Origin of the sequence: Adlercreutzia sp. ZJ176 (genome assembly GCF_011038975.1) — a bacterium.
GTDB lineage: Bacteria > Actinomycetota > Coriobacteriia > Coriobacteriales > Eggerthellaceae > CAAEEV01.
In genome coordinates this window covers 1-115,343 of sequence record NZ_JAAKEC010000007.1, presented here as the reverse complement: position 1 = coordinate 115,343, position 115,343 = coordinate 1, and the positions used below count along the sequence as shown (strand labels likewise).

Below are 115,343 nucleotides of genomic sequence, written 5' to 3'. Positions count from 1 at the left end.
GTCTTCGCGCGCCCGCACGGACCTGAAGCTGGTTCCTGGGATGGGGCGCGGGCACGCCCATCGGCGAGATGTGCTCCCTTCGCTGGCTTTGTGGGGAGCTTTGCCTGAGGGGTTGCAATGTCGCGGCACTTTCATTACTTTAGTTGCTAAACAAATTCGGCACTAAACAGAAAGGGCAGCGATGAATGAGCAAACCTCTGCAGGCGCTTGCGGCTGCGCGGGCACGGGCGCAGGCGAAGCGCCGGGCGCCCCAGCTCCAGTCTCCGCGACGGTCGGCAACCCTGAGAGCGCGCAGGTCTTCGACGCGCTCCGCGACGAGTTCTTCGATCTCGCGCGCCTCCTCCGCAGGAACCGCTTCATGCCCGTCGTGTCCATCGACGGCCTCACGCCGACCGAGGCGCGCGCCGTGCACATGGTCATGATGGCGAAGAGGAGGGCGAGCGAGAAGCCGGTGCGCCCCGGCTTCGTGGCGGCGCTTCTGCACGTGACGCCCTCGGCCTTCTCCCAGGTGCTCAAGAGCCTCGAGGGGAAGGGGCTCGTGGAGCGCGAGCGTGGCGGCGACGACTTCCGCGCGGTGGCCATCAACCTGACGCCGGCGGGCCTGTGCCTGGCGCGCGAGGTGGACGCCGTGGCCACGTCGCAGGCCCATGCGCTCATCGAGTACGTGGGCGAGGAGAACTTCCGCGCCCTGCTGCGGACGATGCGCCTCATCGTGGAGTACCAGGCTCAGCTGAGCGACGGTGCCGAGGCGGGCGCGCGGCCGGAAGGCGCGTGCGAGCGCATGGCTGCTGGGAGTGCGTGCGAGAGCGCGGCCGCCGCAGGTGCCCCCGCAGGCGCGTGCAAGCGCGCAGCCGCCCCCGCAAGCGCAGGCGAGCGCGCGGCCGCCCCCGCAAGCGACGCCCCCGCGCCGCGCGAGGCGGGTGAGGTCCCGTGCGCATAGCCCGCTACCTCCTCGAGCACAAGCTGGCCCTGCTCATGGTGATCGTGCTGCTCATCGGCCAGGCCGCCGCCGACCTGTCGCTGCCGCGGCTGACCTCCGACATCGTGGACGTGGGCATCCAGCAGCAGGGCGTGGAGCACGTCGCTGCCGACGAGCTGACCGAGCGCACCTTCGAGATCGCCTGCATGATGTCGTCTGAGGACGACGAGGAGCTGCTGCGCAGCTCGTACGACGCCGACGAGGGCGCGTGGCGCCTGAACGACGCGGGGCGGGAGCGCATCGAGGAGCTCGACCGTCTGCTCACGCTGCCGCTCATCGCCGCGCACGGCGCGCAGGGGCTTGCGGATGGAGTCGACCTCGACCAGCTGCTCGCCGCCTACCAGGCGGGACAGCTGCCGAAGTCCGAGGTCCTCTCCGCCGTCGAGGCGGCGCGCGAGGCGATGACCGACGTCGAGGAGTCGATCGTCGAGCAGCAGGGCGTCGCCGCGGCGCGCGCCGAGTACGAGGCGCTCGGCTACGACCTGTCCGGCATGCAGATGGGCTACCTCCTGCGCACGGGCGCGGCCATGCTGGGGTTGGCCGCGGCAGGCGCCGCTCTCGCCGTGCTGGTGGGGCTCGTGGCGTCGCGCACGGGCGCGGCCATCGGGCGCGATTTGCGCGAGCGCCTGTTCACGCGCGTCATGGAGTTCTCCGAGGGCGACATCGGCCGGTTCTCGGCCGCCTCGCTCATCACGCGCGGCACCAACGACATCCAGCTTATCCAGATGATGTCGATCATGCTCATGCGCATGGTGCTCTACGCGCCCGTCCTCGCCGTGGGCGGCATCGTCATGGTCATGTCCACCAACGCCTCCATGGGCTGGGTCATCGTGGTGGCCATCGCCGCGGTGTTCGCGGTGATCGCCGTGCTGTTCAAGGTGGTCATGCCGAAGTTCCGCATCATGCAGTCCCTCATCGACCGCGTGAACCTGGTGGCGCGCGAGATGCTCACGGGCCTGCCCGTGGTGCGGGCGTTCGACCGCGAGGACTTCGAGGAGGAGCGCTTCGACGTGGCCTCCACCCACCTCATGAGAACCCAGCTGTTCACCAACCGCGCCATGACCTTCATGATGCCGGCGCTCATGCTCATCATGAACGTCACATCGATCGGCATCGTGTGGATCGGCGGGCTCTACGTCGACTCCGGCGTCATCCAGACGGGCGACCTCATCGCGTTCATCACCTACTCCATGGTCATCATCATGAGTTTCCTCATGATCGGCATGATCTCGATCATGCTGCCCCGCGCGGAAGTGGCGGCGGGCCGCATCAACGAGGTGCTCGCGACGCCGCCCTCCGTCACCGACCCGGCGTCGCCAGTGAGGGGCGTGAGGGGCGCGGGCGAACCGGCAGCCGGCGAACCGGCGGACGCTTCGGCCGTGCCGCCGGCAGCGGGTGAGCCGGCGGGCGAGCCGGTCGTGCCGCCGGCAGCAGGTGGGCCCGCGGGCGCGCCCGCCGCGTCGCCTGCGCCGGGCGCCCCGCGCGGGCGCGGCGCCCGGATCGTCTTCGACGACGTGTCCTTCCGCTACGACGACGCGAGCGAGTACGTGCTCGAGCACGTGAGCTTCACGGCCGAGCCGGGCAGCACGCTCGCCGTCATCGGATCGACGGGGTCGGGCAAGTCCACCGTGTGCAAGCTTATCGAGCGCTTCTACGACGTGAGCGCGGGCGCCGTGCGCCTCGACGGCGTCGACGTGCGCGCAATGGCGCAGTCCGACCTGCGCGGGCAGATCGGCTACGTGCCGCAGAAGGCGTTTCTGTTCACGGGCACGGTGGAGTCGAACGTGGCCTACGCCGACGAGGGCATGAGGGCGTCCCGCGTGGACGAGGCCCTCTCCGTGGCGCAAGCTGCCGGCTTCGTGGCCGAGAAGGCCGGCGGCCTGGACGCGCCCATCTCGCAGGGCGGGACCAACGTCTCAGGCGGCCAGCGGCAGCGCCTGTGCATCGCGCGGGCGCTGGCGGCTGACGCGCGGGTGCTCCTGTTCGACGACTCGTTCTCGGCGCTCGACTACAAGACCGACGCCGACCTGCGCGCCGCGCTCGACGCCCACGCCGGCGGCGTGACGCGCGTGATCGTGGCGCAGCGCATATCCACCATACAGACAGCCGACTGCATCGTGGTGCTCGACGAGGGCCGCGTGGTGGGCAAGGGAACGCATGAGGAGCTCATGCGGGACTGCGAGGAGTACCGCGCCATCGCGCTGTCGCAGCTCTCGGAAGAGGAACTCGGGATGGGAGGTGATGCTGCATGAAGGGCAAGGTCAGGGAACCCGAGGCCGTGAAGGCCGCGCGCGCCGTCATGGACGCCCACGCGCACGGCGCGCAGGACGTCGCCGACATGCCGGCGGCCCGCGACGAGATGACGCCCGAGGAGCGCGCCTGCGCCCGCCGCGCCCGGGCTGAGGCCGTGAGGCAGCAAGCTTACGCCTCGTCAGGCAAAAAGGACGCCCCGCGTCGCCGTCCGCACGGCCACGCCGCGCGCATGCCCGGCGAGAAGCCCCGCGACTTCAAGGGCACCATGCGCAAGATGCTCGCCTTCATGGGGCAGTTCAAGGTGCACCTCGTGGTGATCTTCGCGTTCGCCGTCGGCTCGACCATCTTCAACATCGTGGGGCCCAAGGTGCTCTCCGAAGCCACCACCGTGCTCTTCGAGGGCCTGGTGGCGAAGGTGTCGGGCACGGGCGGCATCGACTACGACCTCGTCGCGCGCATCCTGCTCAGCACGCTGGGGCTCTACGCGCTGTCGGCGGCGTGCTCGTGGGTGCAGGGCTGGGTCATGGCGTACGTTTCCCAGCAGACGTGCTACCGCCTGCGCGGCGCCATCGCGCGCAAGATCGACCAGATGCCCTTCAGCTACTTCGACAAGAACTCGACGGGCGACGTGCTCTCGCGCGTCACCAACGACGTGGACACGCTCGGGCAGAGCCTGAACCAGGGCGTCACCCAGCTCATCACGTCGGTCACCACCATCGTGGGCGTGCTCGTGATGATGCTGTCGATCAACGGGGCCATGACGCTCGTGGCGCTGCTCGTCGTGCCGGTGTCCATCGTGCTGGTCATGGTGGTGGTGAAGCGCTCGCAGAGGCACTTCTTCGCGCAGCAGGCGCTGCTCGGCCAGATCAACGGCCAGGTGGAGGAGACCTTTTCGGGGCATGCCGTGGTGAAGGCGTTCCGCCGCGAGGACGAGGCCGTGCGCGCCTACCGCGCCACCAACGAGCGGCTCTACGAGGCGGGCTGGAAGTCGCAGTTCCTCTCCGGCCTCATGCAGCCCGTGATGAACTTCGTGGGCAACCTGGGGTACGTGGCCGTGGCCATCTTCGGCGCCCTGCTGGCGGCGCGCGGCACCATCACCGTCGGCGACATCCAGGCGTTCATCCAGTACGTGAAGAACTTCACGCAGCCCATCACGCAGCTCGCGCAGGTGTCCAACGTCCTCCAGCAGATGGCTGCGGCCGCCGAGCGCATCTTCCAGTTCCTCGACGAGCCCGAGCAGGACGCCGAGCACGCGCGGGCGCGCACCGACAGCGTGACGTGCGACGTGGAGTTCGACCACGTGAGCTTCGGCTACCGCGCCGGCGAGCCGGTCATCAACGACTTCTCCGCGCGCGTGGAGGAGGGCCAGACGGTGGCCATCGTGGGGCCGACGGGCGCGGGCAAGACCACCATGGTGAAGCTGCTCATGCGCTTCTACGAGGTTAACGGCGGCGCCATCCGCATCGGCGGCGTGGACGTGCGCGACTTCGCGCGGGCTGACGTGCGCGGGATGTTCGCCATGGTGCTGCAGGACACCTGGCTGTTCAGCGGCACGATCGCCGAGAACATCGCCTACGGCAAGCTCGACGCCACGCGCGAGGAGATCGAGGCGGCGGCGCGCGGGGCGTGCGCGCACCACTTCATCACCACGCTGCCGGGCGGCTACGACTTCGTGATCAACGAGGACGCCTCCAACGTCAGCCAGGGCCAGCGGCAGCTGCTCACCATCGCGCGCGCCCTTCTGGCGAACCGGCGCATGCTGATCCTCGACGAGGCCACCAGCTCGGTTGACACGCGCACCGAGGAGCGCATCCAGCAGGCGATGGACAACCTCATGGCGGGGCGCACGTCGTTCGTGATCGCGCATCGGCTCTCCACCATCAAAAGCGCCGACCTCATCCTGGTGATGGATCATGGAGACATTGTCGAGCAGGGCACGCACGCCGAGCTTTTGGCCCTTGGAGGTTTCTATGCCGAGCTGTATAATTCACAGTTCGTAGACTGCATCGACGAGGTTGACTGACGGCGCGGCGCGTCATCCGCTGCGCCGCTGGGCGTGGCATGCGCGGGGCGCGTGCCACGCTGCGCGAGGAGCCGCCGGTTGACCCTGAGCCATAGAGAGACGCAACCGTGATCATGCCGCATATGGAAGACGACTATGTGTTGGTTCCCTGCGAGGGCGCCTCGGACCCCAAGGAGCTCCCCGAGGGCGTGGTGCGCGTGACCCCGGGAGCGCTCGCCGCCGCGCGGCTGTTGCCGGGCGCTGGTGGCGCGCGTGCCGAAGGGGCCGCGGGCACTGGGGCGGCTGCGGGTGAGGGCGCGGCTGGCGCGGACGAAGACGTGGCTGGCGCTGCGAGCGCTGGCGCAGGAGCAGGAAGCGAAGGCACCGCTGGCGCCCCCGGCACCGCGGGCGCGGACGGCAAGGTGCGCATCGCGGTGTTCGACTTCGACGGGACAACCCTCACGGGCAACTCGCCGGTTTTGCTCGTGCGCCATCTGGCGCGCGAGGGCAAGCTCGCTCCGACGGTGATCGCGCGCATCATCGTGTGGGGCGGCGCGTACAAGGCGCGCCTGCCCCAGAACGAGAGCTGGGTGCGTGGGCTGGTGTTCTCGGCGTTTCACGGCAAGCCCGTGGCGCAGGTGAACGAGTATCTGCGCGCGTTCTACCGTCGCGCGGTGGCGCCGCGCGTGCGCGCGGAGGCGACGCGCGCCATGCAGGCGCATCTCGACGCGGGCCACGTGGTGGTGTGCGTCTCGGCGACGTTCGAGCCCATCGTCGCGGCGGCCATGCTCGAGCACCCCATCCAGTACGCGATCGCCACGCGCATGAAGGTCGACGCGTACGGCTGCTACACCACGCAGGTGGAGGGGCTGCCCGTGGAGGGGGAGGAGAAGGTGGCCGCGCTCGCGCGGTTCGCCGACGAGCGCTTCGGCGCGGGGAAGTGGGAGGTCGGCTGGGCCTACGGGGACCACCACTCCGACCGCGCGCTGCTCGCCTCGGCCCGGGAGGGCCACGCTGTGACCCCCGATCGCCCCCTCAAGCGGACCGCCCAAGAGCGAGGCTACGAGATCCTCGACTGGGAGTAGGCTTTCGGAAAGCAGCCAGCTATGGTGCGGTGGTCGCGCCAACCGGCCGTTGTAATGGCTTTTGGGTTTTATCCCCCAGAATCATAGACAGAATACGAATGAAGAAGGCCGCCAACAAAGGCCGCCAACAGCCGGACTGCCAATGCGCTTGTCGGACGCTGCAAAACCGCCGAGCGTGTAGAGTCCAATAACCCAAGACATTCGAGATTGCGTTTTGACGACGATGCGGCTGGAAGTGGCGGCAGGCTGGCTGCGGGCGGTTATAGCAGAATGGCCGACGCTGACTTACGTGATCCCGAAGATTACAATGGCTTACGAAGTTGCTGCCCTATCCACCTGTTGAGAGGGCGGAGAAGAGGGGAGGGAACGCAGCGTTCCGTACGCCCTCATCGCAGTGCTTCGGCTGAGCTTCGATGCGTCCCCTTTCAGGAACGCGTAGAAGTTCCCCTTGTTCAGCCCCGTGATCCTGCATGCCTCGGCGCGGCTTATGCCCTTCTGCTCGAGCAGCATGGCAAGGGAGTCCGCAACCCTCTGCAGCGTCTGTCGATTGGTTTGCTTCCGAGCGTTTTCGGCGCGCCACGCGATAAGGGGGCGCTTGTATCTGCTTCGTTCGGGCAGCGTGTCGAGGAAGCGCTCCAACGCAAGGCCCGACTGATGAAAGCTGGCCGTCATGCTCCGATACGTCTCGAACACGCTTGAGCCGACCGCCTGCTTCATCAGATAGCCCTCCCTGTGGTCGCAGAGCGCCAAAAGAAGAAGCGGCTCGAAAACGCGCGGCCGTCCCTGCTTTGCGATGGCGAACAGCTTCTTCAGGCTTGACGTTTGCGCGCCTGCGAGCTCTTGGCAGTATTTCAGAAGGAATCCGCGAAACGTGAGCATTATCGTCGCCATCCTTCCTCGTATGCGTGATAGTTGTGAAGCAGATTCTTCAGCTCTCGATCTTGCTCAGGCAAAGCGCAACGGCTTGCCGCCGCCTCTTCGGGGGAATGCACGAGGTGGTCGAGAGCCGCCCAGTCCAGCTTTTCCAGAAACTCGGGTGCAGTAAGATCGGCTATGTCGGGAGCCGCCCATCGATACAGCTTCATCACTGCCACGTCTTCAAGCGACGGACGTAAATGTCGAGTGCATAGGTGTTCAGATCAATGCGCTTAATACGGTCCTCGAAGTTGTAGGGGAGGCATGCTTCGTAAGCTGCGCACTGGCTGTTGAAGTCGGCATCGTGAAGAAGGAAGGGCTTCACGGAATCCTCGGCTCGAAGGACATCGACGTCTTTCGTCGCTCCTTTTGACGAAAGGTTGCTCAGCAGCAATGCGCCTGCTCCCACTATGATGATGCCGACGCGTTGCCCCTCCTGAAGAACCCCGGAAAAGAAGATGTCCTCATCGATGCGCTTCAGTTTGGAGATAAGCTCAGCCTTGTCCATCGTTCCCTCTATAGTATTATTTGCTAATAATAATACTATAGAGGGAACGACAGGAAGAGTTAATTGTGAAAAATGGATAGCTGCTGTCTCCTTGCGAGATAGGGGAAGTTTATGCGCAGCACGGTTTAATCAAGATTTTTTACGAGCGTGTCATGGTTTCAGTGCATTGTCTCCTTCGTTGTCAGCAGCAATGGCATGCGGCTACGTCACATACCTGCTTGCAGGCTTCCAAAACTCCAGCTGAAAGACGATGTAAAAGGGTTTTGACAGCGCTTCCGGCCCCGTGCAAGCCCATTTGGCGGACAATGGCGGAAGAACCCTGTAGGGTGGGATTCGCAAGCATTGGAAGGAGGGCCGCATGGAAGTCGGCAAGACGATCAGGGATCTGCGCGCGGAGGCGGGGATGTCGCAGGAGGAGCTCGCCGGGAAGGCGTTCGTGAGCCGCCAGACGATCTCGAACTGGGAGAACGACAAGTCCTACCCGGACGTGCAGAGCCTGGGCCTCATCGCCGGGCTCTTCGGGACCTCCATCGACGCGCTCGCGAAAGGAGACCTGCCCATGATTGACGCAAGGATCGCAGAGGAAGACGTGAGGGAGCTCAAGCGGAACGCGGCGCTGTACGGGGTGCTCCTCGCGGTGTCCCTCGTCGTGATGGTCGTGGCGTTCGCGCAGGACAACTGGCTCGCCCTCGCGACGGGCGCGCTCGTGTACGCGCTGTCGCTGTACTTCGCGTTCCTCGTGGAGCGCGGCAAGAGGAAGTACGAGGTTCAAACCTACCGTGAGATCAGGGCGTTCTGCGGCGGGGCCTCCCTCGACGAGATCAAGGCGCGGCGCGCCCCCGAGCGTTTGTGCGCGAGCGTCATGAGGAAGGTTCTGGTCGGAGGATGCGCCGGCGCAGCCGTCGGGCTCGTGACGGCAGGGATCGTGCGCCTGCTCTGACGCATGGTGCGCGCGTGAGGATGCGGGAGGACGGCAGGCGTCGCGAACAGTATTTTGCTTCGGGGATTTCAGATGCCCAGAGGCGGCTTAGCGGACTGGCTTCGTCTCGGGTATAATGGCAGCGCCGGGAAAGGAGGTCGCTATGAGCGAAATCGAGCGGAGAAAGATCGACTTCAGCGTCTTTCTTCTCCACCGCCTGTCCGACCGCTTTCAGCGGCCTGCTGTCCATTTGTATCGTGAGCTCGAACCGACAAAAGTGTTCGAGGAGTACGTTATCCCCTACTACGACGTTCTCCACACCCTCGGCGAGGAGTACCTTGTGGAAGACGTGGCCGCCTATGCGCGAAATCGCGGGGTGGTACTTTGAGGCTCTACCACGGCTCAACCTGCATCGTACATCATCCTGATGTTACTCGGTCTCGCAGCAATCTTGACTTTGGCCGAGGCTTCTATCTCACTTCGTTCAAAGAGCAAGCCGAACGCTGGGCTCTCCGCAAAGGGCAATTTGAGCACGTGCGGCCCATCCTCAACATCTACGAGCTCGACGACGATCTCTCGGATCTCAGCGTTCTTGAGTTTCTCGAGAACGATGCTCGCTGGGTTGACTTCGTCTGCCAATGTCGACGCGGGGGCAGCTCCTTCGCTGACTATGATCTTATCATCGGAGGTGTTGCAGATGATAAGGTATACGAAGCCGTGAATATGTACTTCAGGGGGCTTTGGGATATGGACACCACCCTCAAGGCGCTTCGCTTCTACGACAAGAACGATCAGTACTGCTTCGTGACGCAAGCGGCAATTGACGATAAGCTTGCTTTTCTCGACTCTCTTGAGGTGACGCGATGAAGGTTACTGAGGAAACTATCGCGAACCTGGGCTCTCTGCTCAAGGAGCAGCTTGAAGCTGACATCGTTTCGATTGTCGCTGCAAAGCTTCATCTGTCACCCAGCCAGGCACTGGATATGTACTACAGCAGCCCCCTTGCTCAGAAGATTGAAGAAGGCGAGTTAGGCATGCAGTATTTGGATGCCTCCTATCTCGCCGACGAGGTTCTCAAGGCGCGCCTTTAGCGTCAGGATCAGAGTGAGAGCGTGCGCGGAGGGGGAGGGAAAGGTGGCTACGCCGTGCCCTCGATCTCTCCTTCAGAATGACCGCCCTAGGGCGAGGCTGCGAGACCCTTAAACAGGAAGAGCAAATTCGCCAGTTAAGGGGGTATATTTTAGCGGAACCCCAGAATCTCCACCGATAACTGCGAAATTTGATACGATGACTTCACATAGCGAAGGGAGTCATCATGCGTTTGTTTCCCCGAGAGAACTATCTCAAGAAGATCCGCGGCTTCTACCATGACGACGGAATGATAAAGGTTATCACTGGCGTGCGCCGCTGCGGCAAGTCCTGCCTAATGCGCAGCATTGTCCGGGAGCTTGAGGGGCAAGGGGTGAGTGATGAACGCATTCTCTTCCTAGACCTTGATCGCTATGGATACCGTTCGGTGCGAACTCCTGATCAGCTTGAAGCCCTCATCGAACCCATGCTCGATGTTGAAGGAACGAAGTACCTCTTCATAGACGAGATCCAAAACGTTAAAGGCTTCGAAGAGGTAATAAACGAGTTTCGCAGCGAAGGTGGTTTCTCCATTTTCATCACAGGCTCGAACTCCTATCTGCTCTCAGGCGAGCTGGCCACTAAGCTCACTGGACGCTATGTCGAGCTTGAGATGCAGACGCTCGACTTCGGAGAGTATTGTGAGATGAAGCGCTTTCTTGGGCAGCAGGTGAGCCCCAATCTCGCCGCAGAGCTCGACTCGTACATTCTGGAGGGCGGATTTCCGAAGGCCCTCGACTACCCTGACCTTGCGGACAAGCGCGCCTATGCTGCCGCCGTTATCGGGGAAATCTTCGAGAAGGACATCCGCGGACGAGCGAGGATAAGGAACGTGTCCGCGTTCAACCTGGTGCGCGACTACATTATCAACAACTTCGGCGCAACGGTGTCGCTTGCGAACATCCAGGAAGACCTGGAAAGAAAGCAGGGGATCAAGATAAAGCTCGAGACGCTCAACCGCTATCTCCAGGTCCTGGAGGATGCCAAGGTCATCAGCAAATGCGCTCGCTTCGATTTGAAGTCCCGCAAGTCGCTACAGGGTGAGCAGAAATACTACTTGGCAGACCTGGGGTTTTACTTCGCTCTCAATACCGACAACCGCATCAGCTACGGTCCTGTTCTGGAGAACATCGTCTATCGGTACGCGAGGGCTCTCGGATACAAAGTCAGTGTGGGGCGAGTCGGCAAGTTTGAATGCGATTTCATCCTCAGGGGAAGCGACTTGAATTACGCCTATGTCCAAGTCGCCATGACCATAATGGCAGATCGGGCTACCGAGGATCGCGAGTACCGTCCCTTCGAGCAGATAAAGGATAACTACCCCAAGTACCTGCTGACCCGCAGCGATCCCATCCAGCGCAGGGATGGGATTATCCATGAGAACATCCCGGAATTCATGGCTGGAAGGAAGATGTTCTAGCAACTATGCCATATCCCAGCAGGTGATAGCTCTCGTTTTGTGCTGAATGCGGAAAGCGTACGGTAAGAACTGACGATTCCTCGTGAGGAGCCGAGGGGAGAATCCTCGACTGCATTGAAAAGCAACGTGAAGCCAACCTTGCTCTCGTGAACGGCTTGCCGAACTTCTTCCTTTCGGCAAGCGCCTAGGTTCCCCTTAGCGGGCAAGAAGTTGTCGTGTCCATCGCTTTCGCAGTTTGCAATAGTCTGTGATGTCTCTCCTAATGAAGATCAATTCGAATCTTGTTAGGGGGCCTTGATTTGAACTCGTCGCGGCTTTCCTTTATCGTCAAGTCGGCATGATCCAATTGATTGAATCTCAGGCGGACAAGCCTGACATTGTAAGGATATAGCGCAGAAAGGGCGTGCGATTGAGCGCGAAAAGATGGGAGACTTCTCAGGGTAAGAGGTTTACGCTTCAAACGATACTGTTCTTTATGGAAAACGGTGAACCCATAACGGTGAAGATAATGTTGGATGTGATTCACTATATTCTAAGTTATATTCTCCGACAGAGTTCCGTGGATAGAAGGTATACAAGGGCGAAAACAGTTCTTTTTGCTGCTGAGCACCTTCTGAGTAACAAGCAATATGAAGAGCCATCCAAAGAGGCTTTCAAAGCATTGGCTGATGTTTTGAGGGACATGAATAACGAGACGGCTCGATCTGATCGTGAACGGGTTCAAAATGAACTCGTTGCAGCCCTTGCAAAACGGTTCGTTGATGAATGGTTCTCATTGATTCATCCTACTGCGCTCTGATGCTCTTGGAACTGCTTTGTCGATGCTCAAAACTAAACGTGCAAACAGCGCATCGTTGAACTAATGTTTCAGTTCCTTCGAGAGGGGTGCTGATGAAACCCGATGCTGAGAAGCATGCATCACTTTATTGTCTGCAGAGGGGCAAAGGCCAAGGAAGTGCGTGAAGCCTGCGCAGAGCAAGGTGCTGCAATACTCTCTGGGACCCTGTGAGGCGAAGTTGCGGCCAATGCCGGCATCGATAACATGCGAGCTTTAGGCACTTGCGCCCGCATCGAGCGAAGCAGGCAGGGCCTTTTCGCAAGCTGACGGCTAATGATGCAGTAATTCGACATAGTATAATGTTTGCGGGTGCGTTGCGCTGTCGCTATCCACAAGGAGGGCGGCAGCGCAACGCATATACGCGAACGAGCCTGATAGACGAATTGAAGAAGGACGCTTGATGGGAAGGCCGGAAGACAAATATGTGAAGATCCCTGCCCTTATTCATGCGACAAGGATTGGCTACACCTACAAATCCATTCATGGGACTCGAGAGCAGATTGACTATGACCCGGATACGAACATCTTCTTCGCGGCGTTTCGCAAGGGGCTGCAGAAGGTCAACGGCAAACCTGTGAGTGAGGTCGAAGCCAAGGAGCTTGTGCGGCAATTGCGGCTGAGCTTGAGCGCAAGCGACCTGGGGCGTGACTTCTTCAACAAACTTCAGGTCGGCATAGACGGATACAGGCTCGTAGACTTTGATAGCGCAGAACGCAATGTCTTCGAAGTGGTTACCGAGCTTACCTATGCAAACGGGGAGGATGAGTTCAGGCCAGACATTACGTTTCTCGTGAACGGCATGCCCCTCTTCTTCATGGAGGCGAAGCGGCAGAACAACAAGGACGGCATCATCGCCGAGCGCGAGCGCATGCACAAGCGCTTCGAGAACGAAGCCTACAGGCGCTTCGTGAACATCACGCAGGTGATGGCGTTTTCAAACAACCAGGAATACGACGACAACGACAGGCAGCCTGTTCAGGGCTCGTACTATGCGAGCAGCGCCTACGGAAGGCTGATGTTCAACCATTTCCGCGAAGAGGACGAGGCGGGCATGCTCGCGCTGGTGCGGGACCGTGACGAGGCCACCGAGAAGTTCATCGTCGAGGACAACAACCTTGCCAGCTATTATGGAACGCCCGAATACGAGCTGTCCATCGAGCCCACTACTCCCGCGAACCGCATCATCACCTCGCTCTTCAGCCCCGAGCGCGCGCTGTTTCTTCTGCGGTACGGCATCTGCTATGTGGAGAGGGCCGATGAAGGGGGAGTGAAGCACGTTCAAAAGCACGTCATGCGCTATCCGCAGCTGTTCGCTACTCAAGCGGTTGACGGGGCGCTATCCGAGGGCAGGAAGAAAGGCGTCATCTGGCATACGCAAGGCAGCGGCAAAACCGCGCTCTCGTTCTTCCTGTCGCGCTATCTTCGCGACTGGTACCAGGCCAGAGGCCAAGTGGCAAGGTTCTTCTTCATCGTCGATCGGCTTGATTTGGCGGAGCAGGCCAAGAACGAGTTCGAGAGCCGCGGCGCATACGTGAACATGGTGAGCGGTCGAGAGGACTTCAAGAGAGCCTTAACTGATCCCTCTATCGGGTCGGGTGGCGTGGACGAAGGCGCGCCGCCGGCGATCACGGTGGTCAACATCCAGAAGTTTGGGAACGACTCGTCGGCCGCGAAGTTTGACTACAGCCTTGAAGTGCAGCGCGTCTACTTCATTGACGAGGCGCACAGGGACTACAAGCAGAACGGCGCGTTCCTGTCGAACCTCATATCCTCTGATCGTGATGCCGTGAAGATCGCGCTTACGGGCACGCCGCTTGTGGACGGGCGCAAGGGGAACGCCACCAAGCAGGTGTTCGGCAATTACATTCACAAGTACTTCTACAATCAGTCCATTGCGGACGGCTACACCTTGAAGCTTCTGCGCGAAGAGGTGCAGACCGAGTTCAGGCTGAAGATGCGGGAAGTGGTGCGCGATCTGCAAGAGATAGACAAGCTGGTGAAGCTCGATGACGTTTTCAAGCACGACAGCTACGTGAACCCGCTTGTCGACTACATTGTGGAAGACTACATGCGAAGCCAGATAGAGCTGGGAGACAGCTCAATTGGCTCCATGATAGTCGCCCAGTCTTCTGAACAGGCGAGAAAGATCTACCGGCGCATAAGCGAAATGGACCAGGATGTTTCCGCAGAGCTTATCCTTCACGACGAGGGCACGAAGGAGAGCCGCAAGGCCATCACCGACAACTTCCGCAAAGACGACAGCAACATAGACATTCTGGTCGTGTTCAACATGCTGCTCACGGGGTTCGACGCCCACAGGCTGAAGAAGCTCTACCTGTGCCGCCCCATTAAGGCTCATAACCTGCTCCAGGCGCTGACTCGCGTGAACAGACCTTACAAGGACATGGCGAATGGCTTCGTCGTGGACTTCGCCGACATCACCGAGGAATACGACAAGACGAACCGCGCTTACTTGCGCGAGTTGAACGAAGAGCTGGGCGATGCCGCGCAGGAGTACTCGAGCCTGTTCGAAGACCCGAAAGCGATAGAGGCAGACCTTGCGCGAATCAGGGACGTCCTGTTCAGCTACACGACAGACAACGTAGTGGAGTTCCAACGTGAAATCAGCGCCATTGATGACAAGGCGGCGTTGTATGAGCTGAGAGCCGCGCTTTTGCGTTACAAGGACTTGCGCAACGTTGCCAACATGCATGGCTATGAAGAGCTGTACGAGCATTTCGACGTAGACAAGGCACAGGAGCTTCTGCGTGAAGTGGAACTGCGCATACAGACTATCAACAACAAAGAGGCGCTTGCGTTGAGCGATATGTCCACGGGCGCGATGAATCTGCTGCTCAGTCAGGTGGAGTTCAACTTCCGAAAGCTTGGCAGGGAAGAGCTGCATATAGGCGATGAGTTCCAAGATGCACCTACGGGGCTTTCGCGAACAACATAGACCCGAGCGATCCCGAGTATGTGAACCTGTTGGAGGAGCTGAGAAGCAGGTTCAAAAAGCTTAACATCGAAGAGATGGGCAGCGCGGACATCGCGAAGAGCATAGAAGAGCTTGACTGTATGCGGGCACGTGTAGACGAGCTTAACCGCGAGAACGCGGCTCTTGTGAAGAAGTACGACGGCGACGAGAAGTATGCGCGCGCTCACAAGCGGGCCATGAGGACGCCGCCGCCCTTGACGACGAGTCCGAGCAAGATGTCTGCCATCCTGAAACGTGTGAAAGGCAAGGTTGACGGGATGGTGCTCTCGAACAGCGGAATCATAGGCAACAAATCCTACTTCCAAAGAGGCATAAGCCGGATTCTGGCGGAGAGCTGCAAGGCGGGCTCTGTGAAGTGCGATGCAGCCCAGATCACGGGGCTGGCAAGCTATATTGCGAGCGAGTATGTTGACGAGAGGGGCAAGGCAGCGTAAATGGACAACGTTACCAACTTGCCTGGCACGGCAGTGCTGGCTGATACCAAGGCGATGATAGACGGGCTGAAGTCAGTCTGCGCGAGCGCAGGCCTTGCCAACGACAGCTCCGAGTACAAGATCATCACCGAGGTGTTCCTGTACAAGTACCTGAACGACAAGTTCTTGTGCGAGCTGAAGAAGCTTGACGAGTTCAGGGGCGCAGGCGACGTCGAGGCAAGGTTCGCGGCAATGGGCGATGGCGAGCGCGAGATGCTCAAGATCGAGCTCGACGCTGATACGGCATACATACGCCCCGAGTACCTCATTCCCTCCCTGTTCAACAAACAGGACGCGTCTGGCTTCGCCAAAGAGCTCGACGACGCGCTCGTGGGCATCGCCGCCGACAACGTGGACATATTCTCAGTGCGCACGGGTCAGGGGCAGGCAATTAACCTGTTCAGCGGTGTGACGCGCTTCATCGTCGAAGAAGGCAAGCGCGACAGCTTCGCCAAGCAGCTGATAAACAAGCTTGCTGCGTTCTCGTTCGAGCGGGCGTTCGACGAGAAGTACGACTTCTTTGCCGCTGTTTTCGAGTACCTGATAAGCGACTACAACAAGGATTCCGGTACTTACGGCGAGTACTTCACGCCGCATTCCATCGCGACGATCATCGCGCGCATCCTTGTTCCCGAGGGGGCACGTGATGTGACGGTATATGACCCCGCCGCTGGAACGGGCACGCTGGTGCTTGCGGCAGCTCACAGAATCGGGGAAGACAACTGCACCATCTACGCTCAGGACAGGAGCCAAAAAGCAAACGAGTTCATGCGGCTGAACCTGATCCTGAACAACTTGACCCATTCGCTGCCGAACGTGATCCATGACGACACGCTTGAGAACCCTCGTCATTTGGAGAGGGGCGGCAAGGCAATCAAGAAGTTCGACTACATCGTGAGCAATCCGCCCTTCAAGGCAGACTTCTCCGACACGCGTGACAAGCTGGCGGGCGAAGCATACTGCAAGCGGTTTTGGGCAGGCGTGCCCAACATAACGAGCAAGCCCGAGAAGATGGAAATCTACCTGATGTTTCTGCAGCACATCGTGGCCTCCATGAAGCAAGGCGGGCATGCTGCCGTGGTTGTGCCAACGGGTTTTTTGACTGCTAAGGGAAAGATTCCGCTCGGGATTCGCAAGCGCATGGTGGAAGACGGGCTGTTGCGCGGCGTGGTGAGCATGCCGTCGAATATCTTTGCCAACACAGGCACCAATGTGAGCATCGTCTTCTTGGATGGATCGGCTGAGCGTGACCGTGCGATTCTGATGGACGCCTCGAAGCTGGGGACGAAGAAGAAGCTCGACAACAAGAACCAGCGCACGTTCTTGTCGGATGCGGAGATCGACCGCGTAGTCGGTGCCTTCAACGCTGGCGAAGAGCAGGAGGATTTCAGCGTCATCGCCAGCTATGAGGACATAGCAGCGAAGGGCTATTCGTTCAGCGCGGGACAGTACTTTGAAGTGAAGATCGACTATGTGGACATCACCCCTGAGGAGTTCGATGCTGAGCTCGCAAGGCGCATGAATAACCTGGCAGAGCTTTTTGCTGAGGGGAATCGTCTCCAAGCCGAGATCGAAGCGCAACTGAAGAAGGTGCACCTTGGATAAGGTGAAGCTAGGTGCCGTTATGACCCTTCATAGGGGTTATGATTTGCCGTGTACGCAGCGTAGATCTGGTAGTGTGCCCGTCATCAGCTCGTCCGGGGTTTCCGGGACCCATTCAGTTGCAAAGCTTGATGGTGAAAGCGTCATAACAGGTCGATATGGAACTATTGGTGAGGTGTTCTATCATTGCGGTCCGTGCTGGCCACTAAACACGACCCTTTTTGTAGAGGACTTTCACGGCAATGATCCCAAGTATGTTGCTTACCTGCTCGAGGCTATGCTTGATGCCATGTGCATAGACGGAACGGATAAGAGCACAGTTCCTGGTATAGATAGAAATGCATTGCATGATCTTGCCGTACCCTATGCTAATGATTTGAAGTACCAGAAAACAGTTGCCCATGTGCTGACTGTGATTGACGACAAGATTGCCAATAATAAGAAGCTCATCAAGGAGCTAGAAGAAACCGCGCGACTGATCTACGACTATTGGTTCACGCAGTTCGACTTTCCCGACGAGAACGGAAAACCCTACCGTTCAAGCGGCGGCAAGATGGTCTGGAACGAAGAGCTAAAGCGTGAGATCCCAGATGACCGGATTGTGGTATCAATGGCTGAGATGTGTGGTTTCAAGAACGGTGTCAATTATGACAGAAAGCAAATGGCTGGCAATCAGTGTAGGATTGTCAATGTCCGCGATATAACAGCCTCATCCCTATATATCAATCCCAAAAGTCTCGATACAATTGAGTTACCTGCAGAACTCATAAGTCGGTATTTGCTGTGCGACGAAGACATTCTTATCGCTCGAAGCGGGACGCCTGGTGCGGTACGATTAATTGATAAACCGACAGATATCATTTTCTGTGGTTTTATTATTTGCTGTACGCCTCAGCAATCGGATTATCGCAACTACTTGACAATGGTGTTGAAACGACTTGAGGGGACCTCCGCAACGATTACCGGAGGGTCCATCTTGAAGAACGTTAACCAAGACACGTTGAAGAGTGTATTAACTGTTCGTCCTGCGCAGCGCGTCATAGACCAGTTCAATGAAGTAATCGATAATGTTTTTCAGCAGATAGTGTGCACAGAGCGTAAGAACTGGGAACTCTCTTCGCTACGTGATTGGCTATTGCCAATGCTCATGAACGGTCAGGCGGTCGTTGATGAGTAAGAAAGGCGTCCAACAAATCATTGATTCTGTGCGGGATGCTGTTGAAAAGGAGTGTTGGATTCCAGCACTTGTGACAGCCATGACTATCCCCGATGTTCTAGGGCAAATTGAGTTTCCCGAATTGGCATTCAAGACCGGGAAACGAAAAGTTGGGGAACAATACAAGGCATGGTTTCATGAGCATGTTGAGCATAGGTATGTTGATGCGTCGGGATTCGACGAGGAATGGCATGCTAAGAACCCGTATTTTAGTGCCGAGATGTGTTGGAGCCTGAGAAACGCAATACTCCATCAAGGCAGCGATGATATTGAACATGAATATAGGTTCGAAGACGAAAATGGTGTGTCGTATAGCTATGGGTTCGAACTGAGGGTCAATGCTTGCGACAGCTACGGAGCAATATGGCATACGCCTCAACCAGAAGGAAAACTACATAAGTGTATTCATGTGTGTATAGATGTGGCAACTCTGTGTAAAGTGATGTGTGACGAGGCGCAGAGTTATTTGGATTGCACGGATGACAAGGCGTTTGAGAATGCGGGAATCAGTATTTTGGATGTTGCGAAACTCGGCTCTCAACTTGGTTGGTATCAGCAAGATAGTTTGGGTGAAATGGTAAATACCGTGAATGAAGGATGGATAGATACTAACAGGTGATTTGTATGCGAGGAAGCGCCAAGATAATAAAATTCACTGCATTTATGTCAGTCTTATTCCTTCTATTGACCTATTTCATTTCGGTGAATATCGAAATGCATCTGCTTGAGCTCAATACGGTATGGATTTCAAACAACTTTGTTCTTACGGTGTTTGGAGGAGCGCTTGCAAGCATGCTCGTTGTTTTGGTTTGTGAAATGCAGAAGTATATTAATGCAAAAACATCTACCGAGGAATATATATTCTATCAGGCACTTTACCTATATCACGCTCTATTTTTAATGCAGCAAAATATTTGCGACTATCAAGGAAGGCCAGAAGCTTGTGTTCCAGAAAATCTTCTGGAAGAAACAACAAGAATGGTCCAAAGCGAACTTGCTGCACTGCGTAGTACTGATTATGCGCCGTTAAAGCGAAGAAATTCGTTGTTGGAGAAACATCAGGACTTTTGCGGGAAGATTACAGAGAATTTTCAGTCAGTTCTGTCGAGCGACGCTGCATTCAAGATTGCGATTAACAAAGCAAAAATCAGCTTTTTGCAACAAGGGCTTTCAGGCAGAGCGGTTACTTCTGCAGATGAGCCTCTTCGAACAGTATTGTCTATCCAGTTTGATAGAGCTTCAAATGCCTTAGGGAAAGTGGATGAATATCTAGAGGGTATTGATGAATACTGCAACCAGCGATATGACTGGAGAGAGCAACGGAAGCAGATTCATTCAAGCTATATATCTGTGTTTGAAGCATGGGATTTTGAGAAAGAGTTTTCTATGGAAACCTGATTCGAAAAAATGAAAAGCACTGTGCTGCGGGACAGCAGTGCTTTGCTGCCCCTCCTGTTTTATTGTGTTTCGCATGACGTACTGCTGGATGCCGGACGCTCAAAATTCCCCTTGCGCTTCTTGCGACTAGGTTTTATCATTTGATAAAAACGGAAGGAAGCCATGGCGACGGACAGGAAAAAGGCCAGCCAGTATTTGGCGCTTGCCAAGTCCTTCGCGCAGAACGAGTTCGTCATTGCGCCACGTAGCAAGAACATGCAGTTTATGCTTGACTGGGGCATCGGCTTCGAGACTGCTAAGGACATTGTGCTGGGGTTGAAGACTTGCGATTACGTAGACGGGCCTTGCGTCGATGACAAGCACCTGCCCGGCAGAAATGACGTGTGGGTATTCGGGAAGACGCTTCGATGCGATGGTCAGGACGTCGAAACCTACATCAAGGTCACTCATTTGAAAACTGCAGGCGGACTCGGATGCCTGTGCATTTCATTCCATGAAAGCGAGCGACCGTTGGTTTATGTATTTGGAGGTGAGCAACGTGAGGTCTATCTACTGCCCTAGGTGCGACAGCAGGGTTGATGCTGAGGTGACCGAAGCGGTGGTTCCCCTTGCCGTGAGAAAAGTCGACGTGCGCGCTCGCCAGCTTCGGGCGGTCTGTCCGCATTGCGGTGAGGCAATCGCTGACGAGGAGATTTCCCGTTCGAATCTGGAGTCTGCTTTTGCCGCCTACCGCGCAGAGGAAAAGCTGCTGTCTCCTCGTGAGATAGGGGAGTCATACGCGAAATACGGCTTGACTCAGAAGTCGTTCGCCGCGCTCTTGAACCTTGGCGGCGCGACCTTGAGCCGGTACGAGCATGGCGCGTTGCAGACGAAGCAGATTGACATGGCGATAAGGCAGGCGAGCCAGCCCGAGAACATGCTTGCATTGCTCAATGAGCACGACGGCAAGATCCCGGCGAGCCAAGTCGAATCCGCTCGCAAAAAGGCCCTCGCCCTCTTGGCGGACGAGGCTGACGATCATGTCTTTGCGGGAAGCTCGGTTGGCAACTTCCGCCTGCTGCTGTCGGAAGAACCTCCTTCCGAACGCAACGGGTTCAGGAAGCTTGACTGGGGCCGTGTCGTTCAGATAGCTGTCTACATGGCGCAGCATTGCGCAAACCTCGGTCGCACGAAGCTGAACAAAGCTCTGTTCTATGCGGATTTCTCGTGCTTCGCGGATACGGCCTGCTCTATGTCGGGGCTCGTATACGCGCATGCCACGCATGGGCCAATCGTGGATCAGTATGACGTGGTTTTCGGGCAGCTGGTCAGGCAAGGGCATCTTCTCGAAGGGTCGGCTTCGTGCGGTCCGTATGAAGCGACAGTGTTCAAGACGGGGGAGGAGTTCGATCCCGGCCTGTTCACGAACCAGGAGCTTCGCATCCTTGAGAGGGTCGCTGAGTTTGTGAATGGCTTCGGCACGGCGAAAGAGCTCAGCGAGTACAGCCACCAGGAGAAGCTTTGGGCGGAAAGCGGTGACGGCATGCTGCTTTCCTACCTCGATGCATATGAGCTCAACAGCCTCGAGCAATTCGTCTGAGCTTAGCGCGCGGCCGTCGTAATTCCCCTTCCTCAAATGCTATCTTTTTGGTTGCAAAATATGATGTTTCCGTCGCGCTTGGGCGCAGGTCGGGATGTTTGGGCTGATTGGCCGCTTGTTGTCGGCTAAAATGCGCAATGACACATGACGCGGGCGCATGCTCTGGGCGCTCGCATAAGGCAAGGAAGGTGGGATCGTGTTGGAGAACTTCGAAGCCAACACCTCAAGTTGCGACGACGGCTCGCGCGGGCAAGCCGCCGAGTACCTCAAGCGCGCCATGACGGCGGTCTCCGACGGGGACGCGGTTTTGGGCATGCACCTGTACATGGCGGCGTTCGAGGAGGCGGCGCACGAAAGCGACGCGCCCTCGGAGGACGCGGTGTTCGGGCTGAAGAAGGCGTGGGCGCTGGCCTGCTCGCACAAGGAGCGCTCGCTCGCCGAGTACATCTTCGAGCGCATGGAGCCCTACCTCACGCCTGACGAGGTGGCCGTGTGCTCAAGCGAGCTGCAGAACCTCGCGCTCGACAAGCTCGAGGAGTACGGGCTCTCGCGCACCGAGCTCGAGGACATGGCGCAGATGATAACCGAGGACTTCCTGGGCCTCGACGCGCACGTGGTGAAGATCGACCACATCCTGAGTCACAAGATCCCCGCGGCTGGGCTCATGCTCGACGTGCCGGGCGAGCAGGCGGCCGTCGAGGAGCCTGACGCGTCAAGCGGGCAGGCCGCCCTTGGCGCGCCTGCGGAGCTTGCGGCTTCTGGGGCCCCGGCGGCTGGCGCCTCCGCGTCCGCGGCTGCGGTCGGCTCCGAACCCAGCCACGCGCTCGCGGCGTCCGAGGCCTCTGCCTCCGCGCCCGTTCCTGCCTCCGAGGCACCCGAGCCTTCTGAGCCCTCTGAGCCTTCCGAATCGCCCGCCGAGTTCTTGGCCAAGGCGGCCGAGGAGCTCAGCGCCAAGCTCGGCTTGGAGGAGCGCGTGCTCACCTACGACAACCTCGCCGGCTACGACTCGACCATCCAGGTCATGCGCGACTTCGGCATCGGCCTGCAGGACGACGCGGAGTTCCAGAAGTTCGTGGGGCTCATGAACGCGCGCCACGGCCTCGACCGCATGCCGGCGCTCGACACCCTGCTGTTCCGCTCCCCGGCGCGCGAGGACGCCAACCGCTTCGCGGAGGCCACGCTCGGCGAGCTCGAGCTGCCCACGCTGCGCATGCACATGGAGGAGAGCCTGCAGGGCATGCCGGTTCTGTGCGTGACGGTGCAGGCCAGCAAGGCGGTGAAGATCAGCACGCTGCGCGACGCGTTCGCGTCCGGCGGCGTCCTCCTGCTCGAGGACCTCGACCTGTGGAGCTCGCCCATCGCCGAGATGAACGAGGAGTCGAACAACTTCCTCATGGCGCAGCTCACGCGCGGCGCGCGCGAGGCCGTGAGCCTCATCAGCTGGGCGGTTGACAACCCGGACGTGTACGTGCTGGTCACGTCGGCGACGAACTCCGAGATCGACAGCTTCTTCCTCGATCTGCTTGAGCCGCTGACGCTCGTGGACATCGACTTCCCCACGCCCGAGGAGCGCATCGACATCTGGATGGACATCGCGCGCGAGCACCCGTCCATGCGCGGCGTCAACCGCGCCGACCTCGTGCGCCTGTCGGCCAACATGCCGCGCTTCGACATGTACATGGCCGCGCGCGAGGCGCTCGAGGACGCCTACAAGACGGGGCTCATGATGCGCCGCTACCAGCCGGTCACGCGCGACAACCTCTTCGACAAGCTGGCGGCCTACCAGCCGCTCGACTCGACCGAGTACCACGAGCTCGAGGAGGCGGTCATCCGCGACTTCCGCGCCGACCTCTCCCACATCGACGACCTCCTTCGGGGCGAATAGGGGAGGTGCGCGGTGGACATCACGCGTCGGTGCGATTACGCATGCCGCATGCTGCGGGCCGTGTGCACGGGCCAGGGGCGCATCTCGGTCGCCGAGATCGCCGAGTCGGAGGACATCCCCTACGCGTTCGCGCGCAGCATCCAGCATGACCTGGTGAAGGCGGGCTTTTTGCGCACGGTGCGCGGCGCGCGCGGCGGCGTGTCGATGGCGCGCCCGCTCGAGGAGGTCACGGTGCTCGACGTGCTGCGGGCCGTCGAGGGCACGGTGGCCATCTCACCGTGCTCGGAGGACCCCGCGTACTGTCCGCGCAGCAGCTCGTGCGCCTACCACCGCGTGTGGTGCGGCGCCGACCGCCTGCTCGAGAGCTACTTCAGCGGCATCACGCTGGCAGATTTGTTTGGCGACGCCGTGGCAGCGGGCCTTGCGGAAGGGGAGGACGCGCCCGAGGCGGACGAAGCGGGCGAAGAGGCGGCGAAGGCGAATGCCGCGCGCTCGTCTGACGTGCCTGAGGCGGCGGAGGCGCCCGCGCATGCGTGAGGTCGCGTGGCCTGAGGGCGGCCTGCCGCGCGCCGAGTTCGTGGAGCGCGTGCGCGCGATGGGCGACGCGCACTACCGCGCGCTGCCGTGGCGGCACCTCGACGACGCGTACGCGGTGCTCGTGTCCGAGGTGATGCTGCAGCAGACGCAGGTGACGCGCGTGGAGAAGTTCTGGTGCCGCTTCCTGGGCGCGTTTCCCACGATTGACGCGCTGGCCGCGGCGAGCACCTCTGACGTGCTCGAACGCTGGCAGGGCCTCGGCTACAACCGCCGGGCGCTCGCGTTGAAGAAGGCGGCCGAGGTGTGCGCGGCGCGCTACGCCGGGCACCTGCCGCGCGCGTACGAGGAGCTTGTGGCGCTGCCGGGCATCGGCCCCGCCACGGCGGCCGGCGTGCGCGCGTTCGCCTGGCAGCTGCCGGGCGTGTACCTGGAGACGAACGTGCGCGCGGTCTTCCTGCACGACCTGTTCCCGCATGACGAGAAGGTGCCCGACCGCATGCTCATCCCGCTCGTGGAGGCGACGTGCCCGCCCGCGCCCGGCGGTGCGCTACCCGGTGGCGCGTCCTCAGACGCGTTACCCGACGACGCGCCCTCGGATGCCCTGTCCAGCCCGCGCAGCTGGTACTATGCGCTTTTGGACTACGGCGCGCACCTGAAGGCGACGGGGGCGAACCCCACGCGCAAGAGCGCGCACTACAAGCGCCAGTCGGCGTTCGAGGGGTCGCGGCGGCAGAAGCGCTCCTGGATCGTGCGGCGCGTGCTTGCGGCTGACGCCGACGAGGGCGTGCGCGCCGATGAGGTTCACGCCGAGCTTGACGCGGCGGAGCGCGCGTCGGGGCGCGACGGCGTCGACGAGGCGACGTTCGCCTCGATCATAGACGACCTTCTGTCGGAGGGCTTCTTCAAGCGCGCCGGCGACGTTTTGGTTCCGTAAGGGTTTCAGAAGGGAAGAAGGATGGGCTTCGTCGAGCTTCTCATGATCGCCGTGGGGCTGTCGATGGACGCGTTCGCGGTGTCGGTCTGCAAGGGCCTGTGCATGAAGCGCGTCAACTGGGCGCACGCGTTCGTGATTGCGCTGTTCTTCGGGGGCTTCCAGGGACTCATGCCGGTTGTCGGCTGGGCCTTGGGCACGCAGTTCGCCGCGCTCATCACGCCGGTGGACCATTGGATCGCCTTCGCCCTGCTCGCCTTCATCGGCGGCAAGATGCTGTGGGACGCGTTCCATGAGGACGATGAGGCGCAGGAGTGCCCCGCCGAGCCCAAGCTCGACCTGCGCGAGCTTGTCATGCTCGCCGTCGCCACGAGTATCGACGCGCTTGCGGTGGGGATCACGTTCGCGTTTCTCGGCGTGAACATCGTCGCCGCGGCGGCGATCATCGGCGTCACCACGTTCGCGCTGTCGTTTGCGGGCGTGGCTATCGGCAACCAGTTCGGCAGCCGCTTCGAGAAGCCCGCCGCCATCGCCGGCGGCGTCGTGCTCATCCTCATCGGCGTCAAGACCCTCCTCGAGCACTTAGAGATCATCTAGCACCGCCCGTTGGGGCCGGGGGATCGATTTCGGCTTCAGCGAGGAAGCTACCCGGTGGAGCAAGAAAGATTTCCCATGGCGGCTGGGCGGGTGTTGTGCCGCGCATGTGGCAAACGGCAGAGCGGGCGGAGGGGCGGTGCCTACCAAGCGAGTTCCGCAGCGACTGGAACAGCCCAGCGGGCTGTTCCATAAAGCGAGGACTGTTTGAGCGACTAGGCTCTGCCCCTCCGCCCGCTCGGACAAGCTGCCGGCATGGTGCGTCGTCCGGGCCCGCGCCTGCCGCTCGGACGATCTACTCCACCGGGTAGCTTCCGAGCACCTTCACTTCGCGCAGCTTCAGGCGCAGGCAGTTCAGGGCGGTCTGCACGGCGATGTCGTTCACGGATCCCTCGAACTCCACGAAGAACATGTAGTCGCCGAGCTGCTGCTTGGTGGGGCGCGACTGGATCATCGACAGGTTGATGTTCGCGTAGGCGAACTCCGACAGGATCATGTTGAGCGTGCCGGCCTTGTCGGCTTGGAGAAACAGTGCGAGCGTGGTCTTGTAGCGCTCGCCGACAAGCTGCGGCGCGCTGCCAGGGCGCCCGATGAGCGCGAAGCAGGTCTGGTTGCCGAAGTGGTCCTCGATGCCCATCTTCGCCACGCGCGCGCCGTGCAGCTCGGCCGCGAGCTCGTTGGCGATGCCGGCGATGCTCGCGTCGTTCGCGGCCAAGCGGGCGCTCTCGGCCGTGGAGGACACGGTGAGCGTGGAGCGGCCGGGCAGCCTCTCGTTGAGGTAGCGGCGGCACTGCGCGAGCCCCTGGGGGTGCGAGGCCACCGTGCGGATGTCCTCGAGCTTCGCGTCGGGGTGCACCACGAGGCAGTGGTGGATGTCGACCACCTTCTCGGCGAGGATGACCGCCGAGCTGCGGAACGCGAAGTTGTCGAGCGTGGCCGTGACGGATCCCTCGAGCGAGTTCTCCTTGCCCACCACGCCGAAGGCGGCGCGCCCGCGGTCGACGCAGTCGAACACCTCGTCAAACGACGCGCACTCCAGCAGGTCGGGGCTTTCGAAGCCCAGGCGCTCGGCGAACGAGCGGGCTGCCTCGTGCGTGTAGGTGCCGACGGGGCCGAGGAATGCGATGGTGCGGTCGATGCTGCTCATGACAGGTTGGCTTCCCTTTCGTGCGGTTGCGTAGGTTTGTGGAGGCGTGCGCCGCTGCGGCGCGTAAGCGCTGACTATATATGATAGCGCCTATGCGCTCGTGTGGGTGCATGACTTGCGGTGATGCGCGTGCCGGACGCTCGGGGATGTGCCCGGGCGCGTGCGCCCGGGCACCCCGAACGCGCCGCGCTCGTGCGCGGCGTTTCCCCTCGTTTTCCTGCGGATATGTTACGCATGGGAGGGCTCGTAACATTTTGATGCCATTGGCGGCTTCTCCGATGCTTTTTTGTGGTTTGGCGTTCACAAGTCCTTCAAATATGTGGAAAATGACTTCCGCATGTAAAGGACGAGGACACCTAGAGGAGGTGTACACATGGAAAATCAGGCCACGATTTCAGAATTCGACAGCATTCTGTCATCTCGCGGTGTCACCCGTCGCAGCTTCATGAAGCTCTGCGGTGCCGTCGCGGCTGCTGCGGGCCTCTCGCAGCTTGCCACGCCGCGCGTTGCGCAGGCGCTTGAGAAGTCTGTGATCGGCGCTACGAAGGGCGACCTGTATCCGGTCATTTGGATCGAGGGTGCATCCTGCACGGGCTGCACGGAATCCTTTGCCCAGATCGAGTCTCCTGACCCGGCGACGATCGTGCTCGACATGATCTCCCTGAACTACTCGGAGACGCTGTCGGCAGCTGCGGGCCACTCGATGGAGGAGGCCAAGGCTCAGACCATCGCAGCCGGTGACTACATTCTCGTGTACGAGGGCGGTGTGCTGGAGGGCTTTGACTACAACACGCTGCGCGTTGCGGGCGAGACCGGCAACGTGGCGCTCGAGGAGGCCGCTGAGCACGCCAACGCGGTGGTCGCCATCGGCTCCTGCGCCGTCAACGGCGGCTGGATGGCAGCCCATCCGAACCCGGCGGGCGCCCTGGGCGTCCAGCAGTACCTGCAGAAGGTCGGCATCACCACCCCGGTCATCAACATCCCGGGCTGCCCGGTCAACCCCGAGTGGCTCATGGCGGTGCTCGTTGACGTCGTGCTGCTGAAGGACCCGAGCCTCATCAAGCTCAACAGCTTCAACATGCCCGAGGGCATGTTCGGCCAGTCGCTCCATGACAACTGCGAGCGTCGCGGTCACTTCGAGAACGGCGAGTTCGTCTACGAGTTCGGCAGCGAGGAAGAAGCCAAGGGCTACTGCCTCTACCCGCTGGGCTGCCGCGGGCCCCAGACCAAGTCCAACTGCGGCGTGGTCATGTGGAACAACCGCCGCTCCTGGTGCGTGCAGGCCGGCTCTCCCTGCATCGGCTGTTGCGAGGCCAACCCGAACAACCCCGGCCAGAACTGGGTCGAGGTCAACACCCCGTTCTACAAGCGCCATCGCGACCTGCGCGTGGGCGGCCTGGTGTTCCAGCCCGGCACCGTCGCGCTCGCCGTCACCGGCCTGGTGGCTGCGGCGCTCGTGGTGCACGGCTTCGGCATGAAGAAGACCGGCCGCATGGACGGCGGCGCGGACTTCGAGACCATCCGCAAGTGGGACAAGGCGCATCCCGAGCAGTCGATCGGCACCTACGCCGACGCTGAGAAGGGCGGTCCTATCCTCGACGACGACGCGCTGTACGCGGCCAACGCCGGCCATGCGCGCCCGGTTCGCGGCAAGATCGCTGCCGACGAGTCCGCCGATTCGGCTGACGCAGAAGAAAACTAGGAGGTGAGCCTATATGACACGTTCTGTTATTGACCCGATTACCCGTATTGAGGGCCATCTGCGCGTGGAAATGGAAGTGACCAACGGCAAGGTCTCCGACGCGTGGGTGTCTGGAGGCTGCTTCCGCGGCATGGAGATGGTCGTCGAGGGCCGCACGCCCGAGGACGCCGCCCAGATCGTCCAGCGCATCTGCGGCGTTTGCCCGGTCTCTCATTCGCATGCGTCGACCATCGCGGCTGAGAAGTCCTACGGCATCACCATTTCCAACAACGCGCGCATCATCCGCAACCTCATCGAGGGCGCGCAGTTCCTGCACAGCAACATCCTGTGGTTCTACAACCTCGCTGCGCTCGACTACGTGAACCCCCTCAACGCGCTGAACGCCAACGTCGCCGACGTGTACGACCTGGCGGCCACGTACTACAACACCAACGAGGGCGAGGCCATCACCTCCACGAACACCGATTTCGTGGCGCTGAAGGAGAAGCTCACCAAGTTCGCCGCGAACGGCCAGCTGTCCATCTTCTCGGGCAACTGGTTTGACGCCGACGAGGGCACCGCCTACAAGCTCACCCCCGAGCTCGACCTGGTCTGCACCGCGCACTACCTTGAGGCGCTCAAGATGCAGGCGCGCTCCTCTGAGGTGGCTGCGCTGCTCGGCGGCAAGATGCCGCACGTCATGACCATCGTCCCGGGCGGCACGGCGTTCGTGCCCACCGAGCAGAAGCTCGATGACCTCAAGGCCATGGTCGACGAGATCTACAACTGGGTCTCCACCACCATGATCCAGGACACCCTGGCGCTGGCTCCGGCCTACAAGGATGGCCTGAACTGGGGCAAGGGCTGCGGCCGCTACATCGCTTGGGGCGTCTTCGAGGGCCAGGGCTGGCCGTACGGCGACGACTACATCGAGCAGATGAAGAACCGCTACCTGCCCATGGCCGTCCTCGACGAGAACCTGAAGATCTCCGACGTCGAGGAGAGCCTCATCACCGAGTACATGGGCCGCTCGTGGTACAAGGGCTCCGACACCTACACGTCGCCGTACTTCACCACCGAGCCGGAGTTCACCGAGTACAACGTGGAGGACCGCTACTCCTGGGTGAAGTGCCCCGCTTACGACGGCAAGCCTATGGAGGCCGGCAGCTTGGCCCGCATCCTCGCGGCTTACCAGCGCAAGGTGCCGTTCATCGTCAAGCACGTGGACGAGTTCCTGGTCAAGCTCGGCGCGGCGCTCGGCCTGCCCGGCGCGGCTCCGCTGTCCGCGGCTCAGTCCACGCTCGGCCGCACCGCCATTCGCCAGATCGAGACGCTCTACGTCGCCACCCTCATGAAGGAGTGGACCCTCGAGCTCATGGAGGCGGTCAAGTCGGGCGACTCCGAGTACTTCCGCAAGCCCCAGACCATCACGGGCGCGGGCACGGGCTTCTGGGAGGCCCCGCGCGGCGCGCTCTACCATTCCGAGAAGGTCAAGGACGGCAAGATCGAGGGCTACCAGATCATCATCCCGTCCACGTGGAACCTCGCTCCCATCAACGCCGAAGGCGTGCATGGCCCGCTGGAGCAGGCGCTCATCGGCATCCCGGTCGAGGACGTTGAGAAGCCCATCAACGCGCTGCGCACCGTGCACTCGTTCGACCCCTGCACCGCTTGCGCCGTTCACGTGACCGAGCCTGCCACGGGCAAGTCCTTCGAGACGGTTACGAGCCCTTGGGGGGTGAAGTAAGATGGCACATCTCGCACATTATCGTGAAGCCCATCCGATGCTGTTCGTGGTGACCCACTGGATCAACCTGGTCGCCATGATCGTGCTCATCATCACCGGCTTCAGCATCCATTTCCCGTTCTGGCCCCTGTTCATGGGCGTCGCGCGCGGCCTGCACGTGTTCTTCGGCTTCGTGCTGTTCCTGAACTGCGTGTTCCGCGTGATCGCGGCCTTCTTCGTGAAGACCTCCCCCACGGGCGGCACGCGCCAGCAGGTCAAGGACTACAAGACCTGGCTGCCGCAGAAGGACAACCGCCATCAGGCGCTCGAGTGGGTCAAGTACTACCTGTTCCTGCGCAAGACCCATCCGCTCGGAGCGAAGCTCGGCGTGCCGCAGAAGCTCAGCTACCTGCTCATCCCGCTGCTGATCGTTCTGATGTTCTGGACGGGCCTGTGCCTGTGGGCTCCCACCATGAACCTCGGCGCCACCTGGGCGACCACCACGTTCCTGGGCGGCCTCATGAGCGTGCGCATCATCCACTACTTCCTGATGTACGTGTTCATTGTGTTCATGTTCATCCACGTGTACCTGGCCAACGTCGAGGGCTTCGCGCCCACGGCTCTCATGTTCATCCACAGGGAGCATGGCGGCCTGGTGTACGATCCCGACACGCACAACATCGTCGGCGAGGACAACATCAAGCACTAAGCACCGCGCACAGCGCGTGTGACCTGAGGCGCCCCGCACCGCGGGGCGCCTTCTTTGCATGTGGGGCGGGCGGTGCCTCCCGCGTCCTGGGCGGGGTGGAGTCCTTTCCATATTGTCCTAGGCGGGGTGGAGTCCTTCCCGTATCATTCTGGAGTTGGTATCCTCCCATGTCATTCTGGAGTTGACGTCCTCCCGCGTCCTGGGCGGGATGGAATCTTCCCCCTCCCGTGTCATTCTGAGTATGAGAATCTCCCTCTTGTGTCATCCTGAGCGGGGCGAAATCCCTCCCATGTCATCCTGAGCGGGCGAAATCCCTCCCATGTCATCCTGCGTGCGTAAACCTTCCTCTTCCGTCATCCCGCGTGCGCGAATCTCTCTCTTCCGTCATCCCGCGTGCGCGAATCTTCCTCTTATGTCATCCTGAGCGAGCGCAGCGAGTCGAAGGATCTGGCCCCGAGTATGCCGCGCCCGCCTGCGCAGCCCGCCTGCGACCAGATCCTTCGACTCCGCGCCTGCGGGCGCTCCGCTCAGGATGACACGGGATGGGCGCCTGACGCGGGCGCTCCGCTCAGGATGACATAAGAGGACGACCTGTGCGGATTCCACTCTCTCGGGATGACACGGGAGGTGCCAGCTCTTCTCTCTCCACTCGCTCAGTGACACGGGAGGTACCAGCTCTTTTCTCCACTCGCTCAGTGACACGGGCGGGACTTAGGACGCGTGGGCGGGCGCTCCGCTTGTCGGCGGGTTGGCTCGGCGGGTTGGGTCGCAGGCGCCGCGCACGGCTTTTACGGTAGAGTGGGGGCAAAACGCAGAGCAAGGAGTATTCGCATGACGCTGACGGACGAGCAAATCAAAGAGGAGGAGAAGTTCCTCAAGGGGCTCCCGCGTTTCAACGTGGGCGCGTTCTTCCTGCCGCCCATCTGGGGGCCGGCGCATGGCATGTGGGTGTCTATCCTGTTCTACCCCCTCTGGCTGTTCGCTGACAACTCGTTCTACGCGGCATACTCCAACCCCTCGGTGTTGTCGATCACGCTTGCGCTGGTGGTGTTCGTCTCGCTGACGGTGGGCACCGTGGTGTTCGCCATCGTGGGACAGCCCTTCGCCGCGCATCGCGCCGAGCGTTTGGGCGTGAGCCGCGAGACGTATCTGCGCCGCGAGAAGATGTGGGCGGTGGGGTGCGTGATCGCCGGCGTGGTCATGCTGGCGCTGGCGACCTACTACAACCTGGTGATTCGCCCGACGCTGGGGGCGTGATCGCATGGGGGGCAAGCAGGCGGTGGTGTTCTGCGTGGGGAATCGCCTCATGCTGGACGAGGGCATAGGGCCGGCGGTCTACGACGCCGTGCTCGAGCAGTATGAGCTGCCCGACAACGTGCGGTTCTTCGACGTGGGCTGCATGTCGCTCGACATGCTGGGGTACGTTGACGAATGCGACCTGGTGCTCACGGTGGACGCCGTCGACGGCACGGGCGACGCGCCCGGCACGGTGTACCGCTTCCCGCCTGACGCCATGGCGCGCCACTCCGGCGCCATGCAGTCGCTGCACGACCTGAAGCTCGTCGACCTGTTCGACGCCGCGTCGCTTCTGGGCTACGAGGCAGAGGGCTTTTGCCTGGGGATGCAGGTGGAGAACATGAGCCCCGAGGAGTACGTGGTGGGCCTCACGCCGCGCGTCTACGAGGCGCTTCCGCTGCTCGTGGACGCGGTGGTGGCGGAGCTTGCGCGTCGCGGATTTCCGCTCGAGCGTAAGGTGTAGCGCGTCTGGTGTGCGCGGGCGGCGGGACGCGTGGGGCGTGAGGGCGTTTGGATGCGCAGCGTGTCTGGTGCGTGGGCGGCTGGGGACGCTCGGCACGCTGGAGCGCCGATGGCAAGGGCCGCTCGGCGCGCTGGAGCGCGTGGGAGGCCGGTGCGGCTGGGGACGCTCGGCGCGCTGCGGGCGGGCTTACGCCTTTCCGCGGCTCGGGCACAGCTCGCCGATGATGCAGTCGGCGCAGCGGGGGTTGCGCGCGCGGCAGAACTCGCGCCCGAAGTGCACCCACTGGTGGTTGATGTAGAGCCAGTCGGGCTGCGGGTAGATCTTGAGCAGCTTGGCCTCGGTCTTCGCCGGGGTGTCGTCGTTGCGCGTGGCGAACCCGAGGCGGTGCGCGATGCGAAACACGTGCGTGTCCACCGCGATGCCCTGCGGGTTTCTGAACGCCTCGCACATGACCACGTTGGCGGTCTTGCGGCCGACGCCGGGCAGCTTCTGCAGCGCGTCGACGTCGTTGGGCACCTCGCCGCCGAACGTGGTGAGCAGCGTCTGCGCGAGCGCCACGAGGTTCTTCGCCTTCGAGCGGAAGAACCCGAGTGAGTGGATGATCTCCTCGACGTCGGCGACGTTCGCGCCCGCCATGGCCGCAGGCGTGGGGTAGCGCGCGAACAGCGCGGGTGTCACCTTGTTCACGGCCGCGTCGGTGCATTGCGCTGAGAGCACCACGGCCACGGTGAGCTGGAACGGCGTGAGGTAGTCGAGCGAGCACGCGCCCTCGCCGTAGTGGTCGAACAAGGCGCGTTCGATGCTCGCGGCGCGCTCGCGCTTGGCGGTCATGGTCTCACGGGGCATGGGCTCTCCTGTCGGTTGCGGTACCGCTGGGGCGCTGTGCGAGTTTCGTTCGGTGCTTTTACGCATTCTACGCCAAGAAGGTGCGAGAAACACGCGATCTGATACCGAGCGGGTGTGCAAATCAGCTCAAATATAAGCTCAGCTTAACGTCGATCAGGGGTTTTCTGCATGGCAAGTTCGTTTGCGGCGTGCTTTTCTTCTTGCGGCGGTATCAGATCGCGTGTTTCTCGCGCCTTGCGAACCCGTTTCGTGCAATGGCGCTCTCTGGCGACTGCTCCAGGCGGCGCGCTCCTCCTTCGCCTTGGGCGTGCGCGCGGTGATGAACGCAGTCTTGGCCTCAGTGTATCTGTCGCGGTCGAACTCATAGCGCTTCCAGAGGCCGAGCTTCAGCTGCTCGTAAGCGCGTGCGACGTCGGGATGTGCTCTCAGGTGGTTCCTGAAGCAGATCTCATCGTCGTCTCCCCAGGTCCTCATGTGGAGGTGAAACACGCGCTCAGCGAGGCCGTGCGGCGTGTACCCCCGGTTGAGCGACACGCGCTGCGCGCCCTCCGCCATGATGAGGTAGCCCGCTGTGACGAGCGCGTTCTTGATGCGGGGGAACTCAGCGTGATCAGCCTCCAGGAGCATGTCGATGATCGGCTTCGCCCAGACGCCCTCGATCGCCGTGGTGCCGATGTGGCTGATTCGCATGGCGACGTCTTGCGGCATGAAGCTCAAGAGCGCTCCCTCTCCTGGCGAAACCATTCGCTCCAGTGTGGTTGATGGGGTGTGAGCCGTACGGGGAACAGCTGCCAGAGCTCCTCAAGGGACATCTGCGCCAAGTCAACCGGGCCAGCGGATTCATCTCGGCTGATGGGGGCAGTGCGGTCGATGAGGTCGGTCTGCGAGACTTGGTTGGCGGGGCCGGTGCGTTCGGCCTGCTCGCCTCGAATGGTCTGGCTTGCTCGGTCGGCTTGGTCAGCCCGCTCAGCCCGCTCAGCCTGTGCAGCTTGGTCAGCCTGTTCAGCTCGTTCGACTCGGTCATCCTGATGGGGCCGTTGCTTTGGCGCGTGTTGCGTCCCGAGTTTTTCGTCCTTGTCCGATGACGCGTCCATATGCGGTTTCCTCCCATGTGGCGACGTACCGTCTGCTTCCCTCGTAGGGAAGGTCTAGTCGGCGCCTGAGATCGGCTTTCCTCAGCGTATAGTCGTTGATGCTGGTTCGGTTGCTTTTCCCGAGCTTCAGGCGCAATGACCGGGCGATGACGTCAGTGGCGGTAAAGCTGTCAAGCTCATCGTTGGTGATGCCAACGACGAGCCATCCCATGGCGGCAAGCGCGTTGGCTCTCCTCGAGTCGCTGATGCGGCTGTCCTCGCCTTCGTGATGTTCCTTGCTCTGGTATTCTACATCGATCTTCTCGGCTGGCCAGCAGAGGTCACATCGAAAGCTGTTGCGGCTGGCGATGGCGCGCGCTTTTCTGGTCGCTTGAACGGTGTGGTTCATTTTGAAGCCGGAGAGCCCGTAGCCTCCGCATCGCGAAGGCAGGGCCAGCAGGATTGCCAGCTTGCTTTCCCTTGGCGAGGCCGAGTTGTCGGCGACGTATTGTAGAGCCCTCAGCGCTTTTCTTGCGCCGGGAAGCGCTGCGTTCGCTTGCGCACAGGAGACGAGGCGGCTCGTTTTCGTGAGGGGATTGAGCTGGTAGGAGCAGGTTCCGTCAACCCGGTTGCGCCAGTAGGTTCCGCAGAGCTCGTATCCGAGTTCGATGAGCTGCTCGAAGGGCAGGACGGTGCCCATTTGGACGAATGCGAGCTCGGGCGCAGCAACGAGACAGCTGCTGTCGAATGCGTAGAGAGACCCGCCCGAGAGCTTCTGGGTGCACTGGTGAGGCTGGTAGTCCTTCGAGGGCTTGGGTCGCCGCTCGCCTCCGACGATGACGTGAAGGGGCTTCGTCAGGGCCGTGCGTGGGTAGGCGAGCGACAGGTCATCGCGTAGCGCGTCAAGCTCGCTTCGCGCTGGCGGACGGGAAGGCATGCGACGAACCCTCGACGCCTTTTCGAGCGATCGCATGCCGTCGGCTCTGAGGATCTGAAGTGCGGTGTCGAACCCTACGCAGATAGCGGGCTGATGCGTGTTGGAGGGTCGTGTGGGCATGGGGCCTCCTCGTCGCCCTCATGAGGAGGATCTTGCAAGTTGAAAGCGCAATGTGGGCGTTTGCATTGGCTGGGCGGCTGCGGCGCGAGGCCGCACTTGCACTGGCTCCTTGATGAGCATGATTGTAGTATGGCAGGGGGCAAAATGCACGAAATGTTTTGCAACGTGCGAGAAACACGCGATCTGATACCGAGCGGGTGTGCAAATCAGCTCAAATGTAAGCTCGGCCTAACTCTGATCAGGGGTTTTCATTTTGTTGACGCGCTGGCATCAGGCGTTTTCTCTTGCGCGGGTATCAGATCGCGTGTTTCTCGCTGGTTAGCTTAGGCTAACGTGCATACTGTACGCTTGAGGGCTGATGTTTTGAGACGGACGGCGGAAGGGACGGTGGGAACGCGTCTCGCGGGAGGTCGTTCTTGACGAGATAGCCGTCAAGCTGCGACAAGCGATCGACATGTGGGTTCCCGAGGCTATCGCGGTGTTGGAGATGCTGCTCAACCACGGTCTCGGCGGCGTCACGCGACGCCTCATGAGCAAGCTCGGCTGTCCGTTTGTAGTACAATGTCAAAACCTTGTTGCCGCGCCTTGACGCGGCTTTTCGTGCTGCCCGAATGCGTGTGGAAGGATGCCGTCGATGCTCATAGACTCCCTGACGTTTGCGCTTGAGAAGGCGGGCTGTCTGGACGCGTTCTGGGGCAAGCTCGACGCAGGCGAGGACTCGACCCTCGGCGTGGCGTCGTCGGCGCGGCCGTTCCTGGTGGCGGCGCGCTTCGCCCATGCGCCGCAGCCGACGCTCGTGGTGGTGGCCGGCGAGGAGGCGTCGATCGCGTTCGCGCGCAACGTGGCGGCCTACCTGGGGGAGGAGCACGTGCTGCGCTTTCCCGATCGCACCGACTATCCCTTCGCGCCGAAGCCCGCCAACGCGCGCGTGGTGGCGCAGCGCATGGAGGCGGCGCATGCCCTGCGCACCCGGCGCGCCTGCGTGGTGGTGGCGAGCGCGCGCTCCCTCGTGCGCTGCCTGGCGCCGGCCGACGCGGGTGTGGAGATGCCGGTGGCGCTGCAGGTGGGATGCGAGCTTAGGGACATGGGCGTCCCCGGCCTGTCCGAGCTCGGTGACCTGACGCGCGCGCTCGAGGCGCGCGGCTACGCGAACACCGGCGAGCTCGATGGCCCGGGCACCTTCTGCGTGCGCGGCGGCACCGTCGACGTGTTCCCCGGCAACCTCGTGTACCCCGTGCGCCTCGACTTCTTCGGCGACGAGCTCGACGAGATCCGCCGCATCGTGCCCTCGACGGGGCAGACCGTCGGCATGCTCGACGCGGTCGAGGTCTACCCGGTGCGCGAGTTCGCCTGCACCCCCGAGGCGCTCGCCCGCGCCCGCCGCAGCCTGCGGAAGGTGGCGCCCACGAACCCGGCTCTGCGCGACGTGCTCGAGAAGCTTGACGGCGGCCTGCGCTTCGACGGCGTCGACGTGCTCATGCCCTACCTCTACCAGAGCGCCGCCACGCTCGGCGACTACGCGGGCGCCGGCGTGCTCACCACGCTCATCGAGCCGCGCTCGCTCTTCGACGACGCACAGCACCTCTACGACGACCTCGCCGCGCGGGCGAAGGGGACGGGCATCGCGCTCGCGGGGCTGTTCGCCGAGCCGGCGCACGTCAGCTTCGGCACCGGCACGCGCGCCACCTACGTCTCGATCATGCGCGTGGGCGGCAGCATCGACGAGGAGCTGCCGGTGAAGCGCGTGGACGTGGCGGGCAACCCCGACAAGCTCTTCGGGAAGCTGCGCAACCTCATCGACGCCGGCTACACCTGCGTGTTCAGCGCGCCCGGCTATCGCGCGCGCGAGGACATGAAGCTCGCGTTCGTGGACCACGGACTGCCGATCCAGGAGCAACTCGAGGGGGAAGCACGCGAAGCTTCCGGCAGGGGCGGCGCCAAGAGCGGAGAAACGCGCGAAGCCGCCGGCGGGGGTGGCGCCGACGAGGGCAGAGCTCAGTCGCTCGGACAGTCCTGCTCGCACGGAAGCGCCGCAGGCGCTTCCGGCTCGTGCGGAACTCGCTTGGTGAGCGCCGCCCCCGCCGGCGCCGCCCCTGCGGGCGTTGTCCTTGCCAACAGCGTCCCCAGCGCCTCCAACAACGCTAGCTCGTTCACCCCCGGCGCCGCCGCCCCTGCGCACGCCTCCAGCTCTCCCAGCAGCGCCAGTTCGCATGCCCCTGACGCCAGGCATGCGAAGGCGGTGGCGCGCCGGAAGCTGTGGCGGGCGTGCGTGAACGTGGTCGACGCCGCCGTGCCGCTCGGCATGATCATCCCGAAGGCGAAGCTCGCCATCGTGTCGATCTCCGACACGCAGGGCACCCAGAGCGCTGCGCGCGTGCGCCGCACCGTCGACATCACCGAGGTTACGTTCCCGTACAAGCCGGGCGACTACGTGGTGCACGCGGGGCACGGCGTGGCGTTCTTCCGCGAGCTGGTGCGCCGCGAGATCGACGGCACGGCGCGCGACTACCTGCTGCTCGAGTACGCGCAGGGGGACAAGCTGTTCGTGCCGGTTGAGCAGCTCGACCGCGTGACGCGCTATGTGGGCCTCGAGGGCGCGAGCCCCCGCCTCACCCGCCTCAACACCTCCGACTGGTCGCGTGCGCTCGCGAAGGCGCGCAAGGCCACCAAGAAGCTCGCGTTCGACCTGGTGGACGTCTACGCGCGCCGCGCCGCCACGCAGGGATTCCGCTTCGCGGTGGACACGCCCTGGCAGCGCGAGATGGAGGAGGCGTTCCCGTACCAGGAGACGCCCGACCAGCTCGCCGCCATCGCCGACGTGAAGGCCGACATGGCGAGCGCCCGCCCGATGGACCGCCTGATCTGCGGCGACGTGGGGTTCGGCAAGACCGAGGTGGCCCTGCGCGCGGCGTTCGCGGCCACGCAGAACGACAAGCAGGTCATGGTGCTGTGCCCGACCACCATCCTCGCGCAGCAGCACTTCGCGAACTTCCGCGACCGCTTCGAGCCGTTCGGCGTGCGGGTGGAGGTGCTCTCGCGCTTCCGCACGCCCGAGCAGCAGGCCGCAGCGCTCGCGGGCTTCGCCGAGGGCGAGGTGAGCGTGCTCGTGGGCACGCACCGCCTGCTCTCGCGCGACGTGAACCCGCACGACCTGGGGCTCGTGGTCATCGACGAGGAGCAGCGCTTCGGCGTGGGGCACAAGGAGCAGATGAAGAACTTGCGCGAGACCATCGACGTGCTCACGCTGTCGGCCACGCCTATCCCGCGCACCATGCAGATGTCGCTGTCAGGCGTGCGCGACATGAGCCTCATCCTCACGCCGCCCGACGAGCGGCGCCCCGTGAAGGTGCACGTGGGGGAGTGGGATCCCGACGTGGTGAGCGCGGCCATTCGCCTGGAGCTCGCGCGCGGCGGGCAGGTGTACTACGTGAGCAACCGCGTGCGGTCGATCGACGACGCGGTGGCGCGCGTGCGCGCGGCGGCGGAGGAGGCGCGCATCGGCGTGGCGCACGGGCAGATGTCGCGCGAGGAGCTCGAGGGCGTGATGGAGGAGTTCGCGGCGGGCGAGCTCGACGTGCTCGTGGCCACCACCATCATCGAGAGTGGCATCGATAACCCGCACACCAACACGCTCATCATCGAGGACTCGCAGCGCCTCGGCCTCGCGCAGATGTACCAGCTCAAGGGACGCGTGGGCCGCTCGTCCACGCAGGCGTACGCGTACTTCATGTTCCCCGACAACGTGCCTCTGACCGAGGAGGCGATGGCGCGCCTGACGGCCATCGACGAGCACACCGACCTCGGCAGCGGCATGCGCATCGCCATGCGCGACCTGGAGATCCGCGGCGCGGGCAGCCTGCTCGGCGCCGAGCAGCACGGCAACATGTCCGCGGTTGGCTTCGACCTGTTCGCGCAGATGCTCTCCCAGGCGGTCGCCGCCACGCGCGAGGGCGACCTGGGCGCCGCCGACGGCTTGCCGCCGGCGCTCTCCGACATCACGGTGAACGTGCCGGGGCACACCTACCTGCCCGAGGAGTACGTGCCCGACGCCGACGAGCGCGTGCTGTGGTACCGGCGCATCGCGAGCGCGGCCACCGTGGCCGACGTGGACGCCCTGCGCGCCGATTTGGAGGCCAAGCGCCCCGAGATGCCTCCTGCGGCGGTGAACCTCATGGAGCGGGCGCGCATCAAGGCGTTCGCGAACGAACACGGCGTGAAGGTGGTGTTGGTGACGGGCGGCAGGCTGGTGGTCGAGCCCATCGTCCCGCCGCGCTCCCGGATGAAGGAGCTGCGGCGTGCGGGCGCGCGCTACCTGGAGGACAAGCGGAAGCTCACGCTGCCCTTGCGCTACTTCAAGCTGGAGGAGACCGACAACCTGCTGGGCCCGGTGCAGCGCTTCCTGAGCGAGATGATAGGCGCAGAGGCGGCGGAAGGCGACGCGGCAGGGGACGTGGCGCGCGCGAGCCAGCCTGTGGCGGAGAGCGCTCGGTCGCGCCGCGCGCCTGATGCGACGGCCTCCCAGGTTGCGGGTGGTGCTCATGCCGCAGGCAGCGCGCACTCTGCAGGCGGCATGCGTCCGCGCGTGGCGGTCGAGGCAATGCCGCATCCGCGCGAGGCGCGCCCGGCGAGCGCCCGGACAGCCCGCAAGGCGCGCGCCGTGGAGCGCGGCGTGGCGGCCAAGGAGCGTCTGGCCGAGAAGCGCGCAAGGCGCGCGCAGCGCGGGGAGTAGGCGCGCAGGTCGGCGTGCGGAAGGCTGTGGGTGATGCGCAGGCTGTGGCCCGCGCGCGGCCCGCACGCGGGCATGCGGGCACGTGGCTTCCCGCGTGCGCCTCGCTTCGGCAAGGCGGCGAAAAACAACACAATCTTTCTCACGCTTCGGTATTGCCTTACGTAATGTAGGGGCGTATAGTCCGCAGCATCTTAAAGCATGCGAAGAGAAGGGAGCCTGCCATGGCGGTATCGGCAACGTTGAACGTGCGGATCGACGAGGCGCTCAAGGAGCGGGGCAACCAGGTGTTCGCGCGACATGGCATCTCCACCACGACGGCGGTGCGCAAGCTCTACGAGTATGCCGACCGTGAGCAGGAGGTGCCCGCGTGGATGGTCGACCAGGAGGGAGATGAGTGCGAGAGGAAGCGCCGCCTGTTGCGCGAGTTGGTGGGCGCTATCCGCCTTCTTCCCGATCGGGAGGGGGCATGCGAAGACCCGCGTGAGTTGTACCGAAAGCACCTTGACGAGAAGTACTGCTTCGAGGGGGTGCGCGAATGAAGGTTTTGCTCGATACCAACGTGCTCGTTGACCTGTGGAGCGACACCGATGACTTCGAGTATTCATATCGAGCTTTTGACGTGGCAACGTACCTGGGCTTTGACGTCTGCATGACAGCCCTGTCCGCTCAGACGTTCGTCTATTTGCTGCCAGCTCGAAAGGTCGTCAGCCGTAAGGAAACCATGCGCATCTTCGAGAAGCTCCTCGACTACATCACCGTGCTTGACGTGACGGAGTCGGACTGCCGCACCGCCTGTCGGAATTGCTCGGGCGACTTCGAGGATGACCTCAACGCATGGTCTGCGTATCGCAACGGCGTTGACATCATCATCACGCGCGACAAGGCGGATTTCGCGAAATCCCCGGTGGCTGTCATGACGCCGCAGACGTTCGTCGGGCTCTACCAGCCGACGTGCCTTGAATACGAGATGGTGCCGTTCTGAGAATGCACGCAAAAGACATGCGGCCCCAGGTACTGCCTGGGGCCGCATGTCTTTTGTTCTAGGCGCAGGTTTGGCTCCTAGACCAGCTCGATGTGCTCGACGTCCTCGCGGGAGGACGCGCGGTAGAGGACGAACTTGTGTCCGATCACTTGCACCACGTTGGCGTCGACGCGCGCGGCCAGGTCGTTGGCTACGTCGCGGGTGTCGGCGCAGGCTGCGTCGAGCACGCTGCACTTGATGAGCTCGTGGGCCTCGAGGGCCTCGGACGCCTGCTTGGCCGTGCCGGCGCCCACGCCCTCCTTGCCGATGATGAGGGTGGCCTTCAGCGTGTTCGCCATGCTGCGAAGCTGTCGGATCTGCTTGCCGGTGAGGGGCTCTGCCATGGTGGGTTCCTCGTTTCTCGTGCGTGCGCGCCTGCGACGGCATGTGCCGCAGGCGCGCCATGGGATATCAGCCTGCTGTTTCGTCGGGATCCTTGCGCCCGATCGGGATCCCTGCCTCGTCGGGGCCCCTGCGTCAGCGGGCGCAGGTGGCGCACATCTTCGCCACCTTGCGGCCCGTGTCGTCGGCGACCTCCACGGTGTAGAAGCCCAGGCGGCGGCCCGATTTGTCGGCGTCGCACGTGGCGATGAGCTTGGTGCCCTTGGCGCCGCTCAGAAACTCGATCGTGTTGCTCACGGACACCGTGGGCGCTTCGCCGACGTTGCAGGCCACGGCCAGCGCGAAGTCGGCGAGCGTGAAGATGGCGCCGCCCATGACGCCGCCCATGGCGTTGTAGTGCACGCCCTGCACCAGCTCCATCTCGCACACGGCGTGCCCGCGGCGCGCCTCCACGATGCGGCAGCCCGCTGCCTCGGTGGCGAACTTGTCGCCGCTGAAAAACGCGGCGAGCTCCTCGAGCGTTGCGTTCTCGTCGATCATGGCGCACCTACTCCCCGAAGGCCACGGCCGCCACGCCGTCGATGCGGGCGAGCACGTCGGCGCGGTCCATGAGCACGATGCTCTCGAACAGAGGAGGCGACACCATGTTGCCGCAGACGGCCACGCGCAGGGGCTGGAACAGGTTCTTCGGCTTGATCTCGAGCTCCTCGCCCCGCGCGCGGCACTTCTCCTGGAGCGACTCGGCGTCCCAGGCGTTGCCTTCGTCGGCGAGCACGGCGCGGCAGGCGGCAAGCGCCTCGTCGGCGCGCGCGCCCTCCTTCTTCAGCACCTTGTTGAGCGACTTCTCGTCGAGCGTGACGTTGGGCCCCCAGAACAGGAAAGCAAGCTTCACAGGGATCTCGTTCAGGCGGCTCAGGCGCTCGATCACGAGCGGGTAGGCGCCGCGCGCGACCGCGGGCGTCTCGTCGGTTGCCGCGAGCGCCGCCTCCCACACGTCGGGGGAGACGCCCTCGCCAGGCACGTGCGTCTCGCGCGCCGCGGCGGCGAGCTCGTCTTTCGTGGGAGTGGGCACCACGGTCACGCCGGCGGGCACGCCCTCGCCCGCCACGCGCGCCGCCGCGAGCCACGGCCGGGCGGCGGCCGTCCACGCGTCGACGTCCATCTCGCGGATGTACACGCCGTTCATCCAGTCGAGCTTCGTCTCGTCGAACACGGCGTCCTTCTTCGTGATGCGGTCCAGGGAGAACTCGCGGCAGAGCGTCGCGCGGTCGATGATGGTGGTCTCCCCGTCAAGCGACCAGCCCAGAAGCGCGAGGAAGTTCACGAGCGCGTCGGGCAGGTAGCCGCGGTCGCGGTACTCCTCCACGTTGGTGGCGCCGTGGCGCTTCGAGAGCTTCTTGCCGTCGGCGCCGAGGATCATGGACAGGTGCGCAAAGGTGGGCACGTCGTAGCCGAGCGCCTCGTAGATGAGGATCTGGCGCGGGGTGTTGGACAGGTGGTCGTCGCCGCGGATGACGTGCGTGATGCCCATGTTGGCGTCGTCGCACACCACGGCGAAGTTGTAGGTGGGGCTGCCGTCGGTGCGCACGAGGATCATGTCGTCCATCACCTCGGCGGGGAAGGTCATGTGCCCGTACACCGCGTCGTCGAACTCGATGGGGCCGTGGTCCTTCGGCACGCGCAGGCGCCACACGTGCGGCTCGCCGGCGGCGATGCGCGCCTCCACCTCGTCAGCGGGCAGGTCGCGGCACGTGCCGTCGTAGCCGGCGTAGCCGCCCTGCTCGGCCTCGGCCTTCGCGCGCTTGGCGTCGAGCTCGTCCTTGGTGCAGAAGCACGCGTAGGCCGCCCCGCGCTCGCGCAGGCGCTCGAGCGCCGCGGCGTAGGTGTCCATGCGCTGCATCTGGAAGTAGGGGCCGGCGGCGCCGCCTACCTCGGGGCCCTCGTCCCAGTCGAGGCCGAGCCAGCGCAGGGCGCGCAGGATGATCTGCGTGTTCTCCTCGGTGGAGCGCTCGGGGTCGGTGTCCTCGATGCGCAGCACGAAGGTGCCGCCCGTCGCGCGGGCGAACGCCCAGTTGTAGATGGCGGTGCGCGCGCCGCCGATGTGGAGTTTGCCGGTGGGGGAGGGCGCGAATCGCACGCGCACGGGTTTGTTGGTCATGGGTGATGCTTTCTATCTCTCGTCGGTTTTCGGGTCGCGTCGCTTGAGCATGAGCAGCCCAAGGGCAAGTGACAGTATAGATAACGCGCATGAGGTGGCAAGCCACACGCCGCCCATCCCCATCCAAAATGCGGTGGGGTACATGCAGATGAGCAGCGAGTCGGAGGGGAACGTCCAGGTGCCGTCGGCGAAGAGGAGGCCGTGGAAGGCGGCGAAGAAGCCGTCGAAGCCGACGAGCGCCCAGAGGCCGAGCAGCGCGAACGCCGCGAGCGTGAGCGCGCCCGCCCACGTGAGCGCGCGGCCGACCGGGCGCGCGCCGAACAGGCGCAAGGTCGCCATCAGGCAGAACGCGGCGAGCACGGCGATGCCGAGCAGCGCGGGCGTGAAGCGCGCGATCACGTCGTTCACGTCGTCGAGGTGGGCCACGGCGTCGGCGGAAAGCACGTAGGACTCCGACGCGCCCGCGAAGGCGCCCTTGATCGCCTCGACGTCCGGGCGCCCGTCCGCGCCGGCCCCGTCACGTGCACTGGCGAGGTCGGGCGCGCCCGTGCCCGCGCGGCCCTCGGCGGCGGCCCGCTCGTTGATCTCCCAGAGCGCGTCGTAGAGGGCCTCCTCGTCGTGCTCGTCGACCGTGTAGCTGCGCGTGGCCTCCGCGGCGCGGATGAGCTCGTCTTGCGTGAAGGGCGAGATGTCAAAGGCGCAGGTGGCGCCGGCGAGCACCTGTGTGGTGACCGGCAGGCAGCACGTCACGAGCCCGCAGGCGAAGAAGGTGAGCGAAAGCGCGACGGCGCAGATGACGCTCAAGATGGTCTGCTGGGTCTTCGTGTTCATCTACAGCTCGACGCCACCTTCCATGTCCACGTCGACCCAGATGGTGGCCGCGGTCATGCCCTGGTTCTCCTTCGAGATGGTGGGCAGCGGCCCGAGGCGGCTGAACACGCCCGTGAAGGCGCCGTCGTAGAGGTACAGGCCGTTGAGGTTGTTGTAGAGCGCGGGCTCGCGGCGCACGTCGGCGTCGGGCTCCTCCTCGATGCGCGCGTCAGGCGGCAGCGTCTCGGTCTTGAAGGGGCGAATGTAGCGCTGCACGATGAAGGGGTAGCCTGCGCGCGCGTTCGCGAACTCGTCGATCAGGCGTTCCCACTCCTGCTGCGACACCTCGCAGCCCGCGTACACGTGGTCGGCGCCGTAGTGGTCGGACGGCTTGATGATCCACTCCTCCTTGTTGGCGCGGATCTGCGCGACGTTCACCGCGTCGTCGGAGAGGAACGCCGTGAAAGGCACGGTCTGCTCGACGAAGCTGATCTCGTCAGCGGTGAGGAACGCGCAGGTCTCGGGCTTGAACAGCACCTCGAAGATCTGCTTGTCATGCACGATGTGCCCCGCGAAGCTGCCGATGAGCGCCACCTTCTCGGCGCGCACGGCATCGATGAGGGCCTGGGACTCGTCCCAGTGGTCGATCACGTCGTTGGTGACGCACCGGCGCCAGATGGCGTCGACGCGCCCGCCGCCCGCGTCGCGCAGCACCTCGCCGTCGAAGGCCAGCTCGCGCACGTCGGCGACCGCGCACTCGACGCCGTGCTCGGCGAACAAGTCCGCGAACAGGTAGAACTCGTCGACCACGCCGTTTTCGAGGTAGTCGCAGATAGCCACGCGCGGCTTCTCCACGCGGTGCTCGTAGGTGGCGTAGATGCGCAGGAACGCCTCGACCCACGGCTCGAAGAGGTCGCAGCCGCGCACGCGGTGGCGGTCTGCGAAGGCGCGGAAGGCGGCCGTGTCAACCACGGAGTTCGTGATCTCGCGGTTCTCGTTCATGCCCGAGGAGCCGTCGCCGTTGAACTCGCAGAACTTGACGCGGTAGTCGTCCTCGTCGAGGAAGGTGTCGACGCGCGCGAAGGGCAGCAGCGCGTCGTAGCCGCGCGGCAGCAGGATGAGCTCCTCGAGGCGCTCGTCGAAGTCGAACACGCGGCGGTAGTCCGGGTCGTCCAGGTAGCGCTGCATCACCTTGCACAGGATGCGGTGCGCCGTCTCGGCGGTGCCCTTCATGGCGTCGTAGGTCTGCTGGTTGAACAGCCGCGGCACGAACGAGCAGTCCACCACGCGGTGGTGCACGATGGCCGTGGAGCTTCTCATGTAGGCGTGCGCGGCGCGGCGGCTGGGCACGTCGCCGTCGAGCTCGTCGATGATCTGGAAGTACTCGCGGGTGTAGTCGGCGTTCTTCGTCATAGGTCGCTCGCTTGTCTCGGGCGCGCGGGCCCGCGTTGGGAATGGGCGTAACGTGAAGTGTAGCACGCCGGGGCAGCGCCGGGGCAACGGGGCGCGGCCTTTCGGGGCGGCGTCCCTTCTGCCCTGCCTGCCCTGCGTCGCGCTGGGGGCGCTAGGACCTCGTGGTCAGCGCGACGCCGTGGCTCCGGGTGGCCTGGTCCACGATGTCGACCACCTGCTCGATGGGGAGGCTGCGGTCGCCCGTGAACCAGTGGATGAACACCGACAGCGTGCCCGCGATGTAGAAGTGCAGCAGGTAGTCGAGCCCCTGCTCGTCAACGGCGCCGCGGTCGGCGATGCTGGCGATCAGGGCTTTGCGGACGGGCTCCTTGAGCGCCTCGACCATCTGGTCGATGGACATCGACGAGATCACGTGCTGGTAGAGCGCGATGTCCTCCTCGACCACGGCCGCGAGCTCCACGAGCACGCGCTTCATGCTGAGCGTCGGCGCGGCGTCGGCGTCTGCGGCGGCGGGCGTCGAAATCGCGCGGGCCACCTTCTCCACGAGCACGTTGGCCTCCTGGTCGATGAGGTCGTCGATGGAGGAGAAGTGGAGGTAGAACGTCTTGCGGTCGATGTCGGCCTCGCGGGCGAGCGCGCTCACGGTGATCTTGCCGAGCCCCTTCTCGGAGAGCAGCTTGAGGAATGCCTGGCGGATGGCCTTCCGCGTCTTGACGATGCGCCGGTCGACCTTCTGCGTCGGCGCGGTTCCTAGGTAGGTGCTTGTCGGTGCCATGTGTCCCCTCTTTCTTGCTATCTGTCCATTAAACCACAACATGCGATATTGTCCACGCCGCGTTTCGGTCCGCGTCGCGCTTCGCCGCGCTTCGCCGGCGGGCTCGATGCGCCTTATTCCGCAATGGTTCTTGCGCAAGGCACGTGTTTGCGTATACTGTCTGTTTGGCTTCGCGTGGCTGCGCTCTGCGGCTGCGCTGCGCGGGCCGCATATCCGTTTATCCAGAGTCGGGGGAGAGGGTTGGCTTGGTGATCCCGACACCAACCTGGCGCCTGCCAAGGTGGTCCGGCCAGCATCGATGAAGGAGGAATACTTCATGACGACATCAAACTACCTGTTCACGTCCGAGTCGGTGACCGAGGGGCATCCCGACAAGATCTGCGACCAGATCTCCGACGCCATCCTCGACGCCATCCTCGAGAAGGAGACCGAGCTCGAGCGCGCGGGCTACGTGGCGCCGAACGGCCAGCCAGCCGACGTGAGCCAGGTGCGCTGCGCCTGCGAGACGCTTGTGACCACGGGCACCGTCATGGTGACCGGCGAGATCCGCACGCAGGCCTACGTCGACGTGCCCGCCATCGTGCGCGAGGTGGTTACGGACATCGGCTACGACCGCGCGAAGTACGGCTTCGACGGCAACACCTGCGGCGTGATGAACTCCATCCACGGCCAGTCGCCCGACATCGCGCAGGGCGTCGACGAGTCGTGGGAGGTGCAGCACGGCGCCGACGCCGCGTCCGACCCGTACGAGAACATCGGCGCGGGCGACCAGGGCATGATGTTCGGCTACGCCTGCAACGAGACGTCCACGCTCATGCCGATGCCCATCTACCTGGCGCATCGTCTGGCCGAGCGCCTGACCGAGGTGCGCAAGGACGGCACGCTCGGGTATCTGCGCCCCGACGGCAAGACCCAGGTGAGCGTGCGCTACGTCGACGGCGTGCCCACAGGCGTGGAGAAGGTGGTGGTCTCCACGCAGCACTCTGACGACGTGGAGCACGAGGCGCTGCGCGCCGACATCATCGCGCAGGTCATCACGCCGGTGCTCGAGGCCGAGGGCGTGGCGCTCGCCGACGACGCCGAGATCTACGTGAACCCCACTGGGCGCTTCGTCATCGGCGGCCCCATGGGCGACGCGGGCCTCACGGGCCGCAAGATCATCGTGGACACCTACGGCGGCATGGGCCGCCACGGCGGCGGCGCGTTCTCCGGCAAGGACTGCACGAAGGTGGACCGCTCGGGCGCCTACGCGGCACGCTGGGTGGCGAAGAACGTGGTGGCCGCGGGGCTCGCCGACCGCTGCGAGGTGCAGATCGCCTACGCCATCGGCGTGGCGCGCCCGGTGAGCGTGATGGTGGAGACGTTCGGCACCGCGCACGTGCCGACCGACGCCATCGAGCGCGCGGTGGCGGAGGTGTTCGACCTGCGCCCGGGCGCCATCATCGACGAGCTTAAGCTGCGCCGCCCCATCTACCGCAAGACGGCGGCTTACGGGCACTTCGGGCGCGAGCTGCCCGAGTTCACCTGGGAGGCCACGACGAAGACCGGCGCGCTGCGCGCGGCCTGCGGCCTGGAGTAGGGGGCGCGGGGCGAGAGGCCGCGTCCGCTCCGCCTTTGCTGACGCCGCCGCTCTCGCTGATTGCGCTGTTGTCCCTGGCGGGGCGGCTTGAGGCCGCCCCGCCTTCTTTTCGCGGCCGTCGTTTGCGGCTATAATGGACTTCGGTAAAGCTGATCTTTTCGGTAAGGTTTATGGAAAGCTCGAAGCTCAGACACATCGCCGCCATCGTCCTCGCGCTCGCTCTGGCGCTCGCCGCCGTCGGCGCGTACATCACCCAGCTCAACCGCGTGGTCGCCGACAACATGCTCCTCAGCATGGGCGAGGTGTCCCAGCATGACGTGGAGTCGATCGAGGCGTCCATCGAGATCTCGCTCGACCGCCTCGAGGACATGGAGAACCGCTTCGAGCTGCACGGGTACGGCACCGTCGCCGACCTGCAGGACTACCTGCGCGTGGAGAGCGCCGCGTCTGAGGCGTTCAACGAGGTGCTCCTCCTCGACGAGGCGGGGCGGCTCTACACGAACGCGGGGCGCGTGCTCGACCCGGGCGAGCACGACTACGAGGACTTCTTCCCCGCGGGAACGAGCCGCTACGTCATGCGCCTCAACGGGAGCGACGGCGTGCTCAAGGCCGAGGACGAGGCGCTGCTCTACGGCATCAAGCTCGAGGACATCGCGGCCGAGGGCGTGCGCTTCGCGGCGCTCCTCGGCGTGTGCGACATCAGCGACGTGCGCAACCAGATGCGCATCGAGAGCTTCGACGGGCGCGGCTACAGCAGCGTCATCGGCGAGGACGGCTTCTACGTCGTGAACGCGCGGCGCATCCTGGGACGCGGCGGCGGGTCGACGTTCTACGAGGTCATGGACGGGGCGCAGTTCGACGACGGCATGGACGCATCCGCGGTGCTCGCGCGCGTGGGCGCGCGCGAGACGTTCGCCACGACGTGTTTGATGCCCTCAGGCGAGCAGCTCATGCTGTCGTTCGCGCCGATCGAGGGGACCAGCTGGACGTTCGGGATGGCGGTCCCCAAGAGCGTGTTCGACGAGCGGTCGAGCAGGTTCGTCATCATGACCATGGTCATGCTCGTCGTGGTGGTGTGTGCGCTCGGCGTCATGATGGCGCTTTTGTTCCGCTTTTTGCACCGCAGCGTGGAGGCGAACGCCCGCGCCGAGGCCCGCGCTGACTTCCTCTCGAGCATGAGCCACGAGATCCGCACGCCCTTAAACGGCATCATCGGGCTGAACCACCTGATGGAGCGGCACTTGGACGATCGCGCGCAGATGGCCGGGTACGTGGCGAAGATGGGCAGCACGGCGCATTACCTGCTCGCGCTCGTGAACGACATCCTGGACATGTCGAAGCTGCAGGCGGGCAAGGTCGAGCTGTCGGTCGGCACGTTCGACTTAGACGAGCTCGTCGACGAGCTCTGCGCGATGCAGCGCGAGAACGTCGAGGGCCGCGGGATCGCGTTCGAATGCGCGCGCGACGTGGCACGCCCGCGCCTCATGGGCGACGCCGTGCGCATCAAGCAGATCATGATGAACATCATCTCGAACGCGGCGAAGTTCACGCCCGCAGGCGGCGTGATCTCGTTCTCGGTTGCGCAGGACGCGCCCGCGGGCGATGTGGTCACCACGCGCTTCTCGGTGGCCGACACGGGCTGCGGCATGAGCCGCGAATTCGTCGCGCACATCTTCGACGCGTTCTCCCAGGAGGTGACGAGCGCCACGGAGGGGCAGAAGGGCACGGGGCTCGGCATGTCGATCAGCTACCTGCTGGCCCAGCAGATGGGCGGCGACATCCTGGTGGAGAGCGAGCTGGGGCGAGGAAGCCGCTTCGAGGTGGTGCTCCCGCTCGAGGTCGCGCCCGCGGGCGCGGGCGGCGACGTGCGCGCGGGTGACGCTGCGGCTGTTGGGGCAGGCGCTGCGGCGGCTGCTGGCGCGGGCGGCGATGGGGCTGCGGGCCAGGGCGCAACGGCTGATGCCGATGCCGATGCCGGCGCTGGCGCGAGCGCGGGCGCCGACGCCGGGGCCGCACCCGCGCCGACGCGGGCGCTCTCAGTGCTCGTGGCGGAGGACAACGAGCTCAACGCCGAGATCCTCGTGAGCATCCTCGAGGAGGAGGGCATGGGCGTGCGCGTCGCCGCAAACGGCGAGGAGGCCGTGGCCGCCTTCGGCGCGTCGGGCGCAGGCGACATCGACGTGATCCTCATGGACGCACACATGCCGGTGATGGACGGCTACGAGGCCGCGCGGGCCATCCGCGCGCTCGACCGTCCCGACGCGCGCACCGTGCGGATCATCGCCTGCACGGCGAGCACCTTCAAGGAGGACCAGGACCGCGCCGACGCCAGCGGCATGGACGACTTCGTCGCCAAGCCCATCGACGTCAAGACCCTGCTCGCCAAGCTCGCGAGCATCCGGAAAAGCTCCTAGCCCCGGCTTCCCGCGCCCCTTCGCCAGGGTTCCCGGGGTGCTATACTCTTGTGCCATGAAACTCGCTTCGGTCATCCTGGACATACCCACGCAGGCGCTCGACGCGCCCTACACCTACGCGGTCGCCGAGACGTCGGGGGACGTCGAGGTGGGCTGCGCGGTCCTCGTGCCGTTCGGGCGGCGCCGCGCGGTGGGGTTCGTGGTCGGCGTGCGCGAGGACGACGAGGCCGCCGCGGGCGGTGCGCCTCGTGCATTCGCCGCGTCTGCGCCCTTCGAGGCGCACTTCGGGTTCGGCGCCCAGTACGAGGCGCCCAGCCCCCAGACGGGCTTCGCGCGCGACCGCGTCGCCAAGCTCAAGCCGATCGAGCGCGTGCTCACCGCCCCCTTCTTCGACGAGGAGGGCGCGGCCTGCGCGCAGTTTTTGGCCGCGCGCTACGTGGCGCCGCTCTCAGCGTGCGTGCGCCTGTTCACGCCGCCCGGCGGCGTGCCGCGCCTCGTGCACGGGCGCGACGGGAGCTGGCGGCTCGAGCAACCGACGGTCGGCGAGGTCGACGACCGCTGGGTGACGCTCGGCCCGGCCGCCGAGGGCTTCGTCCCGCGCAAGAACGCCGTCAAGCAGGTGCAGGTCATCGAGGCCGTGCGCCGCGGCGACGTGCGCATGGCCGAGCTCGCCCTCGAGTTCGGCAGCGTGTCATCGGCCGTGCGCACGCTCGAGGAGAAGGGCGTCGTGCGCGTCGAGCGCCGCCGCCGCATGCGCGGGGTCGCAGGCGCGGGCGGGGCTGCGGGACGCGTGGGCACCGCAGGCACCGCGGGCGCGGGTGCGGGGCGTGCGGGCATGGCAGCCGCCGCGGGACGCGCGGGCGCCGCACCCGCTGGGGCACCCGACGGTGCGTCCCGCGCCGCCGCGCCCGCCCAACCCGGCTTCACGCCGTCGGCGAAGCCGCCCCTGACGGCGGGGCAGGCGTCGGCGCTGCGGGCCGTCGAGGACGCGCGCGCGGCGGCCCGCGGCGAGGTGGTGCTCGTCGACGGCGTGACGGGCTCGGGCAAGACCGAGGTGTACCTGCAGGCCATCGAGGCGGTGCTGCGCGAAGGGCGCAACGCCATCGTGCTCGTGCCCGAGATCTCGCTCACGCCGCAGACGGTGGCGCGCTTCCGCGGGCGCTTCGGCGACGCCGTGGCCGTCATGCACTCGCGCATGAGCCAGGGCGAGCGCTTCGACCAGTGGGACTTCATCCGAAGCGGCCAGGCGCGCGTGGTGGTGGGCGCCCGCAGCGCGCTGTTCACGCCGCTGGCTGACGTGGGGCTCATCGTGATCGACGAGGAGCACGAGGGCTCCTACAAGCAGGACAGCGCCCCGCGCTACGTGGCGCGCGACGTGGCGGCGTGGATGGTGCGGCGCTCGGGCGGCGCGCTCGTGCTCGGCTCGGCCACGCCCTCCATCGAGGCGCTGCACGCGGCGGCAACCGACGAGCGCTGGACGCAGGTGTCGCTTCCCGAGCGCGCGAACGGTCGCCCCCTTCCCGCCGTCGAGGTGATCGACATGGCGGCCGAGTTCCACGCCGGCTCGCGCTCCATGTTCTCGCGCCGCCTCGCCCAGGCGCTCTCAGACGAGCTGCGCGCGGGCCGCAAGGCGGTGCTCCTGCTGAACCAGCGCGGGTTCGCGAAGTTCCTGCTGTGCCGCGACTGCGGGTTCGTGCCCGAGTGCCCGAGCTGCTCCACGTCGCTCACGTACCACGAGCAGGGCGCGAAGCTCGTGTGCCACCACTGCGGCTACGCCGTGCCCGCGCCGCCTGCGTGCCCCGCGTGCAAGAGCCCGTACCTCAAGAAGTTCGGCGCGGGCACGCAGCGCGTGGAGGCCGAGCTGCGCGCGCTGCTCGACGACGCGCCGGGCGTGGGCCCGGGCGTGCCCATCATCCGCATGGACGCCGACACCACGCGCGCGAAGGGCGCGCACCAGCGCCTGCTCGACCAGTTCGCGGGCGCGGGCGCGGCGGTGCTCCTCGGCACGCAGATGATCGCGAAGGGGCTCGACTTCGACGACGTGACGCTCGTGGGCGTGATCAACGCCGACACGCAGCTGCACCTGCCCGACTACCGCGCGGGCGAGCGCACGTTCGCCCTCATCGAGCAGGTGGCGGGCCGCGCGGGCCGGGCGGAGCTGCCCGGGCGCGTGCTCGTGCAGACCTACGAGGCGTCCTCGGTCGCCATCCGCGCCGCGGCGACGTACGACCGCGCGCTCTTCCTGCGCGCCGAGCTGCCGAAGCGGCGCATGCTGGGGTACCCGCCCTACGTGCGCATGGCCAACGTGCTCGCGTGGGGCGCCGACGAGGCCGCGGTCAGGCGCGTGGCCGAGGAGCTGCACGCCGAGCTGGAGAAGCTCGTGTTCAACGTGGCGGGGGAGCTCTGGCAGGTGCTGCCCGCCAGCCCCTGCGTGCTGTCGAAGCTGCGCGGCACCTACCGCTGGCACGTGGTGGTGAAGTGCCCCCGCGAGGACGACCTCGCCTCCGTGCTCACGCGCCTCGTCCGCGCCCGCAAGGCCGACCGCGAGGTGAACGTAGCCGTCGACGTCGACTGCTACGACCTGCTCTAACGTGCTGCGAAATCACGTCGCCCCCACTCCGTTTTCTGAGAGGAGCGCCTGATCGGGTGCCCTCTGACGCGTGTCCCTTTTGTGCATACGCGCGCCGTAGCGGCGTCACCCTACCCGTGTCAACTCGAGAAGAGCGCCGTAAGCGGCTGCTTTCCTCATGTCCTGAGCGGAGCGCCTGCTCGGGTGCCCTCCCCTGTGTCATCCTGAGCGGAGCGCCCGCAGGGCGCGTAGTCGAAGGATCTGGCTGCATGCGCTATCGCCCATCGCGTGCGGTTACCGCATCGAGGTCGATCAGCGATGCGAAGAAGTCGGGGCCATCTTGCCCCAAGGGGCTCAAGGCGCTACCGGCAGGCCATGGACGATGCTGTAGCTTCCACCAGCGCCTTTGCCAACGTGAGAAGGCAGGCGATATAGCCGCCGGGGAACTCGGCTTCGACCTTTGCTTGCAGCTTGACCAGCCAAGGGAGCAGATGCTCGCTTGTGAAGGATGCGGCGGCGGAGGCAGACGCTGCATCCCCTTTGCTAGCACGCTCGCAAAGCACACCCAGATACAGCAGCTCGATTCCGATGTGGTCGGCGTACTGGTTGTTCTCGTTCGACACCTTAAGCCCTGCGTCACGCAAGCGTTGCTGCATGTCAAGGGTCGCCCGCCCGAAGCCGACGGTCGTGCCGTCGGCTCGATAGAACGTTTCCCAAGGCGGGGCCAATGGCTTCGGCGCCCCGACGAATAGTCTCGTGTATTCCGCCGACGCAGACGTTACGGGATCGGGGCAGTCTTGCATGAGCGAAGACCATGCTGCGCAGCCTTCGAGCGCGCTGTGTACCCCAGCGTCGTCGATTTCGGAGAACCTATCCCAAAAGGTCGGCTCCAATGGCGCGGTTCCCGTATGGCGCATGGTGTCAAGCAGAGAGTTTCCTATGAACGCATAGGCTTCAGCCCAAGATTCCCCCATGACGTGATGCTCCTTTGCGGTGTGGTTGCGGCTCGACGATTCGCCTCAGCAGCTGTTTCAGCGTGCTTTGCGGTTTCGCTTGCGGTTTCAGTCGTTCTTGTCGGGAACGATGAACTTGTCCGAGAGCACGAGGAACGCCAGCACTCCCAAGGATAGAACGCCGATGACGATGATGAGCTCTATGGCTGTGGGCATGTAGGTCCCGCTGAGGCCCCAGATCGAGCCTGTGCCCTCGATGACGCCCTGGTTTCCGAGGGTGATTCCCGCGGCGCCCTCGATGTTGGGCGTGATGAAGCTCGTAAGCAGAAGCCAGATGCGCTTGCAGAGCACGCCTGCGATGACAAGCGAGGATGCAGCGATGACGAGCCCCTTTCGCCAGCGGTTCTTCGCAAACACGAGAATGCAGAACGGAACGACGAGGCCGCCTATTACCTCAAACCATGGGAGCGGGCGCTATATTCCGAAGCCTGCATGGTGATGCCGACGTTTGTCGCGTCGAAGATGCGGAATGAAAGGCGCATGATATGCGAACGGCATTTCCGGAGAACAGCTCGAGTGCCTTTTCGAGACATATAAGATAGAGTGACCTGTATCGTTTTTTTCGGACACGAGATCGCGAGACTTCAATCGTGAAGTCCAGTAACCTTATGGAGCCGAGAAAAAGAAGCAGAGAATGGCGAACACGTCCGCGAAACACACCGCCGAGTACTGCAGGGAAACTGCTAATCAGCTAGTTAGCGGATGCGGGGAGCATCAGGATGCGACCGTCTGCTACTTCTTCGAAGAGAATGTCGATGTCCTCGTAGACGCCCTGCAGCTCTGAGCCAATGGTGTCGAGAACAAACCTGTCTCGCAGGGCGGGCTTCGCTACAAGACCCCACTTGAGCTGTTGGTACGAGTACTTCGCAAAAGCGATCCACTGAGGGTAGTTGATGGCCATGGGGTTCTCCGTGAAGACCACCTTGCCTGCATTGATGGCGGTGGCGGTGGAATGAGCGGTGAACAGCATCGTTCCGAGCTTCGGCATCTTCTCGTGATTCGTGCTGACGGGAATCGCATCCATGATGGTGACTCCCTCTTTGACCCGCTTGATGGCATAGCCTAGCCGCACGACGACCTCTATGAGCATCGCACTCACTGACATCGAGCAGAAGTGGATGAAGTCGTAGCCCTCGTAGTACATACCCTGCACAATTTCGGCAACTGTCTGCTCGTATTCGCCGATGCTGCCGAACTGCAGGAGGTTGAACAGCCCCATCATGGGTGCGGGCAACCCCATCGATGTCGTCATGTCGGACTTGAGGTGCGCCACTTGCCTTGCCAGGGCAGCGAATACGTCTGTCTCGGTGCGGTCTGCATAGTTCTCCATGACCTGCGAGACGACCTTGCCGGCCTTGTCTATGGTGGTCATCCTTCCTGTGAGGATGTCGGCTACACCGAACACGAAACCGAGCAGGGGGTCATGCCCGAGGGACAGCAGCCTGTGGTAGTAGGCAGATAGCCCTTCGACCCACTCGGTAGTGTTGCGGTTGTCCTGCGCGTCAAACGGGACCTTGCTGACCTTCGAGTTGGCCAGCTTCTCCATTTCTTCAGGCGGGAACCTACGGTCAAACGCATCGCGAATGTAGTTGGAAAGCGGCCCAGCTTTAAGCCCGTCGGGCGTCTTCTGCGGGATGCCAACAAGCAGGATGTCCACGGCTCCGGCCAACAGCCCTGCGGCGACGGCTATTGCAACATCGAACTTGTCCAGCCTGTGGATTTGGTTGTACTCGAAGTTGAGCCTTCGTACGACAAGGGCATTTTCCGTGAGCTCCTCTGTCGTGAAGAGGTCCTCGATCTCCACTTCGTAGCTGATGGCTCGTTCCGCTTCAGCGCAAAGGTCGTCCCACGAAGGCACGCGGAGAATTGCTCGCTGCGTCGAGGTGGCATGCGTTACGTTTGGTGGAAGCGCGTATCCGAGCTCGCTGAGAAGCCTCTCGCTCGCCGCGATGCGGTCTTCGATTCTGCTTGAATCGGGTACCTCAATCTCGTCAAGCAGCTTTGCCTGATAGGCGAGGACCTTGCTGATGCGCTTCTCGTCTTCCATTTTGCTATGCCGCGTCGTCGATGCCGAGGTCTTGGCGCAGGTCCCGCACGGCGCGCTCGAGCAGGACGTTCAGGCTCTGCAGGTAGTCCATGCGCTCCTTGCTTGCGTCGACCTCGTCCTTGAGGGTCTGAATGATAGCCTGGTGCTTTTCTAGGGCGGCCTTGTAGAGCCGCTCCTTCTCCTGTTTGAGCTGCTTGCTCTTGAGATGGGAGGCGATGCCGACGCCTGCTGCAGCAAGAGCGGCTACAGGTGCTGCCAGGACGAATACGCCGGCCACCATTCCGCCGCCCACCAGGCCGCCTGCGGCCGCAAGACCCGATGTAATGCCGGCGGCTGAAAGCCCGACTGTGCCGAGCCCGTACAGCGCGGCGAACGATCCAACACCACCGATGCCCGCACCTAGTGCGCCGGCGAGCACCTCAGGGATGGAGCTCTCACGAATCGTGCGCCCTTTGTCGTTGAGGGCGGCGCCCGCCTCGTTGACAACGTTGACGACCTGCTGCAGGGAGTCTCCGCTTTGGAAGATCATGTCCTTCTTCTTTTTTACGTACTCGCCCATAGTTGGACCTCGCTGAGAATAGCCGTTTGCTGATGATGCCAATTATAAGGCGCGAGTATATTTGCTTAGGTCAACCCGCTGTTGACATCTGCGTTCGGCGAGAAGGACGGGGCCAAGCGTTGTCTGATCCCGTACGTGCGTTGCTGTCTATTTTGGCTAGATGGTTTCAAGCCCCCGATACAGCGGATCATCCTCGCCGATGGGGAAGTCCCACCACCCCGGAGGTCGTTGGTTCAACTCCTGCCCCCGCGACCAAAATCTTTAGAGCGAAGGTTCTCGTCTCAGCTCTTTTTTCTGCATTGATCAGGCTGTACAGAGTCGGGTTCTTCGTGGTTCTTGAAAACGAACTCGGATATCAGATGCACATGAGTGGCACGGCAAGAGGAACTCAATTAGGCCCTTGGGTACAGGGTCGGCTGAGGGCATAGAGAAAGCGCCGGAGGTGAGGACAATACATCCCGTTCGGGCGCTTTGCTGAATCCTATATTACCGCGGAATCACTTGATGTCAATGACTTTTCCCTTGCGGTTCACGAAAACGAGATGACGAAGGCTCCGCAGCTCGCGCGCCCCCTTCCTCAGCTCATGCTCGATTTGGGCATCGGGAACCTTGCTCATCCTTCGCGAGTCGAAGATGACGTTTCGCGACTGGTGCAGGGCGTCCCTCAGCGTCCGGATGACGCGTCGAGCCTTGTCGGATTTCGGGGCCTTCATCTCCCACAGCTCGCCGTCCATGAGCACGTCCGCCGACGTGGTGCGCTTTTCCTCGCTCCTGCGAACGAACTCCACAGTGCGCCCCGCCCCGGCGAGCGCCCGGGCCGTATCCATCTCGTGCTGCCAGACGTTAGAGCCGGCTGCTATGATTATCTTCCCCTTGGCGTCCATGCAGGCCATTATACCGCTTAGCCTCGCCCGTTGGCGTCCTCGGTCGCGCTCCCGTCGATGAGGTCTGAGAAGGTGTCGGCGTCGCGCCTATAAGCAGGGTCGCCTACTTATTGGTGGAGAATGTGCGGCGTGAGGCCGCAGTACTCTCGCCTACGAACCTGCCTGCGTCCTCGGCTGTCGATATGTCGCTCCTCCGGGGTGCGAGAATGGTGAGGCGTGCGGTTACGATAGAATTTCTGCTTAAAAGAGAGCCGTCTTTTTAGAGAATAGCAATTAGACATGCGATTTTAATAGCTCCAATCAAACTCAGTGCCGCGAGAAGGTCGATGCTGCCCGTTTTGAGCCGCCGGCGGGATGGGCCTTGAACTTGGGCGCTGGGAGGTGTATCCTAATTTGCTGAATCTTTGCGCCCATAATGGCGAAGCTATGCCCATAGGGCGCCCTTCGTAGAAAGGAAGATCGCGTGGCAAAGGCCTCATCGAAGAAATCTACGCAAGAAACCAAGGTCGCCGAGGACGTCGTCGAAGAAGTCATCGAGGACGAGGACGTTGCGGATATCGAGCCCCCCGCAACCGAGGCGATCGAGAGCCATGCCGACAGCCTTGCCGACGACAAGCTCGAAGTGGGAGTCGAATCTGAGGAGGACCTGCTCGAGGGCATCCCCGAGGAGGAGCTCAAGGCCACCATGGACGCGCCGGCGCTGCCGAAGGTGAGCGCGCGCGCGAAGTCGAGGGTGCGCAAGCGCACGGCCGATGCCAACGTCACCATGCTCACGGGCGACCCGGTGCGCATGTACCTGAAGGAGATCGGCAAGGTCCCGCTGCTCACCGCAGCCGAGGAGATCGACCTTGCGATGAAGATCGAGGCCGGCGTGGCCGCCACCGAGGAGCTTGAGCGCGCCGAGGACGAGGGCAAAGAGCTCGACCGTCGCGAGAAGCGCCGCCTCTCGCGCATCGAGCAGGTGGGCCTTGACGCGAAGCAGCAGCTCATCGAGGCGAACCTGCGCCTGGTGGTCTCCATCGCCAAGCGCTACGTGGGCCGCGGCATGCTGTTCCTGGACCTGATCCAGGAGGGTAACCTGGGCCTCATCCGCGCGGTCGAGAAGTTCGACTACACGAAGGGCTTCAAGTTCTCCACGTACGCCACGTGGTGGATCCGCCAGGCCATCACGCGCGCCATCGCCGACCAGGCGCGCACCATCCGCATCCCCGTGCACATGGTCGAGACGATCAACAAGCTCGTGCGCATCCAGCGCCAGCTTCTGCAGGAGCTCGGGCGCGAGCCAACCCCCGAGGAGATCGGCAAGGAGATGGGGCTTCCCGCCGAGCGCGTGCGCGAGATCCAGAAGATCTCGCAGGAGCCCGTCAGCCTGGAGACGCCCATCGGCGAGGAGGAGGACTCCCAGCTCGGCGACTTCATCGAGGACGACGCCGCCGTGGTGCCGCCTGACGCCGCGTCCTTCTCCATGCTCCAGGAGCAGCTCGGCAAGGTGCTCGACGGCCTGGCCGAGCGCGAGCGCAAGGTGATCTCTCTGCGCTTCGGTCTCGAGGACGGGCACCCGCGCACGCTCGAGGAGGTCGGGCGCGAGTTCGGCGTGACGCGCGAGCGCATCCGCCAGATCGAGAGCAAGACGCTCGCGAAGCTGCGCCATCCCTCGCGCTCTTCGAAGCTGAAGGACTATCTGGAGGACTAGCGCGCCAAGGTCAGCCGGTTTCGGCTCATGGCGCTTCGGCAGGGCAGGGACCCCGCCTCTGCCGCCCGACGGGGAGACCCGCGAGCTGGGCGGCAAAGGCGGGGTCCCTCCCTGTGAGGGCGACTTTGCAGAACGTACGACACGAGGTGGGAGACACATGGCGGTCCGCGATCGCGACAATCAAATCGAGTTCTTCGCCAGCTGCCTGGCGGGCTTCGAGGCAGCTCTGGCCGACGAGCTGAGGACGCTGCGCGTGCGCAGCATCCGCCCGCTCAAGGGCGGCGCGGCCTTCCTCGGACGCCCCATCGACGCCGAGCGCGTGTGCTTGTGGTCACGCGTGGCCTCACGCGTGACGGCGGTGGTGGGCCGCGTGAACGCAGGTGACGCCGAGCTTCTGTATGCGGGCGTTTACAACCTGGCGTGGGAGGACGTGCTGGCGCCGGGCGCGAGCGTGGCCGTGCGCGCCTTCGGCACGAACGCCGAGCTGCGCAACACCCAGTTCACGGCGCTCAAGGTGAAGGACGCTCTGTGCGACCGTTTGCGCGCGCGGACCGGCGAGCGGCCGAACGTGAGCCCGCACGACGCCGACCTGCTCGTGGACGTGCGCGTGCGCGACCGCCGCGCCACGATCTCGGTCGACCTGGCGGGCGCGTCGCTCTACCACCGCGCCTACTTCGACGGCCGCGACGGGGAGGACGCGCCGCTCGCCTGCGCGCGCGCGGCGGGGATGCTCGTGGCGGCGGGCGCGCCGGAGCGCCTCGCGGAGGGCTGGGGCGTGCTCGACCCGGCGTGCGACGCAGGGTTCGCGGTGTGCGAGGCGGCGGGCATGGCCGCCGACGCCGCGCCGGGGCTTTTGCGCGAGCGCTGGGGCTTCTACGGCTGGGCGCAGCACGACGACGCCGCCTGGAGCGACGAGCTCGCACGCGCCGACGAGCGCCTCGAGCGCGGGCTGGAGCGGCTGCTCGCCGGCTCGAGCTCCGAGGGGCCGGGCGGCATCCCCGATCCGGCGCACGTGCGCGTGGTGGGGCTGTCGACGTCCTCGCCGGCTATCGCGCGGGCGCGCGCCCACCTGCGCAACGCGGGGCTGCGCGCCGTGGCGAGCGTGGAGGCCGCCTCGCTCGACGACGCGGCGGCGGTGGAGCGGCGCCTTGCGGGCGTGGTCGGCAAGGGGGCGGGCGCGCCCGCTGCCCCGGCGCTGCCCGGCACGGCGCCGTCTGATGTGGCGCTGCTTGGCGCGGCGCCGTCCGCTGAGGCGCTGCCCGATGTGGCCGCCGAAGGGACGTCCGCGCCCGCTGCTCCGGCGCTGCTCGTGGTGAACGCCGCGCCGATCGACCGCGACGAGGGCGACGCCCGCGCCGTCGCAGAGGAGGCGGCCTTCATGGCGGCTGCCAAGGGGGCGCCGGCAGGCTCGGTGTTCGCCGCGGTGGGCACGCGCGGGTTCGCGGGGCGCTTCGGCGTGGAGCCGACGTATACCCAGGTCACGGGCGCGGGGCGCATCGAGGGCATGCTCGAGGTGTTCGACCAGCCGCCGCGCGCGCTCGCGAGCATCACGCTGCCCGACGCCCACGGCGGGGCTGACCACGTGGTGGAGGTGAACGACGGGCAGGCCGCCCAGTTCGCCGCCCGCCTGCGCAAGGTGGCGCGCGAGCGGCGCAAGTGGGCGCGGCGCGAGGGGATCTCGTGCTATCGCCTCTACGACGCCGACCTGCCCGACTACAACGTGGCCATCGACGTGTACGAGGGAGCGGGCGCCTCGGCGGGCAAGACCTACGTGCACGTGGCGGAGTACCAGGCGCCCTCCTCGGTTGACGCCGAGGTGGCCCGCCGCCGCTTCGATGACGTGCTCGCCGTGGTGCCGGTGGTGCTCGACGTGCGCCCCGACCACGTGTTCTCGAAGGTGCGCACGCGCTCGAAGGGCGGCTCGCAGTACCAGGGCGCGCATCGCCGCTCGTACGTGGCCTACACCGAGGAGGCGGGCCTCACGTTCGAGATCGACCTGGGGGGATACCTCGACACGGGGATCTTCCTCGACCACCGCGTCACGCGCGGCATGGTGGGCGAGGAGGCCCGCGGCGCGCGCTTCTTGAACCTGTTCGCCTACACGGGCACGGCGACGGTGCACGCGGCGGCGGGTGGCGCGGCTGAGACGACCACGGTGGACCTCTCGCAGACCTACCTCGACTGGGCGCGTCGCAACATGGAGCTCAACGGGTTCGCGGGACGCGAGCACGCTTTCGTGCGCGCCGACGTGATGGAGTGGATCCACGCGGCGCGGCGGGCGCGCGAGGAGTTCGACCTCATCTTCGTGGACCCGCCCACGTTCTCGAACTCGAAGGCCATGGGGAAGCGCACGTGGGACGTGCAGCGCGACCACGTGGAGCTGCTCATCGGCGTGTCGCGCCTGCTCGCGCGCGGGGGCGCCGCGGTGTTCTCGTGCAACCTGCGCACCTTCAAGCCCGACTGCGAGCAGCTCGAGCGCTACGGCGTCGAGCTCGAGGACATGACGGCCGACACCATCCCGCACGACTTCGAGCGCAATCCGCGCATCCACCAGTGCTACCTGGTGCGCCGCGCCGAGCGCACGCGCTAGGGACGCCGCGGCCTCGCGCAGGATGGCATATGGGGGAATAACCCCTCGGGATGGCCTGGGCGGGCTCTCCCAAGGGGTTATTCCCTTGCTTTCGCTCTCCTTGCCTACTTGTCCCGCACGGGGCTGTCTTTGCCAGGGCGGATGAAGAAGGCCGCCACCAGCATGACGATGCTCAGAGGGACGATGGTGTAGAGGCACGCGTCCCAGTAGGTGGCGCCGCCGTCGATGAGCCCGCCGTAGATGGGGCTGAAGCAGTTGCCGATGCACTGCGCGAACTGGAGCACCGCCATGCCCATCGTGGCCGCCATGGCCGACTTGTTCATGATGGCCGGCGCCAGGGGACGCAGGCCGCCGCCGCCGAAGCCGGCGCAGATGCCCATGAGCACGATGCCCGCCCACACGAGCGCCTCGGAGCCGGTCTGGAACATCAGGTAGAAGCAGAACAGGTAGAGCACGGCCACGCCCATGGGGATGATGCGCTTCATGCGGTGGGGGAGCCGCGCCATGATGCCGCCGCCGACGGGGTTGGCGACCAGGCTGATGCCGGTGACCACGGCGAGCCCCAGCCCGGCGGTCGCCTCGGTCCAGCCGTAGCCGGCGGGCGGCGCGCTCTGCAGGAACGTGGACAGGTACGTGTTCACGATGCCGGTCTGGCCGGCGATGAACACCACGAACACCAGGCCGAGGAGCCAGATCTGCACGTTCTTCAGCAGCTGGATGCACTCGGTGAACGTGCCCTCGACGTTGTAGGACGCGCCCTCGCCCTCCGGCACGCGGTAGCAGACCCAGAACAGCACGAGCGCCACCGTGGCGAAGGCCACCACGAACCCGAACACGCCCTGCCAGCCGAAGGCCGCGGCCAGAGGCGGACAGATGAGGGAGTCGAGCGTGATGGACAGCGGCACCCAGCAGCACCACAGCCCCAGCGCGATGCCGCGCGTCTTGTCAGGGAACCACAGCGTGATGAGCGTCGGGGCCGACACGCCCGCAAGCCCGATGCCCGTGCCCTCCAGGAAGCGGCCGAGCATCATGGTGAGGGTGTTGTCGCCGCCTGCGATCTCGATGAGGCCGCCGGCGATCACGCCGAGGGCCGACAGCGCGATGGTGTTGCGCAGGCCCAGGCGCCGGCAGATGAAGGCGGCGGGGAAGGCCAGCACGATGCCGATGAGCGACACTATGGTCATGAGCATGCCGAAGCCGCCCGCGTCGAGCCCGAAGCAGCCCGCGGGGCTCACGCCGGGAATGTAGATGAAGTACAGGGGGATGGATACGATCTTGAACTGCGCCATGGGCGCGGCGAAGCTGATGAGGAACGTGGTCAGCCAGATGACCCAGGCGTAGGGGGGCGTCTTCTCCTCTCTCAGCGTGATGTTAGACTCAGCTATGGGGCGAGGTTTTCTGTTGTTGACGACGGAGCGGTCCTTCTCCTCCATGATCCCCAACCTTTCTCTTTTACGTATGCGTTACAGATACAGGCGTTGTCTTCTCCGTGCGAGGCGCGCCTTCGCGTGCGCGCTCTGATCAGCTGATGGCTCCTGCGGACGATTCCCCGCGGGCGGCTTCCGCAGGGAGCTTCCTGCAAGCGGCTCCTGCGGGCAGCCGTCTGCGGTTGCCGTCGCTTGCTTCCCGCTGCTCGCCTCCTATCGGCGGCAGGGCCCCTCAGGCTCGGGGTTGTACGTCGGCTCGGCCTCGACCTGCCACTCCTCCAAGATGACGCTCCCGCGGTACTTGTACAGGCCGTAGATGCCGAAGAAGTCGTAGTCGGCCACGGTGAACTTGCCGCCGATCGAGGTGACGAACTCGGCGGCCTTCTGGTTGAAGCCGTCAGCAGGAAACACGTAGAGGTTCGCGATGTTGTCGCGGCTTCCCGTCGGCGCGAGCATGACTGCGGAGCCCATCTGGATGGGCAGGCCGTCGGTCTTCATGCGCAGCTTCTCGATGAGCATCTTCGGCTCGAAGAAGGCCAGCCAGTTGCGGCGGCTGAGCTTGGCGCACTCGGCCCACAGAAGCGTGCGCTTCTGGCTCTCGTCTCGGTAGATCTCGTTGAAGAACTCCTGGTAGGTGCTTGAGCGCTCGAGATAGGCGGCGAAGCAGGGCAGGACGGCGCCGCCTGCGGTGGCGTAGAGGAACATCTTCTGCAGGGTTGCGCGGTCGCCGACGGGGGAGGCGTCGACCTGCGCTTTCAGCTCGTCTATCTTCATGGGAGCTCTCCTTTGCGGTGAAACGTGAAGAGGGGGCGGAAAGCAGGCGCGCCCCCTCGCGCCCCCAGCCAAGCCCGAATCTCGGCTGGGGGCGGCAGCCATGCGGTGGGTTGTCGTCGCGCTTTAGGCGCAGGGCGGGACCCACAGGTACTGCTCGGACTTGTCGTCGAGCTTACGTGCCAGCTCGTCGACGGGGCCGAACGTCATGCACTTAGCCTGGCAGTGGAACACGCACGAGGGGAGCTTGCCCTTCTCGAGGCGCTCGGCGCACAGGTCGCAGATGCGGGTGAACGACGGGATGAAGTCGTAGACGTAGCGGTCGGTGGGGTTGCCCTCGGCGTCCTTGATGGGCCACGGGCCGTTCTGCATGACCTTCACGCCCCACTGCTCGAGCGGCAGCTCGTGCTCGGCCTGGCAGGCTACCTCGCAGGAGTAGCAGCCGGTGCAAAACTGATAGTCAACCAAAATACCATTGCGTGCCATTACAGGTCCTCCTCGCTGCAGCGGTAGATCTTGCACAGGGTGCACTTTAGGTCAGCTCCGAAGCCGGTGCGGCCGGGCTTGTTCGCCAGGAGCTGGTTGATGTTGGACTGGCGGAAGCCGTACAGGTTCGGCTCGGCGCCGTCCTGCTCGGGGAACCACCAGCCGTGCTGCGCGGCGATCTCCTTCTCGGACACCTCGTAGGTGATGCGGGCGCGCTGGCGGCAGCGGCCGCGGTGGTTCTCGATCCACACCCAGTCACCCTCGTTGATGTTGTGCTCAGCGGCGGTCTTGGGGTTGATCTGCACCCACGGGTCGGGGGTGAGCTGGCGCAGGTACGGGATCTGGCGATGCTCGGAGTGGAAGAACGAGGTGGTGCGCGCGCCCGTGATCATGATGAGCGGGTACTCCTCGTAGAGGTCGGGCGTGGACACCGGCCCGATGCCCGGCTCCTCGATGTAGGGCAGCGGATCGTAGCCGTACGCCTCGAACAGCGTGGAGTAGAACTCGATGCGGCCGGTGGGGGTGTTGAAGCCCGGCTGGCCGTCGGGGCGCATGAGGCCCTTCTCGTACTTCTTGTAGACGTACTTCTGGTACACCGGACCCTGCTTCATGAGCTCGTGGAAGGTGAAGCCGGAGGGCTTGACGATCTCGTCGTACACCTCGTCCTCGGTAGCCCACGGCCAGGTGTGCTGCTTGCCCTCGGGGCGGTTGATCGCCTTGTTGAACTCGTCGTCGTTGTCGAAGTACTGCGCGAGGCGGCGGTTGATCTCGCAGTCGGAGAGCGCCTCGCCCTCGGCCGCGCACCCGCCGGTGATGGCGGACAGGAAGTAGTAGTGCGCGCGCACGGAGTGCTTCTCAGCCCAGGTCTGGACCGGCATGACGATGTCGGCGCAGGACTGGATGGTCGGGGTCATGAACACGTCGCAGGCCGCGATGAACTCGGGCTTCTTCATGGCCTTGTACCAGCGGTCGGTCTCGCAGCTCATGCAGGCGATGCCGTTGGAGGTCTGGATCCAGACGCCCTTCACGCCGCCGGCCTCGCACACCTCGAGGCACATGTCCGGCATGGCCTGGGTGAGGCCGTAGCGGTACATCGGGTACTCTTTCCAGCCGACGCGCTTCTTCTGCGTCTCCTCGTCGATGAGGTCGTAGATGCCCCAGGCGCCTGCGGAGGGCTGGTCAACGCCCATGGGGGCGGCGGTGTAGCACATGCCGCCGGGGATGTCGAGGTTGCCGGTGATCGTCCACAGCGCGGCGATGGCGGCAGCGCAGGGCGTGCCCTGGGACTGCATGTCGACGGCCAGGCCCCACACCACGTTGGCCGGGTGGGCGTTGGCGAACATGCGCGCGGCCTCGATGATCTTCTCCTTGGGGACCCAGGTCATCTTCTCAACCTCGTCGAGCGACAACTCGCGGGCGCGCGCCGCCAGCTCGTCGAAGCCGTAGGTCCACTTCTCCACGAAGTCGTGGTCGTAGAGATCCTCGTCCACGATGACCTTGATCATGCCGAGCGCGAGCGCCGTGTCGGTGCCGGGGCGCAGCATCAGGTGGATGTCAGCGTGCGCGGCGAGCCAGGTCACGCGCGGCTCGACGGAGATGAGCTTGCAGCCGAGCTTCATGGCGTCGGTCACCCAGTGGCCCATGAAGAAGTCGGGGTTGGAGATGGTGGGGTTGCAGCCCCAGACGATGGTGCACTCGGGGCACACCCACTCGGGGTCGTCATAGCGCAAGGCCGTGAACTGCGAGAAGTCGGCGATGAGCATGCCGCCGTACGTCATGATCATGAGCGACAGGCGCGGCAGGTAGCAGGCGGTGCCGGACAGGAAGCCGTACTCGTTGGGCGAGCCCATCGTGTTCGCGATGCGCCCGACCTGCCATTGGTTGTCGCGGGCGGTGCCGCGCAGGCAGTGGATGGAGTCGCCGCCGTAGGTCATCGCGATGCGGCGGAACTCCTTGTAGCAGGTCTCGAGCGCCTCGTCCCACGAGATGCGCTCCCACTTGTTCTCGCCGCGCTCGCCGGCGCGCTTCATGGGGTACAGGATGCGATCGGGGTGGAACTCGACCTGCTTGAAGGCCAGGCAGCGCGGGCACAGCGCGCCGCGGTTGTACGGGTCGTCCGGGTCGCCCTCGCACTTGATGAAGCGGCCGGTCTCCGGGTCGGAGTACACCAGCACGCCGCAGCCCTCGTGGCAGCCAGGGGCCGACCACACGGACGTGCGGGTGACGAGCATGCCGTCCTCCATGTACTGCCACTCACCGGGGTGCTTCCAGTCCTGCATCTCGGGTCGCTCGCCAGCACCGAAGTTGAATTGGTTCTCCTCTTTGGTGGTACCAATATCGTCGCGGTCTTTGGCTTCGATTGTGGTTTCTACCATCGCAACTCCTCTCGTATGGTGCGCCCGGCGCGAGAGCTCCGGGCGGTCCTTTGCGAGGCCGGCGCGGCGTCCTGTCCGCCAGCCTCGTAGCCGTGCGAGTGTCTGCCTCGCGCGGCCAGGGGAGCGTGGCGCCCAGGTGTCTTCCCCGAGCGACCTTCCCCCGAAAGGCTGCGGTGAGTATGGCACGCCCGCTGGTGCGCACCATAGCCACATGAGTATGCAAAGAGAGGAATCAGTACGTTGGTATGAGGCTTTGAGCTGGGGTGATGTAAATAGGCCCCCCGGTGTGACGCGATGGCGCCCAAGCGTGATGCGATTGTCCCCTTAGCGTGATGCGATGTCGTCCGCGTCGAGGGGGAACTCCTCCACGAAGTCCATGAGCTTCTGCTGGGAGTGGATGTCGAGCTTGCGGTAGATGTTGTAGATGTGGCTCTTCACGGTGTGCGGGGAGATGGTGAGCTTCTCCTGGATGTAGGCGGCGTTGCGGCCCTTCGCCACGAACTTCAGGATGTCGGACTCGCGCGGCGAGAGCTGGTAGAGCTTCGCCACGGCCGCGCAGCGCGCCTCGAAGAGCTCCGCCTCGCTCATCGACACGCTCACCACCGTGGTGGTCGCCCTCGCGCGGTCGCTCTCGTCCGGCGAGCTGCCGTCGACCTCGTGGTGGCTCTTCACGGGCAGAAACGCCATGACGGTGGCCACGAGCGCGATGGCCACCACGAGGCGGATGGTGGTGAACGCCTCGGCGTGCGCGCCGAAGGCCATCGTGGCCACCGTGGCTATGACCCAGCCGGCGGCGAACCCGAGCGCTGTGACGCACAGGCGCATCGGAGCCTGGCGGAACAGCGGCACGTCGCGCACCGACACGCTTTTCTTCACGATGAACGCGCTGTTCACGCACGTGAACAGCGCCCATGCGGTCATCACCACGCACGAGCAGCCCAGCTGCATCCACCCTTCCAAAAACGGCGTGGCAATGCAGGCGGCCACGGTGACGAAGGTGAGGATGCGCTGGATGGAGGTGATGCCGATCTCGCGGTGGAGCATGGAGAGGACGGCGATGAGCAGCCCGCCCGGCAGCGCGAACAGAAGCCCCGCGAGGACGTAGGTCTGCCCGAAGTTGAACAGGTACACGAAGGTGAGCGCGAACACCACGCCGAACATGAAGAACGAAGGCTCGATCTCGGCGGTGAAGCGCCAGGTGTCAGCCGTGGACTCGAGCGGCGCGCGCTCGGCGTTGCCGTCGGCGCGCTCGCTGGCGAACACGAGCAGGCCCGTGGAGCAGAGGATGTAGATGAGGATGAAGGTGGGCTGGGCGGTCTCGGGTGAGATGGCCGCCAGGCCGAACAGAAGCACGCCGCCGGCGAACGCGAGCCCGGTGAAGCGGCCGTACTGGAGCGTTCTCAGGCGGCTGCACACGTCAAGCCATGCCACGTTGAGGTAGGCGAACGCCAGTCCCGCGAGGAAGTTCACGGCGCAGATCAGGCCCAGCGGGGCGTGCACGCCGCCGTACAGGGCGAACGCCATGAGGGGCAAAGCGACGCTGCCCACGAGCCCCACCGCGATGCCCGGCAGCGCGAACAGGTTGAACTGCGGCAGCTTGCCGAGCGCGTGGAGGGTCGCGTAGCCTGCGGGCGTGCCGACGAAGATCCACATCTGCGCGAAGTCGCGCGCGTCAACGGGCACGCCGGGCGGAAAGTCGCAGAACAGCCAGTAGAACGACACGAGCATCCAGCCCATGAGCAGGGCGAACCCCACCATGCCCAGAAGCTCCATCGCCGATACGCCTCGTTGCTCGTCAGACTCGACGCCAGTCATGCTGCCTTTCCTCCCCCTCGTGGTAACGCACCGAGGATTATAGCGCAGGCCGCGCGTCTGGGGTCCCCTCGATTTCGCGCCCTTATGTCGTCCTGAGCGGAGCGCCCGAAGGGCGCGGAGTCGAAGGATCTGGTTGCGGCTGAGTGTCGCATGCGGGCGCGTCGTTCTCGGGGCCGGATCCTTCGACTCGCTTCGCTCGCTCAGGATGACACGTGGGGAGTTCTTCTCGTCTCGAGCGGAACGTCGTGCCTCGCTATCATCCGAGCGGAGCGTCACGCCGCGCCTCCTCTTACGTCATCCTGAGTACAATCGCGTCCGCGCCCCTTATGTCATCCTGAGCGGAGCGCCCGAAGGGCGCGGAGTCGAAGGATCTGGTTGCAAGCGGAGTGCGCATGTGGCCGCGTGCTACGCCTGGCCGGGGGGCTTGATGCCGCGGGAGGCGGCGAAGGCGGCGGAGTCGCCCATGCCGAACTCCCTGCAGGCGGCGGACACGCCCGGCGTGGCGCCCGTCGAGGCGTCGACTTCGCCGTCAGCCGCCTTCAAGGTGGCAAAGGGGGAGCGGGCGCGCTGCGTCGCCTTGGGGGCGGCAGCCTCGGGGGCGCTGGCAGAGCCGAGGGAGGCTTCGGCCGGGGCGGCTCCTGGGGCTGCTCCCGGGGCAGCGGGCATCGCGGGCGGGGCCAGCGCAGCGCCTCGGTCGAGCTTGCGAGCCGCGTCGGCGAAGCTCGTGGCGCCCGTGCTCGCGTCGACGTCTTCGAGGCCGCTGGCGGCGTGCGATCCCGCTTCCGCCTCGAGGCCGCTGGCGGCGTGCGCTTTCCCTTCCGCTCCGGCGCCGCAGGTGAAACGCGCTCCCGCTTCCGCCACGGGGTCGCTGGCGGCGTGCGCTCCCGCTTCCGCCACGAAGCTGTCCGCATCGGCGGCCATGAAGCACCTTCCGCATCCTCTGCAGGGCGTGCAGCGCGTGCCGCGGCGCATCTCGGTCATGCTCGTCCTCTCTTCGCAGAAGCGCCCCAGCGAGTCGCATGGCTTCGCTGGGGCGCAGGGGTCGTGCAGGGCGGGGCGCGCCGTATGGAGGATGGGCGCGGCCCCTGATGGGCGCTGCTCTTCGCGAAGGGCAGCGCCCGGGCAGGTGGCGCGGCGGCGTGTTACGCGGCCGGCTTGCCCTCAGGCTTGCCCTCAGGCTTGCCCTCGGGCTTGCCAGCGCCCGCCGGCTTCTTGGCCGGCTTCACGCCGAGGCTCAGGATGATGCCCACGATGCCGACCGGCACGAGCGCCCAGAAGGCGAGCATCGGGTCGACGTGGATGCCCTGGCCGATGGCCTCCTGCACGGCGGCGCCGATGGCGGGGCCGAAGTCGGCCGGGGTGCCGCCGCTGGCGAGCACGGCGACCTTGGCGTTGATGGCCACGTTAGAGGCGGCGGTGAGGCCCTCGTTGAACGGGGCGAGCACGTAGCTCGTGGCGATCTGGCCGGCGTACTGGCCGAGCGTCAGCAGCGAGAGGCCGAAGGCCACGGCGGTCTGGCCGCCGCTGAACACGAAGGTCGGGACGAGCGGGCGGCAGCAGGCGTTCAGCATCATGTTGCCGATGCAGAAGAACAGCACGTAGGGGATGAAGAACTCGGCCTTGAAGGCGAGCGCAGAGCAGATGGTCAGGCCGATGATGCCCACGACCACGCAGATGTACTTTTTGTCGCGCGGGGTCTTGTCCAGGATCAGGCCGCCGATGGGCGCGAGCGCGCCGCAGGCGCAGATCAGGCCGCCCCACAGGCCGGCGGTGGTGGCGTCCCAGCCGAAGCCGCCGAGCAGCTCAGGCGTCTGCAGCCAGGTCTTGAGGTACTGGGAGAACGCGTAGCTCATGTAGTTGAAGATCACGAACATGATGATGAGGCACCACAGCTGGCGGCTCTTGAAGTACACGAGCACGTCCTTGAGCGGCTTGCGCTCGGGAGAGACCTGGGAGCGCTCGTTCTCGCGCGGCGCGCGGAACAGCACGGCGAACGCGATGGCGACGACGACGATGAGCGCGCACCACACCCACTGCAGGTTGTTCATGGACTGGCCGACGAGGTTGTAGACGCCGTCGTTCACGAAGTTCGACAGGAAGATGCCGATGGGGGCCCAGCATGACCAGATGGCCATGGCGCGGCCGCGCGTGGAGTCCGGGAACCAGATGGACACGCAGGTGGGGCCGGAGACTACCGTGGTGGACAGGCCGAGGCCGAGGATGAAGCGGCCGGCCAAAAACACGTAGAAGTTCGAGCCGACCGTGGCGGCGCTGATCGCGGTGCCGACGATGGCGAGCGCGAGGCCGGTGAGCGTGCCGACCTTGGCGCCCCACTTGCGCACGATGAACGTGGTGGGAAGCGCCATGATGAGCGCGCCGATGGGCACGAGGCCCATGACGTTGGACAGCAGGCTGAAGTTCGCCGGGTTCTGGAACAGCGGGTTGTTGGCCGCCAGCCAGTTCTTGAACACCGGGAACGTGATGCCGGGGAGCCACATCCACGAGAACACGATGGACACGGCCGCCAGCAGCGACACGGCGAGGCAGGCCCACGCGTACGACGGGGTCTTCTCGACGGGCTTTGCCGCAGCGCCCGCTGCGGCAGCATTGGGATTACTCATGATTCCCCTCCTTGGGAAGAGGGACGCGCGTACGCACGCCCCTCGTTTTCGCTCACGTGATTACAGCTTGAAGATGCGCGCCGCGTTGCCGCCCAGCATGAGGTCCTTCTCCTCCTGCGTGACGTCGAGGGCCTTCACCGAGCCCACCGAGCGGGCCATCCACTCGTAGAACACCGGGAACGACGAGCCCAGCAGCAGGTGGTCGGCACCGCAGGCCTTCACGGCGAGCTCAAGCTGATCCTTGCTCCAGCTCATGGGATGCGTCATGTCGAAGTAGATGTTGTTCTGCAGGTAGCGGTCGTACGCCTCGCGGTCGACGTTGGTGGCCAGGCGGTTCATGGCCTCCTTCTTCTTCACCGACACGTGCGGGGCGAGCAGGTCCTTGAGCGCGAACCAGTTGCCGCCGAACATCGTGTGGATGAACTTGAGGTCAGGGAACTCGTCGAACATGCCCGAGTAGATCTCGCGGCCGACCGCGGCGGCCTGCACGTGGATGCGGCCGAGCTCGCGGCGCAGCGGCGTGTAGTCGGCGAAGTTGCCGAAGGCGTTCTGGCCGGGCGTATGGTGGATGACGCAGGGCACCTTCTTGTCGTTGAGCACCTTGAGGTAGGGCTTGAACAGCTCGTCGTCGAGGAACTTGTCGCCGTAGCTGCAGGCGAACTGCACGCCCACCATGCCGAGCTCTCCCAGGCAGCGCTCCAGCTCGTAGATGTCCTCCTTGCGGCCCCACGGCGGGAGCACCGCGTTGGCGTAGAGGCGGCCCTCCGACTGGCGGCACATCTCGGCGGCCTGGTCGTTCACGATCTTGCACATGTCGAGCGGCAGCCACTCCTGCCACACCGGCATGCGCAAAAGGGCGATGTCGACGCCCACCTCGTCCATGGCCTTGAGCTTCGTCTCGAGCGTGTAGTCGCCCTCCACGTAGTTCAGGATGTCCTTGCCGTCCTCGGTGGCAAGCACGATCTGGTCCTTCGCGCCGTCGGGGGTCTTGCCGCGATAGGCCTTCAGGCCCATGGTGATGGGGGCGGAGTACAGAAACCCGTTGAGCACCTCCTCGTTGGTGAAGAGGTCGGTGGGCAAGAAGTGCATGTTGATGTCGATGATCTTGTTGTCTGCCATGGTTTCCTCCTTGTTGGGATGTGATGGAGCGCGTTGCGAAAGGCGGCGGAGGCATCGGTCTTCTTCGCGCTTGCCGCCTCGCCGCGCGCCCTGCGCTGCTTGGTGATTGCCGCTGCGGGCGCTACTTCTGCTACTTCTGGTAGATGTCGTTGATGGTATGGGTCTTCATCTTCTGCATGTTCTCGGAGTTGCGCACGCGCCAGTCGATGCGGCCCTGCTCGCGCTCAAGCGGGGTGACCGTGTGGCTGAACTCGCGCGGCGCGCGCACGTCAACGTGGTCGAGACGCTCGACGATGTCTTCCATTCCCATGATGTACCTTCCTCTCTGCGGGCGTCTTGCCCGCTCGTTATGCGGGGCCGCGCGGCCTGGCGCTTGAATTCGGCGCGAGGCGGGTTGGCGCGTCCCCTGGAAAGCCCAGGCGGCGGGGATGATGGGGCCGCCCGGGCTGGTTCCCTGTCGGGTGCGGGCCTTTTAAGCCTCGCGGATGCAGATGACGTGTTGCTTGGGGCTGGTGACCTTGCTCGCCAGCTCGGCGACGTCGCCCCACTCCATGCACTGCGCCTGGCACATCTGCACGCAGGACGGCTTCTTGCCCTTCGCGAGGCGCTCCCCGCACAGGTCGCACCATTCGGTGAACTGGGGGATGAAGTCGTACTCGTAGTGCTTCTTGTCGGGCTCGATGTGGAAGGGGCCGAGCTTGCTGATCGTGATGCCGAACTCCTTCTCGGAGTAGCCCTTCTCCTGCTGGCAGGCCAAGACGCACGCCTCGCAGCCGGTGCAGTAGTTGACGTCAACCAGAATTCCCTGATAAGCCATGGTTATTCTCTCCTCTCGACTGCGGTGCCTAGGCCCGGTAGATCTTGCACATCATGGACTTGTAGTTGGAGCCGAATCCCGATACGCCCGCGTCGAAGGGCACGAGGTTGTTGATCTGGGACTCGAACACGCCGAACAGGCCGTCCATCTCGTTCTCGACGTTCTCCTCGGCCTTGTCCTTGCGCTCGGGGAACCACCAGCCGTGCTCGCACTGCATGACGCGCGGGTCGTAGGCGTCGTCGAAGGCGGCCTTGTACTTGCACTTGCCGTGCTTGTTCTCGAGCCACATCCAGTCGCCCTCGGCGATGCCGTGCTTGGCGGCGGTTTCGGGGTGGATGTAGCACAGCGGGTCGGGGTGCAGGGCGCGCAGCTTCTTGACCTGGCGCTGCTCGGAGTGGAAGAAGTGCGGCACGCGCGCGCCGGAGGTCACCACGTAGGGGTACTCCTCCACGTCCTCGGGGGCGGAGTAGGGGCTCTCCACCGGCTCCACGTAGCTCGGCAGCGGGTCGAGGCCCGACCACGAGGTGTGGTGGAACACCATGGAGTAGATCTCCGCGCGGCCCGTCTCGGTGCGGAAGCCGAGGCCGCCGTCGGGGCGCAGGTCGCCCGTCTCGTACTTGCGGTACTTGAACTCAGGGTATTTCCAGGTTGCCTCGCGCAGCTCCTCCCACGTGAAGCCGCCGTCCTCGAGCGCGTAGTCCCACATCTCCTCGACGGTGTCCCATGGCCAGGCGATGTCGTTGTTCTCGGGCTTGATGGCGTCGGTGAGGCGCTTGCCGAGCTCGAGGAAGATGGTGTTGTCAGCCTTCGTCTCGCCGACGGGCTCGATGGCCTTGTTGATGCAGCTGATGCGGTAGGCGTTGAGGCCGCCGAAGCCGTTGCGCTCCTCGTAGGTGGCGGTCGGCAGGACCACGTCGGCGAGCGCCATCATGGTCGGGGTCATGAACAGGTCGGACACCACGCAGAAGTCGAGCTGCTTGTACCACTCGAGCTGCTGGATGGCCTGCGCGCCCATGGTGGCGAGGAAGTTGTTGGTGGTGATGTAGGCCGCGCGGATGGGGATCTCGCCGCGCTGCCACGCCTCGATGGTGGCGTTGGAGGAGAGGTTCTTGAAGCCCACGGCGAACATGGGGTAGCGCTCGATGCCGATGCGCTTCGCCTGCTCCTCGGGGGTCATGAGCTCGTCCCAGCCCCACGTGCCGACCCAGTTCGGTTGCTCGATGCCCCAGCACGCGTCGGCCATGACGTTGCCGCCCGGCACGTCGAGGTTGCCGGTGATGCACCACAGGGCGGTGATGGCGTGCGCCGCCTGCTGGCCGCCGGTCTGCTGGTCGAGGGCCACGCCCCACTGGATGGCCGCGGGCTTGGAGGCGGCGTAGGTGCGCGCCACGCGGATGACGTCCTCCTTGGCGACCCAGGCCTTCTCGCACAGGTCGTCGAGGTCCATGTCGGCCACGCGCTCGCAGACGGCTTCGAGGCCGTAGACCCACTTGTCGCAGAAGTCCTGGTCGTAGAGCTTCTCGTCGCAGATGACCTTGAGCATGGCCATGGCCAGCGCGCCGTCGCCGCCGGGGCGCACGCGCAGCCAGTCCTCGCCGGCCTTCGCCGCGATCCAGGTGAGCTTGGGGTCGACCACGGCGATCTTCATGCCGCGCTTCATGAGGTCGAGGATCCAGTGGCCGTAGAAGCCGTCGGCGTTGGAGTAGAAGGGCTGGTGGCCCCAGATGATGCAGTACTCGGGCACCACGTAGCGCGGGTCGTCGTAGCGCTCGGGGAGGAACTGCGAGCAGTCCATGACGCACGATCCGCCGAGCATGCAGGCCATCGACGCGATGCGCGGCAGGTAGCAGGAGTTGCCGGCGAAGTAGGGCACGCCCTCGTTCGGGGAGCCCATGCAGGCGTTCAGGCGCGTCACCTGGTGGATGTCGCGTCCCGTGCCCTGGCACATGGCGATCTTGTCGGCGCCGTAGGCGTCGGCGACCTTCTTGAACTCGCGCACGATGATGTCATACGCCTCGTCCCACGTGATGCGCTCGAACTTGTCCTTGCCGCGGTCCTCGCGGGCGCGCTTCATGGGGTACAGGAGACGATCCTCGTGGTAGACGTAGTCGGGGATGCACAGGCAGCGGCTGCACAGGCGCCCCTGGTTGTAGGGGTCCTCCGGGTCGCCCTCCACCTTCACGAGCTTGCCGTCCTTGACGTAGGACAGGATGCCGCAGACGTTGTGGCATCCCGGGGCGCTTCTCGCCGTGCCGCGGATGACGGTCATGCCGTCTTCCTCCCACGTCCAGGGTACGTCCGGCGTCTTGGCCGCGGGTGCGGCGGGCACCGTGTCCGTCTTCTTCGGCAGGCGCGATCCGCGCTTGTACTGCTTGCCGTTGGTCTCGCCCCAGTGGTACTCGACCGTGTCAGACATAGTTCTCCTCCGTTCAGTTTCGTTTCTGTTTCCTTCGGGTGCTTGCTCCTCGTTTAAGCCCTCTTTTCGCAGCGAGCGCGTTGCGGGACGCGGCTTGTTGCCTCCGTGCCCTTGACCAGGGATGCGCGGCATACGACGCTTTCAAGTGCATGGGGGCAACAAGCCGCGTGCAGGAGGCTTTCGAAGCTTCCTGCCGACCCGATCGCTTCCTCGCGCTGCGAGCAGTGATTTCGCATACGAAGTTGAAACAATTCCGAGTGGTTGCAGAATAGGAGGCGCTTCGCCGGGGTGATCCCCCACGGGGAATGGCGAAGGCAAAATCAGCACGTCTGCATGAGCGCAAACTCCCGCTCATGCCGTTGGTATGAGGCTTCTATCAGGGATAACGCGTTTGCGGCGGGGAAGGGAAGTGCCGTGTCATCCTGGACAGCGGGTTGTCCTTGTGTGTCATCCTGAGCGGAGCGCCCGCAGGGCGCGGAGTCGAAGGATCTGGCCGCAAGTGGAATGCGCATGCGGGCGCATCATGCCTGGAGCCAGATCCTTCGACTCGCTTCGCTCGCTCAGGATGACATGGGGGGTTCACCTAAGATGACGGGGCCTCTCGCTCAGAATGACACGAGGGAGGGGTTCGCCCAGGGCGCGCAGCCGAAGGGTCCGGCCCCGTGCGCGGCACCGCATGGCGCAGCCGAGGGGTCCGGCCCAGGGCGAAACGCTGCATGGCGGAGCCGAAGGGTCCGGCCTAGGGCGCGGCACCGCATGGCCTCGCAACCTGGAGATTTTTTCGCCGAAAGGGAAAAATAGGGTCTTGCGCAGCGCGCGCGTTTCGGTATAATTCTTTCTTGCGCGTTGGGGCGTAAGCGCTTCAACAGCTACATTCCTCGGTAGCTCAACGGCAGAGCATCCGGCTGTTAACCGGAGGGTTGTAGGTTCGAATCCTACCCGGGGAGCCATACACAATCAGTTCGAACCCGCTTGAAGGTGATCCTCGCGGGTTCGAACTTTTTCGTCTATATCCCTGCTTGCAGTCCAGTCACCGACAACGACGCTTTTCCATCCATCCTCAGGTGATTCTGGATGAAACGAGGCCGTTGTCGGCGATTTCTCGGAAAAAGTGGATGCGAAAGGCGCGTTGTCGGTGATTTTCGGGGCCCGAAACACCGACAACGGGCGTTTTCCATCCAGCTTTCCCGAGCTGTGGATGAGAATGAGGCGTTATCGGTGTTTCGGGCCACCCAAGCCCCAAGTCCCCGGCTCCCAAGCTCCCAAGCTCCCAAGCCTCAAACCTCAATGTAGATGACATAGCTCTTTCGTTTCTCGGTGGCCCTGCGACTGCGAAAGCTGCGGGCGCTTTGCTTACTCGGCTGGTGCGCCGGCTTTTTGCGAAGGCCCAAGAGGCGGGATCGAGATGCGCGCGCCACCCCTGCGCCTGGGAGCAATGCACTCTGAAAACCAAAGATAAGGAAATGACTTTGGAACAGGGGTGCGCGAAACCAAAGTTACAGAGAGGCTGCGAAGTGGCAAAGCGTGGTGCGCGCGAACTCGCTGTCAGCGCAAGGGAAGCGAGTTGCGCGCTTGGTGAGACTTCGCGGGAAGGGGCGCTGCGATTTGCGAGGCTAGGCGCGGGAAGGGGCGCTGCACACGGAAGCGCTGCGCTCATGTGGCGGTAAAGTGCACGAAATGATGACGAACGTGACGCGTCAGCCCGAAATGGCATACAATAGCGCGACGAGTAATTCTACAGTTGGGGAGAAAGGACCGTTGCGCATGGGAAACGTGTTGCGAGTGCTCGGGCGCGACATCGTGCGCCTGGTCAAAGCGCCGGCTGCCCTCGTGGTGGTGATGGCCCTCCTCGTCTTGCCGTCGGTGTACACGTGGTACAACGTCGTCGGCTTCTGGAACCCCTACGACAACACCAGCCAGCTGCGCGTCGACGTGGTGAACGAGGACGCCGGAGGCTCGAGCGAGCTGACCGGACAAGTGCGCGTCGGCGACATGATCGTCGAGAAGCTGCGCGAGAACGACCAGTTGGACTGGGCATTCGTCGACCGCGACACGGCGATGGCGGAGCTTGAGTCGGGGGCGAGCTACGCGGTGTTCGTGATCCCCTCAGATTTCACCGCTGATCTGCTCACCCTCACCACGGGGGAGTTCACCCAGCCGAACCTCCTCTATTACGTGAACGAGAAGCTCGGGCCCGTGGCGCCCAAGATCACCGACACGGGCGCCACCACGCTTGACGAGGCCATCAACTCCACGTTCGTCTCGACCGTGACCGACGCGGCGATCGAGGCGCTTGACGCCGCAGCCGGCGAGTCGCGCGCGGCGGTTGGCGAGTCGCGCTCGCAGGCGCTCGGCAAGCTCGGCGAGGCCGTCGCGGTGATCGGCGGGGCGCGCGAGACGCTCGCCGGCGTGTCGGGTGCCGCCGACGCCGCGCTTGCGCGGGCGGAGGACGCGCGCGGCGTGCTCGCTGACGTGCGCGCCGAGATGGACCTGGCCGCCACGGCGCTCGCCCGGGTGTCCGCTCAGGCTGCGCAGATGCAGGACGCGCTCGCGGGGTTCTCGGCCGACGCGCTGCCCGTGGTGGGCGAGAGCCTCTCGGCGGTGTCGAGCCTGTCCGCGCAGGCGAGCAAGGCGGTGGGGGACATGGCCGGCAACGCGGCGGGCGCGTCGGCAAGCGTGGACGTGGCGCTCGCGCAGGCGAACGCGGTGGTGGGCGAGGGCGAGGCGCTCGCCGCCCACGTGCGCGCGCTCGCCGACGCGCTGCCCGAGGACGGCAAGGGCTCCGAGGGCAAGGCCGCGCTCACATCCCTCGCTGACCGCCTCGACGAGGACAACGCCCGCGCACGCGCGCTCGTGGCTGACCTCGAGGCGCTGAGCGCCGACGCCGAGGGCGCCTCCCAGGCCGTCGCGGACGCGGCGGGGTCCTTCGACGAGGCCGTGCAGGCCGCCGTAGCTGACGCCGACGCGTATGCGAACGCGCTCTTCGGCTCGACCATCCCCGAGGTGAGCGCGGGCCTTTCGCGCCTCGCCGCCGCGACGGCCTCGCTTGAGGGCGCGCTCTCGGGCGAGCGGGTGGTCACAGACCAGATCGGGCTCGTGCTCGGACAGCTCACGTCCACGCTCGAGAGCGCGCGCGAGGCCGTGGGCTCCACCGACGGCCTGCTCGGGGACCTCGAGGCGGGGCTCGGTCTCGTGCGCACCGACGTGGCGGCGCTCGGCAGCGCTGACGCGCTCAGCGAGATCTTCGGCGAGGACGGCCTCGACGCGGGCAAGGTCGCCAGCTTCATGGGCGCGCCGACCGAGGTGGAGACCGTGCAGCTCTACCCGCTCAACGCCTACGGCTCGGCTATGGCGCCCCTGTTCATGAACTTGACGTTCTGGATCGGCGCGTTCATGCTGCTGGTCATCATGAGGCAGGAAGTCGACTCCGAGGGCATCCGCGACCTCACCCTCGCGCAGCGCTACCTGAGCCGCTTCGCGCTGTTCGCCGTGCTCGCCGTGCTGCAGGCGGTCATCTGCTGCGCAGGCGTGCTGGCGCTCGGCGTTCAGGCGGAAAGCCCGCCGGCGCTCTTCCTGGCGGCGGCGATGGCGTCGCTCGCGTATCTGAGCATCATCTACGCGCTGTCGGTCACCTTGCAGCACATCGGCAAGGGCATCTGCATCATCTTAGTGTTCGCCCAGATCCCGGGCGCGACGGGCCTGTATCCCGTCGAGATGACCTCGGCCTTCTTCCAGGCCGTCTACCCGCTGTTCCCCTTCACCTACGGCATCGGCGCTATGCGCGAGGCCATCTGCGGCTTCTACGGCAGCCAGTACGCGCACGACGTGGGCATGCTCATGCTCTACTTCGCGGCGTTCATGGCGCTCGGGCTCGTGTTCCGCCCGCTTATGGCTAACGTGAACCACATGGTGGCGCGCCAGGTCAGGCAAAGCGGCATCTTCAACGGCGAGGATGTGGAGGTCCCCGTGCGCCCGTACCGCTTCTCGCAGCTCGTCCGCGCGCTGTCCGACAAGGAGGAGTACCGCCGCGAGATCACGCGGCGCTACGCGAGCTTCATGCGCTGGTACCCGCGCCTCATCCGCGGATCGGTGGCGGTGGGCGTCGCCATCCCGGTGACGCTCATGCTCGTGTTCGCGCTCACGCCGACGGAGAAGGTGGTGCTGCTCACGGCGTGCCTCGTGTCGCTGGCGACGCTGCTCGTCTTCCTAGTCGTGGTGGAGAGTATGCGCTACAGCTTCGAGCGGCAGATGAGCCTTGAGGACATGAGCGAGGAGAGCCTGCTGGGGCTCTACTCGTCGCGCAACTGTATGCAGCGCCCGGGGGAGGACGCGGGCACGGGTGCGGGAGCCGTGCAGGGTGCGGGTGCCGTGCAGGTTGCGGCTGCGGGAGCCGTGCAGGTTGCGGGCGCGGGAGCCGTGCAGGGTGCGGGCGTGGCTCCGCCAGCGGATGCGGCTGCGAAGCCAGGCCCGGCCGCGGACCCGAACGCGGCCGCAGATGCCGGCGCGAAGGGCGGTGAGGGGCGTGCGTAACATCTGGACGCTGTTCAGAAGCGATGTGAGGCGGCTGTTCGCGAACGTGGTGAGCATCATCATCGTGGTGGGGCTCGTGGTCATGCCGTCGATCTTCACCTGGTACAACGTGATCGCGTGTTGGGACGTGTTCGGCAACACGGGCAACCTCAAGGTGGCCGTGGCCAACGTCGACGAGGGCTACGAGAGCGACCTGGTGCCTCTGCGCGTGAACGTGGGCGAGCAGGTGGTGAGCGCGCTGCGCGCCAACGACGAGATCGACTGGGTCTTCACCTCGGAGGCTGACGCCGTCGACGGCGCGCGGTCGGGCCGCTACTACGCGGCCGTGGTCATCCCCGCGAGCTTCAGCCGCGACATGCTCACGTTCTACGCGGCCGACGCGCAGCACGCCAAGATCGTCTACTACGCCAACGAGAAGAAGAACGCCATTGCGCCGAAGGTCACCGACAAGGGGGCCGACTCGGTGTCGTACCAGGTGAACGAAGTGTTCGCCGAGACGCTCTCCGAGCTTGCGCTCGGCATCGCCGAGGCGTTTTCCGCCTACGCGGACGATGCCGACCTTGCCGGGCGCATCGGCGAGCTCTCAGGCCACGTGCGTGCGATGGCCTCTCAGATGGACGAGGCCGCGCGCGTGCTGCTCCTCTACGGGAAGTTGGCGTCAACGTCGGGCGAGCTCGTGCAGAGCTCGTCTGACCTGGTGGCGTCGGCGCGCGCCGAGGCCGAGGGCATGGCCGCGTCGCTGCCGCAGGACACGGCCTCTATGGCGAGCCTCGTCGAGGCGCTCGAGGCGTCCGTGAAGCGCCTCTCGGACGCGCTCGACGCGTCCTCGTCGGGCTTAGGCGAGGTGTCGGCGCAGGTAGACGCGCTGTTCGACGCGGCGGCGAGCGAGTCGGCCGCAGGCGTCGAGCGCTTGCGCGCCCAGGCGGCCGCCGTGGGCGATCAGGCGGCGCTCTACCAGAAGGCGGCCTCGGAGCTCGAGGCGCTCGCGAGCGTGGTGCCCGGCGAGCAGGCGCCGGCGCTCGCGGGCCTTGCCGGCATGGCGCGCGCGACAGCCGAGCTGCTCGAGGACATGAGCGCGCGCCTCGCGAGCGCGGCGGACAAGCTCGAAGCGGGCAGCGCTGACGTGCAGGCCGAGCGCGACGAGGTGAAGGCGCTCGCGGCGTCTGCCGAGCAGAAGGTCGCCGACATGAAGCGCGCCTTCGACGATAAGCTCGTCCCCGTCCTGAGTGATATGGCCGCCGACGCGACGGCGTTCTCGGGGTATGTGGAGGACGGCAAGGGCAAGCTCGACGCCATCGACGCGAGCCTGGCGGGTTCGGCCGGGTCGGTGGCGGATGCGATCAGCGACGGCGCGGGCAAGCTCGACGCCACCGCAGCAGACCTCGGCGAGCTGGCGGGCCGGCTGCGCGGGATGGCCGACGCCATCGACGCGGCGCTGGCGTCGGGTGACGCCGAGGCGCTGCGCTCGGTTCTCGGCTCCGACGTGCAGGGGCTCTCCCGCGCGCTCGCGGCGCCGGTGGGCGTCGAACGCGTGGCCGTGTTCCCCTCCGAGAGCTTCGGCTCGGCCATGTCGCCGCTCTACGCCACGTTGGCCCTGTTCATCGGGGCGTTGCTCATCCTCGTGGTGGTGAAGCCCACAGTGTCGCCGCGCGCGCAGGCCAACCTCGACAACCCGAAGCCGCGCGAGCTGCTCCTGGGCCGCTTCGGCGTGATGGCGTTCATCTCGCTTCTGCAGAGCACGCTTCTGGGCTTGGGCAACCTGTTCTTCCTGCAGGTGCAGGTGGCGCATCCGTGGCTCTACCTGCTGTGCTTCTGGGTGGCGGGGCTCGTGTTCACTGCGATCGTCTACGCGCTCGTGTCGGCGTTCGCCAACCTCGGCAAGGCCATGGCGGTGCTGCTGCTCATCATCCAGGTGACGGGCTGCGGCGGGTCGTTCCCGTTGCAGATCCTGCCCGGGTTCGTGCAGGCGCTGAGCCGGTTCCTCCCGGCGACGCACGTGGTGGGCGCCATGCGCGCGGCGATGTTCGGCACCTACGGCAGCGACTACTGGGTGCAGCTCGGCGAGCTCGCGCTGTTCCTCATACCCGCGGCGTTCATCGGGCTCGTGCTGCGCAAGCCGCTCGCGGCGTTCATGGGGTGGTATATTGGGAAGGTCGAGGACTCCAAGCTGGTGAAGTAGGGGCGCGGCGCTGCGCGCTCGGCTTTGGCGGCGCGGCCGCCGGCGCGCGTGAGAGGGAGCGGCCGCCGGCGCGCGTGGGCGAAGGCGGCGCGCGCTGCCGCATGGGCAGGGAAGGACAGGTGAGAAAGCGTGGAGCTGGTCGAAGACGAGCGGGGGCTTTCCCTCGTCGAGGGCGACATGGTGCTGCGCGGCGACTTCACGCGCCTGCTCAGCCGCATCCGCCCCGCGAACCTGGGGCGCGAGCTGCTCGTCAGGGCGGCGAAGCCCCGCAGCTTTGGGGCTGACCCCGTGGCCGTCGACGCCACGGCGGGCCTCGGCGAGGACGCGCTCCTGCTCGCCGCCGCGGGCTTCACGGTGCGCCTCGTCGAGCGCAACCCCCAGGTGGCAGCCCTCTTGCGCGACGCGCTGCGCCGCGGGCGGGAGCATCCGCAGCTCGCACCCGCAATCGCGCGCATGGAGCTTTTCGAGGGCGACAGCCTCGAGGTGCTGCCGCGCCTGCCCGCGCCGCCTGACCTCATCTTGCTCGACCCCATGTTCCCCGCGCGGCGCAAGAGCGCGGCGAGCAAGAAGAAGATGCAGCTCTTCCAGCACCTCGAGTGCCCGTGCGACGTGGAGGAGGCGCTCCTGCATGCCGCCATCGCCGCGCGCCCGCGCAAGGTCATCGTGAAGCGCCCCGTGCGCGGCCCGCACCTCGCCGGCGTCAAGCCCGCCTACGCGATCGCCGGCAAGACCGTCCGCTACGACTGCATCGTCCTTCCGCGCGCGTAGCTCCATCGCAGCCGCCTCAGGCGTGGGGAGCCTATCCCTCGCGTCATCATGGGGCTATGTCAGTGTGGGGAGTCGGTCTTTATGTCGGCGTGGGAGACATGACAACACGGGGGGCGGTCTTCATGTCAGTGCGCGAAGCCTGTTTCCCTCGTGCCAGCATGGGGAGCCAATCCCTCGTGTCATCCTGAGCGAGCGAAGCGAGTCGAAGGATCTGGCCCCGGGCACAGCGCGCCTGCATGCGCAATACGCTCGCAACCAGATCCTTCGACTCCGCGCCCTGCGGGCGCTCCGCTCAGGATGACATGAGATCCATGAGGTCCCTAAACCTTTCCGACTTTGTCATTCTTCCAAGGCCTAGAAACCTTCCGAACCTCCCGACCTTTCCGCTTAGGCGGTCTGGGCGGCTTCGGGGGCGTCTTTGCCGAGGTGCACCTCGTTGCCGGCGCGGAGCTGGTCGCGGTACTCGGCCGTGGCGGTGAACAGCACGTCAGACGACGAGTTCAGCGCCGTCTCGCAGGAGTCCTGGATCACGCCGATGATGAAGCCGATGGCGACCACCTGCATGGACACGTCGGCGTCGACGCCCAGCAGGGAGCAGGCCAGCGGGATGAGCAGCAGCGACCCGCCTGCGACGCCCGACGCGCCGCAGGCGCTCACGGCGGCGAGCACGGAGAGGATGACGCCGGTCACCGGGTGGACGGCGATGCCGAGCGTATGCGCCGCGACCATGGCCATCACGGTGATGGTGACCGCCGCGCCGGCCATGTTGATGGTGGCTCCGAGCGGGATGGAGACGGAGTAGTTGTCCTTGTCAAGCCCCAGCTTGCGGCACAGCTCCATGTTCACCGGGATGTTCGCGGCGGAGCTGCGGGTGAAGAACGCCGTGATGCCGGAGTCCTTCAGGCAGCGCAGCACGAGCGGGTAGGGGTTCCTCTTCGTGCAGGCGAACACCAAAAGCGGGTTCGTGACGAGCGCGATGAAGACCATGCAGCCCACGAGCAGCAGGATGAGCTGGCCGTACTCGACGAAGATGTCCAGGCCGTTCGTGGACACGCTCGTGTACACGAGGCCGAGGATGCCGAACGGGGCGAGGTTGATCACCCAGCGCACCACCTTCGACACCGCGTCAGACACCGCCGAGAACACGTCCTTCACGTTCTGGCTGGCGGCGCGCAGGGCGATGCCGAGCATGACGGCCCAGGCCAGGATGCCGAGGAAGTTGGCGTTGGCCAGCGAGTCGACGGGGTTGGCCACCACGTTGGTGAGCAGCGTGGTGAGCACGGTGCCCACGTCGTCAGGCGAGGACTGCTCCACGTTCGGGTCGACCGCCAGCGTGATCTCGATGGGGAAGACCATGGTGGCCACGACCGCCACGATGGCGGCGATGAGCGTGCTGGCGATGTAGAGCAGCAGCACCATCTTCATGGAGCCCGCCGTCTTGGCGTTGGCCAGCGCGCTGATGACGAGGAAGAACACCAGGATCGGCGCCACGGCCTTCAGGGCCGACACGAACAGGGTGCCGAGGAGCGCGATGAGCGTGTCGACGCCCTCCAGAGCGGCCAGGCCGGCGCCGGGGGCGCCCGCCATCGCCGGGGGGATGACCAGCGCGAGGACCACGCCGATGACCAAGCCGACGATGATGCGCTTGATCAGGCTTATCTCGCTGTACTTCTTTGCTATGTCTTTGACGGCCATAACCGTCGTCTCCCTTCTCTCCCTTCGCGGGCGCCTGCGCCGTCTTCGCCAAAACCGGGGGAGCCGGCCTTGGCGAAAAGGGCGCGTTCGGACGCGCCGCGGCCTTTGCAATGGCGGGTATCATACCATATGGAGAAAGTGTGGACGCGCAGCAAGCCCGCAAAGGCGGGCGAAGGCCCCGAAACCGGGTCAGCAGCGGAGGATCCCAGCAACGGGAAGGCTCGATGCGGTCAGGCCAGCTGCGGAAGAAAATGCGGCGCACAGGTAAAGCTGACCTGGGGGAAGTCGGCGGCAGCTAAGCGGGGTCAGCAGCGGGAAGGGGAGGTGTGGTGCGGGCGAAAGGACTTGAACCTTCACGGGTTTCCCCACCAGAACCTAAATCTGGCGCGTCTGCCAATTCCGCCACGCCCGCACGGCGCGCAATCCCGGAGCGCAAGCGCCTCCGGCGCGGAGGGCCAGGATGCCACGCGTCCCAGCCTGCGTTGCCAGAACGCCACGCGTCCCGGCCTGCGTTGCCGGGGCGCCTCGGCGCGTCCGACAGCCTGTATATGATAGCAGAAACCTTGTGAACGCGGGCGGCGAGGTTATGGCACCAAGCCGTCATATGTGCGATAATCACGAATTGGTGTGCTTCCGAGCGCTCGCCTGACATGCGCGGCGCGCGCGTACGAGGCGCCTCGGCAAGCGCATGGCGCTCATTCGCGCCAGAAACGGTAAACGATGGAGGATATACGTGGACATTAAAGTAGAGGCCCTGGAGGACAGCAAGATCAAGGTGACCGTCACCGTCGAGGCAAAGGACGTTGACGCAGCCGTCAAGAAGACCTACCGTGACTTCGCCCAGAAGTACAACTTCCCGGGCTTCCGCAAGGGCCGCGCCCCGCGCCCGGTCATCGACAACGCGCTCGGCGCCGAGGCCGTCATGGCGACGGTGACCGAGGACGTCATCAACAAGGCGTACCCGCAGGTCGTCGAGACCGAGAAGCTCTTCCCGGTCGGCTCCCCCGAGTTCGGCGACGCCGGCATGGTGGAGGCGGGCAAGCCCTTCACCTTCGACTTCACGCTGTCGGTGAAGCCCGAGGTCGAGCTTACCTCCTATGAGCCGCTGTCCATCGAGCTGCCCGTGGCGGGCGTGTCCGACGCCGAGCTCGAGGAGCAGATCACCGCGCTGTGCGAGCACTACGTCACCTACGAGGACGCATCCGCCGCCACCAAGATGAAGCCCGAGAACTACGCTGACCTGGCCATCAAGGCCACCGACGCCGACGGCGCCGACATCGCCGCCATCAGCACGGAGTCGCGCCTGTACGGCCCGGCCACCGGCATGCTCTCCGAGGCGTTCGACGCTGAGATCATGGGCATGAAGAAGGGCCAGACCAAGGAGTTCTCGCTCGAGGTCGCCGAGGACGAGGCGTCGGTCCTGCTGTCCGCCCAGGCCGGCAAGACGGTGAGCTTCGAGGTGACCATGAACGTGGTCAAGAAGAAGGCCACCCCCGAGCTGACCGACGAGTGGGCCCGCGACACCATGGGCTTCGAGGACGCCGCCGACCTCAAGGCGCGCGTGAGCGAGTCCATCGAGGCGCAGAAGGCCGACCTCATGCCGCGCATGAAGGAGAACGCCTGCGTGAGCGAGCTCATCAAGCGCTTCGAGGGCGAGGTTCCCGAGGCGCTGGCCGAGGAGGCCGAGGCCAACCTGCTGCAGGACTTCTTCACCCAGCTGCAGCGCCAGAACGTGAGCTTCGACGCTTACCTGGCCCAGCAGGGCATGAACGCCGAGCAGTTCAAGGCCGACGTGAAGCTGCAGGCCGCTGACGAGGCCAAGCAGCAGCTCGCGCTCGACGCGTGGGCGCGCGCCAAGGGCATCGAGGCCACCGACGAGGACGTCACCGCCGAGTTCGCGAAGGCCGGGCTCGACAATCCCGCGCAGGTCGAGAAGGAGTGGCGCGAGACGGGCCGTCTCTACCTCATCCGCGAGGGCATCGTGCGCGCGAAGGCCATGGCTGACGTCATGGACACCGCGCAGGTGACCGAGGTCGACTACGCCGCCCAGGCCCAGGCCGAGAAGAAGGCCAAGAAGGCCGCGAAGAAGAAGGCGAAGAAGGACGAGGCCGCCGAGGCCGAGGCTCCGGCCGAGGCCCCTGCCGACGCTGAGGCTGCCGAGGCCGCTGAGGCTGCCGACGTCGAGTAGCCGCGGCGCCGTCGCGCCTGCGTCTGACGCCTGATGCCATGAAGGCCGTCTGGGGCGCTCACCTGCCCCAGACGGCCTTCTGCTGTGTTCGTTTCCTGTTCGCGTCTTGCGCATGCGCGTCCGCTCCATCACTATGTCAGGTGAACTATTGAGGGCCTGCCGTCTGACCTGCGCCGCACCGCGCCATGGAGCATCGCTTCACGCGCGCTGCGATGCGGCGCATGCGCCGGCGGGCGGGCCGAAAGCGTACGAAAGTGAGGAACCATGGGCATCGAACGAGTGAGCAACGCGCTCATTCCCTACGTCATCGAGCAGTCGCCGCGCGGCGAGCGCAGCTATGACATCTACTCGCGCCTGCTCAACGACCGCATCATCTTTCTGGGCGAGCCCATCGACGACCACGTGGCCAACTCGGTGGTAGCCCAGCTTCTGCACCTCGAGAGCGCCGACCCCGAGAAGGACATCTCGCTCTACATCAACTCGCCGGGCGGCAGCGTGTCGGCGGGCCTGGCCATCTACGACACCATGCAGTTCGTCAAGTGCGACGTGTCCACCATCTGCTTGGGCATGGCGGCCTCCATGGCGGTGCCGCTGCTCACCGGCGGCGCGCCCTCAAAGCGCTTCATCCTGCCGAACGCGCAGGTCATGATGCACCAGCCCATGGGCGGCACCGGCGACGGCCACACGCAGCAGAGCGACATCCAGATCATGGCCGACGAGATCAAGAAGACGCGCGACCGCCTCGAGGGCATCATCGCGAAGCACTGCGGCAAGCCCCAGGAGCAGGTGCACGTCGACTGCGAGCGCGACAACTGGCTCACCGCCGAGGAGGCGCAGGCCTACGGCCTGGTCGACCAGATCATCACCCACCACGGCGCTTAACGCCCACGTCAACGAGCGGAAACCAATCACATGAACCAACAACGTTCCAACCCGACCCTCGACGAGTCAGGCAACCCCATCTTCTGCGCGTTCTGCGGCAAGAACCCCAACCAGGTCAACGCCATGATCTCGGGGCCCAACGGCATCTACATCTGCGACGAGTGCATCTCGGTGTGCGCCGACGCCATGATGCGGGACATGGGCTTCTTCATGCAGCAGGAGCCTGAGCCGGCTGACGAGCCCGAGCCCGCCCGCCGCGGGCGCCACGGCCGCCACGCGCAGGAGGTGCCCGAGGAGGCCTACTACGACGAGGACGACCCCTCGCCGGCTGAGCTCTTAGGCGACCTCCCCACGCCGCACGAGCTCTATGCCCATTTGAGCGAGCACGTGGTGGGGCAGGAGGCCGCGAAGCGCGCGCTGTCCGTGGCGGTGTACAACCACTACAAGCGCATCTCCATGGGCGCGGTCGCCGAGGAGGGCGACGTGGAGCTGGCCAAGAGCAACATCATGCTCTTGGGCCCCACGGGAAGCGGCAAGACGCTCCTTGCGCAGACGCTCGCGCGCACGCTGCAGGTGCCCTTCGCCATCGCCGACGCCACCACGCTCACCGAGGCGGGGTACGTGGGCGAGGACGTGGAGAACATCCTGCTGAAGCTCATCACGGCGGCCGACTTCGACATCCCGCGCGCCGAGATCGGCATCATCTACATCGACGAGATCGACAAGATCGCGCGCAAGGCCGAGAACCTCTCCATCACGCGCGACGTGTCGGGCGAGGGCGTGCAGCAGTCGCTGCTGAAGATCGTGGAGGGCTGCGAGGCGTCCGTGCCGCCGCAGGGCGGGCGCAAGCACCCCCAGCAGGAGCTCATCCACATCGACACGACGAACATCCTGTTCATCCTCGGCGGCGCGTTCGTGGGCCTGGCCGACATCATCGCGCAGCGCGTGGGCAAGAAGGGCCTGGGCTTCGTGGCCGAGCTGCCCGAGTCGAAGAAGCAGGCCGAGGCCGAGCTCCTGGCGCAGGTGCTGCCCGAGGACCTGAACAAGTACGGCATGATCCCCGAGTTCGTCGGCCGCATCCCAGTCATTACGAACCTTGAGGAGCTGACCGAGGACGACCTGGTGCGCATCTTGGTCGAGCCGAAGAACGCGCTCGTGAAGCAGTACACGCGCATGTTCGAGTTCGAGGAGAGCATGCTGGTGTTCGAGCGGGAGGCCCTGCGCGCCATCGCGCACGAGGCCGTCGAGCACGGCACGGGTGCGCGCGGCCTGCGCTCCATCTGCGAGCGCGTGCTCATGGACGTGATGTACGACCTGCCCGAGCACGTCGGCGTCACGCGCGTCGTGGTGCGCGCGAGCGACATCACCGGCGAGACGACGCCGGTGATCGAGCACGTCAGCGAGGAGCACGAGCTCATGGAGCTGAGCGCGTAAGCGGGCGGCGTTTGCGCAGGGGCGCCGTGGCGTTTGCGCAGGGGCGCTGCGGCCGCCTGACTGCGGCGTGAAGAGCTGCTCCTGCGGCGTGAAGAGCGCTTGAGGCGGCGGACCCATCAGGGGTTCGCCGCCTTTTTTTGTTCGCGCTCGCTTTAAAGTGCAGAGCGCGCTTACGCGCGCTTGCTGATAACGCCATAGCTTTGCTCTATCCCCATCATTATGACGCGGGCTAACCATTCCCCTCGATTGACAACGGCTATCCAGGAAATACAATAAGGATAGACATGGATATCCATACCGAAGGGAGCGCGCCATGACGCCTACCGCAACGGGAACTTTGGCCAAGTGGGGGAATAGCCAAGGGGTTAGGATCCCGAAAGACATATGCGAGCTGATCGGGATCCAGGTCGGATCTGCGGTCAGCATCAGGGCTGACCAAGCGAAATCAGAAGTCGTTCTCACCTTTGAGAAGCCTGATGATGGGTATCGGAGAAGCCGTAAGGTCTCCATGGAGGAGCTGTGCGCTGGCTGGTCTGGCGAGAGGGTTGGCGAGGAGTGGGGAGGACCCGACGTCGGAGCCGAGGTGGTTGACTGATGCTGTTCGAGCAGGGAGATATCATTGAGGTCAACTTTAACCCGACCGTTGGCCATGAGCCGCAGAAGCGCCGACCTGCACTGGTCGTGAGCGTCGGGTATTTCAACAATGTCGTGTCGAGCCTTGTGGTGGTCTGCCCGATCACGTCTGCGACAAACGGGCATCCGCTGCATATCGAGTTGGCGCCAGGCAACGTTGCCGAGGGCTGCGTCTGCGTTGAGCAGATGAGGGCCATCGACCTCGACAATCCCGCCCGGGGAGTCAAGCATCTCGGCTCTGCGATCGATTCGATGACCATGTCTCTGGTGCTGGACGCCATCGGCGCCGTGTTCGGGATTTAGACGAGCGTCTTTCGCTTTCTGGCTTTGGCGGATGTGGTTGCTGCCCGGGTGGGGTTGCCGGGTTGATCGCGGGGCGATATGTGCCATAATGGCGAAAGCTACTTTTCAAGCGGGCTGGCCTTGGCGGAAGCCCGCTTTTCGTTGGGGCGCGTGGCGAGGCGCGGGGCAGCTCGCAACCGCATCTGCGCGCAAGAGCATGAAAGAGCACGACATGGCAGACAACACGCAGGAGAAGAAGATCGACTACGACTTCGCGGCGCATGAGCGCCCGCTGTTCGAGGCATGGCGCGACGCGGGGTACTTCCAGCGCACGCCGGGCTTCGGCGCGCACAAGGACGACTCGTACACTATCGTCATCCCGCCGCCGAACGTCACGGGCGTGCTGCACATGGGCCATGCCCTCAACGACACCATCCAGGACGCCTGCATCCGCCGCGCGCGCATGCGCGGCTACCAGACGCGCTGGATCCTCGGCACCGACCATGCGGGCATCGCCACGCAGACCAAGGTGGACAAGCACCTCGCCGAGCAGGGCATCAACCGCCGCGAGATCGGGCGCGAGGCGTTCATCGAGGCGTGCCAGGAGTGGCGGCGCGACTACGGCGGGCGCATCGTGAGCCAGATCGCCGCCATGGGCTGCTCATGCGACTACGCCGACGAGCAGTTCACCATGAGCCCCGAGTTCTCGCGCGCCGTGCGCCAGGTGTTCTGCGATTGGTACCACGACGGCATCGTGTACCGCGGCAAGCGCATCGTGAACTGGTGCCCGCACTGCACCACGGCCATCGCTGACGACGAGGCCGAGTACGAGGACGAGGCGGGGCACCTGTGGCATCTGCGCTACCCGCTCGTGGAGCCCGTCGACGGCGTTGAGTACATCGTGGTGGCCACCACACGCCCCGAGACCATGCTCGGCGACACGGGCGTGGCGGTGAGCCCCTCAGACGAGCGCTACAAGAACCTCGTGGCAGCGGGCGCGAAGGTGCGCCTGCCGCTCGTGGACCGCGAGATCCCCGTGTTCGCCGACTTCTACGTGGACGCCTCCTTCGGCACGGGCTGCGTGAAGGTCACGCCGGCGCACGACCCCAACGACTTCGCCATGGGCGAGCGCGCGGGCCTGCCCAAGATCAACATCTTCGACGAGACGGCGCACGTGGTGGAGGGCTTCGGGAGGTTCTCCGGCATGAGCCGCGACGAGGCGCGCGAGGCCGTGGTGGCCGCGTTCGACGAGCTCGGCCTGCTCGAGGCCGTGGAGGACCACGACCACTCCGTCATGCACTGCTACCGCTGCCACAGCACGCTCGAGCCGTGGCTGTCCGAGCAGTGGTTCGTGGCCGTGGACGGCCTGAAGAAGCGCGCCGCCGAGGTGGTGGAGAACGGTCGGATCACGTTCCACCCCGAGCGCTGGAAGCAGGTCTACCTCGACTGGCTGGCCAACCTCAAGGACTGGTGCATCTCGCGCCAGCTGTGGTGGGGCCACCAGATCCCCATGTACTACTGCGACGCGTGCGGCTGGCAGGACGCGTGCGTCGACGGCGCGGACGCCTGCCCCGAGTGCGGGGCCGAGGTGCGCCAGGACGAGGACGTGCTCGACACGTGGTTCTCGAGCCAGCTGTGGCCCTTCGCCACGCAGGGCTGGGCCGACGCGGGCATGGACGCGCCTGAGCTGGCCGCGCACTACCCGACGCAGGTGCTCTCCACCGCGCGCGACATCATGGGCCTGTGGGTGGCGCGCATGGTGATGTCGTCCATGTACTGCACGGGCGAGATCCCCTTCAAGGACGTCATCATCCACCCGACGGTCATGGGCGCCGACGGCAAGCCCATGAGCAAGAGCCGCGGCAACGGCGTGGACCCGGTGAAGCTCATGGAGGACTACGGCGCCGACGGCATGCGCTTCGGTCTGCTTTTGCAGGTCACGGGCGCGCAGGCCATGCGCTTCGACTACCAGAAGATCGAGAGCTCGCGCAACTTCGCGAACAAGATCCGCAACGCCGCGCGCTTCGTGCTCATGCACCTCGACGGCTTCGAGCCGGGCGCGCCCGAGCTCGTCACGCCCGCCGACAAGTGGATCTTCTCGCGTCTGGCGGCGCTTGTGGCCGACGTGGACGCGGCGTTCGATTCCTACGAGTTCGGCGAGCTCACGCGCGCCCTCTACGGCTTCGTCTGGAACGAGTTCTGCGACTGGTACATCGAGTTCTCGAAGGCGCGCCTCGGCGAGTCGGCTGACCCGGCTGACCGCCTGGCCTGCCAGCGCAACCTCGTGTACGTGCTCGACCAGGTGCTGCGCCTTCTGCACCCCATCATGCCGTTCGTGACCGAGGAGCTGTTCGGCCAGATGCCGGGACGCGCCGAGGGCGAGCTTTTGATCGGCGCGGAGTGGCCTGACGCCGCCGAGCTCGCGCGCTACCGCGACCCGCAGGCCGAGCGCGCCATCGCCATGGTGTGCGAGGTGGTGGGCTCCATCCGCTCGGCGCGCTCGCGCTACGGGATCTCGCCGAAGGTGGCGCTGCCGGTGGCGGTGAAGGCGACGGCGGACGATGCGGCGCTGCTCGAGGCGCAGGCGGCCCTCGTGACCTCGCTGGCGAACGTGAGCTCGCTTGCGGTGGGCGAGGACGTGGCGAAGCCCGCGGAGTCCTCCGTGGCGCTCGGCGCGGGCCTCGAGGTGTACACCTGCCTTTCCGGCCACGTCGACTTCGAGGCAGAGCGCGCCCGCATGACGCGCGAGCAGGGCAAGCTGTCCAAGGACGCGGCCAAGCTCGAGAAGAAGCTCTCGAACCCGGGCTTTTTGGCGAAGGCGGCCCCCGAGATCATCGAGAAGGACCGCGCCAAGCTCGCCGAGCTGACCGACAAGCTCGCGCGTCTGGCCGACCAGATCGCCGAGCTGGGCTAGCCCGGGGCGCGCGCGGGCTCACGGGTGACGCAGGCGTGAGGACCGCGCTGCTGAAGGCAGGCTTGGAGGACGACGTCTCTTGGCCTGCCTTTCGTCTAGGAGTCGTAGTTTGGTGCAGGCGTACATTTTTATTGTTTACAAGTTTACACATCCGAGATACACTGCAGGCGAGCGGAAAGGAGGCCGATGCATGGCGAGCAGGACGTTTTCAAGTCGCGTTGAGGAGAGCAAGCTGCGCTTTGCCGACTCCGTCGCGCGGCGCGAGCACGGCGTGTCCTTCGGGCAGTACTGCGGAACGTTGGTCGTGGACTACATCTGCGAGACAGGCGAGCTCCCACCCACGCCGCGCGCGGTGAAGCCCCGGCGGGGGATCGAGACCATGAAGGAGCTTACCGCCAAGCACGGCGAGAGCGAGGTGAGCCGCATGAGCGACGCCCAGATCAAGGAGCTGCTGGCGGCGCGCTATGAGTGACAGGCTCCTCATAGACACGAACGTCATGCTTGATCTGGCCATGGCGCGTCACCCCAACTTCGACGCAGCCGCCGCCATCGCGGAAGCCGTCGCCGACTACGAGGTATCCGCCTGCGTGTGCGCCACCTCGCTCAAGGACCTCTACTACGTCCTCACGAAGCACATGGGGGAGGCTGACGCGCGCCTCTACGTCCAGGCCGTCATGGAGGACTTCGACGTGTGTCCCGTCGACCTGGTGACATGCCGCACCGCCATCACCTCGAACGAGCCCGACTTCGAGGACGGCATCGTGCGCGCCTGCGCAGAGACCGCCCAAGTCGACTTCATCATCTCGCGCGACGAGAAGGCGTTCGCTCGATCCCGCATCAAGCGTCTCAGCGCCCAAGAGTACGTAGAGCATTTCCTGTAGCTCCCGTAGTCTCGTAGTTCCTGCAGCTTGGCATGATCTTCGGGAACTTTCTCCGACATTTGTCGAAGTTGCAATTGTTTCCTCGTCGATCACTTGCGCTGGGTTTGGGAATGTTTGATTTCTGATCGAGAATGCGACAATTCAATTCAACTGCAAGGTCTTGAACAGGCTTGTTGGACAGAATACTGTTAAAGCACGGGCATCGGTTCTTGCTGCGGCATTTGCGGCGTTTCGTCTGCGGTCTTGTCGCGAAGGAGGTCTGCCTGTCGAGGGGGTGTTTTCTGTCGTTGCACAGGGGGTCATATGGATAGCAAAAAAAAGAGCACGCTGATCGCAAGTTTCACTGGCCTGCCGCTGGTGTACATGCTTGCGATCATGTCATGGAGTGCGCTCAACTATATCAATCAGAGCTACTGGTCCTTCTTCATGACCGACGTGGCCATGATCGGTACAGGAACGATGGCTGTCATTCTAATTGTCTCCAAAGTTGTCGACTTCGCCTCTATTCCGCTGGTCGGCATCATCATCGAGAGAGTTAAGCTGCCTTGGGGCAAGCTTCGCTCGTGGGTTCTGGTTGCGCCGATTTGGCTCACAGTCTGCTTCTTCTTCATGTTTATGATCTATCCGTTCGAGACTGCGGTCAATGGCGTGCTTCTCTGTATGGCGTACTGCTTAGCGGCGTTCGGCATTAATACCCTCATAACAGCTCAGAACTCCGTGACTCAGATGGCTCCTCGATCAGCTGAGGAGCGTGCGATGTTCGCGACCAAGAAAGGTCAAGCTTCTGCTCTCGCGTCGTTTCTGACGGGTTTGATCATGCTTCCTGTCATCCTGTTCTTCAACGGCGGTGACAGGGCTGGCAGCAATATAGGTTATCTGGCTGCTGTCGCAGTGTTCGGCGGTTTGTGCATTGCCGTGCATCTCGTCTTGTTTAGGCTCTATCCGGTTGAATCCGTGGTGGACGAGGGTTCTGGCGCCAGAATTGAGAAAAATGCCGATGTCGGCAAGATGTTCAAGATTTTCTTTACTACGCCGCCTGTGCTCGGCATCGTCCTTGCGGACGGCTTCCGATACCTCGCATGGATGAGTATCACAGGTGCTATTGCCTTCTACGCCTCTTATTACCTCGGTGATATGGCATGGGTTTCGGTGTTTTTTTCGCTTTCGGGCGTTGCAGCCATCATAGGTGCATTGCTCTCGCAGTTCATCGTTCGCTTCGTCGACAAGTGGGTGCTCTACCTTGTTGGCCTTGTTGGCCTGATGACCATCATGATCGCTTGTTTTCTGTTCGTGAATGGCGATGGCATGACTTTTATAGTGCTGATGTCCGTAGGGTTCCTATTTGTTTCCTTCATCAACAGCACTCAACTCGGACTGTATGCTGATGCTGTTGACTACGGTGTCTACCTGCATAAGTCTGATGTTCGCGGTATCTTGATGGCTATGCTCGGCTTTGCTCCGAAAATTGGCATTTTGCTTTCTGGTGTGGTAGTTGGCGTCGGCCTCAGTGTCATCGGCTACGACGCTGCTGACGTTACTGCTGAGGCGATCGCCGGCTTGCCCTTCGTCATGCTTCTGATACCGGCATGCTGCCTAGCTGTTGGCGTAGCGATCCTTCTCGCTACCAATCGACTCACCAACGACAAGATGGTTCCCGTACGCGCATTCTTAACCGAGGCGGGCCTGCTCCAAGGCGACCCTGTCACGTCTGACTCCTCTGACAGGGATAACTTGCGTTCGGAGCGCCTGGAAGGGGATGGGTTGCTTTAAGGGGGCATTAGAGCAACTGAGGTAGTCATTGTGCTGGGGAGAATTATGAACGTTAAGAGAATAGCGTCCTTGATATTCGCGATTGCGATCGTGGTGTGCGGGTGCATGCTCACTCCGCCAGAGGGCTTGAGCAGGGAGGCCCTCATCGTGCTCTCGTTGTTCGGCTTCGTGATCTGCACGTGGATCGGGGAAGTATGCCCGAAGTTCGTCTCAACTCTGATCGCGATGGTGCTGCTGTATTTCCTCGGAGTTGCGGACAGCATCAACGAGGTTTGGCAAGCCTTCATCAGTTCGGTGTTCTTCTTCCTCCTCGCGGCTTTCGCGCTTGCGACGGTGGTAAAGAAATCAACTATACCGCTACGTCTGATGGGATTGTTCATCAGAGTATGCCAGGACAGGTCGAGCTTGATCGTGCTGGCCATCATGCTCTCATCTGCCATTGTATCGGCGTTCATGTCCGACCTTGCGGCTTGCGCTTTGGCGGTGAGCATCGTGCTACCCGTCATCAGGGGAGCTAAGATGCCAGAGCGGTTCGTTCGATGCCTGATGATCGCGATCCCAATCGCTTCTTTGACAGGTGGGTTCTCCACGCCGATAGGCTCCCCTTCGAACATCACCATTATGAGCTTGCTCGGTAATTTCGCCATGAGCGTGAGTTTTGTTCAGTGGGCGGTCGTCGGCGTTCCTCTCGCTTGCATGGTCTTGGCCGTCTCTTGGGTCGTGCTTGTGTTTGTATATCGCCCGGAGAAACTCGATCAAAGCTGCGTTGAGGACATTAATGGTCGTTTTGACAATCTGGGGCATCTAAGTGCTTACGATGTCAAAGCGATTGTCGTCCTGGTGGTGATGATGGTCGCGTGGGTCTCGAGCACGTGGACCCCTCCTCTCGACAGCACTCTCGTTGCCGTATGTGGTCTTTGCATTATGTTTTTACCAGGTGTGGAGCTTCTCTCTTGGAGCGATTTCAACGAGGGAGTTCCTTGGGATATGGTTCTTATGCTAAATGGTTTGATGGCGATGGCGGTTTTCCTCAACACGACCGAGGCGCTAGACTGGGTTGTCGGATCCGTGATGTCAGACGCTACATCTTGGAGTCCCCTTGCCTTCTTGTACATTGTGAGTGTGGTGATCTGCGTTCTGAGGTCTTGCGTGCCGTCTGGCCCTCCGGTTGTGGTGATGCTTGCTCCTGGTCTGATAGCGCTTTCGTACACCATAGGGCTGAATCCGTTTTGCGTGGTCCTCGCCATTTCGATTTGGACGCAGATTACGTTCCTCGTTCCCTCGATCGATGCCCTGTACCTGATCACCTACAGCACGGGATGCTACACGACGACACAGCTTTGGAAGGCGGGTATCCCGCTCACGGTGTTCTTTCTCGCTGCTCTTCCTCCCATCACCTATGTTATGGTGAACACCTTCATTCCCTTGTAGGGGTCGCATTTTGACATCGCCGGTAAGGCGTCTGTAGGGGATGCGCCCCGGTATCGCTTGAACAAGGCTTATCGCATATGCAAAAAAGGAAATCCCGCGCTCCTCTGAGGGGCGCGGGATGTCGTTGGTCGTATGCCATCCGAGCAGATGAGGGCTATCTTATCAGCAAGGCAATGATCTCGTTGAGCGATCCTTGGCTTTCCAAATCAAGGAGCAGGTCGGCTGCGTTTCGTGCCGCCTCTTTCGAGATCATGCCGGAAGAGGTGACGTTGAGAATGAACTTCGAGAGGATGTCTTGATCGGAGAGCGGGTTGAGAACCATATCCCCAAGAGGGGCGACATCGACGTTCCCGAGCAATACCTCGCCGCTTGTCAGGGTGATGCGCGCTCTCGCGGTGTTGACGGAGGGCAAGCTCTCGTCGCGATCGAACGAGAGCAGATCGAGCATCTCCCTAACCTGATTATAGGACATCGCTTCTCGCGTGTAACTTTCTGGTCGAACTCGCCCGGAGAGGGCAGCTGTCGCTGCGGTGAATTTGAGGTTAAAGGCGCCGTGGACCTGTGATTCCTCACCGAATTCGAAATCATCTATGACGAAGTCAGGCGCTTTCGGGTGGAGTGAGATGGTGATTGACGCGACTTCATCAGGATGAAGCGGCTGGCCTTTGCTTGCCGTTAGTACGGCGTCGATGCCCGCATGGGTCATGCGGCACGACGCCCACGGTTTGATGACGATGTCGCTGAGGTACGATTCCCCAAGTGTGTCGAAGAAATGCTCGACATCGTACTTCGAGCCGAACATATCAAAGAAGCATTTTGGACCGAAAACCGGGTCATCGAGTGAGCCAACCCCTGCTTTCGCAAGTTCGATTGCGAGAATCGCGTTTCGTGCTGCATTTGCGATCGGGTACTTGAAGCATAGGTTGTATTCGTCAACATTCCCCATTGAACCGGAAAGCGAGTTAACCATGATACCGAGGGCATTCTTGAACTGCTCCTTGTCGAGTCCGTAGAGTTTTGCGCAGGCAACGACGGCACTCATACCCGAAATCGTTCCTGTGTTGTCGAAGATGTCGTGGGGACCGCCGCCTGAGCACGCGTTGAGTCTCGCTGCAAAATCATCGCCGAGGGCCAGCGCGCAGATAAGTTCTTTGCCTGTTCGGGCGTTGCGTTCTGTCGCCACGATCGCCGCTGTTGCGCTGCAGGCACTGATGTGGGCGGGTTTACTCCTTCCGTCATCCGTAAGGGACATAACAGCATCGAAGTCGAACGATCTTGCCATCAGAGCGTTGATGAAGGCGGCTGACTCTGCGGGGAGCTTTCTTCCGAAGCCGAGCACCGTTGCCTCCTCGACGCCGCCCTTGGCGCAAAGCATCTCGTGCACCGATGCGCATGCGGGACCGCTTGTGCCGACGACTGTGACGCCGAAGGAGTCTAGAATTCTGGTTTTCGTTCGCCGCACCGTCTCTTGGTCGAGGTCATCGTATCTCGTCTCGAGGAAGTGATCGATCAACGCGTCAGTTTTGTTCATCATTGCTCTTTTCTACGAGGGGGCTTTCTCCTTCTTTTGAATACGAGAGATGTCTCTCGAGCTTCCTGAGGTAGGCGGACAAGACGAGGTTGCCCGCATCTTTGGATGCGATAGCGATGATATTCACCTTGCAGCGCTCGTCTTCGATGGTTTTGCAGACGAGGTCGTTGCGCAAGGAGAAGGTGGCGTCGTTGAACATCGACTGCGGGAAAAGATAAATGCTGTTGTCCTGTTTCTGCATCATGAGGAACTCTATGAGGTTGTCGACGGTCTGTATTCTCAGATGCGCAGTCGATTTGTTGCTCACGAACATTTGCTGAACCGAGCTGGTTAGGTGGTCGAAGGCGCTGTTCGCGGTCATCTGGATTGGTACGGACCTGATGTCCTCGAAAGTTATCGTCTCTTTCTGGGCCAAAGGATGGTTCTTGCTTGCCAAGAGAGCGAAGGGCTCTCTCCGGGAAGCGATGGTAGAGAGGCCTTTTTCGCCTAAGATGCGAGACATCTCCTTGACGCTGTCGTAGGTAATGAGAAAACCGAGGTCAAGAACCCCCTCAACGATGGCGCTCTCGGGCGTGCTCTTTCTGAGCGGGATCATCTGGAAGCTTAGGTTCTCGTTGCAGGTGAAGTAATTCCGCGTGAACTCGAGAACGTCAGATGAGAGTGCGTCGAGCGCGAAGGGGCGCTGTATGCGCACTACCTCTGCCTTTTCAATGTCGATTCGTCGACATTTCTCTACGATCTGCTTGTAATCGTGGAGCATCATGAGAGTGTAGTCGGAAAAGATCTTCCCCGCGGCGGTGAGCTTTGTCTTGCGCCCGCGGTGAAGCAGGGTGACGCCGAGCTCTTTTTCCAGGTCAGATATGTGCTTGCTCAAGGAGGGCTGGGAAATGTTCAGTTCTTTTGCTGCGGTGCTGAAGCTGAGATGATGGGCGAGTGATATGAACTCGCAGAGTATATCAAGCCTTACTGATCCGCCGGGTACTTGAATGATCATCAGAGCCCCTCCTTTACGGTTAGATTTGCGAAAGCATGCGTCCTGCATGGTGAAGTGCGCACAGGCAAAGAAGTGAAAGACAATCTCCTCTCTTATTCTTGAACTGGTTGCTCGCCTGTCGCGAAATCCCCTAAAGCCTCTTGAGCTTTCCATAAAGAATACGGCATAACTCTCGGCTGGTTACGCTTGGTTTGGGAATGATTGGTTTCTGATTGGGAATGCGACAATTCGATCCGACTGCAAGGCCTTGAACGGGTTTGCTGGGCGAAATACCGTTAAAGAGCAGGCAACGTGCCTGTTCAAGAACAAGCAGCCATGTCTGAAGGTGCGTCGATATGTGTTATGCCTGTAAGCAATGCGGGAAATGCCAGCCGAAGCAGCCGGAACTCAAAGAAGGGGAGAAGGCCTGCCCGATTTGCCGCAGGATCCTTCTTGAGAAAGAGATGGTCTGCCCTCATTGCGGCTTCAGTTATCCGCTGCCGCCTGGTATGGCGCTTGATTCGGGGGACTGAGCACAGCTATATTCGTGCTCTCTGCGTTCTTTTGCTTGAGCTTAGCGTCTGAGAGGAGTCAATGTGAACACCACGGAAGCTTTTGTCAACCATTTTATTAACACCAACTACGACGCTCTTGACGAGGAGACCATCAGAAGGGCGAAGCTCCGCCTGCTCGACTCATTTGGCGTAGCGGTTGCCGGGGCGCGCTCGATTGGCGTTGACGCTATCCGGAATGTGCTCGTCCGCATAGGGGGCGCTAAAGAGGCGACGGTGCTCGGCTTTGGAGACAAGCTACCCGCCGCCCATGCTGCGATGCTCAACGCTCTCATGATGCGCTCTTTTGATTTCGATACAGTGATGAATGTGGCTCTTGATGGCGAGGTATTCCCCTCTCATCTCGGAGCGTGCAGCGTCCCTGCTCTCGTTGCAGCTGGCGAGTTTCATAACAAGTCAGGGAAGGAAATACTTGCCGCTCAAGTTCTTGGCGATGACTTCGGCGCTCGTCTGACCGTATGCTCTGGCTATGCGCCCACGGGTCTTTTCGACAATACGGGAACGTCTTCGGGTATGGCCGCCGCCGCCGCCGTCTCAAAGCTCTATGATCTTGACGCCGCGCAGTTTTTGAACGCCTTGGGCTTGATGGTCAACATGATCTCCGGCTCCACAATGAACGTCATGCAGGCGTGTATGACGTTCAAGTTCCCCATGGCGAACGCGGCGCGAAACGCTGTGTTCGCTGCGGATTTCGCAAGGAATGGTTATACAGCCATGAAAGATCCCATTACGGATCCCAAGGGGTACTTCGCCATGTTCGGCGGAGACCATCATACGGAACACCTCCTGACGAAGCTGGGAGAGGTCTATCTCGGCGATGCAGTGATCAAGCCATGGCCGGGATGCCGTGAAACCCACATGGGTGTGCACGCGGTGCTTGAAGCAACGGGCGGCATACCGATCGACCCTGATGAGGTCGAGAGCTTCGTCGTTTACCTCGACGAGGAGACGCCGTCCTTCCTCAATGCTGATTTTACGTTTGGCGATACCAATCAGGTGCAGGGTGCCTTCAGCGGGCGCTTCACCGCTGCGAGCGCTGCTCTCAATGGTTATCTGCGTCCTGAGTCGTATCTGCCAGATGCGATGACTGCCCCGAAGCTCTCTAAGATGCTCGATATCATGAGAATAGAGACTGACGGATCGCTTGGCTCCTTGTGGCACTCTCGCGCAAGAATAGAGCTTAAGGATGGGACGATCTACGAAAGTGACGTTGACTACACTCTCGGCGATTTCGATCGATCCCCCCTTGATGACGAACGGGTTCTCGAGAAATTCTACAGGAACGTTGCATATGCAGGCCTGGTGGACTGCAAGCAGGCTGAAAGGGCGGCTGAGCTTCTTCTCAACGTCGAGGAGCTCGATTCCCTTGATGAGATTTTCGATAATTTGACAGCGTAGCCGTCGCTGACGTTCGGGTGGTTTTAAGCTGGATTGCCGAGGCGAGGCCGTCGAGGGACCTGCCCCGACGGCCATGTTGTTGGAAGGGGCGGGGATGGGCGAAAAGACGATATGGAACACCTCGTTCGCTCGGCTGTTTCTGTTTGAGGTCCTGCTTCAGTTTGGGACAACGTCAATCAACCCCATTGTGTCGCTATACGCGACCGCGCTTGGCGCGTCGCTGGTCTTTGCAGGCTTTCTTGCGGGCCTGAATTCGCTCTGTTCGCTGCTCTTCAGGATCTTCGGCGGATTGATTCAGGAAGGGTCGGAACGAAGCGTGCTGGTGGTCGCTGCTGTTGCTTTCGCGGCTTCGGCTTTGATATGCGTTCCCTGCGACTCCTTGGTTGCCTTGACAGCCTCGCGCATCGTTCTCGGAACAATGTTTGTCTTCAAGTCGTCCGTAGTGGTTGCCCTTGCGTCGAAGCTCGTGCCAAGTGACTGCATTGGGCGAGGTGTGGGGTGGATCGGCGCTGCGGGGGTTGCGGCAAACGCAATCGGACCGGGTGTCGGGTCTTGGCTTAACGAGATGCTGGACTTCAGGGCGGCGTTTCTCTTTGCGAGTGTCTTATTCGCGCTAGCTGTTCTCGTGGCTCTCTCTCTGAGGGATTCTCAGGTGGGAGGGGGAAGGGGTTTCGGGCGCCTGCAAAGCGTCGCGGAGAGTGCGCGAGGGAAGCATCGGCATATCGTTGCGTCCGACTTCATCCTCTTCGAGACGGTCCCCTTGGGACTGCTAGCAGGTTTCGTCACCATCACGTTCGGGTCGATTTTCTCCCTTGTTCTTTTAGTGGGCGATGAGCGGGGCATCGCGGAAGTGCCCGTATTCTTTTTCGTCTTTGCGCTTGCTGCCGTTCTCGTACGACCTGTCTCGGGTCAGCTGTATGACAGGTACGGGCTCGGGAGAGTGCTTCTGCCGTCTGCTGCGCTTATGTTCGCGGGCATCGTCGTTCTCGCTCTTGCTGGGAATGTGTTTCACGTTGCGCTTGCCGCAGTATTCTATGCACTGGGGCAGGGCGGCTCCTATCCCACGATCCAGGCCGAGTGCATATCTTGTGCTCCAACGGGGAAGGCTACGCTTGCCGCCAACACGTTTTACTTTGGAGCAGATGCGGGGATGGCGCTCGGTCCCTTGATGAGCAGCTTATTCTATCAGTTGTTCGGCTCCGTTTCGATGCTTCTGATCAATGCTGGCTTTGTGTTTGTGCTTCTGGTCGCGTACTGCCTCTATGCGCAAAGGCGTGTCCGTTCCTAGCATCCTTGCAAGCGACTCGGTGTAGGCTTGTTCTCTTTTGCGGCGCTTCTATTTCTTTTTCCGATATTGCCTATAGAAAGAAGGCATGCACGCATAAGAAGACACGACGCCAACTTGACGAAAAGAAAGGGTATTTCCAGGTCACGCTGCCATATTCTGATGCCAGCGGCCCATCGGTACAAGTTACTTGCGCCGACTGCGATGCGAGATGAGGTGCGCTTCGCGAGCGGTCTCGAAATCGAGTTGGGACGCAGAAAACCGGAGGAGAAAGGGAAGTCGATGCGAGAAGGTTTTATTCGTGAAGAGTTCAGCAAAGATCTCTACAAACCTGATCAATGGCAGTGGCAGGAGGGCGATCTCACGGTCACAAGAAGCTGCCAGTGGTCTGGCCCCGGCTGCCATCAGGGATGCAGCGTGCTGTTTTATACGAAAAACAACGAGTTGGTGAAAATTGAAGGTGACCCTAATTCTCCCGTCAACGAAGGCCGCCTCTGTATGCGCTGTCTCAACATGGTCGAAATGGTGAATCATCCCGATCGTATCCACACACCGCTTCGCCGCGTGGGCGAGCGCGGAAACAACCAGTGGGAGGAGATCAGCTGGGACGAGGCCTACGACGAGATCGTCGCGAAAACGAAGGAGATCACCGAGAAGTACGGCGCCAAGTCCATCAGCACCGGCATGGGCACGGGCCGTAATGCGAGCTGGCAGACGCCAGCGCTCGCGTTCGCAGGTTTTAAGACTCCCAACGACAACGCTGGCATGCTCTCCGGCGACTCATGCTACACGCCTCGCATGATGGCTATGAATGCGCTTTTCGGAAGTACCTGCATCGCAGACATGGGGCAGTGCCTCGAGAAACGTTTTGATGATCCTCGTTACTCGATTCCGGATATGATGCTCATATGGGGCAACAATCCTATCGTGTCCAATGCAGACGGCTTTTTCGGCCACTGGGTCATTGATGTCATGCGCCGCGGCACTAAGATTATCGTTGTCGATCCTCGTTTGACCTGGCTTGCTTCGAAAGCCGAGGTCTGGGTGCAAATTCGCCCTGGCACCGACGGTGCCGTGGCGCTCGCGATGCTTCACGTTATGATCGAAGAGGGCTTGTATGACGCCGAGTTTGTCGACAAGTGGACCTACGGTTTCGACGCCCTCAAGGAGCGCGTTGCCGACTGGACGCCCGAGCGCGCTGCCGAGATTGCCTGGTGCGAGGCTGATGTCATCACGAAAGCTGCACGCACGTTCGGTGCCGCGGGCGTGAACGGCACCACTACGCTCCAGTGGGGCCTGAAGCTCGACCAGCAGAAGTACGGCGTTCCGGCGGCCCATGCGATCGCGTGCATGCAAATCATCACAGGCAACATCGACGTGCCCGGTGGTTTCATCTGCATCAATTTCGGTTATACCCAGAGCGACATCCGCGAGGCGATTGCGAAGGACATGATGAGCGAGATCAAGGACGGTCGTTTGGGCGACGACTACGGTGCCCTGCGCCGCGTGGGCTACGCCCCGCACTCAAGCACTGATGCCACCTTGGTTGCCATGGAGACGGGCGAGCCCTATCCCATCAAGATGCTCTACCTCTGCTCCACCAACCCCATCACCAACATGGGCGCTGAGTCGAAGCGCATCTACGAGGCGATGAAGAGTATTGAGTTCTGTGTTGTGTGTGACTTGTTCATTACTCCGACCGCTGCCGCCTTCGCCGATATCTTTCTGCCTGTTGCGATGGGGTGCGAGCGGAGCGGCGTACGCGGCTGGTATACCCCATTGCGCGCAATCAACAAGGTCACCGACGCCGGCGGCAAGGGCGATGAGGTCCTCATGCTTGAGCTTGGCAAGCGCCTGAACCCCGACTACTTCCCGTGGGACACCGTCGAGGAGTTCGACAACTATTGCATGGAGAACCTGTCCTCCGTGCCGCTGAAGATGACCTTCGAAGAGCTGCGCGATAAGGTCATCGCGTACCCTGATTTCGAGTACAGAAAGTACGAGAAGGGTCTTCTTCGCGCTGACGGCAAGCCGGGATTCCAGACCGCTACCGGACGTATCGAGCTCTACTGCACCATGTATGACATGGCCGGCGTTGATCCTCTGCCGTATTTTGACGAGCCGACTGAGAGCCCTATGCGCACCCCCGAGCTCATGGAGGAGTATCCGTTCGTTCTTTCCACTGGCGCCCGTTCATGGGAGTTCTTCCACTCCGAGCAGCGTCAGTCGAAAGCCATGCGCGAGTTCCATCCTGATCCCATCGTAGAGCTCAACACCGAGGACGCTGCTGCTTTGGGTATCAAGGAGGGTGATTGGGTTAACATCGAGAACCCGCATGGAAAGATCAGGCAGAAGGCTCGCGTTGTCCCCACCATCAAGAAGGGTGTGGTCCACTGCGAGCACGGCTGGTGGTTCCCCGAGCTCGCTGGCGAAGAACCTACTCTTTTCGGTAATTGGGAGTCCAATGCCAATTGTTTGACCACCATGTGCGACTTCGGTCCGAGTGGCTACGGGGCGCCCTATAACACGCAGATCTGCAGAGTCTATAAATAAATTGGAGTGAGAACAATGGGAAAACCGGGTTTGCTGATCGATTACGAATGGTGCACAGGTTGCCATTCCTGCGAGATGGCTTGCAAAGCAGAGCATGGCTTCGGAGAGGGACAATGCGGCATTAAGCTGCACAAGAACGGCCCGTGGCAGATTAAAGAAGACAAGTGGGAGTATGCCTTCATTCCGATCCCGACGAGCTTGTGTGATATGTGCGCTGACCGTGTTGCAGAGGGGCGCGTTCCCACCTGCGTCCACCACTGCCAGGCACTTGTCATGGAGTTCGGCGATGTCGAGGAACTGGCCAAGAAGATGGACAAAAAGCAGAAGGTGCTATTTATCCCCTGCGACTAGCTAAGCGTCAACGCGGGCTGCGGGTTCCCTGCTGGCGGTGGGCAACCGGGTGACTGGGCCCTCGCTGTCGGCAGGAATAGCCCGATAAAAGGAGGTTGTTATGGACAAGTTCAAGATGATCAGCTCCATTACAAAGGAAATACTCGGTAGTAGCGAGCTGGAGTCAAAGTTTGCCGAGGAGCCGATGGAGGTCCTGGCGGCTCTTCTGCCCGGCGACTATGAAGGGTCTGAAGAGGAGAAGGCGGAGCTGTTGAGGGGCATCGAGGCGCGTGTCGTCATGTGGACCCGAAACACGGGTGTTGCCAGCAGCGTTCAGTAGTCTCTGCGAAAAACAAGAAGCTTCGGGAAGGGCTCATGCGACGTTGCGTGACCCGTGAAACGCCGCACCCTTTTTGCCGAAAGCGCATCAGCTAAGGAGAACATTAATGTGTTTTAGGCCTGCTGGGGCTGAGTTGGCTCCCAAGAAATGTCCGAAATGCGGCGCGGAGTGCGATTACTTCGCATCTGAGTGTCTCACGTGCGGCGTGATGTTCGGTGGTAATGCACCTTCGGCGCCGAGCGCGCCCGGCGCGCCGGGCCGCCCGGTGCCGCCAGGTGCGCCGAGTGCGCCGGGTCGTCCATCAGCCCCGGGCAAACCTTCCTGATGATCGCGCCACGCGTTTTGCGTGATTGGCGTTCTGCAAGGCGCTTGCTCAGCTGATTGATGTTTGCATGACGCTTCGTGCGTTAGTTGTGGAAATGAGAGGAGGGAGCATGAGAAAGCTTCCGAAAAGGACCTACAACGATGAACTCTACCGGGATGAGTGGCAGTGGCAGGAAGGTGACTTGACTGTCACGCGTAACTGTCAATGGTCAGGTCCCGGCTGCCATGAAGGCTGTGGCGTGCTCCACTACACTGACAAGGAAGGTCGTGTGGTGAGGATCGAAGGTGATCCGAAGAGTCCCGTCTACAACGGCCGCTTGTGCATGCGCTGTATGGCTGTTCCTGAGGCCATGTATAACAAGATGCGCGTGACTAATCCGCTGAAGCGCGCTGGAGAGCGTGGTGAAAACAAGTGGGAGGAAATCACCTGGGACGAAGCCTATGCCATTATCGAGGAGAACGCGAAGCGGCTTTCCGCTGCGTACGGCCCCAAGACCATTGCGGTTTTGCAGGGAACTGGGCGAAACACTTCTTGGCAGGCTGCCGCCATCGCGAATGTCGCGTACCAGACCCCCAACTTGATGTTTGGCTTTCTCGCGGGCGATTCCTGCTATGTGCCTCGCCTGGTCGGCATGTCTTCTGTTGCAGGTGATGCGTCTATCATGGACTGCGCCCAGATGTTCGAGGATCGGTATGACAACCCTCGCTACGTTGTTCCCGAGATCTGCATCGTCTGGGGCAATAACCCCATTATCTCCAACGGTGACGGCTTTATGGGCCACTGGATCGTCGACCTCATGCGCATGGGGACAGAACTTATCGTCATCGATCCGCGTCTGACCTGGATGGCCGGCATGGCGAAGCATTGGCTGCGTGTTCGTCCCGGCACGGACGGCGCCTTGGCGCTCGCAATGATTGATGTCATTATCAAGGAAGACCTCTACGACCATGAGTTCGTCGATTGTTGGTGCTACGGCTTCGACCAGCTCAAGGAGCGCGCAGCTGAGTTCCCGCTCGACGTGGCGGAGCACATCACTACGATCCCCGCCGATCTAATTCAAGCCGCGGCGCGCGACTACGCTAAGGCGAAGCCGGCGGCCGTCCAGTGGGGCCTTGCTCTCGATCAGCAAAAGCACGGACTCGGTGCGAACCACGCTATCCAGGCGCTGTGGGCCATTACGGGAAACGTCGACGTCCCCGGAGGCAACATACTTGTGACCTCGGGTTACATCCAAGCCGATGTGCGCACTACGTTCCAGTGGGATGTCCCCGAGGCATACGCCCGCCTCGGAAACGCGGAGTCAAAGCTTCGCGCCCAGGGAATGGACAACTCGGCAGCAACGGAGATCTTGATCAAGGCGCTTGAGACAGGCGAGCCCTATCCCGTGAAGATGATCCACTGCACGTCGTCGAACACCTTCGCGAACATGGGAGCAGAGGCTGAGCGCGTGTACAAGGCGATGCTGAATGCCGAGTTCATTGTTGTCTCTGACTTGTATCTTACTCCAACTGCGGTCGGCACTGCTGACGTTTTTCTTCCCGTTGCGATGAGCGCAGAGCGCAAGGGCGTGCGTGGTTGGTGGGCTCCCATTCGGGCGATCAACAAAGTATCTGACTACGCCAACACGAAGTCGGACGAGGAGATTGCTCTTGACATTGGCCGTCGCATGAACCCTGAGGCTTTCCCGTGGAAGACCTTGGAGGAGATGTGGGACGACATTATGAACAACCTTCAGAGCGCTAACTTCGATGATGGTGAGCCGTTCTCCTACGATAACCTCCAGAAGCGCACCTATCGTTACGAGGTGTTCGAGTACAAGAAATACGAAAAGGGCTTGCTACGGGCTGATGGTCTTCCCGGATTCAACACGCCGACCGGTCGGCTCGAACTGTGGTGCACTACGCTCAACAGTTGCGATCTCGAGCCGCTTCCGTACTTCGAGGAACCTTCGCCAAGTCCGTTTTCCACGCCCGACTATGCAAGCGAATATCCCCTGATCCTCACGACAGGGCACCGATCCTGGGAGTTTTTCCACTCCGAGCACCGCAACTTGAGGTCTATGCGTGAGTTCCATCCGTGGCCTTTGGTGGACATACATCCCGACACAGCCGTTAAGTACGGTATCAAGGAAGGCGACTGGGTTCTCATCGAGAACCACCGTGGGAGCGCCAAGGAGATCTGCCGCCTCAATCCGTCCATGGACCCGGGTGTAGTGTCTGCTGAGCATGGTTGGTGGTTCCCCGAGCGTGAGGCGGCGCTGCCAGAGCTGTATGGCGTCTTTGAATCCAATATCAACATGCTGACTCCTTCTACCGATGTCGGACCGTCCGGTTTGGCCGCTCCGTACAGCACCCAAATGTGCCGCATCAGCAAAGTGGAGGGCTACGTTCCCCCCGAGATCAGCCTGTAATGCCGTCGTCAACATTTGAACGGAGAAGACTATGAACGGTTTGCTTATCGACTATGAGTTCTGTACTGGCTGCCATTCGTGTGAGATGGCGTGCAAAGTTGAGCACGGCTTCGGCGAGGGTCAGTGGGGAATTGAGCTCAAGCAGCTCGGTCCTAGGGAGATCAGCTCGCGGAAGTGGGAATACAAGTTCGTTCCCGTGCCTACGGAACTTTGTGACTTATGCGCCGATCGCGTTGCAGAAGGACGCTGGCCTACGTGTGTGCATCATTGCCAAGCTCAGGTCATGGAGTTTGGTCCCGTCGAAGATCTCGTGAAGACCATGGACAAGGAGAAGATGGTCCTTTTCGTGCCGTAAGCCGGAAGCATCGCTGCGTAGCCAAGCGGGGATTTTCGGTTTGGAATTGAACTAATAAAGATTTTGCTGTGAAGAAGGAGAGCAAGTGATGCGCTACACACGAAACGAGCCTGATCGAGTGAAGTGCCCCAGCTGTGGGGCTGTTGTTCGCAAGCCTCAGCCGGGCAAGCCGCCATATTGCCTGTCCTGTGGCGCTGAGATTCCTGAAGAGACGCCCATTTACACGGTCGATCAGGATCTTACTCGAAAACCAACTGAGAAATAACGAGGAGGCGGCCCTGCATTTCGGGGCTGCAGGGCCGCTTGTGCTTCGCATGTGCTCTTCTGTGCTGCATGCGGGGGCGGAAATGCTCTAGACGCAGAAAAACTTCATTCTACTTAAGGAGGGAAATAATGGAGGCAGTATACGTTGTTTTGACAATCATACTGTTTGTAGCTCTTGTGCTAATGTTGATGAAGCGTCTCAACGCTTCGTTCAGCATGCTGTTCGTGGGTGTTATTGGCCTGCTTGTGTTCATGGCTCTGAGCGGTCAAAGTGTTATGGAGAAGTCGACGGGCAATATGTTCTTCGATGCCTTCTCCTACTTCCAAACCAGCATGGTCTCTTCGTTCACCATGACTGGCATAACCTTGATCACGGTTTTGGGATATGTTGCCTTTATGAACAAACTGAAGGCAAGCGACATGTTTGCGATAACAGTTGCAAAGCCCATCAGCAAGATCAAGTCAAAGTATGTGATTATCGTATTGGCCATGCTGGTGTGCTGCGTCATAAAATGGGTCATTCCCAGCGCCGTGACCTCGTTCCTTATGGCGTATGCCTGCATATATCCCGTTCTGCGCCACTGCGGTATCCGTCGCGTCACCGCGATCTGCACCATCACCGTCTCACTTGCGTGGTCCCTCGGTCCGGGCCAGCCGTTTACTGGCATGGTGTACGGAACCTTCGCCCCCGAGGTTGCCATCTCAGCCCCCGAGTTCTTTGTCAACGTCGAGTTGAGGTACTTCATCCCGGTGTTCATTGTTTGCGCAGTGTCTTTTATCCTCACTACTAAGTACTTTGAGGCTCGCGAGGACAAGAAGCCCTACGAGTACGCTACCCCTGACGAGGTAAGTGAAACCCTCATCGACACCAAGACCCTTGGCATTCCTGGCTGGTATGGCCTTCTGCCAATCATCCCGTTGGTTCTCGTCATTATTTTCGGTGGTACATTCCTGCCCATTCGCGTCGGCGTCGTCCCCATCTACCTGATGTGCGGCATGTTCGTCATTCTCATTGAGTGCGTTCGCCGCAGGACGATCCGTGCTGCGGTAGAGGACTACCAGCTTATCCTCGACGGCATGGGCGAGTCTTGGGCTCGTTATGCAGCCATGGCATGGGCCGGTGCTGTCTTCGCTGACGCTATTGGCAAGCTCGGTGGATTGGATATTCTCATGAAGATGCTGATCTCCCCCGATCTGTCGGTGCAAGTTCTGTTGATTGTCGGTGGCATTGCGGTGTTCGTCATTACCGCCCTAACCGGTCAGCCGAATCTTGGCATCTTCGGCTTGACTCCCGTCATCGTTGCTGCTGCCACATTCATCAATGCCGATCTGTATTACGTCTTGCTTCCCATTGCCGCTGCTGCAACGGGCTCCAACATTTTATCGGTTGCAGCGCCCGTCGCTTTGGTGTCGGCGGAGAAGGGCGGCATCCCTGTTACGACCTTTATCGTTCGCCAGGCTATCCCCTGCATTTGTAGTGGCCTTGCGATCATTCTCTGCTGCGCATTCATGTTCTAACCGCTTTCAGCAGCCTTTCTTCTCGGGATGCTTTGCAGACAACCTGGGAGGTGAAGCTCATGGCTTCGCCTCCTTTTTGCGTTTCGCGTCGTGCGACCAGCGTTTTTGCTCGCAGGTTGCTTGCGCGTACCGTCCCCGTACCCCTGCGATTGGCGTTCTTGCCCGCAGGCATGGGATCACTCACGCTCTGCTCTTTTGCTATCCTGCGGTTTTCGGGAGCGTCACGAGGACAGGGGCCATGAGTATTGAAAGAACGATGGTCACGAAGGCTGTCTGGGCCATGTCGCGGGGGTTCCCGTTGTGCTGGCAGCATAGCATTGTCGCGGCCATGCATGTGGCGATGGTGGGGAAGGGTGCTTCAGGTGGTGACACCTTCTTGACCATGGTGTTGTCTTGCGTGAGGAACCGCATCCTCACGGTGAGCATGAGGAAGAGAGCCTGAACAGCGGGTTGAATACAGCAGTGTAGTGTATACGAGCGTCTCGGATCTGCAGGTGGTTGAGAACGCAGAGCGTTCGATGAGACTCACGTTCTCGAAATACTGTATGAAGAGGAGTGCTTCACAGTGTCCTTGTACGTGGCGGCTATGGGCGCATAGGTGATGTCCGCGGTGAGGAGGTGTTCCGTGCACGATGCAAAACGCCATAAGGATGTGATCGAGACTGGGTGGCCTTCGGGTTTCAGCGGCAAGCATGTTGTCGAGTATTATGCTCGGTAATGTCATATTGATGATAGGCTTGGAGGGGATCGGTCGAAGTTTTTGCCGTGAATTGTCTTCGTTGTGCAGCTTGCGACATGATAAGGAGTAGAGTGAGCTTTTTACGAGAATGCGCTTGCGCTGTCGGAATCCATGAGGACTCCTTTCCAGCGTTGCTCACCGTTACTCCGATTGTATGGAACCTTGCAATACAAGGCGTTTCTGGCGCGTGCGGGCACTTTTGCTATAATGTGAGCTTGCGTCGCCGCGCGACGCCGCCGCGAGCGCAGCTTTGCTGTGCGCTTGTTGGTGGCGCGCATGTGGGGCGACAAGGGAAAACGGAGAAGAAGAGGTCATCATGAGCGAGTTGCTCTCGCAGCTGTGGACGCCGCAGATGCAAACCGCGTTCACGGTCGTGATCGTGCTTTTGGTCATCTTGTACGTGCTCTCCATCGTGTGGGTGGTGCGCGACGCCTACCTGCGCGGCACCACGTGGTACGTCTGGGCGGTCGTGGCGCTCGTCCCCATCGTCGGCGTGATCGCGTACTGCCTGCTTCGGCCCCCGATGCTGCGCATCGACCGCGACGAGCAGGAGCTCGAGGTGGCCCTCAAGCAGCGGCAGCTCATGAGGTACGGCGAGTGCGCCGCCTGCGGGTATCCCGTCGAGGCCGACTACGTGCTCTGCCCGAACTGCCACACGCAGCTCAAGAACCTCTGCACGCACTGCGGGCACGCGCTCGAGCCCACGTGGACGGTGTGCCCGTACTGCGCGACCCCGGTCGGCGCGGGCGAGGTGCGCCGCACTCGCCGTCCGCAGCAGCGCCCGCAGGGCGCGGTGCGCGAGCGGGCTCCCCGCGAGGCGCGCCCCGAGGGGCAGCCGCGCGGCTAGCGGCTTGCACAATCGGTTGCGACGCGTGCGGCTTGCGCGCGCGTGCGGTCGGCGGGCTGGAGGTTGCGGCTCCGCACGTGCGGCGTGCGGCCTGCAGCGGTCGGTTGCAGCGGTCGGCGCCGGCAGCGCACGGCTGCAGCGCGTGATCGGTTCGCACCTTGCGGCCCGCAGCGCGCGGCCCGCGCACATACGTTGATTAAGGACTGGGCCGGGCCTTCCGGCTCAGTTTTTAATGGGATCGCGCCGCGGTACTCAAAGCCGCGGCGTTTGGACTTGCAGGTGCTCTGTATGCACCCGGCGAAGGAAAGGACATCATCATGAACATCGTTTTGCCTGACGGCTCGGTCAAGGAGCTGGCGGAGGGAGCCACCGTCGCCGACGTGGCCGCCTCCATCGGCGCGGGCCTGGCGAAGGCCGCGCTCGCCGGCATCGTGAACGACGCGCCGGTCGACCTCGCCGCCCCCGTGCGCGAGGGCGACTCCGTGGCCATCGTCACCGCGAAGAGCCCCGAGGGCATCGAGCTTCTGCGCCACTCCACGGCGCATGTCATGGCCGCCGCGCTCGTCGATCTGTACGGCGACGTGAAGTTCGGCGTGGGGCCGGCCATCGAGAACGGCTTCTACTACGACGTGCAGCTGCCCGAGGGCGTGACCGTCTCCCCGGACGACTTCGAGCACATCGAGGCGCGCATGGCCGAGATCGTGAAGGAGAACGAGGCGTTCGAGCGCGCTGAGGTCACCCGCGCCGAGGCGCTCGAGAAGTTCGCCGACCAGCCGTTCAAGGTGGAGCTCATCAACGAGCTGCCCGAGGACGCCGTCATCACCACGTACGCGATCGGCTCGTTCACCGATTTGTGCCGCGGCCCGCACCTGCCTGCCACGGGCAAGGTGGGCGCGTTCAAGCTCACCAAGGTGGCCGGCGCCTACTGGCGCGGCGACGCCGACCGCGAGATGCTCACGCGCATCTACGGCACTGCGTTCTTCAAGAAGTCGGAGCTCGAGGAGCACCTGCGCAACCTCGAGGAGGCCGAGAAGCGCGACCACCGCAAGCTTGGCCGCGAGCTGGGCATCTACATGATGGACCCCATGGCCGGCGTGGGCCTGCCGCTCTATCTGCCACGCGGCGCGCGCATCATCCGCACCCTGCAGGAGTGGCTGCGCCGCGACTTGTACGACCGCGGCTACGAGGAGGTCATCACCCCGCACATCTACAACGCGGACGTGTGGAAGACCTCGGGCCACTACGGCTTCTACAAGGAGAACATGTACTTCTTCGACATCAACGAGGGCACCGACGAGGAGCCGCGCCTGTCCGAGTACGGCGTGAAGCCCATGAACTGCCCGGGCCACGTGATGCTGTACAAGAACGAGCTGCACTCCTACCGTGACCTGCCGCTGCGCTACTTCGAGTTCGGCACGGTGTACCGCCACGAGATGTCGGGCGTGGTGCACGGGCTTCTGCGCGCCCGCGGCTTCACGCAGGACGACGCGCACGTGTTCTGCACGCGCGACCAGGTGGTCGACGAGGTGGTGGCCATCCTCGATCTGGTTGACCACATCATGTCCACGTTCGGCTTCGCGTACGAGGCCGAGATCTCCACGCGCCCGGAGAAGTCCATCGGCACCGACGATATGTGGGAGCACGCCACCAACGCGCTCAAGGAGGCGTGCAAGCGGCACGACCTGGCCTACGAGATCAACGAGGGCGACGGCGCGTTCTACGGCCCGAAGATCGACATCAAGGTGAAGGACGCCATCGGGCGCACCTGGCAGTGCTCCACGGTGCAGGTCGACTTCAACCTCCCCATGCGCTTCGGCCTCACCTACCGCACCGAGGACAACACCGAGGAGACGCCCTGGATGCTCCACCGCGCCATCTTCGGCTCCATCGAGCGCTTCCTGGGCATCCTGATCGAGCACTACGCGGGCGCGCTGCCGCTGTGGCTGGCGCCCGTGCAGGTGGTGGTCATCCCGATCGCCGACCGCCACAAGGAGGCCGCCGCCGCCTTCGCCGCCGATGTCAAGGCCGCGGGCGGGCGCGTGGAGGTGTACGACCAGAACGAGCCTATGAAGGTGAAGATCGCGAAGGCCCAGAGCCAGAAGATCCCCTACATGGTGGTGCTCGGCGACAAGGAGGTCGAGAACGGCACCGTGTCCGTGCGCGACCGCGCCGAGGGCGACCAGGGCGCGTGGGAGCGCGCGAAGTTCCTCGAGGTCATCCGCGACGCCGCGCTGTAGCTGGCGCGAGGTTACGCTGTAGTCGGCACGAGGCGCAGCGCGGGGCAGCGGTGGCTTGCAGGCGCGGCTCACGGCTTGTTGCCCGCGCGCTGCTGAGAACCGCCGTAATTGGCACGAAACCGCTGCTGTTTGAAGAGGGGACGCCCACGCCGTGGACGCCCCCTCTTCCGTGTCCTGAGCGAGCAGCCTTCCCTTTGTGTCATCCCGAGAGTACATCCCATCCCCATGCCATACCGAGCATGTGTCCCTCTTCCGTGTCACTGATAATCGTTACGGGTCTCGCCCTTCCGCTTCCACCGAGCCGGAAGGGCGGTAACCTACGTTGCGGGGACGGCGCGGTGGCTCGCACTGTGTCCGACGCCCGAGGGCTGTCTCGAGGAT

General features: G+C 63.4%; 89 protein-coding genes, 2 tRNA genes and 1 pseudogene. 59 read left to right on the top strand and 33 right to left on the bottom strand.

Going from position 1 to position 115,343, the window contains the following annotated elements; translation table 11 throughout:
- The first annotated feature begins 181 nt into the window (after positions 1-181).
- The 4 genes from G7Y50_RS05235 (at position 182) to G7Y50_RS05220 (ending at position 6,319) form a co-directional block, all read left to right on the top strand.
- A complete protein-coding gene (locus G7Y50_RS05235; protein ID WP_165056629.1) occupies positions 182-940 on the top strand; it encodes a MarR family winged helix-turn-helix transcriptional regulator in 759 nt (252 codons plus the stop codon).
- Positions 931-3,231 (top strand): ABC transporter ATP-binding protein, encoded by a 2,301-nt coding sequence (locus tag G7Y50_RS05230; protein ID WP_241159495.1) that lies wholly within the window; start codon positions 931-933, stop codon positions 3,229-3,231. Before G7Y50_RS05235 ends, G7Y50_RS05230 begins: the two co-directional genes overlap by 10 nt.
- A gap of 230 nt (positions 3,232-3,461) precedes the next feature.
- Complete coding sequence (locus G7Y50_RS05225; protein ID WP_165055695.1) at positions 3,462-5,255, top strand: ABC transporter ATP-binding protein; 1,794 nt, start codon at positions 3,462-3,464, stop codon at positions 5,253-5,255.
- Positions 5,256-5,377: 122 nt separating this feature from the next.
- Entirely contained in the window at positions 5,378-6,319 is a 942-nt protein-coding gene (locus tag G7Y50_RS05220; RefSeq protein ID WP_165055689.1) for an HAD family phosphatase, read from the top strand.
- Positions 6,320-6,631: 312 nt separating this feature from the next.
- Here G7Y50_RS05220 and G7Y50_RS05215 read toward each other — a convergent pair whose 3' ends face one another.
- Both G7Y50_RS05215 and G7Y50_RS12030 read right to left on the bottom strand, forming a co-directional pair.
- Complete coding sequence (locus tag G7Y50_RS05215) at positions 6,632-7,210, bottom strand: helix-turn-helix transcriptional regulator (protein WP_165055687.1); 579 nt, start codon at positions 7,208-7,210, stop codon at positions 6,632-6,634.
- Positions 7,198-7,742 (bottom strand): annotated as a pseudogene (locus G7Y50_RS12030) (DUF6036 family nucleotidyltransferase). The gene G7Y50_RS05215 and the pseudogene G7Y50_RS12030 overlap by 13 nt, the downstream one beginning before the upstream one ends.
- A gap of 358 nt (positions 7,743-8,100) precedes the next feature.
- On the opposite strand from G7Y50_RS12030, the gene G7Y50_RS05200 reads away from it, so the two are divergent.
- The 18 genes from G7Y50_RS05200 to G7Y50_RS05120 all read left to right on the top strand — a co-directional run bounded on the left by G7Y50_RS05200 (position 8,101) and on the right by G7Y50_RS05120 (position 25,260).
- Positions 8,101-8,682, top strand: a complete 582-nt coding sequence (locus tag G7Y50_RS05200; protein WP_165055681.1) for a helix-turn-helix transcriptional regulator — start codon at positions 8,101-8,103, stop codon at positions 8,680-8,682.
- A 142-nt stretch (positions 8,683-8,824) separates the two neighbouring features.
- Positions 8,825-9,049 (top strand): DUF3791 domain-containing protein, encoded by a 225-nt coding sequence (locus G7Y50_RS05195; protein WP_165055679.1) that lies wholly within the window; start codon positions 8,825-8,827, stop codon positions 9,047-9,049.
- Positions 9,046-9,528 carry a DUF3990 domain-containing protein gene (locus G7Y50_RS05190; protein WP_165055677.1) on the top strand — a complete coding sequence of 161 codons (483 nt, stop codon included), beginning with the start codon at positions 9,046-9,048 and terminating at the stop codon, positions 9,526-9,528. Before G7Y50_RS05195 ends, G7Y50_RS05190 begins: the two co-directional genes overlap by 4 nt.
- Complete coding sequence (locus tag G7Y50_RS05185) at positions 9,525-9,752, top strand: hypothetical protein (RefSeq protein WP_165055675.1); 228 nt, start codon at positions 9,525-9,527, stop codon at positions 9,750-9,752. The genes G7Y50_RS05190 and G7Y50_RS05185 overlap by 4 nt, the downstream gene beginning before the upstream one ends.
- A 224-nt stretch (positions 9,753-9,976) precedes the next feature.
- On the top strand, positions 9,977-11,209 hold the full coding sequence (locus tag G7Y50_RS05180) for an ATP-binding protein (RefSeq protein WP_165055673.1): 1,233 nt from the start codon (positions 9,977-9,979) through the stop codon (positions 11,207-11,209).
- Between the two features lie 475 nt (positions 11,210-11,684).
- On the top strand, positions 11,685-12,008 hold the full coding sequence (locus G7Y50_RS05175; RefSeq protein ID WP_165055671.1) for a hypothetical protein: 324 nt from the start codon (positions 11,685-11,687) through the stop codon (positions 12,006-12,008).
- A 439-nt stretch (positions 12,009-12,447) separates the two neighbouring features.
- Entirely contained in the window at positions 12,448-15,003 is a 2,556-nt protein-coding gene (locus G7Y50_RS05170; RefSeq protein WP_206214774.1) for a DEAD/DEAH box helicase family protein, read from the top strand.
- Positions 15,004-15,032: 29 nt separating this feature from the next.
- The gene (locus tag G7Y50_RS11910; RefSeq protein WP_206214773.1) at positions 15,033-15,476 is read left to right on the top strand and encodes a hypothetical protein; all 444 of its coding nucleotides are present in this window, start codon (positions 15,033-15,035) and stop codon (positions 15,474-15,476) included.
- Between the two features lie 165 nt (positions 15,477-15,641).
- Positions 15,642-17,120 carry a class I SAM-dependent DNA methyltransferase gene (locus tag G7Y50_RS05165; protein ID WP_206214772.1) on the top strand — a complete coding sequence of 493 codons (1,479 nt, stop codon included), beginning with the start codon at positions 15,642-15,644 and terminating at the stop codon, positions 17,118-17,120.
- 1 nt (position 17,121) lies between these two features.
- Positions 17,122-18,294 carry a restriction endonuclease subunit S gene (locus G7Y50_RS05160; protein ID WP_241156528.1) on the top strand — a complete coding sequence of 391 codons (1,173 nt, stop codon included), beginning with the start codon at positions 17,122-17,124 and terminating at the stop codon, positions 18,292-18,294.
- The gene (locus G7Y50_RS05155; protein WP_165055667.1) at positions 18,287-18,952 is read left to right on the top strand and encodes a hypothetical protein; all 666 of its coding nucleotides are present in this window, start codon (positions 18,287-18,289) and stop codon (positions 18,950-18,952) included. Before G7Y50_RS05160 ends, G7Y50_RS05155 begins: the two co-directional genes overlap by 8 nt.
- Positions 18,953-19,047: 95 nt before the next feature.
- Positions 19,048-19,731 (top strand): hypothetical protein, encoded by a 684-nt coding sequence (locus tag G7Y50_RS05150; protein ID WP_165056956.1) that lies wholly within the window; start codon positions 19,048-19,050, stop codon positions 19,729-19,731.
- Between the two features lie 162 nt (positions 19,732-19,893).
- Positions 19,894-20,292 (top strand): type II toxin-antitoxin system MqsR family toxin, encoded by a 399-nt coding sequence (locus G7Y50_RS05145; RefSeq protein ID WP_165055663.1) that lies wholly within the window; start codon positions 19,894-19,896, stop codon positions 20,290-20,292.
- Positions 20,270-21,310, top strand: coding sequence for a type II TA system antitoxin MqsA family protein (locus G7Y50_RS05140; RefSeq protein WP_165055661.1), 1,041 nt, complete (start codon positions 20,270-20,272; stop codon positions 21,308-21,310). The genes G7Y50_RS05145 and G7Y50_RS05140 overlap by 23 nt, the downstream gene beginning before the upstream one ends.
- Positions 21,311-21,506: 196 nt before the next feature.
- Positions 21,507-23,195, top strand: coding sequence for a ribonucleotide reductase subunit alpha (locus G7Y50_RS05135; protein WP_165055659.1), 1,689 nt, complete (start codon positions 21,507-21,509; stop codon positions 23,193-23,195).
- Between the two features lie 12 nt (positions 23,196-23,207).
- A complete protein-coding gene (locus G7Y50_RS05130) occupies positions 23,208-23,732 on the top strand; it encodes an Rrf2 family transcriptional regulator (protein ID WP_165055657.1) in 525 nt (174 codons plus the stop codon).
- The gene (locus tag G7Y50_RS05125; RefSeq protein ID WP_165055655.1) at positions 23,725-24,666 is read left to right on the top strand and encodes an adenine glycosylase; all 942 of its coding nucleotides are present in this window, start codon (positions 23,725-23,727) and stop codon (positions 24,664-24,666) included. The genes G7Y50_RS05130 and G7Y50_RS05125 overlap by 8 nt, the downstream gene beginning before the upstream one ends.
- A gap of 21 nt (positions 24,667-24,687) precedes the next feature.
- On the top strand, positions 24,688-25,260 hold the full coding sequence (locus tag G7Y50_RS05120) for a manganese efflux pump MntP family protein (protein ID WP_165055652.1): 573 nt from the start codon (positions 24,688-24,690) through the stop codon (positions 25,258-25,260).
- Positions 25,261-25,552: 292 nt separating this feature from the next.
- Here the strand turns inward: G7Y50_RS05120 and pheA are convergent, their stop codons facing one another.
- Positions 25,553-26,404 carry a prephenate dehydratase gene (gene pheA, locus G7Y50_RS05115; RefSeq protein ID WP_165055649.1) on the bottom strand — a complete coding sequence of 284 codons (852 nt, stop codon included), beginning with the start codon at positions 26,402-26,404 and terminating at the stop codon, positions 25,553-25,555.
- Between the two features lie 373 nt (positions 26,405-26,777).
- On the opposite strand from pheA, the gene G7Y50_RS05110 reads away from it, so the two are divergent.
- The 5 genes from G7Y50_RS05110 (at position 26,778) to G7Y50_RS05090 (ending at position 32,279) form a co-directional block, all read left to right on the top strand.
- Entirely contained in the window at positions 26,778-28,106 is a 1,329-nt protein-coding gene (locus tag G7Y50_RS05110) for a hydrogenase small subunit (RefSeq protein ID WP_165055644.1), read from the top strand.
- A gap of 13 nt (positions 28,107-28,119) precedes the next feature.
- A complete protein-coding gene (locus G7Y50_RS05105) occupies positions 28,120-29,832 on the top strand; it encodes a nickel-dependent hydrogenase large subunit (protein ID WP_165055641.1) in 1,713 nt (570 codons plus the stop codon).
- 1 nt (position 29,833) lies between these two features.
- Complete coding sequence (locus G7Y50_RS05100; protein WP_165055639.1) at positions 29,834-30,520, top strand: cytochrome b/b6 domain-containing protein; 687 nt, start codon at positions 29,834-29,836, stop codon at positions 30,518-30,520.
- 831 nt (positions 30,521-31,351) lie between these two features.
- Positions 31,352-31,777, top strand: a complete 426-nt coding sequence (locus G7Y50_RS05095; RefSeq protein WP_165055637.1) for a viscotoxin-A3 — start codon at positions 31,352-31,354, stop codon at positions 31,775-31,777.
- A gap of 4 nt (positions 31,778-31,781) precedes the next feature.
- Positions 31,782-32,279 (top strand): hydrogenase maturation protease, encoded by a 498-nt coding sequence (locus tag G7Y50_RS05090; protein ID WP_165055634.1) that lies wholly within the window; start codon positions 31,782-31,784, stop codon positions 32,277-32,279.
- A 186-nt stretch (positions 32,280-32,465) separates the two neighbouring features.
- Here G7Y50_RS05090 and nth read toward each other — a convergent pair whose 3' ends face one another.
- The 3 genes from nth to G7Y50_RS11905 form a co-directional block, all read right to left on the bottom strand.
- Positions 32,466-33,125: an endonuclease III gene (gene nth, locus G7Y50_RS05085; RefSeq protein WP_165055631.1), complete on the bottom strand. Its 660-nt coding sequence runs from the start codon at positions 33,123-33,125 to the stop codon at positions 32,466-32,468.
- Between the two features lie 153 nt (positions 33,126-33,278).
- A complete protein-coding gene (locus G7Y50_RS05080; protein ID WP_241156527.1) occupies positions 33,279-33,833 on the bottom strand; it encodes a GrpB family protein in 555 nt (184 codons plus the stop codon).
- A gap of 312 nt (positions 33,834-34,145) precedes the next feature.
- On the bottom strand, positions 34,146-35,255 hold the full coding sequence (locus G7Y50_RS11905) for a DUF559 domain-containing protein (RefSeq protein ID WP_206214770.1): 1,110 nt from the start codon (positions 35,253-35,255) through the stop codon (positions 34,146-34,148).
- Positions 35,256-35,889: 634 nt separating this feature from the next.
- Here G7Y50_RS11905 and mfd point away from each other — a divergent pair.
- The 3 genes from mfd (at position 35,890) to G7Y50_RS05055 (ending at position 40,966) form a co-directional block, all read left to right on the top strand.
- Positions 35,890-39,984 carry a transcription-repair coupling factor gene (gene mfd, locus G7Y50_RS12025; RefSeq protein ID WP_241156524.1) on the top strand — a complete coding sequence of 1,365 codons (4,095 nt, stop codon included), beginning with the start codon at positions 35,890-35,892 and terminating at the stop codon, positions 39,982-39,984.
- A gap of 221 nt (positions 39,985-40,205) precedes the next feature.
- Positions 40,206-40,523, top strand: a complete 318-nt coding sequence (locus tag G7Y50_RS05060) for a type II toxin-antitoxin system RelB/DinJ family antitoxin (RefSeq protein ID WP_165055627.1) — start codon at positions 40,206-40,208, stop codon at positions 40,521-40,523.
- Entirely contained in the window at positions 40,520-40,966 is a 447-nt protein-coding gene (locus G7Y50_RS05055) for a PIN domain-containing protein (protein WP_165055624.1), read from the top strand. Before G7Y50_RS05060 ends, G7Y50_RS05055 begins: the two co-directional genes overlap by 4 nt.
- Before the next feature lie 77 nt (positions 40,967-41,043).
- On the opposite strand, the gene G7Y50_RS05050 is transcribed toward G7Y50_RS05055, so the two are convergent.
- The 6 genes from G7Y50_RS05050 to G7Y50_RS05025 form a co-directional block, all read right to left on the bottom strand.
- On the bottom strand, positions 41,044-41,349 hold the full coding sequence (locus G7Y50_RS05050; protein ID WP_165055620.1) for a YhbY family RNA-binding protein: 306 nt from the start codon (positions 41,347-41,349) through the stop codon (positions 41,044-41,046).
- A gap of 133 nt (positions 41,350-41,482) precedes the next feature.
- Positions 41,483-41,887, bottom strand: coding sequence for a PaaI family thioesterase (locus G7Y50_RS05045; RefSeq protein ID WP_165055615.1), 405 nt, complete (start codon positions 41,885-41,887; stop codon positions 41,483-41,485).
- Between the two features lie 7 nt (positions 41,888-41,894).
- Positions 41,895-43,505: a glutamate--tRNA ligase gene (gltX, locus tag G7Y50_RS05040; RefSeq protein ID WP_165055611.1), complete on the bottom strand. Its 1,611-nt coding sequence runs from the start codon at positions 43,503-43,505 to the stop codon at positions 41,895-41,897.
- A 12-nt stretch (positions 43,506-43,517) separates the two neighbouring features.
- The gene (locus tag G7Y50_RS05035) at positions 43,518-44,336 is read right to left on the bottom strand and encodes a DUF1461 domain-containing protein (protein WP_165055599.1); all 819 of its coding nucleotides are present in this window, start codon (positions 44,334-44,336) and stop codon (positions 43,518-43,520) included.
- Positions 44,337-45,728, bottom strand: a complete 1,392-nt coding sequence (locus G7Y50_RS05030; RefSeq protein ID WP_165055595.1) for a circularly permuted type 2 ATP-grasp protein — start codon at positions 45,726-45,728, stop codon at positions 44,337-44,339.
- Positions 45,729-45,879: 151 nt separating this feature from the next.
- Positions 45,880-46,503 carry a TetR/AcrR family transcriptional regulator gene (locus tag G7Y50_RS05025; protein ID WP_165055591.1) on the bottom strand — a complete coding sequence of 208 codons (624 nt, stop codon included), beginning with the start codon at positions 46,501-46,503 and terminating at the stop codon, positions 45,880-45,882.
- 316 nt (positions 46,504-46,819) lie between these two features.
- Here G7Y50_RS05025 and metK point away from each other — a divergent pair, with 316 nt between their 5' ends.
- The 3 genes from metK (at position 46,820) to priA (ending at position 53,086) form a co-directional block, all read left to right on the top strand.
- A complete protein-coding gene (gene metK / locus G7Y50_RS05020) occupies positions 46,820-48,082 on the top strand; it encodes a methionine adenosyltransferase (RefSeq protein ID WP_165055587.1) in 1,263 nt (420 codons plus the stop codon).
- Between the two features lie 170 nt (positions 48,083-48,252).
- Complete coding sequence (locus tag G7Y50_RS05015; protein ID WP_165055583.1) at positions 48,253-50,496, top strand: ATP-binding protein; 2,244 nt, start codon at positions 48,253-48,255, stop codon at positions 50,494-50,496.
- 55 nt (positions 50,497-50,551) lie between these two features.
- Positions 50,552-53,086, top strand: coding sequence for a primosomal protein N' (priA, locus tag G7Y50_RS05010; protein ID WP_165056962.1), 2,535 nt, complete (start codon positions 50,552-50,554; stop codon positions 53,084-53,086).
- A gap of 341 nt (positions 53,087-53,427) precedes the next feature.
- Here the strand turns inward: priA and G7Y50_RS05005 are convergent, their stop codons facing one another.
- From G7Y50_RS05005 to G7Y50_RS04985, 5 genes are all read right to left on the bottom strand, one after another.
- Positions 53,428-54,039, bottom strand: a complete 612-nt coding sequence (locus G7Y50_RS05005) for a molecular chaperone (protein WP_165054454.1) — start codon at positions 54,037-54,039, stop codon at positions 53,428-53,430.
- A gap of 87 nt (positions 54,040-54,126) precedes the next feature.
- The gene (locus tag G7Y50_RS05000; protein WP_165054457.1) at positions 54,127-54,435 is read right to left on the bottom strand and encodes a hypothetical protein; all 309 of its coding nucleotides are present in this window, start codon (positions 54,433-54,435) and stop codon (positions 54,127-54,129) included.
- A 334-nt stretch (positions 54,436-54,769) separates the two neighbouring features.
- Positions 54,770-56,125, bottom strand: a complete 1,356-nt coding sequence (locus G7Y50_RS04995; protein ID WP_165054460.1) for a hypothetical protein — start codon at positions 56,123-56,125, stop codon at positions 54,770-54,772.
- A 4-nt stretch (positions 56,126-56,129) separates the two neighbouring features.
- Complete coding sequence (locus tag G7Y50_RS04990; protein WP_165054463.1) at positions 56,130-56,684, bottom strand: hypothetical protein; 555 nt, start codon at positions 56,682-56,684, stop codon at positions 56,130-56,132.
- Between the two features lie 497 nt (positions 56,685-57,181).
- Positions 57,182-57,577: a hypothetical protein gene (locus G7Y50_RS04985; RefSeq protein ID WP_165056954.1), complete on the bottom strand. Its 396-nt coding sequence runs from the start codon at positions 57,575-57,577 to the stop codon at positions 57,182-57,184.
- 454 nt (positions 57,578-58,031) lie between these two features.
- Between G7Y50_RS04985 and rpoD the strand changes: the two genes are divergently transcribed.
- Positions 58,032-59,261, top strand: coding sequence for an RNA polymerase sigma factor RpoD (gene rpoD, locus G7Y50_RS04980; RefSeq protein WP_165054469.1), 1,230 nt, complete (start codon positions 58,032-58,034; stop codon positions 59,259-59,261).
- 157 nt (positions 59,262-59,418) lie between these two features.
- A complete protein-coding gene (locus G7Y50_RS04975) occupies positions 59,419-61,851 on the top strand; it encodes a class I SAM-dependent methyltransferase (RefSeq protein WP_165054472.1) in 2,433 nt (810 codons plus the stop codon).
- Positions 61,852-61,955: 104 nt separating this feature from the next.
- Here G7Y50_RS04975 and G7Y50_RS04970 read toward each other — a convergent pair whose 3' ends face one another.
- The 11 genes from G7Y50_RS04970 to G7Y50_RS04920 all read right to left on the bottom strand — a co-directional run bounded on the left by G7Y50_RS04970 (position 61,956) and on the right by G7Y50_RS04920 (position 75,698).
- Positions 61,956-63,284 (bottom strand): CynX/NimT family MFS transporter, encoded by a 1,329-nt coding sequence (locus G7Y50_RS04970; protein ID WP_165054475.1) that lies wholly within the window; start codon positions 63,282-63,284, stop codon positions 61,956-61,958.
- Positions 63,285-63,491: 207 nt separating this feature from the next.
- Positions 63,492-64,052 carry a hypothetical protein gene (locus tag G7Y50_RS04965; protein ID WP_165054478.1) on the bottom strand — a complete coding sequence of 187 codons (561 nt, stop codon included), beginning with the start codon at positions 64,050-64,052 and terminating at the stop codon, positions 63,492-63,494.
- A gap of 123 nt (positions 64,053-64,175) precedes the next feature.
- Positions 64,176-64,535, bottom strand: a complete 360-nt coding sequence (locus G7Y50_RS04960) for a 4Fe-4S dicluster domain-containing protein (RefSeq protein WP_165054481.1) — start codon at positions 64,533-64,535, stop codon at positions 64,176-64,178.
- Positions 64,535-66,910, bottom strand: coding sequence for a molybdopterin-dependent oxidoreductase (locus G7Y50_RS04955; RefSeq protein WP_165054486.1), 2,376 nt, complete (start codon positions 66,908-66,910; stop codon positions 64,535-64,537). The genes G7Y50_RS04960 and G7Y50_RS04955 overlap by 1 nt, the downstream gene beginning before the upstream one ends.
- A gap of 324 nt (positions 66,911-67,234) precedes the next feature.
- Positions 67,235-68,725 (bottom strand): helix-turn-helix transcriptional regulator, encoded by a 1,491-nt coding sequence (locus G7Y50_RS04950; RefSeq protein WP_165054491.1) that lies wholly within the window; start codon positions 68,723-68,725, stop codon positions 67,235-67,237.
- A 405-nt stretch (positions 68,726-69,130) separates the two neighbouring features.
- On the bottom strand, positions 69,131-69,706 hold the full coding sequence (locus G7Y50_RS04945) for a hypothetical protein (protein ID WP_165054496.1): 576 nt from the start codon (positions 69,704-69,706) through the stop codon (positions 69,131-69,133).
- Between the two features lie 161 nt (positions 69,707-69,867).
- Positions 69,868-71,346: a nitrate/nitrite transporter gene (locus G7Y50_RS04940; RefSeq protein ID WP_165054501.1), complete on the bottom strand. Its 1,479-nt coding sequence runs from the start codon at positions 71,344-71,346 to the stop codon at positions 69,868-69,870.
- 60 nt (positions 71,347-71,406) lie between these two features.
- Positions 71,407-72,465, bottom strand: coding sequence for an amidohydrolase family protein (locus G7Y50_RS04935; protein ID WP_165054504.1), 1,059 nt, complete (start codon positions 72,463-72,465; stop codon positions 71,407-71,409).
- A gap of 130 nt (positions 72,466-72,595) precedes the next feature.
- Positions 72,596-72,775 carry a hypothetical protein gene (locus tag G7Y50_RS04930; RefSeq protein WP_165054507.1) on the bottom strand — a complete coding sequence of 60 codons (180 nt, stop codon included), beginning with the start codon at positions 72,773-72,775 and terminating at the stop codon, positions 72,596-72,598.
- 162 nt (positions 72,776-72,937) lie between these two features.
- Complete coding sequence (locus G7Y50_RS04925; protein ID WP_165054510.1) at positions 72,938-73,282, bottom strand: oxidoreductase; 345 nt, start codon at positions 73,280-73,282, stop codon at positions 72,938-72,940.
- A gap of 28 nt (positions 73,283-73,310) precedes the next feature.
- Complete coding sequence (locus G7Y50_RS04920) at positions 73,311-75,698, bottom strand: molybdopterin-dependent oxidoreductase (protein ID WP_165054513.1); 2,388 nt, start codon at positions 75,696-75,698, stop codon at positions 73,311-73,313.
- A gap of 875 nt (positions 75,699-76,573) precedes the next feature.
- Between G7Y50_RS04920 and G7Y50_RS04915 the strand changes: the two genes are divergently transcribed.
- The 4 genes from G7Y50_RS04915 to G7Y50_RS04900 all read left to right on the top strand — a co-directional run bounded on the left by G7Y50_RS04915 (position 76,574) and on the right by G7Y50_RS04900 (position 83,175).
- A tRNA-Asn gene (locus G7Y50_RS04915) sits at positions 76,574-76,648 on the top strand.
- 814 nt (positions 76,649-77,462) lie between these two features.
- Positions 77,463-80,228: a YhgE/Pip domain-containing protein gene (locus G7Y50_RS04910; protein ID WP_165054516.1), complete on the top strand. Its 2,766-nt coding sequence runs from the start codon at positions 77,463-77,465 to the stop codon at positions 80,226-80,228.
- Positions 80,221-82,407: a YhgE/Pip domain-containing protein gene (locus G7Y50_RS04905; protein WP_165054519.1), complete on the top strand. Its 2,187-nt coding sequence runs from the start codon at positions 80,221-80,223 to the stop codon at positions 82,405-82,407. The genes G7Y50_RS04910 and G7Y50_RS04905 overlap by 8 nt, the downstream gene beginning before the upstream one ends.
- Before the next feature lie 129 nt (positions 82,408-82,536).
- A complete protein-coding gene (locus G7Y50_RS04900) occupies positions 82,537-83,175 on the top strand; it encodes a class I SAM-dependent methyltransferase (protein WP_241156493.1) in 639 nt (212 codons plus the stop codon).
- A 387-nt stretch (positions 83,176-83,562) separates the two neighbouring features.
- On the opposite strand, the gene sstT is transcribed toward G7Y50_RS04900, so the two are convergent.
- Both sstT and G7Y50_RS04890 read right to left on the bottom strand, forming a co-directional pair.
- Complete coding sequence (gene sstT / locus G7Y50_RS04895; RefSeq protein WP_165054522.1) at positions 83,563-84,870, bottom strand: serine/threonine transporter SstT; 1,308 nt, start codon at positions 84,868-84,870, stop codon at positions 83,563-83,565.
- Positions 84,871-85,197: 327 nt separating this feature from the next.
- Positions 85,198-85,282: transfer RNA gene (locus G7Y50_RS04890), tRNA-Leu, on the bottom strand.
- A gap of 321 nt (positions 85,283-85,603) precedes the next feature.
- Here G7Y50_RS04890 and tig point away from each other — a divergent pair.
- From tig to G7Y50_RS04840, 10 genes are all read left to right on the top strand, one after another.
- On the top strand, positions 85,604-87,058 hold the full coding sequence (gene tig / locus G7Y50_RS04885; protein ID WP_241156494.1) for a trigger factor: 1,455 nt from the start codon (positions 85,604-85,606) through the stop codon (positions 87,056-87,058).
- Between the two features lie 264 nt (positions 87,059-87,322).
- Positions 87,323-87,940 carry an ATP-dependent Clp protease proteolytic subunit gene (locus G7Y50_RS04880; protein ID WP_165054547.1) on the top strand — a complete coding sequence of 206 codons (618 nt, stop codon included), beginning with the start codon at positions 87,323-87,325 and terminating at the stop codon, positions 87,938-87,940.
- 30 nt (positions 87,941-87,970) lie between these two features.
- A complete protein-coding gene (gene clpX / locus G7Y50_RS04875; RefSeq protein WP_165054559.1) occupies positions 87,971-89,374 on the top strand; it encodes an ATP-dependent Clp protease ATP-binding subunit ClpX in 1,404 nt (467 codons plus the stop codon).
- 313 nt (positions 89,375-89,687) lie between these two features.
- Positions 89,688-89,969, top strand: coding sequence for an AbrB/MazE/SpoVT family DNA-binding domain-containing protein (locus tag G7Y50_RS04870; protein WP_165054561.1), 282 nt, complete (start codon positions 89,688-89,690; stop codon positions 89,967-89,969).
- Complete coding sequence (locus tag G7Y50_RS04865) at positions 89,969-90,310, top strand: type II toxin-antitoxin system PemK/MazF family toxin (protein ID WP_165054563.1); 342 nt, start codon at positions 89,969-89,971, stop codon at positions 90,308-90,310. Before G7Y50_RS04870 ends, G7Y50_RS04865 begins: the two co-directional genes overlap by 1 nt.
- A 211-nt stretch (positions 90,311-90,521) precedes the next feature.
- The gene (locus G7Y50_RS04860; RefSeq protein ID WP_165054578.1) at positions 90,522-93,203 is read left to right on the top strand and encodes a valine--tRNA ligase; all 2,682 of its coding nucleotides are present in this window, start codon (positions 90,522-90,524) and stop codon (positions 93,201-93,203) included.
- A 190-nt stretch (positions 93,204-93,393) separates the two neighbouring features.
- The gene (locus tag G7Y50_RS04855) at positions 93,394-93,675 is read left to right on the top strand and encodes a hypothetical protein (RefSeq protein ID WP_165054581.1); all 282 of its coding nucleotides are present in this window, start codon (positions 93,394-93,396) and stop codon (positions 93,673-93,675) included.
- Entirely contained in the window at positions 93,668-94,084 is a 417-nt protein-coding gene (locus G7Y50_RS04850) for a PIN domain-containing protein (protein WP_165054584.1), read from the top strand. Before G7Y50_RS04855 ends, G7Y50_RS04850 begins: the two co-directional genes overlap by 8 nt.
- Before the next feature lie 303 nt (positions 94,085-94,387).
- Positions 94,388-95,854 (top strand): MFS transporter, encoded by a 1,467-nt coding sequence (locus G7Y50_RS04845; RefSeq protein ID WP_165054587.1) that lies wholly within the window; start codon positions 94,388-94,390, stop codon positions 95,852-95,854.
- Positions 95,855-95,899: 45 nt separating this feature from the next.
- The gene (locus tag G7Y50_RS04840; protein ID WP_165054590.1) at positions 95,900-97,285 is read left to right on the top strand and encodes an SLC13 family permease; all 1,386 of its coding nucleotides are present in this window, start codon (positions 95,900-95,902) and stop codon (positions 97,283-97,285) included.
- 154 nt (positions 97,286-97,439) lie between these two features.
- Here G7Y50_RS04840 and G7Y50_RS04835 read toward each other — a convergent pair whose 3' ends face one another.
- Positions 97,440-98,816, bottom strand: a complete 1,377-nt coding sequence (locus G7Y50_RS04835) for an MmgE/PrpD family protein (protein ID WP_165054594.1) — start codon at positions 98,814-98,816, stop codon at positions 97,440-97,442.
- Positions 98,803-99,810 (bottom strand): LysR family transcriptional regulator, encoded by a 1,008-nt coding sequence (locus G7Y50_RS04830; protein WP_165054597.1) that lies wholly within the window; start codon positions 99,808-99,810, stop codon positions 98,803-98,805. Before G7Y50_RS04830 ends, G7Y50_RS04835 begins: the two co-directional genes overlap by 14 nt.
- A 575-nt stretch (positions 99,811-100,385) precedes the next feature.
- On the opposite strand from G7Y50_RS04830, the gene G7Y50_RS04825 reads away from it, so the two are divergent.
- The 8 genes from G7Y50_RS04825 (at position 100,386) to dcuC (ending at position 111,139) form a co-directional block, all read left to right on the top strand.
- A complete protein-coding gene (locus G7Y50_RS04825) occupies positions 100,386-101,759 on the top strand; it encodes an MmgE/PrpD family protein (RefSeq protein WP_165054600.1) in 1,374 nt (457 codons plus the stop codon).
- A 94-nt stretch (positions 101,760-101,853) separates the two neighbouring features.
- A complete protein-coding gene (locus G7Y50_RS04820; protein ID WP_165054603.1) occupies positions 101,854-103,047 on the top strand; it encodes an MFS transporter in 1,194 nt (397 codons plus the stop codon).
- Positions 103,048-103,161: 114 nt separating this feature from the next.
- The gene (locus G7Y50_RS04815; protein ID WP_206214769.1) at positions 103,162-105,597 is read left to right on the top strand and encodes a molybdopterin-dependent oxidoreductase; all 2,436 of its coding nucleotides are present in this window, start codon (positions 103,162-103,164) and stop codon (positions 105,595-105,597) included.
- 15 nt (positions 105,598-105,612) lie between these two features.
- Positions 105,613-105,948: a 4Fe-4S dicluster domain-containing protein gene (locus tag G7Y50_RS04810; RefSeq protein WP_165054607.1), complete on the top strand. Its 336-nt coding sequence runs from the start codon at positions 105,613-105,615 to the stop codon at positions 105,946-105,948.
- Positions 105,949-106,048: 100 nt separating this feature from the next.
- Entirely contained in the window at positions 106,049-106,267 is a 219-nt protein-coding gene (locus G7Y50_RS04805; protein WP_165054610.1) for a hypothetical protein, read from the top strand.
- A gap of 434 nt (positions 106,268-106,701) precedes the next feature.
- Complete coding sequence (locus G7Y50_RS04800) at positions 106,702-109,002, top strand: molybdopterin-dependent oxidoreductase (protein ID WP_165054613.1); 2,301 nt, start codon at positions 106,702-106,704, stop codon at positions 109,000-109,002.
- 31 nt (positions 109,003-109,033) lie between these two features.
- Positions 109,034-109,357, top strand: coding sequence for a 4Fe-4S dicluster domain-containing protein (locus G7Y50_RS04795; protein WP_165054616.1), 324 nt, complete (start codon positions 109,034-109,036; stop codon positions 109,355-109,357).
- A gap of 393 nt (positions 109,358-109,750) precedes the next feature.
- On the top strand, positions 109,751-111,139 hold the full coding sequence (gene dcuC, locus G7Y50_RS04790; RefSeq protein WP_165054621.1) for a C4-dicarboxylate transporter DcuC: 1,389 nt from the start codon (positions 109,751-109,753) through the stop codon (positions 111,137-111,139).
- A gap of 198 nt (positions 111,140-111,337) precedes the next feature.
- Here dcuC and G7Y50_RS04785 read toward each other — a convergent pair whose 3' ends face one another.
- Positions 111,338-111,523, bottom strand: a complete 186-nt coding sequence (locus tag G7Y50_RS04785; protein WP_165054624.1) for a hypothetical protein — start codon at positions 111,521-111,523, stop codon at positions 111,338-111,340.
- A 671-nt stretch (positions 111,524-112,194) separates the two neighbouring features.
- Here G7Y50_RS04785 and G7Y50_RS04780 point away from each other — a divergent pair.
- Both G7Y50_RS04780 and thrS read left to right on the top strand, forming a co-directional pair.
- Positions 112,195-112,725, top strand: a complete 531-nt coding sequence (locus G7Y50_RS04780) for a zinc ribbon domain-containing protein (RefSeq protein WP_165054627.1) — start codon at positions 112,195-112,197, stop codon at positions 112,723-112,725.
- Positions 112,726-113,042: 317 nt separating this feature from the next.
- Complete coding sequence (gene thrS, locus G7Y50_RS04775) at positions 113,043-114,962, top strand: threonine--tRNA ligase (protein ID WP_165054630.1); 1,920 nt, start codon at positions 113,043-113,045, stop codon at positions 114,960-114,962.
- The last annotated feature ends 381 nt before the right edge of the window (positions 114,963-115,343 follow it).

Coding starts and splice junctions, on each gene's coding strand:
- G7Y50_RS05235 (WP_165056629.1), top strand. CDS start 182: ATGAATGAGCAAACCTCTGCAGGCGCTTGCGGCTGCGCGGGCACGGGC.
- G7Y50_RS05225 (WP_165055695.1), top strand. CDS start 3,462: ATGCCCGGCGAGAAGCCCCGCGACTTCAAGGGCACCATGCGCAAGATG.
- G7Y50_RS05220 (WP_165055689.1), top strand. CDS start 5,378: ATGGAAGACGACTATGTGTTGGTTCCCTGCGAGGGCGCCTCGGACCCC.
- G7Y50_RS05215 (WP_165055687.1), bottom strand. CDS start 7,210: ATGGCGACGATAATGCTCACGTTTCGCGGATTCCTTCTGAAATACTGC.
- G7Y50_RS05200 (WP_165055681.1), top strand. CDS start 8,101: ATGGAAGTCGGCAAGACGATCAGGGATCTGCGCGCGGAGGCGGGGATG.
- G7Y50_RS05195 (WP_165055679.1), top strand. CDS start 8,825: ATGAGCGAAATCGAGCGGAGAAAGATCGACTTCAGCGTCTTTCTTCTC.
- G7Y50_RS05185 (WP_165055675.1), top strand. CDS start 9,525: ATGAAGGTTACTGAGGAAACTATCGCGAACCTGGGCTCTCTGCTCAAG.
- G7Y50_RS05180 (WP_165055673.1), top strand. CDS start 9,977: ATGCGTTTGTTTCCCCGAGAGAACTATCTCAAGAAGATCCGCGGCTTC.
- G7Y50_RS05175 (WP_165055671.1), top strand. CDS start 11,685: ATGGAAAACGGTGAACCCATAACGGTGAAGATAATGTTGGATGTGATT.
- G7Y50_RS05170 (WP_206214774.1), top strand. CDS start 12,448: ATGGGAAGGCCGGAAGACAAATATGTGAAGATCCCTGCCCTTATTCAT.
- G7Y50_RS05155 (WP_165055667.1), top strand. CDS start 18,287: ATGAGTAAGAAAGGCGTCCAACAAATCATTGATTCTGTGCGGGATGCT.
- G7Y50_RS05150 (WP_165056956.1), top strand. CDS start 19,048: ATGCATCTGCTTGAGCTCAATACGGTATGGATTTCAAACAACTTTGTT.
- G7Y50_RS05145 (WP_165055663.1), top strand. CDS start 19,894: ATGGCGACGGACAGGAAAAAGGCCAGCCAGTATTTGGCGCTTGCCAAG.
- G7Y50_RS05125 (WP_165055655.1), top strand. CDS start 23,725: ATGCGTGAGGTCGCGTGGCCTGAGGGCGGCCTGCCGCGCGCCGAGTTC.
- G7Y50_RS05120 (WP_165055652.1), top strand. CDS start 24,688: ATGGGCTTCGTCGAGCTTCTCATGATCGCCGTGGGGCTGTCGATGGAC.
- pheA (WP_165055649.1), bottom strand. CDS start 26,404: ATGAGCAGCATCGACCGCACCATCGCATTCCTCGGCCCCGTCGGCACC.
- G7Y50_RS05110 (WP_165055644.1), top strand. CDS start 26,778: ATGGAAAATCAGGCCACGATTTCAGAATTCGACAGCATTCTGTCATCT.
- G7Y50_RS05105 (WP_165055641.1), top strand. CDS start 28,120: ATGACACGTTCTGTTATTGACCCGATTACCCGTATTGAGGGCCATCTG.
- G7Y50_RS05100 (WP_165055639.1), top strand. CDS start 29,834: ATGGCACATCTCGCACATTATCGTGAAGCCCATCCGATGCTGTTCGTG.
- G7Y50_RS05095 (WP_165055637.1), top strand. CDS start 31,352: ATGACGCTGACGGACGAGCAAATCAAAGAGGAGGAGAAGTTCCTCAAG.
- G7Y50_RS05090 (WP_165055634.1), top strand. CDS start 31,782: ATGGGGGGCAAGCAGGCGGTGGTGTTCTGCGTGGGGAATCGCCTCATG.
- nth (WP_165055631.1), bottom strand. CDS start 33,125: ATGCCCCGTGAGACCATGACCGCCAAGCGCGAGCGCGCCGCGAGCATC.
- G7Y50_RS05080 (WP_241156527.1), bottom strand. CDS start 33,833: ATGCCGCAAGACGTCGCCATGCGAATCAGCCACATCGGCACCACGGCG.
- G7Y50_RS11905 (WP_206214770.1), bottom strand. CDS start 35,255: ATGCCCACACGACCCTCCAACACGCATCAGCCCGCTATCTGCGTAGGG.
- mfd (WP_241156524.1), top strand. CDS start 35,890: ATGCTCATAGACTCCCTGACGTTTGCGCTTGAGAAGGCGGGCTGTCTG.
- G7Y50_RS05060 (WP_165055627.1), top strand. CDS start 40,206: ATGGCGGTATCGGCAACGTTGAACGTGCGGATCGACGAGGCGCTCAAG.
- G7Y50_RS05055 (WP_165055624.1), top strand. CDS start 40,520: ATGAAGGTTTTGCTCGATACCAACGTGCTCGTTGACCTGTGGAGCGAC.
- G7Y50_RS05050 (WP_165055620.1), bottom strand. CDS start 41,349: ATGGCAGAGCCCCTCACCGGCAAGCAGATCCGACAGCTTCGCAGCATG.
- G7Y50_RS05045 (WP_165055615.1), bottom strand. CDS start 41,887: ATGATCGACGAGAACGCAACGCTCGAGGAGCTCGCCGCGTTTTTCAGC.
- gltX (WP_165055611.1), bottom strand. CDS start 43,505: ATGACCAACAAACCCGTGCGCGTGCGATTCGCGCCCTCCCCCACCGGC.
- G7Y50_RS05035 (WP_165055599.1), bottom strand. CDS start 44,336: ATGAACACGAAGACCCAGCAGACCATCTTGAGCGTCATCTGCGCCGTC.
- G7Y50_RS05030 (WP_165055595.1), bottom strand. CDS start 45,728: ATGACGAAGAACGCCGACTACACCCGCGAGTACTTCCAGATCATCGAC.
- G7Y50_RS05025 (WP_165055591.1), bottom strand. CDS start 46,503: ATGGCACCGACAAGCACCTACCTAGGAACCGCGCCGACGCAGAAGGTC.
- metK (WP_165055587.1), top strand. CDS start 46,820: ATGACGACATCAAACTACCTGTTCACGTCCGAGTCGGTGACCGAGGGG.
- G7Y50_RS05015 (WP_165055583.1), top strand. CDS start 48,253: ATGGAAAGCTCGAAGCTCAGACACATCGCCGCCATCGTCCTCGCGCTC.
- priA (WP_165056962.1), top strand. CDS start 50,552: ATGAAACTCGCTTCGGTCATCCTGGACATACCCACGCAGGCGCTCGAC.
- G7Y50_RS05005 (WP_165054454.1), bottom strand. CDS start 54,039: ATGGGGGAATCTTGGGCTGAAGCCTATGCGTTCATAGGAAACTCTCTG.
- G7Y50_RS04995 (WP_165054460.1), bottom strand. CDS start 56,125: ATGGAAGACGAGAAGCGCATCAGCAAGGTCCTCGCCTATCAGGCAAAG.
- G7Y50_RS04990 (WP_165054463.1), bottom strand. CDS start 56,684: ATGGGCGAGTACGTAAAAAAGAAGAAGGACATGATCTTCCAAAGCGGA.
- G7Y50_RS04985 (WP_165056954.1), bottom strand. CDS start 57,577: ATGGCCTGCATGGACGCCAAGGGGAAGATAATCATAGCAGCCGGCTCT.
- G7Y50_RS04975 (WP_165054472.1), top strand. CDS start 59,419: ATGGCGGTCCGCGATCGCGACAATCAAATCGAGTTCTTCGCCAGCTGC.
- G7Y50_RS04970 (WP_165054475.1), bottom strand. CDS start 63,284: ATGGAGGAGAAGGACCGCTCCGTCGTCAACAACAGAAAACCTCGCCCC.
- G7Y50_RS04965 (WP_165054478.1), bottom strand. CDS start 64,052: ATGAAGATAGACGAGCTGAAAGCGCAGGTCGACGCCTCCCCCGTCGGC.
- G7Y50_RS04960 (WP_165054481.1), bottom strand. CDS start 64,535: ATGGCACGCAATGGTATTTTGGTTGACTATCAGTTTTGCACCGGCTGC.
- G7Y50_RS04955 (WP_165054486.1), bottom strand. CDS start 66,910: ATGGTAGAAACCACAATCGAAGCCAAAGACCGCGACGATATTGGTACC.
- G7Y50_RS04950 (WP_165054491.1), bottom strand. CDS start 68,725: ATGACTGGCGTCGAGTCTGACGAGCAACGAGGCGTATCGGCGATGGAG.
- G7Y50_RS04945 (WP_165054496.1), bottom strand. CDS start 69,706: ATGACCGAGATGCGCCGCGGCACGCGCTGCACGCCCTGCAGAGGATGC.
- G7Y50_RS04940 (WP_165054501.1), bottom strand. CDS start 71,346: ATGAGTAATCCCAATGCTGCCGCAGCGGGCGCTGCGGCAAAGCCCGTC.
- G7Y50_RS04935 (WP_165054504.1), bottom strand. CDS start 72,465: ATGGCAGACAACAAGATCATCGACATCAACATGCACTTCTTGCCCACC.
- G7Y50_RS04930 (WP_165054507.1), bottom strand. CDS start 72,775: ATGGGAATGGAAGACATCGTCGAGCGTCTCGACCACGTTGACGTGCGC.
- G7Y50_RS04925 (WP_165054510.1), bottom strand. CDS start 73,282: ATGGCTTATCAGGGAATTCTGGTTGACGTCAACTACTGCACCGGCTGC.
- G7Y50_RS04920 (WP_165054513.1), bottom strand. CDS start 75,698: ATGTCTGACACGGTCGAGTACCACTGGGGCGAGACCAACGGCAAGCAG.
- G7Y50_RS04910 (WP_165054516.1), top strand. CDS start 77,463: ATGGGAAACGTGTTGCGAGTGCTCGGGCGCGACATCGTGCGCCTGGTC.
- sstT (WP_165054522.1), bottom strand. CDS start 84,870: ATGGCCGTCAAAGACATAGCAAAGAAGTACAGCGAGATAAGCCTGATC.
- G7Y50_RS04880 (WP_165054547.1), top strand. CDS start 87,323: ATGGGCATCGAACGAGTGAGCAACGCGCTCATTCCCTACGTCATCGAG.
- clpX (WP_165054559.1), top strand. CDS start 87,971: ATGAACCAACAACGTTCCAACCCGACCCTCGACGAGTCAGGCAACCCC.
- G7Y50_RS04870 (WP_165054561.1), top strand. CDS start 89,688: ATGACGCCTACCGCAACGGGAACTTTGGCCAAGTGGGGGAATAGCCAA.
- G7Y50_RS04865 (WP_165054563.1), top strand. CDS start 89,969: ATGCTGTTCGAGCAGGGAGATATCATTGAGGTCAACTTTAACCCGACC.
- G7Y50_RS04860 (WP_165054578.1), top strand. CDS start 90,522: ATGGCAGACAACACGCAGGAGAAGAAGATCGACTACGACTTCGCGGCG.
- G7Y50_RS04855 (WP_165054581.1), top strand. CDS start 93,394: ATGGCGAGCAGGACGTTTTCAAGTCGCGTTGAGGAGAGCAAGCTGCGC.
- G7Y50_RS04850 (WP_165054584.1), top strand. CDS start 93,668: ATGAGTGACAGGCTCCTCATAGACACGAACGTCATGCTTGATCTGGCC.
- G7Y50_RS04845 (WP_165054587.1), top strand. CDS start 94,388: ATGGATAGCAAAAAAAAGAGCACGCTGATCGCAAGTTTCACTGGCCTG.
- G7Y50_RS04840 (WP_165054590.1), top strand. CDS start 95,900: ATGAACGTTAAGAGAATAGCGTCCTTGATATTCGCGATTGCGATCGTG.
- G7Y50_RS04835 (WP_165054594.1), bottom strand. CDS start 98,816: ATGAACAAAACTGACGCGTTGATCGATCACTTCCTCGAGACGAGATAC.
- G7Y50_RS04830 (WP_165054597.1), bottom strand. CDS start 99,810: ATGATCATTCAAGTACCCGGCGGATCAGTAAGGCTTGATATACTCTGC.
- G7Y50_RS04820 (WP_165054603.1), top strand. CDS start 101,854: ATGGGCGAAAAGACGATATGGAACACCTCGTTCGCTCGGCTGTTTCTG.
- G7Y50_RS04810 (WP_165054607.1), top strand. CDS start 105,613: ATGGGAAAACCGGGTTTGCTGATCGATTACGAATGGTGCACAGGTTGC.
- G7Y50_RS04805 (WP_165054610.1), top strand. CDS start 106,049: ATGGACAAGTTCAAGATGATCAGCTCCATTACAAAGGAAATACTCGGT.
- G7Y50_RS04800 (WP_165054613.1), top strand. CDS start 106,702: ATGAGAAAGCTTCCGAAAAGGACCTACAACGATGAACTCTACCGGGAT.
- G7Y50_RS04795 (WP_165054616.1), top strand. CDS start 109,034: ATGAACGGTTTGCTTATCGACTATGAGTTCTGTACTGGCTGCCATTCG.
- dcuC (WP_165054621.1), top strand. CDS start 109,751: ATGGAGGCAGTATACGTTGTTTTGACAATCATACTGTTTGTAGCTCTT.
- G7Y50_RS04785 (WP_165054624.1), bottom strand. CDS start 111,523: ATGGTCAAGAAGGTGTCACCACCTGAAGCACCCTTCCCCACCATCGCC.
- G7Y50_RS04780 (WP_165054627.1), top strand. CDS start 112,195: ATGAGCGAGTTGCTCTCGCAGCTGTGGACGCCGCAGATGCAAACCGCG.
- thrS (WP_165054630.1), top strand. CDS start 113,043: ATGAACATCGTTTTGCCTGACGGCTCGGTCAAGGAGCTGGCGGAGGGA.